Source organism: Erythrobacter sp. HL-111 (assembly GCF_900105095.1).
GTDB lineage: Bacteria > Pseudomonadota > Alphaproteobacteria > Sphingomonadales > Sphingomonadaceae > Erythrobacter.
Genome location: NZ_LT629743.1, coordinates 2,808,271 through 2,905,000, shown reverse-complemented (window position 1 = coordinate 2,905,000; position 96,730 = coordinate 2,808,271). Strand labels below are relative to the sequence as shown.

Here is a 96,730-nt window from a genome sequence, read left to right as displayed (position 1 = left end):
GCGCGTCAGGTCGGCGGTTGCATGGCGCTATGGCGGTCAGGTCGCCGCGCAGGTGATCACCTGGAGCTCGACCATCCTCGTCGTGCGCCTGCTAGATCCGTCGGACTACGGCCTCTTCGCAATGAGCCAGGTCCTCGTGACCGCCCTCGCGTTCATGAACGGCTATGGCTTCGCGACCTCGCTAATCCCCGCCGCCGAGGTCGGGCGCCGCGACATCGCGCAGGTCTTCGGCCTGCTGCTCCTGCTCAATTGCGGCCTTGCCGCCGCGCTGCTTCTCCTCGCCCCCTTCGCCGCGTCCCATTTCCGCGAGCCGCAGGTCGCCGAGATACTGCGGGTCCAGGTCGCGCTGTTCCTCGTCGTCCCCTTCATCGCCCTGCCCGAGGCCATACTCTCGCGCCGGCTCAGGTTCCGGCCCCAGGCGCTCGCGAACATGGCGGGTGCGGTCACCGCGGCGAGCGTCGCGCTCCTCCTCGCATGGATGGGCCAAGGCGTGTGGGCGCTGGTCTATGCCCCGATCCTCGCCTTCGCCGCGCGCGCGCTCGCGCTCAGCATCGCGGCGCCGGTCTACACCATCCCGAGCTTCGATTTCCGCGGCGCGCGTGCGATCATCACCTTTGGCGGAGCGCTGACGCTGTGCCAGTTCTTCTGGATCATCCAGAGCCAGAGCGACGTGTTCATCGCGGGGCGCAGCTTCGGCACCTACCAGCTCGGGCTCTATTCCGAGGCGCTGTTCGTCGCGCTGATCGTGTCGGGCCGGTTCCTGCCGCCGATCAACGAAGTCGCCTTTCCCGCCTATGCCGAACTGCACCAGGCGGGAAAGGGGCTCGGCCCCTATTTCCTGCGCGTGCAGCGCACGGTCGCGCTGGTGGTCTTCCCGCTTTACGTCGGCCTTGCCCTGACCGCGCAAGAAACGGTGGCGACCGTTTTCGGCGAGAAGTGGCTGGGCATGGCGCCGCTGCTGCAGAACCTCGCGATCGTCATGCCGCTCTTTTCGCTCCACATCGTGTGCAGCCCGGCGACGAACGCGATGGGGCGGCCGCGCATCTATCTTGCGACCTCGATCCTCGGCGCGGCGCTGTTCGCGGGATGCTTCCTCGTCGGCGTGCAGTTCGGGCCGGAGGGGCTGACCTGGGCGTGGTGGGTTGCCGCGCCCGCCCTGCTCGGCGCGACGCTCGCCCTGACGCTTCCGGCGGTCGGTCTCGCCCCGCTCGACCTCGCCCGCGCGCTGCTGCCGCCGGTCGCGGCGAGCGCGGCGATGGCGCTCGGCGTGGCGGGAGCGGGCGCGGCGCTGCCGGAACTGGCGGCCTGGTGGCGGCTCGCGGTGCTCGTGCCGGTCGGCGGCGCGGTCTATCTCGCAACCCTGGTGCTGGTCTGGCCGCAGGTCGTGCGCGACAGCTGGGCGATGCTCAGGGCCGCGCGCGAAGAGGGTCCGGTTCAGCCCGACCCGGCGCCCGATGCCGTTCCTCCATCCGCCGCCGCATCCGCGCCAGCGCCCGCCGATCGAAGGCAAACCATAGCGGGTTGAGCCGCGGGCGGAAGCGCGGGAGGTAGCGGGAATAGAGCGCAGCGAGCTCGCGCGGGAGGGCGCGGGGTCCGGGGCCGCGCATGATCTCGCTGACGATCCGGTTCTGGAAGTGGCGCACCGAGTAATTGACCATGCGCGCCGACTGCAACGCGAGTCCGCGCCGGTCGAAGGCGTTGGGCTCGCACCAGAAACCCGCCGCGGCGACCGGCACGACGCGGGCATTGTCCCATTCGCTCTCCGGCCCGAGGTCCGTGCAGGCCAGCGCGCGAACGAGCCCGTCCTCGCCGATGATGTCCTCCGGCAGGCGGATGCCGGCGGCCCGCATCCGCTCGACGAAGTCGCCCGACAGCGCGTAGCAATCGCCGAACAGCCCGCTGTCGGCCGCGATCGAGCGGCGGTATGCGACCACGCGGCGGCCGTTCATCGGCAGGCCGGAAACCGCGTTCGCCCGCGGGTTTTCCGCAAGCCCCCGGGCGAGCGCATCGACGCTGCCCGGCTCGAGCGCAGCATCCCCGTCGACGAAGACGAACACGTCGGCCGGCGGCGCCTCGTCCAGCACGAAGCGGTTCCAGCTGCGCGCCTTTCCGCCCGCTTCGTAAAGGACGAGATCGACACCTTCATGCGCGCGCACGATTTCGGCGGTGCGGTCGCTCGATCCGTTGACCACGACGGTCACCGTCACCCCGTCTTCGTCCACCGGCAGGCTCGCCAGGCAGGCGGCGATGCGCGCTTCCTCGTTGTGGGCGAGCACGGTGACCTGGATCCGGCGGGCGGGCTTCGCATCGGGCATCGCCAATGCTTTAGCAGGAGCACGCGCAATGCCAATCTCGCCCGCGCCACCCGCGCTGCGATTTGGGCGAAGCGGCGGATCGTGCTAGACTTTTCTCCAACGGCCGTCGGGGCTCGACCCCCGACAGCGCCGGGAATGGGACAGGAATGAGACAACGACTTGCAGGAGCGCTGGGCCTTGCCGCGGCGCTCGGCCTCGCTTTCCCCGCGATGGCGGCGGGAACATCGACCACCGGCCCGGGCCTCCTGCCGCCCCCGCCGCCGTTCGAGCAGGGACCGATCGGCCCCGACCTCGCCGGACCCGGGACCGAAGTGCTGGCATTGGAAGAGGAGCGCTTCGCCCGGTTCACCGTGCCGGTGCGGATCGACGGGGCAGGCCCGTTCGATTTCATGATCGACACCGGCAGCGAAGCGACCGCGCTCACCCACGAGATCAACATCGGCCTTGCCCTTCCCCCGCAGGGGAGCGCGATCCTCGTCGGCATGGCGAGCCGCCGCGCGGTCGACCTTGTCGAAGTCGGCGCGCTCACCGTCGGCAGCCACACCGTCACCGGGCTCACCGCACCGCTGCTGGCGCGCGCGCATGTCGGGGCCGACGGGATCATCGGGCTCGACAGTCTGCAGGATTTCCGCGTCCTGATCGATTTCCGCGAAGAGACCATCGCGCTCGAGAACACGCGCGAGGAGCGCGGCTCGAGCGGGGGATTCGAGATCATCGTGCGCGCGCGCCCCCGGCTCGGCCAGCTGCTGCTCACCGATGCCATGGTCGAGGGCGTGCGTGCGACCGTCATCATCGACACCGGTGCGCAGATGAGCCTCGCCAACAACGCCCTGCGCGACCGGCTGCGGGCGAAGCTTTCGGAAGATGTCACCGCGACCGACGTCAACGGCGTCGACATCATCGGCGAACTGGCGGTGGTGTCCGACCTCACCATCGAGGGACTGTCGCTGAAGGGAGTCCCGCTGACCTTCGCCGATGCGCCGGCCTTCGCCGCGCTCGGGCTGAAGGACGAGCCGGTGATCTCGCTCGGGATGCAGCATCTCAAGATATTCGACCGGGTGGCGATCGATTTTGCGCGCCAGCGGGTGCTGTTCGACCTTCCGCGCGACGTGGCCCGGGCGCTGCGGCGGGCGCGGCGCGGGACGACCTACGGGGTCAACCACTAGCCCGGATTATTCACCGGCAGTGGTCTGACGGGTTGGCGGGAGTGGCGTAAGCATTTGCATTGTTGTAGGAATGTGGTTGCTTAAGCCAGACCTGCAACGGGGCAAAATATGCCACAGACCACACCCGCCGGATGCGATGATAGCGCGTCCGTATTTTCGTTTCCAGCAGTGCGCGGCAAGAAGGTCACAGCTGCGTTTGACGGCGGCAGGCTGACCTCGGATGGCGGGGTCCTGGTGCTGGCTCAGGCCGAGCGCATGATGGGGCTCTGCCAGCGGCTTGCGGCGTGTATTGCCGATCCGCGCGATCCTGCTCGGGTGGTTCATCGGCTTGAAGATATCCTGCGCGCGCGGATGTTCGCGATCGCCTGCGGCTATGAGGATGCCGATGATCTCGACGCTCTGCGCGATGATCCGGGCTTCCGCCTGGCGCTGGGCAAGCTGCCGGGATCGGGTGCGGGGTTGGCCAGCCAACCGACGATGAGCCGCTGGGAGAATGCGCCGAGCACGCGCGAGCTGGCAAAGATGCTGGGGATCATGATCGACATCTACTGCGCCAGCTACCCCACTCCGCCGGCGGCGGTGACGCTGGATATCGATGACACCTGCGACGTCGTGCACGGCTATCAGCAACTCTCCTTCTGGAACGGACATCATGGGGAGCGCTGCTTCCTGCCGATCCATGTCTACGACACGGCAACGGGCCGGCCGGTGGCGATGCTGCTGCGCACGGGCAAGACGCCTTCGGGCAAGGAGGCGGCAGGGCATATCCGGCGTCTGGTGCGCCATCTTCGCCGCCACTGGCCCGATACCCACATCACCATCCGCGGTGACGGGCATTATGGACGGCCCGAGGTCATGGCCTTCTGCGAGGCGGCCCATGTCGATTACGTGTTCGGTCTGCCGACCAACGCCGCGCTGCGCGCTGATCCGGTTATCGTCACTGCCGCCGATGCCTGCGCGGTCCGCCGCGCCGAGTGCCAACTCCCGGTCCTGCGCAGCTATGCCGAGACCCGCTACGGCGCGAAGAGCTGGAACCGCCAGCGCCGCGTCGTCGCCAGGATCGAGGCCAGCACGCTGGGCATGGATATCCGCTATGTCGTCACATCGCTAACCCAAGGCTCGGCTGAATACATCTATGACACGCTCTACTGTGCGCGCGGGCAGGCCGAGAACTTGATCAAGCTGCACAAGACCCAGCTGGCCAGTGACCGCACCTCGTGCCGGTCGGCGAACGCCAACCAGATGCGCCTGATCCTGCACACCGCTGCCTACTGGCTGCTGTGGCGCGTTCAGCAGGCGATCCCAAAGACCACCGCTCTGGCAAAAGCCGAGTTTACGACCCTGCGCCTGCGGCTGCTCAAGGTTGCTGCCCGCGTCATGGAAAGCGCCACCCGAATCCGCGTAGCGTTCGCCTCTGCGTGCCCCGATGCCGATCTGATGCGTGCCATCGTTCTCGCGCTCAAGCCTGCGCCGACGTAGCGGGCGCGGCAGTGCCGCAGAAACCCCGAGCCAAGTCCTTCAACCAGAAAAGCCCATCGATCACAGCGCGGTGAAACAGACGCCAGCGGTGCCGCACGCCCGCTCTACGCCGCCGCACGCAGCAGTGGCGTCAAGCTCGCGCCGAGAGGCGCCCAACCGCATCGCCGTGAATAAGAGAGGCTAGCGGGCGGCTCGCGCGCCGTGCGGGGTTGCGGCGCGCGGCGGACGCGCCCACATTCGCCTGCACATGCCGCCCGACCGTCCCTCACCCTCCGACCCGCGCGAGATCGACGGCTGGCACCTCCTGCGGCGCTTCATCCCCTATCTCTGGCCGAAGGACCGCCCCGACCTGCGCTGGCGGATCGTCGGCGCGATGGTTTTCGTGCTGGCGGCGAAGGCAGTGGTGCTCGCCCTGCCGCTCGCCTTTTCGAACGCGGTCGATGCGCTGAGCGAGGCGCAGGGAACGCTCGGGATGGAAGGCGCTGGCTTCGTCGCGCTGGCGCTGGTGCTCGCCTACGGGCTCGGGCGGTTCGCCTCGGTCCTGTTCGACAACCTTCGCAAGATGGTGTTCGAACGGGTGGGCCAGACCGCCACCCAGACGCTGGCCGAGGACGTGTTCCACCGGCTCCACCGGCTTTCGCTCCGCTTCCACCTCGGCCGGCGCACGGGAGAGGTGACCAAGGTGATCGAGCGCGGGACCAAGAGCATCGACATGATGCTCTATTTCCTGCTGTTCAACATCGCTCCGACGGCGATCGAGCTGGTCGCGGTGGCGGTAATCTTCTGGACGATGTTCGGCTGGGAACTGGTGCTGGCGACCGCCGTGACGGTCGTCGCCTATGTCGCGGTGACCCGCTGGATCACCGAATGGCGCACCAAGCTGCGGCGCGAGATGAACGATCTCGACGGGGAAGCGCTGCATCGCGCGGTGGATTCGCTGCTCAATTACGAGACCGTGAAGTATTTCGGCGCCGAGGACAGAGAGGAGGCGCGCTATGCCCGCTCCGCGCGCGCCTATGCCAAAGCGGCGGAGAAGACCGAGAACTCTCTCGGAATGCTCAATATCGTCCAGGCCTTCATCACCAATGCGCTGATGGCGGGCGCGCTTGCCTTCGTCGTCTGGCGCTGGAGCCAGGGGGCGCTCAGCGTCGGCGACCTCACCGCAGTCAATATGTACCTGATGCAGCTCTTCCGTCCGCTCGACCTTCTCGGCTGGGTCTACCGCACGATCCGGCAGGGGCTCGTCGACATGGGGCAGATGTTCCGGCTGATGGATACCGAGATCGAGGTGAAGGACGTGCCCGGCGCCCCCGCGCTGGTGGTGCGCGAGCCTTCGATCCGGTTCGAGAACGTGACCTTCGGCTATGATCCGGGGCGCACCATCCTCAGGAACCTGTCATTCGAGGTGCGCACAGGGACCACGACCGCGATCGTCGGCCCGTCGGGCGCGGGCAAGAGCACGATCGGGCGGCTGCTGTTCCGCTTCTACGATCCCGGCGAAGGCCGCATCCTGATCGACGGGCAGGACATCGCGCGCGTGCAGCAGGCGAGCGTGCGCGCCGCAATCGGGATCGTCCCTCAGGACAGCGTGCTGTTCAACGACACGCTCGGCTACAACATCGCCTATGGCGCCGAAGGCGCGGACGAGGCGGCCGTGCGCGAAGCCGCCCGCGGCGCCGCGCTCACGGGGCTGATCGAACGCCTGCCCGACGGGCTCGAGACGATGGTGGGCGAACGCGGGTTGAAGCTTTCGGGCGGGGAGAAACAGCGCGTCGCGATCGCCCGGACCCTGGTCAAGAACCCGCCGATCCTGCTGCTCGACGAGGCGACGAGCGCATTGGACACCCGCACCGAGCAGGAGATCCTCGACACGCTCCGCCGGATCGAGCGCGGACGAACCACCATCGCCATCGCGCACCGGCTGTCGACCATCGCCGATGCCGACCGCATCCTCGTGCTCGACCAGGGCGAGCTTGCCGAAGAGGGCGACCACGTCTCGCTCCTCGCGCGCGGGGGCCTCTATGCCGAGATGTGGACGCAGCAGGCCGCCGAAAGGACCGAGCGGGCAGAGGCGGCGGAATAGGCATCGCGGCACGCCGCGCCCGGCTTCATTCCGCGTCGCGCGCGGCCAGGACGCTCGCGGCGAGCCCCTCCAGCAGGCCGAGCGCTTCCACCCGCCTTTCCCATGGCACGAACAGGTGATCGTGGTGAAAGCCCGCGACCACGTTGCAGGCGATCCCCTTCTCCGCAAGCAGGGAGGAAACCGCGGCGGTCAATCCCACGCCTTCGAGGGCGGAGTGGAGCGAAAGGGTGATGCGGGCGAAGTGCGGCCCGGCGGTGTCCGCGGGCAGGATTGCGGTCGTGCCCTCCTCCTCGCGGACGAGCGCGAAGGCCTCCGCCGGCAGCGCGTCGCCCTCGTCCAGCAGCGCGAAGGCGAACGCCTGCTCGTGCAGCACCGGCGCCATGCCTGCCAGCATCTGCGCGAGATCGCCGACGGGCGCGCCGGCGCTCACAGGATGTATTTCGACAGGTCGGAATTGCCGGCGAGGTCGGACAGGCGCTCCTTCACGTAGGCCGCATCGACCGTGATCGTCTCGCCGACGTGATCCTCCGCCTCGAAGCTGATCTCCTCGAGCAGCTTTTCCATCACTGTCTGGAGCCGCCGCGCGCCGATGTTCTCGACGCTTTCGTTCACCTGCGCGGCGATCCGGGCGACTTCGCGGATCGCATCATCGGTGAAGTCGAGCGTCACGTTCTCGGTCCCGATCAGCGCGCGGTACTGCTGGACGAGGTTCGCGCGGGTCTCCGACAGGATCGCCACGAAATCCTCCTCGGTCAGCGCGCGCAGGTTGACCCTGATCGGCAGGCGGCCCTGCAGTTCGGGGAGCATGTCCGAAGGCTTGGCGACATGGAACGCGCCGCTCGCGATGAACAGCACGTGGTCGGTCTTCATCGGCCCGTGCTTGGTCGAGACGGTCGTGCCCTCGATCAGCGGGAGCAGGTCGCGCTGGACGCCTTCGCGCGAGACAGAGCCGCCGCGCACGTCGGAAACCGCGATCTTGTCGATCTCGTCGAGGAAGACGATCCCGTTGGTCTGCGCGTTCTCCAGCGCGACGCGCGCCACGTCGTCGTCGTCGAGCCGCTTGTCCGCTTCTTCGTCGACCAGCTTGTCCCATGCCTCGGGCACGCGCAGCTTGCGCCTCTTCGTCGGTCGCTTGCCGAACGCCTTGCCCATCATGTCGGAGAGGTCGATCATCTGCATCGATCCGCCCATGTTGCCCATGTCGAAGGGCATGGAGGGGCTTTCGGCGACCTCGATCTCGACCTCGACCTCGTTCATCGCGTTCTGCACGATGCGCTCGCGGAAGCTCTGGCGAGTGGCCTCGGAAGCATTGTCCCCGACCAGCGCGTTGAGCAGGCGCTCCATTGCCGCCTCGCTCGCCGCCTCGCGCACGCTTTCGCGGCGACGTTCCTTCTCCAGCCGGATCGCCTCCTCGACAAGGTCGCGCGCGATCTGTTCGACGTCGCGCCCGACATAGCCGACCTCGGTGAACTTGGTCGCCTCGACCTTGACGAAGGGCGCCTCGGCGAGCTTGGCCAGCCGCCGGCTGATCTCGGTCTTGCCGCAGCCGGTGGGGCCGATCATCAGGATGTTCTTGGGCGTCACCTCGTCGCGCAGATCGGGGCCGAGCCGCTGGCGCCGCCAGCGATTGCGCAGCGCGACGGCGACCGCGCGCTTGGCTTCCTTCTGGCCGATAATGTGGTCGTCCAATGCGGCGACGATCGCCTTGGGGGTGAGATTGTCCATGTCAGCCTTTTCAGCTTTGTCCGTTCGGTTCGGGCCAGGTCGGGAACCATCGGCGCGGGCGCATCTCGCTTCCGTCCGAGACGCGCGGGCCGGTCAGACGGTTTCGACGGTCAGGTTGCCGTTGGTGAAGACGCAGATGTCGGCGGCCACCGCCATCGCCTTGCGCGCGATCGTTTCGGCATCGTCCTCGTAATCGGAGAGCGCGCGGGCGGCGGCGAGCGCGTAATTGCCGCCCGATCCGATCGCCGCGATCCCGCCTTCCGGTTCAAGGACGTCGCCATTGCCGGTCAGCACCAGCAGGGCGTCCTTGTCGGCGACGATCATCAGCGCCTCGAGATTGCGCAGGTACTTGTCGGTGCGCCAGTCCTTGGCGAGTTCGACCGCGGCGCGCATCAGCTGGCCGCTGTACTGCTCGAGCTTCTTTTCGAGCCGTTCGAAGAGGGTGAAGGCATCGGCGGTCGCCCCGGCGAACCCGGCAACGACCCTGTCGTCCTGCCCGATCCGGCGGACCTTGCGGGCATTGGGCTTCATCACGGTGTTGCCCATCGAAACCTGCCCGTCGCCCGCGATCACGGTCCTGTCGCCGCGCCTGACGCCGATGATGGTGGTGCCGTGCCACTGGATCAGGCCGTGGCTCTCGCTCGCATTGTTCATGCCGCGCGATATGGGCGCTCGCACAGGGCGGTCAAGCCGAAGGCGCGCGGCTACGGCCCGCCGGGGCCGCCCGGACCCGCGCCCGGCATGCCCGCGCCGCCGACCCGGCCGATATTGCCGAACAGGTCCTCGAGGAAGCCGCGCTCGCGTCCTAACGTCGGGGTCTTGTCGCCATCGGGGCGGAGATAGACCACCTCGTCGATCCCCGAACGATCGACCTTGGCGACATTGCCCGTCTCGTCGAAACGCACCGCGAGCACGCTGTGCCGGCGGATGCGCGGCCGCACGAAGGGTTTGCGGCCCGTCGTGCTGGAAACGTAATACCAGGTCGGGTCGCCATACGCGCTGGTGAAGGTCGGCCGGCCGAGCGTCCCCTCGACCGAGCGGCGGTCGTCGATGCCCGGCTGGATCAGGCCGGTCAGGATCGGATCGCGGATGTAGCCGCGCGATTCCATGATCGAGGAGCAGCCCGAAAGCATGACCCCGGCAGCAAGCGCGAGCATCACCGCCCGCCCGGTCCTGCCGCCGCCGATGCCGTTACCGCGCCGCTTTGCTTGAGCCTCCGAAAAGGTCCGTGCCGTGTCCAAGACTTCCGATTCCCGTCTGTTGACCGCGCGCGCCGGGCGCGCCTTGTCGATGTGCGGAGCGCTTTAGGCCCCATGAGAGCGGCTGGCAATGTCGCAGCCTCGCGCCCGCGGTGGCCGCACGCGGAACCGGTTTGCGAAAGCGCGGTTGAATCCGCACTGAACGGCTGCCACTGCGGCAGCACGAACGCCTGTCCGAAAGCCGTCTTTCCATGTCCGCGCAAGAACCTTCCCGCTTCGCCTTCCTCGCCAAGGTCTTCGGAACCGCGGCCGACCCGCGCGAACGCATCCGCCCGCTGTGGCACCGCGTGATCGAACTGGCGCGGGAGAAGAGCCTCTACACCGATTGCAGGGTCGCCGACACCGTGGGCGGCCGGTTCGACCTCATCACCGCCGTGCTGAGCACGGTGATCGTCCGGGTCGAGGCGTCCGACATGCGCGCCGAAAGCGCCCTCCTCGCCGAACTCTTCGTCGAGGACATGGACGGGCAATTGCGCGAATTCGGCGTCAACGACGTGGTCGTGGGCAAGAAGGTCGGCAAGCTCATGAGCCTGCTGGGCGGGCGGCTCGGCGCCTATCGCAGCGCCTTGAACCAGAAGGACCGCGAGAAGATGATCGCGGCGGTGCAGCGCAACGTCCAGTTCGCCGAAGGCGCGGACGAGCAGGCCGCGGCCGAATGCGTCGCGGACAAGCTGTTCGCCCTGTCCGACCGGCTCGCCCGGTTCAGCGACGAGGAACTGATCAAGGCGAGCGGGATCTGGTAGGGGCCGCGCGTGACCGACCCGTCCGAAATGCCCCGCCTCGTCAAGGCCCGCCCGCTCCCGGCGGACCCGGTCGTGATCGAGGCCGACGCAGCCGAGCGCGACGCGCTAGCGCGGCGTTTCGGCCTGGGCGGGATCGATTCGCTGAGGGCCGAAGTGGTGCTCGAGGAGAAAGGGCCGCACAAGTCCGGCGTGATCCGGGCGAGCGGGGTGCTGAGCGCGGCGGTGCAGCAGATCTGCGCGGTCTCGAACGAGAATTTCCCGGTGACGCTGAGCGAGCCGTTCGAACTGCGGTTCGTCCCCGCGGCCACCCGCGCCATGGCCACGGACGGGGACGAGCCGCCCGAGATCGAGCTCGAACGCGAGGAACTCGACGAGATCGAATATGCGGGCGACAGCTTCGACCTCGGCGAGGCGGTGGCGCAGACCCTGGGCCTTGCGATCGATCCCTATGCCGAAGGGCCGGGGGCCGAGGCGGCGCGGCGCAAGGCGGGGATCACCAACGAAGGCGAGCACTACGGGCCGCTCGCCGCCGGGCTTGCCGCCGTGCTCAAGCGCGGGGGCTGAGTGCAGGGGGATTGAGTGGGTGCGAAAAGCCCTTCCCTGCAACCCGTCAAGCCGCGATAAAGTCGCCGAACATCAATCTGCGTTCCACGCGCAAATGCCTGGATGAGGTGGATCATGAAGGGTGTTCTCGGACTGGCGGCAGCGGTTGCAATCCTCGCGGCAGGCCCGTCGGGAGCGCTTGCCCAGGCACACGAAGCCCAGGCACCCGAGGCCCAGACATCCGAACCCCAAGCCCCCGAGATCCGGACACGCGGACCCGTCCCTGCCCCGGCTGTGGCGAAGGCTCCGGGGGAAGAGGACGGCATCCTCGTCATCGGCAAGCCCATTCCCGATGCCGAGATCCGCGACTTCATCCACGCCATGCTCTTCCCCGAACGCATCGGTGCGACGAAATTCTACGCCAAGCAGGGCGATCCGCTGTGCCCGGCGGTGATCGGGCTGGACGAACCCTCGAAAGGTTTCGTGATCGAGCGGATGCGCACCGTCGCGCGGGTTTCCGGGATCGCCGTCGCAGAGGATGCGGATTGCAGCTACAACCTCGTCGTCGCGCTGGTCGAGGACGGACCGGCGACCATCAAGGACTGGCGCAAGCGCCACCCCTGGCGCACGTTCGGCGCGATGCCCCACCATGCGCGCGACACCGTGATGCGCGGGCCGGGGCCTGCCTATGCGTGGCACGTCGTGGATCGCGGCCGGAGTGTCTTTGCCAATTCTCTCGGCACATCCGCATTTGTCGGCGGCGGCGGGACCGCGCTCGACGGCATGCCGGCAACCGCCTTCCTGCCGATGCCGCGCAACGGCAACATGCTGATCGAGGTGCCCGAGGCCATCTATCGCAGCTTCGTCCTGATCGAGCGCGATGCGCTGGAGAGCGTCTCGGCCACCCAGCTTGCCGATTACGCGCTGATGCGCGGCATGATGCAGGTGCAAGCGGATCGCAAGGACGCGCATAAGGCCGATTCGATCCTCAACCTGTTCGAGGGCGACAGGACAAAGGCCTCGCCTTCGCTGACGCGGATTGATCTGGCGATGCTGGTCTCGCTCTATTCGAGCCGCGACAACGTCGGCGCCAGTCGCCAGCGCGGCGACATGCTGGAACCGTTCCGGCAGGTCATGGCCTATGGCGAGGCCGGGCTTGAAGGTTCGGGCCAGTGAGGCCGGGCCGGGGAATTCCCCTCAGCCGTCCTGCGCGTCCGCGGCGTGCTCGCGGATCATCAGCACCAGCCCCGCGAAGACCAACCCGAACCCCGCGAGGTGGACCCAGCGAAAGGCTTCGCCCAGAAGCACGTAGGACAGGCCGAGCGCGGTCAGCGGCATCACCGACATGGCGCCCGCGGTGAGCGCGCCGGGCGCCTTCCTCACCCCGTTGTACCACAGCACCGGCGCGAGCCCGCCGGTCCCCGCGCCCCAGAACAGGAGCGCGTAGAGCGAACGCTCGGTCCCGCGCGAGAAATCGAACGGCGCGGGATCGAAGGCGAAGGCCAGCGCGACGAAGAGCGGCGCGGCGAGCAGCGAGGCGGCGAGCGTCGCCTCGAGCGAGGTGATCCCGTCCGACAGCTTGCGCGAAAGGAGCGTGTAGGCGGCCTCGAAGCACACAGCGACGAGCACTAGCAGGCCGCCGAGGAGCGCCGCGTCCCCCGCTCCGCCGCTGCCGCCGCCGCCGCCGCCGCGAAAGACGTTGACGACGACGACCCCGACCACCGCGAGGGCGAGCGCACCGCCCTTCCTCCAGTTCATCGCCGCTCCGAAGAACACGACCGCCGCCGCGGCGGTGATCGCGGGCGAGGCGCTCATGATGGTCGATCCGATCACCCCGGTCGTCAGACGCATCCCGAACAGCATGGTCGCGGTGAAGCCGACCATTCCGAACGCCGCGATCGCCGCGATCACCCCCCAGTCGGACCGCGCCGTGTCGCGATAGCGGCTGGTCAGCGCGAGGACGAAAGGCGCGAGCACGATGCTCGCGATGACCATCCGCAGGCAACTCGCCGTGAAGACGGGATAGTGCTCGCCGATGATCTTGGAGAGCGGCGTCGCGCTGCCGAACAGGCCCATGCCCGCGATGAGCTGGCCGATCGTGAGCGGGGAAGCGGAGGCGTTGCTGTCGGATGCCATGAGGTCACGGCATCAATCGCCCCGCGCGATCCGCGTTCCGGAAAACCCGCCCCCGGGGGGGCCGAAGCCCGGCCTCAGAACGGAATGTCGTCGTCGAGATCGTCGTAGCCGCCGCCCGAACCGCCGCTGCCCGATCCGGAGCCGCCGCCCTGGTTCCAGCCGCCACCGGCGCCGGCAGGCTGGCCGCCCGCGCCGCGATCGCCGTAGCCCGCGCCGCCGCCGCCGCCGAAGCTGCCGCCCGAGCGGCCGCCACCGCCCCCGCCGCCGCCGGGAGCGCCATCGAGCATGGTCATCACGGAATTCGGCCCGCGCAGCACCACTTCGGTCGAATAGCGGTCATTGCCGTTCTGGTCCTGCCACTTGCGGGTCTGGAGCTGGCCTTCGAGATAGACCTTGCTGCCCTTCTTCAGATAGCGTTCCGCGACCCCCGCGAGCCCTTCGTTGAAGATCGCGACCGAATGCCATTCGGTCCGCTCCTGCCGCTCGCCCGTGTTCCGGTCCTTCCACGTCTCGCTCGTCGCGACACGCAGGTTGCAGACCTTCCCGCCGTTCTGGAAAGTCCGCACCTCGGGGTCCGCCCCCAGATTGCCGATCAGCATGACCTTGTTGAGCGAACCCGCCATCGAACTATCCTTCCCGTCCATTCATCGACGCGGCGCGAGGGGCCGCGATTCTCGCTATCGTCATAAGGCACCGCCGCCGCCAACGCGAGAACGCCGGCCCGTTTTCCACTTCCGATATGGCGGTTCCTACCGCGAGGGATAGCGCAGTCGGCCGAGGAAGCGCGTCAGGCTCGGCAGCTCGCGGTCGCCGCCGGTGAGCTGCGCCTTGAACTTCTCGAACTTCATCACCCCTTCGATCCGGCGGTCGAGGAAGGCGTAGGTGTCCGCCTTGCCCTCGCTCTCGTCGTTGACGAAGACGGCGAGCGTCGCCGAATAGAGCCCGGCGAGGATCGCGCGCTTGGTGTAGTGGTTGTAATCGGTCGCCGTATCGCCGGCGAGCCGCCACATGAGGTCGGCCGATTCCCACCCGAGCCTGAACGCGCGCGGGGCGTTCTGCGGCATCGCCATGACGGCGAGCGCGCGGCGCACCGCCTCGTCGATGTCGGCCACCGCTTCCAGCCGGAAGGCGACGAGCGCGCGGATGCGCTCGCGGATCTTGAGTCCGGCGAGCCGTTCGGCGGGCCATTCGGCCTCCATCGCCCTGTCGACCGAGCGGATCCACGCCTCGATCATCTGCATCGCCCGCCCGTTTGCGCTGTCGGCCGAAAAGGCGAGTTTCGCGACGTCGTGATCGACCCCGGCCATTTCCGCCGCCGCTTCGAGCGCGGTGTCGCCCCACCCGTCGAACACCGCCGAGGCGGCGATGTCGGGTGCGAGCGCGAGCGCGAGCTCGTCGAGGGTCAGGTCGGCGAAGTCGGGTCCGCCCCGGGGATTGTCGGTCATCGTGTCCATGTCAGAAGGAAGGCCCGTATTGCTGCTTGGTTCCCTCGCCCTCGCGCGCCTCGTCGGCAGCTTCGAATTCGGCCCGCATCAGCGAATTGCCGCGCTGCAGCTCCATGTAGTCGCGTGCCGAGCGGCCCGAATTGTCGTTGCGGTCGGGATCGGCCCCCTGCGCGAGCAGCTCGCGCACCAGAGTCACGTTGCGCTGATGGACCGCCGCGATCAGCGGGGTTTCGCCCTGGCTGTCGGAAACGTCGACCAGCGCGCCGCGCTTGACCAGTTCCTCGACCGCCTCGACCTCGCCCAGGGTCGCCGCGATCTGGAGCGGGGTCAGCCCCTTGTTGTCGCGGATGTTCGGTTCGGCGCCCTTCTGCAGCAGGAACTTGATCCACAGGATGTCGCGCCGCGCGGCGGCAATGTGGAGCCCGGTCTGTCCGGTGGTGATGTCGCGCGCGTTGATGATGGTCGTGCCCGGCTCATTCAGCATCTCGGTCACGGCGTCGCCGTCGCGGTCGCGCACGGCCTTGAGGAACTTGTAGCCTTCGGAATACAGCTGCGCGTGCGCGGGCGGCGCGAGCATCCCGCCCGGGCCGAACCCCAGCCCGGCACCGGCAATCGCAAGCGCAACCGCAACCGCAACCGGGGCCGCCGCCGCTCTCGCAATCCGCGCGGGACTTCCTAGCTTGCACAAAACCGGTGCGAACACGCTTTTGTCCTTTCGCATTTCCTGCCACATATCGTCGCACGCGGGATCGGCGACACCGCCCGCTGCCAGGCCGCCAGTTAGCAGAGCATGAACCCACACGCCAAGACCTCCGCCGCATCCCCGGTCCTCGCCGGTCTCCTCGCCTCGCTCGCCGCGCCGCTCGCGCTCGTTGCCTGCGCGCCGGAAGACCCGGCCGCGCTCGATCCGCCGCTCGCCGGCTCCAGCATCGGCGGCCCGTTCGAACTGGTGAACAGCGCGGGCGAGACGGTGCGCTGGGACGATTTCGCCGGGCAGTACCGCGTGGTCTATTTCGGCTTCGCCTACTGCCCCGACATCTGCCCGACCGACATGCAGCGCATCGCGCAGGGGATCGAGGCGCTCGAGGAAAGCGATCCCGACCTCGCCGCGAAGGTCCAGCCGATCTTCATCACGGTCGATCCCGCACGCGATACGCCGCAGGTGGTGGGCGAATTCACCAGCGCCTTTTCGGATTCGATCATCGGGCTGACGGGTACGCCCGAGCAGGTCGACGCCGCGCGCGAGGCGTTCAAGGTCTATGCCCGGAAGGGCGAGACGACGCCCGATGGCGGCTACCTGGTCGATCATTCGGCGATCACCTACCTCTTCGGACCCGAGGGCGAGCCGCTCGCCACCCTGCCGACCGACCAGCCGGGCGCCGAGGGCGCGGAGCGGTTCGCTGCCGAGATCCGGAAATGGGCCAGCTGAGGGAAGGCTTCTGGAACCGCCCGCTTGGCGAGCTCAACCGCGCCGAATGGGAAGCGCTGTGCGACGGCTGCGGCAAGTGCTGCCTGCACAAGATCGAGGATGCCGACACCGGCGAAATCTCGGACACGAACGTCGCCTGCAAGCTGCTCGACGCGGGGACAGCGCGGTGCCGCGACTATCGCAACCGCAAGGTCTTCGTGCCGGATTGCCTGCGCCTGACCCTCGCCATCGTCGAAGACGTGCCGTGGCTGCCGGTGACCTGCGCCTACCGCCTGCGCGCGGCGGGCCGCCCGCTGCCGGGCTGGCACTACCTCGTCTGCGGCGACCGCGAGGCGGTGCACCGGGTCGGCGTTTCGGTCGCGGGCCGCGTGGTGAGCGAGACCGAGGCCGGCCCGCTCGAACACCATATCGTCGAATGGCCCGCGCCCGACCGGGACGCGCTGGAGCCCCCGGTGCTCGCGAGCGTCGAGGCGGAGAAATGATCGACTGGCTGCGCCGCGCCGCGAGCGATCCCGCGATCGAACTCAACGGCGAGCGCGTGCCGATCGTCCTGCGCCAGCACAAGCGCGCGCGCCGGCTGACCCTGCGGCTCGCCCCCGACGGCACCGAGGTGCGCCTCACCGTGCCGCACTGGGCACCGCGGGCGCAGGCGATCGCCTTCGCCCATGCCCGTGCCGACTGGCTGGCCGAACAGCACGCCAGGGTCCCCCGCCGCGCCGCGCCCGGTCCGGGCGGGGAGGTGCTGCTGCGCGGCGCGCCCCTGCGGATCGAGTGGGAGGAACGGGCCTCGCGCATCCCGCGCCCCCTGCCCGGCGCGCTGCGCGTCGGCGGGCCGCGCGCCGGGCTCGAACATCGCCTCAGGCGCTGGCTCGAACGCGAGGCGCTGACGCTGGTCGAGGCGGACATGGCCGATTACTGCGCCGCCGCCGGGCTCGATCCGGTCCCCGTCGCCCTGTCGCGCGCGCAGCGGCGATGGGGAAGCTGTTCGGACAGGAACCGCATCCGCATCAACTGGCGGCTGGTGCAGGCGCCCGATTTCGTCCGCCGCTCGGTCGTCGCGCACGAGGTCGCCCATCTCGTCCATTTCCACCATTCGCCCGCCTTCCACGCCCTGCTCGCACGGATCTACGAAGGCGACATCGGCGCGGCCGATCGCTGGCTCAAGCAACAGGGCCGCTCGCTCTACGCAGCTTTCGGGTGAGGCTCCCGCACCTCCGCAAGGCTGCGTAGAACTCCGTTAACCATGCGGCCGTAAGACAGCGGTCATGTTCGCACGTTCCGCCCTGCTGCTGGCCGCTGCCGTCTGCCTTGCCCTGCCCGCCGCGCCCCCGCCGGCGCAGGCGCAGGGATCGTGCCCGCAATGCGACCTGCCGCCCGGCTGCCGGGGCAAGGGCAACCAGAACGGCAAGGGGAACGGCAATCGCAACCGCAACTGCCAGCGCCTTGCGATCGCGATCGATTCCGACATCGACTTCGGCCGCGTGGTCATCATCGGCCGGGGCGAGGGACGCGTGCTGCTCGATCTCGGCACCGGCGAGAAGCGGCTGTTCGGCGACATCGACGATCTCGGCGGGATGCCGGTCACCGGGCGCGCGATCGTGACCGGCGCCCCGCGCGAGCAGGTCAGCATCGCCCTTCCTTTCGAGATCGAGATGCGCGGGCCGCTCGGCGGGGAGGCGCGGCTGCGCGATTTCGTCACCTCGCTCCCGGCCATGCCGCGGCTCGACGAGAACGGGCGGCTCGAATTCGTCTTTGCCGCGACGCTCGTCGTCAGCGGCGAGGAACGCGCCGGCGGCGACCTGCGCGCGAGGGTGCCGATCAGCGTGTCCTATCTCTAGCGGTGCGGGCGCCGCGCAGGGGAACTGGCGCGATCGCGCCGCGCGTCCTATATTGCGCCCATGTTTTCCCGCATCCTGTCCAGTTCCCGCTTCAATCCCAAGGCCGGGGCGCTCGATTTCTGGCACGAGTTCCGCAAGCCCAATCCCTATCGCTGGCCGATCCTCGCCGCCTCCTGCCTGCCGCTGGCGGTGATCTTCGGCTGGCTTTCGACCGAAACCCATTACAAGGAACCCGCCCGGCCCACGATCACCTACATCACCACCTTCGATCCCGAACGGACGGACGAGGAGATCATGGCCTCCAACCGCGCGAACCAGGAGGTCAAGGAACTGCGCGAGGAGCGGGCCGAGGCGATCGCGGAGCGCAAGCGCGAACTCTACAAGGCGCTCGGCCGGGCGACCGGCATGGACGTGGACGAAATCGAACGCCGCGCCGAAGCCGAGCGCGCCGCCGAGGAGGCCGCCACGGCCGAGCGCCGCGCCGCCGGGGCCGATCCCGCAGCGGCGCCGCAGGACCGGGCCGAAGGAACCGCCCGATAGGCGCCTCCCCACCCGGCGATGCCGCGTGGATGGCAGCCGCCGCGCGGCTTGCCCTGCGCGCGCGTCCGTTGTGCCGGCCCAATCCGGGGGTCGCGGCCCTGCTGCTTTCGGGAGAGGACGCCCCCCGCGTCGTCGCGCGCGGCTGGACCCGCGCAGGCGGGCGCCCCCATGCCGAGGCGATCGCCCTCGCCGGTTTCGCAGGTGGCGGCGCCAACGGCATGACGCTCCACGTCACGCTCGAACCTTGCGCCCATGCCTCGCTTCGCGGTCCGGCGTGCTGCGATGTCGTCGCCAATGCCCGCCCTCGCCGCGTCGTCATCGGCCAGCGCGACCCCGACCCGCGCACCGCGGGCGAGGGCATTGCCCGGCTGGAACGCGAGGGGATCGCGGTCACGGTGCTGGACGATCCCGCCTCCGCTGCAAGCCTTGCCGATTACCTCACCTTGCGCCGAATGGGCCGTCCGCGCGTCACGCTCAAACTCGCGTTGTCGCTCGACGGGTGCATCGCGCTCGCCGACGGGACCAGCCGCTGGATCACCGGCGAGGCGGCGCGCGCCCATGTCCACGCCATGCGCGCGCGGCACGACGCGATCCTCGTCGGCGGGGGCACGTGGCGGGCCGACCGGCCGCGGCTCGACGTGCGCCTCCCGGGCCTCGGGCCGCGCAGTCCGCAGCGCCTCGTCCTCACCCGCGGGGCCGGGGCCGACGGGGCGCGCGTCATCAACCGGCCGGCCGATATCGCCCGGCTCGACGGCGTGCTGTCGGTCTATCTCGAAGGCGGCGCGGGCGCGGCCTCGGCCTTCCTCGCCGCCGATCTCGTCGACGAGCTTCATCTCTACCGGGCGCCGATCCTGCTGGGCGACGGGCTGCGCGCGCTGGACGGGCTGGGGCTCGCAGGGCCGGACGGGCTCGCCGGCGCTCATGGCCGGTGGGAACGCATTGCGGCCTGCCAGCTTGGCAGCGACAGCTTCACCGCCTATCAGCGCAACCGCGAAGAAGGAGCCTGACACCCGATGTTCACCGGCATCGTCACCGCCATCGGCACGATTGCAAGCAGCGAGCAGCGCGGCGACCTGCGCGTGCGGGTGGCCGCCCCGCTCGACCCGGAACGGATCGCGATCGGCGCCTCGATCGCCTGTTCGGGCGTGTGCCTCACCGCCGTTGCGCGCGGGGGCACGAAAGGCGATGCGTGGTTCGATGTCGACGTATCGGGCGAGACCGTTTCGCGCACCGTGCCGGGCATGTGGGAGGCGGGCCGCCGGCTCAATCTCGAGCCCTCGCTGCGATTGGGCGACGAGCTTGGCGGGCATATCGTCACGGGCCATGTCGATTCGGTCGGCGAGGTCCGCAGCTTCCAGAAAAAGGGCGATTCGTGGCTCGTCGCGATCCGCGCGCGGGCCGAAATGGCGCCCTTCATCGCGCCCAAGGGCTCGATCACCGTCGACGGCGTCTCGCTCACTGTCAACGACGTGCGCGATCAGAGCGACGGGACCTGCGATTTCGCGCTTAACCTGATCCCGCACACCGCCGAGGTGACGACGCTCGGCGGCCTCGGGGAAGGCGCGCGGGTCAACCTCGAGATCGATGTGCTCGCGCGCTATCTCAAGCGCATGCAGGGCCTCGCCGCGACCGCCCGGTAGGAACACCGGCGGCACCCTCTCGTTGGTTGGGCAGACAGCGAAAGGGAGAGCCGCCATGATCCTCGAAACCATCAAGACCACGGGCCTGTCGCACCTGTCCTATCTCGTCGGAGCGGGCGGGAAGGCGGCGGTGATCGATCCGCGCCGCGACTGCGAGATCTATCTCGAACACGCGCGCGCGCAGGGCCTGGAAATCACCCACATCCTTGAAACCCACCGCAACGAGGATCTCGTCTCCGGCTCGCCGCTCCTCGCCGCCATGACCGGGGCCAGGGTGCTCCACGGCCCGAACCCCGAACGCCCCGTCGTCTTTGCCGAGACCGCGCGCGAGGGCGATAGCATCGACATCGGACAGCTTCGGATCGAGGTGATCGAGACGCCCGGCCATACCGACGACCATCTCGCCTATGCGGTCCACGACACCGCCTATCCCGACGGGGCGGTCGGCGTGTTCACCGGCGACGCGCTGTTCATCGGCGATGTCGGGCGAACCGATTTCTACCCCGACCGCAAGCGCGAGGTCGCGGGGCTCCTGTACGATTCGCTGCAGAAGCTGCTCGCCCTCGGCGACCAGGCGATCGTCTATCCGGCCCACGGCGCGGGCTCGGTTTGCGGTTCGGGCATGGCGGAGCGCGAATTCTCGACCATCGGTCACGAACGTCGCAACAACCCGCGCCTGCAATTCGAAACCCGCGACGACTTCATCGCCTTCAAGATCGCCGAACACCACTACCAGCCGCCCTATTTCCGCCTGATGGAACGGCTCAACATGGATGGGGCGGACCCCGCGCCGCGCGTGCTGCGGCCGAAGGTCCTCTCCCTTGGCGAGCTGCACGAGGCGCAGTGCGATCACGTGATCGACGTGCGCGATCCGCTCGCCTTCGCCTCGGGTCACCTTGCCGGCGCGATGAGCCTGCCGACCGGCATGATCAGCGCCTTTGCCGGCTGGTTCATCGGGGAAGAGCATCGCATCGGCCTCGTGGCCTCGGACGAGGCGCAGCTCAACGCGGCGATGGAACACCTCGCCCGGATCGGGCTGGACCGGATCGCGGGCGGTTTCGTCGGCGTGGTCCCCGCGGCGGCGAACGGTGCGGACATGCGCGCCATCCCGACCGTCCAGACCGAAACGGTGGAGCGCAGGCTGGCCCAGGCGGGCGAGGACTGGACCCTGCTCGACGTGCGCGATGCGGACGAACGGGCAAGCGGCGCGATCGAGGGTTCGCAGCACCTTTACGTGGGCCATCTCAACGAGGGTTGGCGCGATCTCGACCCGGACCGGCACTATACCGTGATGTGCGCGAGCGGGATGCGCGCGACGGTTGCGGCGGGCTGGCTCGCCTCGCGCGGGTTCGACCGGCTCGACATCTACCTCGGGTCGATGGGCGCCTGGTCGCACGCCCACGGCTAGCGCGGTATGCGACCCGGTCGCCTCTAGCGCAGCGTGCCGCGCCGCCCGCGCGAAAGCGGCGGCAGGTCCTCGATCGGCTCGCGCTCGCGCGCCCGGTCCGCCCGGGCATTCGCGGCAAGCGCCAGCAGCACGGCGCGCACGAGATCGTCGACCACCGCCGGATGCAGCGGCTCGGCCAGCTCGAGCCCGGCATGGCCGTCCTCCGACCACGCCGCGCACACCACCTGCATTTCCAGCCCTTCGAGCCTGAGACTGTAATGGCGCCCCGGCTCAAGCCGCTTCGCGCGTTCGGCCCGGAACAGGCAGCCCGTTTCCGAGATGTTGCGGATCGTGCCTTCGAATTCCCTCCCGTCGGTGCCTTTCAGCAGCGCGCCCATGTTGATGTGGCGGCGGGCGGCGATGCGGCCTTCCTGGGGCGCGAAATCTTCGTTAATGCCCATTGTGCCAAGCCCCGTCATTCCTTGCCGGAGCCGAGATCGAAGCCCGCGCGGCGCTCGCTGCGGAGCCGGTCGTTGCCCGAACGGCGTTCGCCCTTGCGGCGGTCAGGTCCTTCGAAAGGCAATTGTGCGACCCGCCGGTCGCCCTTGCGGCGAGCCGGTATCTTGTTGCGACCAGTGTGATGTGAGAACGTTCACAGCCGTTAATTCGGAATTTGCCTTTCGATATCAGGGACTTGTAGGAACGCGACAGCGCGTCTGGCCCGGCCCTGCGCCCGGCCCGGACGCACGCTGGCGAATCGCTTGAAATCACTCGGCAAAGCGGCGGGTGCGGGCGGCTCCGCCGCGCTTCGGGAAGCGCCTGCCGGTGTCTCGCCGGTGTCCGTTTGCGTCCCTAGCGGGTGACCTCGGCCAGCGCATCGATGAAGCGGTCGATATTGTCCATCGACAGCCCGGCGACGTTGATCCGGCCCGATCCGGCCATGTAGATCGCGTGATCCTCGCGCAGGGCGGCGACCTGTTCGCTGGTCACCGGCAGCACCGAAAAAAGCCCGTTCTGAGCGCCGAGCGGGGAGAGATCGACGCTTCCCGCCATGCCCGCCTCGGCCAGCCGGTCGCGCACCTGCCGCATCCGCGCGCGCATCTCGTCGAGCTCGTCCTGCCAGGCCTGCGTCAGATCGGTATCGCGCAGGATCAGCCGCACCGCCGCGGCGCCGTGATCGGGCGGCATCGACCAGCTCGCCCGGGCGAGCGCATTCGCGTTGGAAAAGGCGGTGTCGAGCGTCGTCCTGCCGTCGGCGAGGATGTAGAACGCCCCCACGCGGTCGCGGTACATCCCGAAATTCTTGTCGCAGCTGTAGGCGATGAAGGCCTCGGGCACCCGGGCGAGGACGGTCCTGAGGCCCTTCGCATCCTCCTCCAGCCCCTGGCCGAGGCCCTGGTAGGCGGTGTCGATGATCGGGAAGGCTCCGGAGGCTTCGAACGCCTCGGCGATGGCTTCCCATTCCTCGGGCGCGTAGTCGATCCCGGTCGGGTTGTGGCAGCAGCCGTGCAGCAGAACGCCCTCGTCCGCCCGTGACCCGCGGATCGCGCCGAGCACGGCATCGAGATCGGCGGTGCCATCGGCGCGCGCGTGATCGAAAGGAGCGAGTTCGAGCCCGAGGTCGGCCAGGATCTGCGCGTGGTTGGGCCAGCTCGGCGTGCCCATGTGGAGCCGGGCCATCCCCGCCTTCTGCGCGAGCGCCGCGGCGAGCCGCACCGCGCCGGTCCCGCCCGGGGTCTGCATCCCGGCGATCCGCCCGCCCATGGTCGCGTTCTCGCCGAAGATCCACGGCATCAGCGCGTTGACGAAGCCCGTGTCGCCTTCGGGACCGAGATAGGACTTGCTGTCCTGTTCCTCGACCAGGCGCTGCTCGGCCGCCTTGACCGCCTCGAACACGGGGGTCGCGCCGTCTTCGGTGCGATAGACGCCGACGCCGAGGTCGATCTTGTCGTCGCGCGGATCGGCGGCGTGGAGCTTGATCAGCGCGAGCAGCGCATCGGGCGATTGGGGTTCGAGTCGGTCGAGCATGGTGAGCGCGTCCTGCCGCGCCGATGGCCGCGCCGCAACCGGCAATCGCGCCTTTCGCGCGACCGTGCCCGCGTCAGAAGGGCAGCCAGCGCTGTTTCTTCGAGAATTTCATGTAGCCTGCGTTGACGCCGAGCCGCAGCCCCGCCCCGACCCGGATCGGGATCAGCACGATGTCGCCCTTCCGCAGGTAGCTCGCGGTCAGACCGCCGACGAAATAGGCCTGCCCCTCGCCCGCCGGAAAGCGTTTGAACAGGTCTTCGGTGTCGTAGAGGTTGTAGACGAGGACGAAGGTGTTGCCGGCATTGGCCCCGGCGTCGAAACCGATCGAAGGCCCGGTCCAATAGACCTTGCGGGTGCCCTCGACCTTGTGATGCAGCGTGCCCGAACCGTAGCGCGCACCGACGATGAACGCGCCGCCCGCCTCGCGCCCGACGATGTATCCGTTGGGCTCGCCCTGCTTGCGGAGCAGGTCCTCGATCAGCCCGGCGAGCCCTTCGGCGCCCTTGCCGAACACGCGTTCTGCCGCGCCGATCAGGTCGTCCTCGCCATAGGTCGCGGATTCGGCCGCAGCTTCGGGCGTGGCACCGGGCGCCGCATCGGCCACTTCGGGGGCCTCCTCGCGGCTCCAGGCGGGCAGATCCTCGGCCGGAACGCTTTGGTCCGTCCCCTCGGCGTAACCGGAAAACTCCTCGTCGAAACCGGGCGCGCGCGAGGTTTCGACCTCGGCCGGCCCGCGCGGGGCGGGCTGCGGCCGGGGGTCGGGCCGTGACTGCGGCTGCGCCGGGTCGAGATCGCCATCGATCGCGCCGCTCGCCGGCCCGGCGGGCGCGTCCTCGGACGGCGCGGAATAGGCCTCGTCGGGGTCGAAGCTCTCGACCGTGTCCTGCGCCGCGAGCGGCCCGGCCAGCCCGGCGAGAGCCATCGCCGCGACCGCGAGCATGGCCGCGGCGAGATGGCGCGCCTGCGCCAGCGGCGCGCGCCGGCCGCTCGCCCGCTTTGCGGCCTCGTCGATGATCTGCCTCGCTCGGGTCATGATGCAGCCTTTCGCCTTCGGTTAACGGGGCATCGCGCGTCCTTTGCCGCCGGTCGGCCCTTCTCCGCCATCGGGACTCCGGGCGGCAATCGCAGGGCGGCAGGGCGAATCGAAAACGCGACGAGGCGAATCGGCTATCCGACCCAGCCTGAACGCCGGACGAACCCGCCCGTCGCTGCGCCCCCGTTCGTGCCGTTCCGAAAGCGGAGTCGGAGCCGCCGGAGCAGCTGCGCGCACATGCGACCTTGCCGCGCGCCGCCAGCACGACTATAGCGCGCGCCTCGCAGCCGATTTTGCGTCGCGGAGACGTGGGTGAGTGGCTGAAACCAGTCCCCTGCTAAGGGACCATACCGTTTATAGCGGTATCGAGGGTTCGAATCCCTCCGTCTCCGCCACCTGCCGTTCCTGCGAACGGTCATGATCCGGAAGGCGAACCGGGGGCGCGGCTTGCGTTCGAGCAGCAGCAGCGGGGCGACCGGCTGACCGCCCCGCTTTCCGTGGCGGGAACGCAAAGCCGGTCCGCTTCCGGCCGGGCGGGTTGCGGACATTCCTTCGTGCGCCCGAATCGCAAAGACGCGCTCCGGTGCCGTTCCAATGCCGCGCCGGCTGCGCGTTCATTCCCTTGCCCGCGATCGAGGCAAGCGCGGGCGCGGGCGCGGCGGCCGGCGCCTTCGGCTCAGAAGCTGTCGGCGGTGTCGCTCTCGTTCACGAAACCATCTTCGTTGGTGTCGAGCCGCTTGAACATCCGCATCCCGGATTCGTGGAATTCCGCCGCAGTCATGATCCCGTTCTCGTCGGTGTCCATGAAGCCGAAGCGGAATTCGGCAGCATCGATCTGCCGCTGGCGATCCTCGACCGCGAAGGTCAGCTCGCTTGCATCCATGCGCTCGGTGAATTCGCCGACATATTCCTTCGACGTCAGCGAGCCGTCGCCGTCCATATCGGTCTTCGCGTAGCTCGCCTCGCGCGCCATCATGAATTCGCCGATCGAAACCTGGCCGTCGCCGTTCGTGTCGTAGGTCTTCACGAAAGCCGTCTTGGAGTGGCCGCCGACCCGCCGCTCGCGCTCCGAAGCCTCGGGATTGTCCTGCGGCGCCGTGCTTGCGCCGGTGTCCGTGCCGGTCTCCCCGTCCGGTTCGTCGGCCATGGCCGGACCGGCGAGGCACAGAAGTCCGGCCGCGAAGAATGTTCCTGCGATTGCTACCCTGGTCATGTTCACGCTCCTTGCTCTAGCTGATGTGCCGGTCCCGAAGCTCGGGGATCGGCGAGGTCGTGCGGCCTTCCGCCCGTCGGCATCGGCGGCGGTTTCCCGGCGGGAAATGAAAATGTCATCGCGGGCGCCTGCTTTTCGCATTGCAAGAGCCTCACCTTCGTCCATCGGCTTCCTGCAGGACCGGCGTGGCACGCTCGGACGCACTTGGCCGGTTCGTTTATTATACTGATTCGCATTATCAATACAATCGATCTTGTTTTGCGGGCCTGTCATCTTCCCCTGATCCTGACCAGCACGGGACCCTGGCCGGACGGCGGAGCGGGATAAGGGGCCGCGAGCCGCGCCATCCGCAGCGCCTGCCGGTCGAACCGGGTCGAACCGGACGAGCGGTAGATGGCGAGATCGCGGACCCGCCCGCTGCGTTCGATCGCGATCCTGAGAATGGCCTCGCCCGCGCCGACCGCGTTCGAGCGGCGGTTGCGCCGGATATGGTCGGTCACGATGCCGGTGTAATTGGTCGTCGCCGCATCGCCCGAACCGCTTCGGGCGGACCCGCTGCCGGTCCCGCTGCCGGTGTCGGATCGTCCCTCGCTCGATCGGCCCGCACCGGCCCGCGCCTCGGTCGGCGAGCTTTCCTGCCCGGCAGGACCGGAGCGCCCGCGCGTGGCCGCCGCCGGCGTCGTCGGCTCGGCTGCGCGCCGACCCTGGTCCTGCGCGGATTCCCGGCGCGCAGGCGCGGGTGGAGTCGAGGACGTGGGCGGACGCGCTGCCGCTTCCCGCGCGGCCGGGCGGCCATCGCGGCGCGCAGTCCGTCGCGGCGGAGAGAGCGGCCTTGCAGCCGTCGGCGGCGGCGCCGCCGCCGCTGGCTCGATCGGCGGGCGCTCGGCGCTCTCACGCCGCATGGGCGACTTCGCCGGCGGGGTTTCGGCTGGCGATGCGGCCACCGGGCGAGGGGCTGGCGGTTCGGCCGCGCTCTCTTCGGAAGCCGCCTCAGCGCTCGCCTCCGCAGTCGCATCCGTGCGTTCGGCGCTGGTCGAACCGGAACCGGTCGCCGAACCGGACAGGCCGAAGGACGCTCCCCCGCCGGCAAGGCGCGCGTCCTCGAACTGCGGCGCTGCAAGCCAGATGAACACGCCGAGGTGCAGCAGCACCGAAACGGCCGCGGCCGCGGCGAATTGCCGGGCCGTGAAGGTGCCGACCGAGGAGGCTGATCCCGGATGGAGGGCGGCGCGCGCCATCATTCCCGCTCCGCGACGAGGAGGATGCGAGCGACGCCGGCTTCGCGCAGGTCGCGCATCGCGGCCAGCAGCTCCGCCCCGGGAAGGTCGCGCGCCGGCAGGATCCGGGCTTCGCCGCGCAGCTCGGGATGGGCCGCGATCGCATCCTCGATTCCCGCGTAACTCCGCCCGCCGAAAGACACGCACCCGTCCCGCGCGATGACGAGGATGTCCCCCGGCGCGGACGAATCCATCTCCCCGCTCGAGACGAATTCGAAGGCTTCGCGGGGCATTTCCGAAAGCGTCCCGGCCACCATGAAGAAGATCAGGATCAGAAAGACGATGTTGATGAGCGCGATGGTCGGTTCGCGCTCGACCTTGCGGCGGCGGCTGGCGATCATTGCGGCACCACCATGTTCACCTCGAGCCCGGAAACCGGCTCGATCAGGGTGAGCACGTCGGTCAGGCGCTGCGCGTTCACGCCGTCGGCAAGGTGCAGGTTCACCCGCCTGGGCGCGTCGGTCGGCCCGGCGAGATATCCGATCAGTTCGCCATCCGTCATCGCCGCCCCGTCGAGCGTGACCGAGGCGGGTTCGACGACCAGGCGCATCGGCGTGATCTCGACCGCGACAGCGCCCGGGGCGGCGGCCGTCACGCCCCCGATCTCCAGCTCGGCGAACTGCCGAAAGGTCGATGCGAGCATGAAGAAGAGCAGCAGCAGGAAGATCACGTCGATGAGCGAGGTGATCGACAGGGAACGCCGCCGTCTCCTGCGCGGGGCAATCATGCGCTTGCCCAGGCCTTGTCGGTGCCGGGAAGCTCGGCGCGGACCGGGCCGCCGCTTGCCACTTGCGGGCTCGCGACCGGCTCGCTGGTTCGCTCGGCCAGGTCCGCCGCATCCGGCAGCGGGGTGGCGATCGCGCTCAGGAGGCGTTCGGCCATGGCCCGGTCGCGGTCGAGCCTGCCTTCGAGCCAGGAAAGGCCGATCGAGACCGGCATCGCGACGGCAAGACCCGCTGCGGTGGTCAGGAGCGCGACCCAGATGCCGCCCGCCAGCACGCTTGGATCGACCTGCGATCCGGCGGTCTGGAGGGCCTGAAACGCCTCGATCATGCCGAGCACCGTGCCGAACAACCCGAGCAGCGGCGCCGTCTGGGCGACGACGTCGAGAAAGCGCATCCCCTTTTCGAGCTCGAGGAAGCTCTGTTCGGCCTCCGCTTCGAGCCGCGCGCGCGCCTCCTTCGCATCCCCGCTGCGAAGCGCCAGCAGCGCCAGCGCGCTGAGGTAATCGTCCGCCTCGGCAAGCCGGCGCTTGCCCTCGGCCGTGTCGCCCGCGTCGTGCAGGCGGATAAACCGGGCAAGCCCGGAATGCTGCCCGACCCCGGCGCGGCGGAACTGGATCAGCTTGAGAATGAACAGCGCGAGCGAAACCGCGCTCGCGAGGAGGAGCAGCACGAGCACCGGGCCGCCCAGTTCGACAAGGCTCATCAGGCCGCTGAAATGATCGTTTACCGACATGGCATGGTCTCCCGCTGCTTTGCGGGGCGCCCGACCGACAGGCGCCCCGCGATTTCAGGTTCGCTTCCCCGGCTCCCGGCCGGGCGGAGCGATCGCGCTCAGAACCGCTTGAGGACGGTGAACTTGAAGTTCCGGCCCGGCGCCGGGCGGAGCGAGCGCGCCGGCTGGTAGAAGGTGTCGAAGATGTTCTCGACGCTGGCGCGCAGCGTCAGGCCTTCGAACAGCCCGCCTTCGGGCGACACGATCGCGCGCAGCGTGTGGATGTCGAAGCCTTCGCCGTCGACTTCGCCGTCCTGCACGCGGTCCTCGGTCAGGATCGTTTCCCAGCGCACGTCGAGCACCCGGCCGAAGCGCTTGCCGATCGCGCCCTGGTAGGTGTTCTGCGGAAGGTTGCGCCAGTCGCCGACGGTTCCGTCGCTGCGGGTTTCCTCGCCCGAGATGATGCTGAGGTTGAAATCGATGTAGAAGCCGCCTTGGGTGGCATAGGACGCTTCGCCCTCGAAGCCTTCGGTGCGCACTCCGACGACGCCGAACGTGCTCGAAAGGTCGTCGATCTCGGTGTTGTAGTAATTGACCTTGATCGCGATCTGATCGTTGTCGGCGAACAGGCCGACCCGGTTGAACGCGGCGCCGAATTCGTAGGTTTCGCTGACCTCGATCTGTTCGCGCAGCACCTCGTTTTCGAGATCGTCGATGATCGGCAGGTTGTCCGACTGCGCCCAGCTCGCGAAGAACGACAGGCCCATGGGGAATTCGTAACGCGCCGAAACGCCGCCCATCAAGGCATCGCGCCCCGAACTGAAATTGGTCCCGTCGTCTAGCGAGGGGCGCGCATCGACATCCTGCGTTTCGTAACGGATGGCGGGCGTGATCGTCAGCCCGCGGGCAAGCGCGATTTCGTCGATCGCGAAGAAGGCCAGCCGGTTGTCGATCCCGCCCGGCGCGGAATTGGCATCGGCGCGGACCCGGCTGCGGAATTCGAAGCCGGTTCGCAGCGAATGCCGGATGCCGCCGGTCTCGAAGAACGCCGCGTTCTTGAGGACGCCCTGGTAGATTTCGAATTGCAGGTCGGCATTGCCGAGGCCCGAGACGAACTGGTCGAAGCCCGGCGGATTCGTGCTTCCGGGCACGAAGGTCTGGTCGATCTTCTGGTTGGTGTAGGAAAACTGCGCGAGCAGGTCGATCGCGTCGTTGTCGATCGGATTGTAGTTGTAGCGCAGGATCGCGACCTGGCTCAGCGTGTCGCGGTCGACATTGCCGAAGAAGTCGGTGGTGGTGATGAAGGTGTCGAGCGGGACGTCCCGGTCCGCGGTGGTCGTCTGCTGGTAGCTGGCCCTCAGGTAATGCTCCCGGTCGGGATCGAGATAGACCCCGGCCTTTAGCAGGAAGGACGGCAGTTCGAAGGCGCCGTTGCCGATCTCGTCGCCGTTCCCGTCGGTCTGGTTTTCCTGCTGGCGCCAGGTGAAATTGCCGAGCAGTTCGATCCGGTCGGTCGGCGCGATGGCGAGCGTGCTGGAGCTCTGGAAGCCGTCGCCATTGGTGAAGTAGCCGAGCGTCTGGTTGAGCGCCACGCCGGCCTCGCCGCCGGTGAGGTCGAAGGCGTCGACCGTTTCGAGCCGGATGACCCCGCCGATGATCCCGGAACCGTATTCGAAGCTGCCGACCGTGCCGCGGATCACCTCGACCGTGCGATAAAGGTCGGGCTCGGTGAAGATCTGGTTGCCGAGACGATAGATCTCCTCGGCGTCGGCGACGGCGCCATCGATCTGGATCGAAACCTTGTTGTCGGTCCCGAACGGGGGATTGAAGCCGAAACCGCGGATCGAGATCGCCGAACCAACCGGGGTCGAGCCGTTGACAAGGCTGACGCTGGGCACGGAATCGACCAGTTCGGCGACGGTGTTGGCCTGCCGGTCGAGGATTTCCTCGCGGTTGATGACGGTTACGGGCGTCGCGGTCGCGGTCTGGACCGAACGGACGCTCTCTCCGATGTCGACCGTGCCGATCTCCTGGCCGTCCTCGGTTGTTTCGGTTTCCCCTTCTGCCTCTTCTTCCTGTTCGTTCTGTTCGACCTCGCCGCTGGTGTCTTGCGCCGCGCCGGCGGTGGAGAAGGCGACTGCCGCCAAAGCGATCGCGGAGCCGCACAGAAGGCGCCCCGCCCGGTACCGATTTATCATGACTGATCCCTGTTATACTGCTATTGCGAAGCGCTCGCAGCATGCTATTACGCAAATGCGAAGCGATTGCAAGGCAGTCCGTGGGACTGATCATCGACAATCCGCAAGCCCGGTCCGCAAAAAGGGAGAAGAATGGCCTACCCACCGACCTTCATGCCGAGCTTCGGCCGTGCGGATCTTCCCGACCGCGCCTGCGGGGCAGGGCGATGAGACCGATCCGTCGGCACGCGTTCGACGAGGCCATGCTCGTCCGCCTGTTCCGGCTTTGGTCGATGGCGCGCGAGACCGGCGAGCAGGCGCTTCCGGCGATGCACGATACGGCCATGCAGGTCGGTTATGCGGTCGAGACTGCGGCGGCCTGTTCGAACTGGTCGAGGCGAGGCTCGGACGCGCGCTCGTGCGGGAATGCTGCTGCAGCGTCAGGTTCTCGGCCGACGAGCGGGCCCTGACCGGGGTGGTCCGCACCGCTCGCAGCGACGGGATGGGCGGCAGCGGCGATGCGGCGAAGAGCGGTCTCGAGGAAGCCATTGGCTGGGCCGCACGGGCGGTGCGGGCGGCGATGAAAATGCCGGTCGGGCCTGCGCCGGGCACCAGGCCGAAAGGCGCCGCGGGCCAGCGCGCATCCTCCGCGCCCGGACGAATCGCGAGGCACCGGCATGTCCGCTGACATCACCCTGCTCGGCCGGCCCCGGATGCGGAACGATCTCGATCCGACGGGCGACCGGATGATCGCGGCGCTGCGTTACTGCCATCACGCCGGGACCGGCTATTCGATCCACACGCTGGCGCACCACCTCGGCAGCAGGACCGCGCTGCCGCCGTTTCACGCGCTCCTCGACGAAGCGTGGCGCGCCTGGCCCGAGCCGCCGGTGATCGAAAGCCATTGCAACCCGCGGATTTCCCATGACGAAGCACTGCTCGTCGATATCTGCATGGCGGCCGCGCGGGACGAGCGCCCCGCATTCGAATTCCTGACGCGCGAAATGTTCGCGCCCTGTGCCCGCCAGACGCTCTGGCTGGCAGCGAGGCGCCTGATGCGGTCGGTCCTGCGCGCCGTTGGCGACCGGTGAAGCGACACGGCCCGGCCAGTGCTGCAATGACGGCCGATCCGCCATGGCCGGGGATCTGCCCGCCCGCCCGCTATCGGCGGCGTTTCTTCACCAAAGCGCATCGTCGCGAGGCAATAGGCGTCCCTGGTTGCGTTTATGTGCACATCCGGTGCGCCGGTTTCGCGGGTATCGAGCGTGCCCGAAGCCCATATCGTGAAGGCCGATGGAGTTCTGGTCAGGGCGCTCGACGGGGTCGGGTAGAAGGGGCCAGGCGAGCTTTGGGTATCCCGAGAACCATGAAACCGATCGATCACCGCCCGCTGATCCGGCAGGTCAATCACGCCGCCGCGCTCGACAGCCATGTGCCGCCGCGCAATGCCAGCGACAAGGTCGCCTTCGCCTTCGTCAAGGCGCTGCGCCTCGTCGCCGACACGTTCTTTTCGAGGCGCTACGGCCACCGCGCCGTGGTGCTCGAAACGGTTGCGGCCGTCCCGGGCATGGTGGGCGGGCTGTGGCAGCACCTCACCGCGCTGCGCAAGATGCGCGACGACGAGGGCTGGATTCGCACCCTGCTCGACGAGGCAGAGAACGAGCGGATGCACCTGATGACGTTCATCGAGATCGCCCAGCCGAGCGCGTTCGAACGGCTGCTGATCGCGATCGTCCAGGTCGTGTTCTACAATTTCTACTTCTTCCTCTACCTTCTCGCCCCGCGCACGGCGCACCGGGTGGTGGGCTATTTCGAGGAAGAGGCGGTGATCAGCTACACCGCCTATCTCGCCGAGGTCGATGCCGGACGGCACGAGAACCTGCCCGCGCCGCAGATCGCGATCGATTACTGGCAGCTTCCGGCCAATGCCCGGCTGCGCGACGTGATCATCGCGGTCCGTGCCGACGAGGCGGAGCACCGCGACGTCAACCACGGCTTCGTCGACGAACTCGACGCGCGCCGCGCGCACCGCCCGCTCGAAGGGCCGACCGCGGCCTAGCGCCCCCGCCCGCTCGAGGCCGCTCCGCACGGATCACCAGCGCAGCATCCGCGGCACCGCAAGCCGGCCGAGAAACGCTGCGCTGGCCACGGCGAGCCCGTACCACAGCGCGACATAGTGCACCGAATCGCTCGGGCAGCCGAGGTTGTAGACGAAGGTGCCGAGCGCCCCCGCGGCAAGCCCCGTCAGCCACCCGGCGCGGCGGCGTTCGGTGACCGCCCCGCGCCGCAGCCACAGCGTCAGCACGCCGCCGATCGCGAGCGCGCTCGAAAGGCTGATGCCGAGGCAGTAGGGGACGCTTCCCGCCGTCAGGATGGCAACGGGAAAGGGCGCACCGCCCAGCGTCAGCGCGAGGCTGGTGACGGGAAACAGCAGGGCGGCGCCGAGCGCCCAACGCCACCCCTCGCGCCGCGAACCGACACCGGGCGAAGCGCTCGCGGTGACAGCGAGCGCGGCCGCCGCGCCCATCAGCAGCAAGGTGCCCGAACGCAGCAGGACGATCTCCGCCGGCTCCAGCGCAACAAGGTCCGGCCGCAGCCCGAACAGGGGTGCGGTCACGGCGAAAGCCAGCAGCGTCGCGGCCGCGACGAGCAGCAATCCGGTGCGTTTCCTGACCCGGCGCACCGGCGCGAGGTCGGCGACGAGATCATCGATCCGCGCCCCGTTCGATGGTTTCATGGGATTATTCGCTTTCAACATGATCGGCGAGTTTCCTGAGGCCACGGTGGATGTTCACCTTGACCAGCGATTCCGACTGCCCGGTCCTTCGGCTGGCCTCGGCGATGGAAAGGCCCTCGATCTTGACCAGGCGGATCGCATCGCCCTGCCCCTTCGACAGGCGTGCGAGCATCCGGTCGATGCTGATCCGGGCGAGGATGCCCGCTTCGTGGTCCCCTTCGGCCAGGGCCTCGTCGAGCTCGGTCTCGCCCCGGGAACCGGTCCGGCGGAGCCGGTCGACCCAGCGATAGCGCGCGATCGCGGCGAGCCAGGGGAGAAATGGGCGCGAGGGATCGTAGGTCGCGCGCTTGGCGTGGATCGACATCAGGGTCTCCTGCACGAGGTCCTCCGCGCTCGCCGGATCGATCCGTCCGCGGTAGAACCGGACGAGCCAGGCGCGGCTGTGTTCGAGCACGGCGCGATAGGCCGCGCGGTCGCCGGCCTGCGCCTTGCCCATGAGGGCGGACAGGCTGGCGTCGTCGGCGCGCATCAGAACCGCGTCGTCAGGTCGATGAGCCAGGCGGGGCTCGTCTCGACCAGCAGGGTCTCGAACCGCTTGTCGAGGCCCGTCAGGACGAAGGCGCCCGCGACGATCATGCCGCTGCCCAGCAGCACCTTGCCGGCGCGGCCCGCCGCCCCGAGGCCTTTCAGCATGGCCGCCATCCTCGGACGCAGGACCGTGCCGATCAGCAGGAGCGGGATCGCCGCCCCGATGCCGAAGACCGACATGGTCAGCGCCGCCACGGCGAGCCGGTCGCCCTGACTCGCGAGCAGGGTCGCAGCGCCCAGCGTCGGGCCGACGCAGGGGCTCCACACAGCGCCGAGCAGGAGGCCGAGGCCGAACTGCCCGCCGAGCCCGCGCCGATCGTGTTCCTCGCTGCGCCGCGATCCCCAGTCGGCGACCGGGCCCATCGCGGTCTGCAGGGCGTATTGCGCGCGCGGCAGCGCGAGCAGCGCGCCGAACACGATCAGCAGGCCGGCCGACAGGACGCGCAGCAGGTCCGGATCGATCCCGAGCGAAACTCCGATCGTCGCGACGAACAGTCCGGCCGCAGTGAAGGAAAGCGCCAGCCCCGCCGCGAGCACCGCCGGTCCGAACCGGTGTTCGTTGGCCGAGGCCGCGAAGACCAGCGGCAGGATCGGCAGCACGCACGGGTTCAGGAAGGTGAGGATCCCGGCGAGCAGCGCCACGGCAAGGGCGAGCAGGTCCATTCCCCCGCCTCACCCGCGGGTCGAGGCGATGAGCCGGGCGATCGCCTCGCCATCGGTGGAGCCGAGCAGGCGGGCGGTCTCGCGCTTGCCGTCGAAGGCGATCAGGGTGCTCTGCTTCGTCACCCGGAAACGGCGCTGCTCGGCCTTCTGGCTGTCGAAATCGAGCCTGAAGACGACGAGATCGGCGTTCGCGGGGTCTTCGGCGGCGCGCTCGATCAGGGGCTGCTGGCGAGCGCAGACCGGGCACCAGGAGGCATGGACGTCGATCAGGATCGGCCGGCCCTCGGCCTGCGCGGCGGCGAATGCGGCGTCGGAATAGGGCCTGAACTCGGCGGCATGGGCAGGCTGAACGATCGCGGCGGCGGCAAGGCCGCCCAGCAAGAAACCCGGCAGGACGAAATTATGCATGGTGGTGCTCCCTCTTGATTGCGAACGCCCGGAAACGGCGTGCAATGAACGGTTCGCCCGAACCCGGCCCGAGGTTACACTCCCCGCGGCCAGGCTGCACCCAGGGCGAAGGCGGGACCGGCGCGCGGATTGTCCGGGCGACGCCTGCCGGCAGCCCCCCCTTGCCCCTCAGAAGGTCGTCGGCAGACGGATCCCGAAGGTGAAGTCGGGGGATTCGTCGGTCAGCCCGGTCGCGGTCGAGATCACCAGCGAGGTCCGGTCGCTGAGGCCGATCGCCGCCCCGAGCGAAAGCCGCGCGTCATGCGTCCCCGACCCTGGAATCCTGGTCCCGTTCGACCGCGTCGCGAACCGCTGCGCGTCGAGGAAGGAGAAGTTCATCGAGACACGTTCGTTGATCGACATGTTCATGCCCGCGAAGAATTCGAACCCGTGGCCGGGATCGACGAAGCCGAAGTCGTCGAACCGTTTGCCGAAGGGCAGGTTGTAGGCCCCTCCTGCGAACAGGACCACCGGATCGATCGGCCAAACGAAGGTGACGCCGGGCGAAACGGTGAAGAAGCCCGAGCCGGTCGGCGCTTCGGTGAGGATCTCCTCGGGGCTGTCCTCGCTCACGGGGACGCGGGGTATCTCGAAGGCGCTCCTGCCGGTCGGATATTCGGCCGCGACCCTGAGGATCGTCGCCGGGCGCGCCTTCCTGGCGGCGAGCGCCTGCCACGACAGGGTCAGCCCGATGTCGCCCAGGCCGTGCCCGGTGATCGCCCGTTCGGTCGCATCGCCCGTCCCGATCCCGGTGGTCTCGGTGTCGTTGCGATAGACGAAGGGCACCCTCAGATCGACCTGCGAGCGCGAGCCGGTGCCGTAGCGCGCGGTGATCGAGCCGGTCAGGATGTCGCGGTTGACGTCGTCGACCCTGATGCTGCCGATGACGATGGCGTTGAAGATCGAGAAACCGGAAATGTTCACCCGGTCGCTGGAGATCGAGGTGTATTCGAAACTTGGCTCGATCTGGAGCCGACCGGGCGACAGCAGCACGCCGCCCTGGTCGAGCAGGAGCTGGTCGACCGCCTGTTCGGATTGCGGGCGGCCCTCGTCGGGCTCCTGCGGCCCGGCGGCGACCTGCCCCGCGGCGGGCTGCGCGGCCTCGCCCGGCTGCGGCCCCTGCCCCTGAGCTTGCCCTTGCCCTTGCGGCGCGTCCTGCCATGCCGCCGCCCCGGTCGCGAGCATAGGCCGGTAGGCGAGGCGCGGCGCGTCCGGGAGGCCGTCGCGTTCGGCAAGGGTCAGCTGGAGGCTCTGGACCTCGGCCCGCTCGGCGGCGAGGGTGCGGTCGCGCGCGGCGATCTCCTCGGCCTGCCAGGCGACGACCGCCTCGAGCTCGTCGATCCGGCGCTCCTGCTGGTCGAGCCGCGCCTCGAGCCGGCACAGCCGGTCGCCGCCCTTGTCGTCGGCGCAGTCGGCGACCTCGCGCGCCTGCGCGCCCGTCCCCGCCGCCACGAGCGCCACGACGAGCGCGAAGCCGCTGCACCCGGCCCGGCCTCCCGCGCTCCACCCCCGGTTCCCCCCGCCCGTCACCACGCGCGCGCGATCGAAGCCTCTCAAAGCCATCATGTGCCCCCTCCTCGAATGCTTTCCCCGAACCGGGGCTCTGCGGCCCCGGACGCATGCGGTCTTCGGCGCCTAGAGGCCGAAGATCCCGCCATTCCTGATGTTGCTCGTGTCGGCGACACCCCCGTCGAGGAAGTAGACGTTGAGCACGAGATTGTTGTTGACCACGTTGTTGTCGCCCACGACCGAGGCGAACTGGGCGAAACCGCCGGTGTTGGGGAGCGTTGCGAGGCCGACGCTGAGGCTCACGAGATCGGCCGATTGGGAGGCGATCTCGACGCCGTCGGGCAGCGTGCCGCCCATCCGGGAAAGATCGCCGTAGCCGAACAGCTCGAAATAGACCCCGCGATAGCCGCCGCGAAGATCGGCGAGTTCCGGCTCCTCGATGACCCGGCCCGCGGAGTTCGGGTGGTCGCCGAAGACGAGCCGGACCAGCCCGGGCTCGGCCGACATCGGCCCCGTGCCCTCTTCGGCGCGGGCGATGCCGCCGGTCCCGACGAGAGCGATACTCGCGGCAAGGGCCGCACTAACCTTCAGATGGCTACTCATACCCTTTCCTCCTGCGTCAAAAAAACCGTTCCCCCTGGGGCATCCCGCCAGCCCCGGCTAGAATTCTCCCGGCAATGCGATCTGCGTGGCGCCGAGCGCGACCGCGATCGAGCGCAGGTCGCCGGGCCGCGCGAGGATCGTCGGGTCCTGCATGAATTCGGGATCGGGCTGCATGTCGGCCCGTGCCGCAGCGAGGATGATGCCGTCCCAGCTCCCGGCGAAGACCTCGAGCGTCGGGCGGCTGTTGCCGAAGGCCGGATCGGCGATCAGCACCTTGTCCCCGTCGACCCGCTTGATCACCACGAAATGGTTGTATCCGCGCACGTTGATGAGCGCGATCACCGGCACCCTTAGATTGGCGAGCTTCTCGACCGAATCGAGCTGGAACCCTCCGGCCGCGAAACCGCGCGCCTCGAGGTAGCGCTTGAGTTCGAGCAGCGAGAATCCCTGCCGGGCGATCGACACGTGCTGGTCTTCGGGCGTGATCTCGAAGATGCTGGAGATCACCTCGCCTTCCGACGCATCGAGCCCGTAGCCGTGTTCGAGCAGGGTCGAGACAGCCGCCGCGCCGCAGCTCAGGTCGCGCGACTGGCGGGTGATGCCCTTGAACCGCATCTCGGCGAGCGAGCGGACCTTGACCTGCAGCATCCCCCCGCCCGGCAGGTCGACCGGGGGATTGGCGAGCGCCGGCAGCGCGATGCCGAGCAGCGCGGCCGCGGCGATCGGGGCAGCGCGCGCGCTCACAGGCCCGGCCCCCGGCTGACCGAGACGCTGACCGTGTTGGCCGTCTGGTTGCCGTGACCGACGACCTGCGAAACCTGCGCGACCCCGGTGAAGCCCGCGAAGGAATCGGCGATCGAAAGCTGCGCGCCCGCCTCTTCGTCCTGCGCCTGCGCGTCTCCGGCAGGAACCGGGCGCATCTCGCCGAGCCCCGCTTCCGGGATGGCCGAGGCGCTTGCATGGGTCCCGAAGGCCGCGGCGAAAAGATTGGTCTGCGCGTTGCCGCTGCCCGCCGCCTGATTGAGCTGGACGAGCCCGCTTGCGCCGTTGAAACTGCCCGTGATCGCGGCGCTGCCCGCCGGAACGGGAAGATCGCCGTGCCCCTCTCCGCCGCCCGCCGGGACATCCGCCAGCGCGTCGGCAAGGGCAAAGCCGTTTTCGGCGACCGCGATGGCGGCGATGTTCGCCTGCGCGGCGCCTGCCCCGGCCGCCTGGTTGGCCTGGAGGATGCCCGATGCCGCGTTGCCGGAATCGGACAGGGAAACCGATGATGCCCCGGCCGGGCCGACCGCGAAGGCGCCCTCTGCCCAGGCCTGTGGCTGCGCGCGTGCCGTCGCCGCGAGCGAAGCGACGGCGAGCCCGTCCTCGCCCCTCGCCAGCGCGAGCCCGACGAGGTTGCCCTGCGAGGAACCGCTCGCGGCCGACTGGTTGATGCCGACGATCCCGCGCGCTTCGTTCGCGGTCCCGGCGATATTCGCATCGCCGCCCGCAAAGGCGAGGTCGAGGCCCGCATTGGCCTGCGTCGTCGCGCCGTCGGCGAAGGCCGCGCCCGTGCCCTCCACCAGCGCGGCGACGAGGACGTTGTCCTGGTTGACCGCATCGGCGGCGGCCTGGTTGAGATGAAATACCCCCGTCCCCTCGTTGCCGACATCGTCGAGCTGCGCGGCGCTGCGTTCGGGGCGTTCGGGTGCGAAACCCTCGGGTTCGTCCTCGCTTTCCTGCGCCGCGCCCGGTCCCGCGCAGGCGAGCGTCAGGCCAGCCGCAAGGGCGAGCAGCGCGCCGGGCGACCGGCCGGTGATGGGTCGAAGGCGGAACATTGGTTCAGGTCCTGTCGGGCTGAGGTGGATGGGTGACGAGGCGGCTTGATGCATGGGGGCCCAGCATCCGGGGCACCGCCCCGTCACCCGGCCGACCTACTGGCCGAGCCCCACGGCGCTGGTAAGCGCCGCGACCGATACGACGGTGGCCTGGTTGTTGAAGTGGCCGGTCGACTGGTTGACCGCCACGATACCGGCGTTGCCGTTTAGCGAGCCGACGACCTCGCCCTGCTTGAGGGTGTTGACGTCGGTCAGCTGGTTGCCGCTGTTCTGCTGGCCGAGACCCGCATCCGACAGCGCCACCAGCGCGTTGTCTCCGACCGCGAGGGACAGGACGTTGTGCTGGTTCGCACCATTGCCGACCGCCTGGTTGCCCATCGCGATCCCGGTGTTGCCGTTGTAGGAGTCGACGATCTGCGCGGTGAGGTCGTATTCGAAGTCACCGTCGAGCGTGACGTCGCCGTTGTCATCGACCAGCCCTGCGAGGTTTTCGAACCCTTCGGTGTGGGTCGATTCCGAATCCGTGATGCGCTGGTCGGCATAGGCTTCCGACATCGCGATCTGGAAATCCTCGTCCCCGCTGAAGATCGCCGCGGCCGAGATGACGTTGCCCTGGTTGATCATGGCCCCGCCTTCCTGGTTGAACTGCACGATGCCGGTGTTCTCGTTGACCGAACCGATCGTGCTGACGGTCTTGTCGATGCCCATCTCGTCCTGGCCTTCGACCGGGCCGATGGTCACGTCATCGACCGTGGCGTTGACGATCGCGTCCGACTTGGCCGAACCTTGGAGATCGGCATCGAAATCGACATCGACATCGACGTCCTTGTCCTTGTCGGTATCGACGGTGATGGTGATGTCCTTGTCGACATCGACCGTGCCGGTGATCTGGACATCCGCATGGGCGGGTGCCGCGAGGCCGGCCGCGAGGATCAGCGCGAGCGCCGAACTGCTTACAAAACGAGTCATGGATAAATTCCTTTTCGCTTGAGTTGGGTGCTGCGGATCAGAAGGTCGGAAGGCTCGAGCCGACCGCCGCGATCGAGACCACGTTCGCCTGGTTAGCCATGTTGCCGACCGACTGGTTGACGCCGACGATGCCGGTGTTGCCGTTGAGCGAACCGACCGCGCTCGCGACCTTCACCACGCCGAGATCGAAATTGTCGTCCGGATCGCCGGATTCGGCGACGGTGCTGTTGGCGTTGACCTGGCCGAGATCGGCTTCGGAAATCGCCACGCCATTGTCGTCGATGGCGAAGGCGAGGCTGAGGACATTGACCTGGTTGGCCATGTTGCCCGTCGCCTGGTTGCCGTAGACGAGGCCGGTGTTGGCGTTGAACGAATCGTTGATCTCCGCATTGCGGAAGATCACGTTCACCGTGTCGATGGTGTTCGCGCCGTCCGCGTAGTTGCCGTCGGGGAAGGCCAGCGCGGCGGGCGTGCCGTTGCGCTGGTCGGCGGCGGCGAGGCTTTCGGCGAACCCGCTGTTGCCGTCGTTGACGACTTCGGGCGGCGCATTGCCGGTCGCATCGATCGCGACGCTCACCAGCGTGCCGGAGTTGTTCATGTTGCCCACCGACTGGTTGAGCGACACGATGCCCTCGTTGTCGCTGGCCGAGTCGAAGATCAGGTCTTCCTTCTCGGCGCAGTTCGAGCACACCTCGTTGTCGTAGTTCGCCTGGTTGGCGATCGCGATCGATTCCGCGAACTTCTCCGCTTCGAGGTCGACATCGACGTCGAGATCGACGTCATGGTCGATGTCGATCGTTTCGTCGACATCGATCGTCTTCTCGAGGTCGATCGTGCCCACCACGGTGACGTCGGCGAACGCCGGGCCCGCAAGACACAGGGCAACGCTTGCCGCGCCTGCATATAGACCATGCTTCATGATACCAGCTCCTGTTGTTTACGATTGCCCAGTATTTGAGCATCTTCATAATCATACAGCGGGAGTGATTCGGGCAATTTCGGGGGGGGATAACGGCGATAATTATTGCTTAACGATTCTTGAATCGAATTATCTTTGAACTTTCGGCTTGGCCGGACATTCGCTCAATTGTCACATTCGTTCAGCGCCATTCTTCTCAGCGCGTCCTCGTTCTCGATGAACAGCCGCCCCGATCGCGTGCTGATGATCCCTTCGCGCTTGAAGGTCTTGAGGATCTGGTTGAGATAGACCGGGCTCATCCCGAGCGAGGAAGCGAGCTGCACCTGCGTCAGCTCGATCGCGAGCCCGTCGCTGCGGTCGTCTTCGCCGTCGACCGGCGCGCTCTTGCGAAGGGTCGCGGCGAGCAGGCTCAGCATCAGCGCGACCCGCGCCGCGCCGTTGCGGCACAAGAGGTTGGCGAGCTGCTGGTTCGCGATGTCGAGCAGGCGCGCAAGGTTGAGCTCGATCGCCGTGGACGGGATCTCGCCCTCGTCCATCAGCCGGGCAAGGGTCCGGCGCGAGATCGTGTGGATCTCGCACGGCGAAAGACACTCCATCGACAGCGGCGTGCGCCCCTCGGAATTGACCGGCGGGATCACGAGAAAAGGTGCGAACAGGAAGAAATGGTAGCGCGCCCGGCTGCCGACCCCGCGCATTGAGACGCCGAGGGCGCCCGAGGTGAGCGCGTGCACCTCGTCGGCGAGAGAGCCCTGGCGGCAGAGGTATTCCCCCTTCGACCGGGAGCCGCGGACGCCTTCCGTCAGGATGTGCTTGAGCAGGATCTCGTCGGGTTCGAGCGATGCGCGTGGCGCGCCTTCGCCATTGGTTTGGGGCCTATGTGTATAGGTCGCGAGAACTAACCGCGCTAACGAATCATACCCCACCATCTGGGCCTCCCCTGAATATGGAAAACCTAAGCGGTTGGTTGATATTTCTCCAATATACTATATTATACGATTTCTCCAACGCCTTCCTTTTTCATCTTTCGATTAGTAGAGGCCTTCTGTTTGCAGATATAAAAGTCGTTATCCACAAGTTTTATGAGAGCGACATCTTGGGCGATTCCCCGATCCTGCTTCGCCCCCTTCGCGAAGGATCACGGGTGGCGCCCCGGCACCGCGATGCTAGGGCGAGGCGGGGGCAGGGAAGGCTCCCCGAAGGAGGACAGCGATGACGAACACCGTGCAGGTCGAGAACGAAGGCCCCGTCCGCATCGTCACGATCGACCGGCCCGAACGGCGCAACGCGGTCGACCGGAAGACGGCGGCGGCGCTGGCCGATGCCTTCCGCGATTTCGAACGCGATGCGGGGGCCGCGGTCGCCGTGCTCGCCGGGGCCGGGGACACGTTCTGCGCCGGGGCCGACCTCAAGAGCTTCGCCGAGGGCGCGGGCAACCGTGTCAGCTCCGAAGGCGACGGGCCGATGGGGCCGACCCGCCTGGTCCTCGCCAAGCCCGTGATCGCCGCGGTCGCCGGCCATGCCGTCGCGGGCGGGCTCGAACTCGCCTGCTGGTGCGACCTGCGCGTGGTCGAGGAGGATGCCGTCTTCGGGGTGTTCTGCCGCCGCTGGGGCGTCCCGCTGATCGACGGGGGCACGGTCCGCCTGCCGCGCATCGTCGGGCGGGGGCGGGCGCTCGACATGATCCTTACCGGCCGGGCGGTGGATGCGGCGGAGGCGAAGGCGATCGGGCTGGCCGACCGGGTCGTCGCGAAAGGCCGCGCGCGCGCCGAAGCCATCGCGCTCGCCCGGGAGATCGCCCGCTTCCCGCAGGCGACGATGCGATCCGACCGCGAATCGCTCTATCGGGGCGAAACGCTCGACGTGGCGGAGGCGATGGCCATCGAATTCGAACTCGGCATGGCGAACCTTGCCGCAGGGCGCGCAGGGGCCGCGCGCTTTTCCGCCGGGCGCGGACGGGGCGGGGATTTCGGCGACATCTGACCGCCTTGCGCGGGACGCGGGGGCCACCCCCGCGTCCCGCATTGGCGGGTCAGAACCGGAAGCCGACGTTGACCCGCGCCTCGTCGTTGCTCAGCACGCCGCGGCCGAGATCCGAATGCGCGCTCAGTCCAATGGTGAAGCGCGAGCCGAGCGCGAAATCCGCCCCTGCCGTGACCGAAACCCATTCGGGATCGAGCGGGTTGACGATGCTGAACGGCACGTCCTCGGCCCCGGCGAAGTGCGCGGTGACTTCATCGACCGTGTCCGCCACCTCGCGCGAATAGGCGACCGACCCGAACGCGCTCAGTCGGCCCTTGCGCCCGATGCCGGTGTCGAGCGAGGCCATGAGCCCCGCCTTCGCCCCGACCGAGGTGAAGTTGCGATCAAGGACGGTAAGGCCGAACTGGCCCGCACCGAACTCGGTGTAACCGCCCAGATCGCTGCTGACGTAATCGACGCTCGCCACCGGGCCGGCCTCGAGGCCGGGCAGGAGGCCGAAGGCATAGCCGAGCCGCATCCCGCCGAAGATCTGCCGGCCTTCCGCATTGGCCCGGGCGTTGCCGAAGGCGCGCCGGAAATCGCCCGCGCTCGCCCGCTCGATCCCCAGGTCCTGGCGGGAGAAGCCGAGATAGGCGTCGGTGAAGCCCCGGCCCATCTCCAGCGCGGCATAGGCTGCGCCCGAGACGTTGGTATCGTCGCCGCGCGGCTGCGCCCCGGCGGCGGACATGCCGTTGCGCACGCTGGTCATGGCGAAGCCGAAGGTGAAATCCTCCGTCATCCGCATGTCGGCACCCAGAGTCAGTTCGCCGGCCTGGGTGAAGGCCGCTTCCTCGAGCGCGTTCATGCCGGTGTTGCGCTGTTCGGGGGTGACGAGGAAGCTCCCGCTCACCGTGCTGAAGAAGCCCAGCTGGCCCGGCGCGCTCGGTCCCGACTGGGCGATCGCGTTGACCGCGCCGCCCGCGGGGGAAAAGCCCGCCGCCGCCCGGTTGCCGCCGCGCAGCGCCAGCGTGCGCTGCGAGATCTGGCCGGTGAAACGCTGCGAGAAATTCGTCGCGGTGGCCGACTGTCCGAAGGCATTGACCGGCGCGAGCGAGGACAGCGTCGGCACCAGCGAGGCGATCCCGCTCCCGTCGATGACGTCGAACAGGCCGACGAATTCGGCAAAGCGCCCGTCGAAGCGCAGAGTGTCGACCGCCGCGCCGACCGATTGGAGGTTGCGGTTGCCCCGGAACATCCGGCGCAGGCTCCGCGCGTTGACGGTGACGATGACCTCGTTGCCCTCGACCCGGGATTCGGCGAACAGCACCGGCCGGTTCGCCACCAGCGTGGTGGCATCGAATTCGCCGGCGATCGAATTGGCGGTCAGCACGCTGAACTCGTCGCCGAAGCGGGTGCGGAACGGGGCCGTCACGATGAGCTCGCCGGCGAGCGAGGCATCGCCCGTCACCGCCAGCAGGTCGGCCACGCTCCTGCGCCCCTGCCGCCCGGCATCGATCAGCAGGGCACCCCCGCTCGCCTGGATGTAATCGCCATCGACGGTCAGCGTGCCGAAACCGAACACGCCGCCCGGTGCGACGCCCGCGCCGACGTTCGCCACCACATCGCTCGCGATCGTCCCCGTGCCTTCGAGAAGGCCGCCGAACAGCCCGGTCGTCGCGGCTGCCAACCGGCCGTCGATCCGGGCAAGCCCGCTCAGTTGCTCATAGCCGATGATCGTGGTGAAGCTCCGCCCGGTGGGCAGGACGAATTGCGCCCTGCCATGGTCGAGCGAGAGCTTGTCGATCTCGACATCAATGTCGACCGTCGTGCGGCCCTCCCGATTGAGCATGACGTCGAAATATTGCGCCGGCGCGGCGAAGGCGGTGCCGGGATTGCCGTCGGTGTTGTTCGGCACGAAGCCGGTCGAGCCCGGGCCGAGCAGGGCCGAGCTTTCCGGCAGGCTCGTGTCGATGCCGATGATGGACGCGGTGGGCGCGGTGCTGTTGCCCGAGATGTCCTGGCCGAGGATCGTGCCGAGCTTCGGCCCGGCCTCGAAGATGCCCGGTTCGTTCCCCGTCGGGATGGCGTTGACGAGATTGCCGCTGCCGTCGTCGATGAAGAAGCCCGGGTCGAGATCCTGCGTCCAGTGGTCGGGATCGGACCAGTTGCCGTCGCCCGCCTGCGCCGAGACGTATTTGTAGGGCGTGTTCTCGGTGATGAATTCGAAGAAGGGATAGAGCGGGTTGTAGAAGCTGACATCGCCGTAGCTGCTGCCGAGCCCGAAGAAATCGAATCCCCCCGAAAGAACGGCGGAAACCACCGGGAAGTCGTAGAGGTCGGCGACGATCAGGGCCGAACCCGAATCCCCCGGCGCGGTCCCGGCCTCCTGCGGCAGCGCGTCGCCGTCGAACCAGTCGATCGCCCGGACGGCGTCGAGATCGGCGCAGCTGATCCCGTCGGCTTCAAAGATGCAGCCGGCCTGCTGCTCGGGCGTGCGGTCGGGGTTGTCGAAGTCGGTGAAGTAGAAGGCCTGCGATTCGGCAGCGACGGTGTCCCGTGTCGGGGCGAACGCCGGGAAGGCTGTGTCGAGCAGATCGGCCGGGCTGGCGATCGCGCCCAGCATGTTCTCCCCGACGCGGCGCAGGAACGGATCCCCGGTATTGACGGCGCCCTCCGATCCCGTGCCGTTGGTGCCGTAGCCGACCTGGATCACGCGGGTCAGTTCGGCCAGCGGGCTGAGCAGGACCGGCAGGGTCGGCACGTCGGTGATCGGCTCGTCCAGAGCGATGAAGGCCACGTCCGCCCACGGGAAGGGCAGGCCGATGTTCTCCTGATTGGCGGCGGGGTGGATGACGACGTCGGTGCTGCTCGCCATCCCACCCTCGCTATAGGGTACGGAGCCGCCGAGGAAGGTGAACAAGCGGTCCTCGGAGCTCTGCCCCGGGGCGACCAGGATCGTGCTGTCATTCTCGAACGGAAGGCCATAGGTTTCCGACCCCGCACTGTTGAAACAGTGCGCGGCCGACAGAACCGTGCGCGGATTGATGAGCGTGCCCGTGCAGTTGAAGAAGATCCCGCCGCTGTCGCCGTCCAGCCGGAAGAGTTGAACCGCCGACGGCACCAGATTGTCGGGATCGCCGAAATCGACCCCGACATCGTCGCGCACGATCAGCTCGCTCTGCGGCGGGACCGGTTTCCCCTCGAGCGTGCGGCGGACCCGGAAATCGGGCAGAACCGACGCGTCCGGCACCGCGACTTCGAAGCGGCGCGGATCGAGCCGGAAGCCCTGGAAAGTGCCCTGCGCTTCGAGCACGATGTCCTCGTTGGGTTCGGCGCCTCGGTCCGAAGCCAGCGCGGGCGACGCAAGGAGCCCCCCGCGATCGCACACAGACCCACGCCAGCCAGATAATGCAGCTTCAGCATTGATAATCCCCTGATTTTTGATTCGCCCCGGCCGCGAATGTGTCACAAACTTCGGGGCAAGTCCTCCCCAAAAACGAACTATCTGCCTGATAAGCCCGCAAATGTGTCGCGGCGCGAAAGGATGACGCGGCAAATGCGAAACAAGATGTCGCCGCCTTGCGCCCTCTTGCGGCGCGGTTTCGAGCCGGTGGCGAATGTCCCGGCCCTGCCCGAACCCGCCCTCCGCCCTTCGGGCACGGCGATCAGTCGATCAGCACGAAAGGCCCCCAGACGTCGGGCCGGTCCGCGCCGGGCAGGCCGCTCTCGCCGCGGAGCGCGCGCAGCGCTTGGGCGAGAGCGCGCGGCTTGTCGCCGTGGCGGCGATAGGCGGCGAGGGTCCGGGTCGCGACGAAGGCTGCGACATCGTCGCGAACCTTCCAGTGGGTTGCGAGCAGGCTCCCCGCCCCGGCGAAGCGGAAAGCGGCGACGAGCCCGGAGAAGGCCGGGACCCCGCCCTCGAACCCCGCCGCGCTGTCGCAGGCGGAAAGCAGCACCCAGTCCGCGGCGAGATCGAGCCGGGCGATCTCGCTCGCCGTGAGCACGCCGTCACCCGCATCGCCGTCACCTGCATCGCCATCGCCCGTATCGCCATCGCCCGTATCGCCATCCCCGGGCGAGAGGACGAGAGCGGGCTCCGCGACCCCCTCGAGTTCGCCGCCGACGAGCCCGTGGGTGGCGAAAAGCAGGATCTCCGCCCGCGCCACCGCCGGGTCGGCGAGCCGCGCCTCGCTCGCCTCCGGCCCCAGGAACAGGCGCGTCTCTTCCGGGGCAAAGGCGCTCGCGAGAAGCCGCGCCTCGCGCTCCGAGCCGGGCAGCGGGGGAAGCGCGGCGAGCCGCTCGGCGGCCGCCCCGCCGCGCCCGAAATAGGCCGCCGGGCTGAGCACGGGCGCCCCGCCCGGCCCCTCGCGCCCGAACGGGACCGGGGCGGCGAAGGCCACGAAACCGCCCCCCGCCCTCGCTTTCGCAGGCACCGACGGTTCGAGCGAGGCTACCTGCGCCAGCGCGAAGCGGTCGGCCAGGAAGCGCGGGACGCCGCCCGCCTCGCCCGGCTCCAGCACCAGCACGCCGAAGGGGAGCGAGGCGAGCTGGCCGCCCGCGAGGATCCGCAGCGTCTCGACGCCCGCCAGCGCCGCCCGCTCCCGCGGGGGCAGCAGGGCTTCGGCGAGCCGGGCCGAGGCCGCGCTGTCGAAATCCGCCCCGGCCGCCCCGTCGCGCACCGCGGCGGCGAGCGCGACGAGCTGCGCGCGCGGCAGGGCGATGCGGTGCATCAACGCGGCCTCCCCCGTCACCAGCAGCGCATAGGCCCCGTCGTAAGCCGGCGCGAGCGCAAGCAGTGCCTCGTCTTGGCCAAGCCGGTCACGGATCGCCGCGATCGTCGGGCGGCGCTGCCCGAGCAGGGGATCGAGCGCCGCGTCGCGCCCTTCGAGCGTGGCGAAGGCCGCCTCGCGCGCGCGCGCCGCCGCGTCGAACCGCGCCCGGGCCTGCGCCACCCCGTTCGCCGCCGCGAGCGCGCGCAGGAGGTCGCGGTCGGCCGCGTCGAGTTCGGCCTCGGCCTGTTGCAGCGCCTTCAGGTCCGCGGCGAGCGCGCTTGCCTGCGCGATGCCCGAACCGGCCAGCAGCGCGATCGCCTGCGCCATCAGGTCGGGATCGCCGCGGGCGAGCGCGATTTCCATGACGAGGTCGAGCGCGGCGCGCTGTTCGGTCAGCCAGGTTCCCGCGAGCGTGCGCACCCGGTCGCGTTCGAGGAATGCGAGCATCGCGCGCGCCTCTGCCGCCGCCCCGCCCGGATCGCCCGCCAGCGCGGCGCGGGCAAGGGCATCGACCAGCAGCGCATGGCGCAATGCGAAGGCGTCCTGCGCCTCGGTCTCGATCAGCCGCGCCCGGTCGCGCGCCGCGATCCGCGCCGCCTCGCGCGTTTCGCCCGCGCGCACCAGGGCGCGCACGAGGTCGGGGCCGATCCGCTTGGCGATCTCGGCATCGACGCTGCCCGCCTCCATCCGCGCGTCGACCGCCCGCAGCCGCGCCAGCGCCTCGGCCTCGCGCCCCAGCGCGAAGGCGGCCTGCGCCGCATAGCCCTGCGAGCCGAGGCCGAAGGGGCTGCCCTCGCCCTGGTATCGGGCGAAGATCGGCGCGGCCTCCTCGAACAGGGGGACGGCCTCGGCATAGCGTTCGCGCTGGTGCAGGATCGTCGCGAGAAGATGGATACCGTATCCGAAATAGAGGCTGTCCGCGCCCTCGTGCGTGCGCTTCAGCTCGAGCGAACGGGCGAGGTAATCGGTCGCCTCGACCGGGCGGCCGGTGCGCGAGAGGATGATGGCGAGCATTTCCAGCGCGCGGGCGTGCGAGGGATGCGCCGGATCGACATGGGCGAGCGCGCGCTCGACCGCGATCCGGGCCTGCGCCTCGGCCTCCTCCATCCGCCCGGCGCGCCGCAAGGTCCCCGCGTACCCGTAGATCGAGCCGATCGTGTCGGGATCGTTCGGTCCCAGATGGTCCTCGCGCGTGGCGAGGCTCGCCCGCTGGTAGTCGAGCGCTTCGGGGATCCGGCTCAATTGCAGCATGACCTGCGAGAGCGAAAATTCGAGGTTGCTCTTCGAGACCGCCTCGCTCCGCCCGATCTCCGCCGGCGCGAGCGCGGCGAAGCTTTCCATGTAGCCGCGATAGCCTTCCTCCAGCGCCGCGACCGCGGCCTCGGCCTCGCCCGCCTGGGCGAGCAGCGTGCCGAGCAGCGCCACCCCCTCGGCGCGGACGACGAGCGTTGCGGGATCGCCTTCGGAAAGGCCGCCAAGGCCGCGCGTCACCGCGGCGCGGGCCTCGTCGTTGCGGCCGAGAATGTAGAGCTGCGAGGCGATCGGAATGTCGGCGCGGGCGATCGCGGGATGATCGGGCGCGATCCGGCCTGCGGCGGCCTGCACGTCCTGCCAGGCGGCGATGATCGTGGCCGCACCCTCGGCATCGGGCGTGGTGGTGTTGAAAATCCCGGTGGCGCGTTCGATAAGCCGCTCGACTTCGGCTTCGGCGGCGGAGGCTTCCTCACCGTTTTCGCGGGCGGCCGCCGGAGCGAACGCGAACCCCGCCACGAGCGCCAGCGCCGCGAGCCCGCACGCACCGCCGCGCCATCCGCGTCCCGCGTCCGTCATCGAAACCGCCCCCTTTCCCCATCTTCTCCCCTGCCTAGCGGGCGTTCAGTCGAACACGATGTAGAAACGCGACAGGTCCGCCCCCTCGTTGACGATCTCGATCTGGTGGCGCTGGGTATAGAGCGGGGTCCAGCGGCATTCGATCGGGTCCTTGCGCGCGTGACAGACCCGCCGCCGGGCCTGGTCGCGCACGACAAGCGCGAGGTCGGATCCGGCCGCGACCCGCAGCACGATCTGCGCCGCCCGCCCGCCGAGGAAGGTCTGTTCGAGCCGCGTGCTCGTCCCGGGGAGCAGCGTGCCCGAACGGAAGGCTGGGCCGAGCGCGCGCCCGCGCATTGGCGCGGCATCTTCCGGCATTGCGGCAAGCCAGCGCGCGAGCGCCGCCCCGTCGTCCGGCGTCGCGGGGACCGGGCCGAGGCGCCCCAGCCGCATCGCCGCGCGCGCCAGCGCCGCCCGGTCGCCCGCGCGCTCCGCCCGTTCGGCCTCGATCAGCGCACGGGCAAGTCGCGCCGCGGGGGCGGAGGCGGGAACCGGGGCCTCGTCTGCCTCGGGCGGCGGCGGGGCGGCGGCGGTGGCGGGGGCGGCGGCGGCGGCGGGAACGGCGGCGGGGGCGGCGGGAACGGCGGCGGCGACGGGGGGTGCCTCCGAAGGCCCGGCGCAGGCAGCGGCGAGCGCGAGGCCGAGCACCGCCAAGCCGGGGCGCAGCGCCGCGCTCATTTCGGCACCCCGATGCGGAACACTGCGCCCTGCGGCCCGCCCTCGCGCGGGGGCTCCAAGGTCAGGGCGAGGTCGTGCCGTTCCGCGATCGCCCGCGCGAGCGCCAGCCCGAGCCCGCTGCCCGGTGCCTCGCCCGCGCCCGCACGCCCGCGATAGAAGCGTTCGAACACCCGCTCGCCGTCGCCCGGGTCGATGCCCGGTCCGTCGTCGGCGACGACCAGCACCGGGCCGGGTTCCAAGGTGACTTCGACCCGTCCCCCGGCGGGCACGTATTTGATCGCGTTGTCGAGCATGTTCGTCACCAGCCGGCTCAATTGCCTTTCGTCGCCCTCGATCACCACGCCGGGCGCGAGCCGCCAGTCGAGTTCCAGCCCGGCTTCCTCGGCGCTCCCGGCATAAAGTTCGCAGATCGCGGTGACCATCCGGCTGAGATCGACCGGACCCAGCCCCGCGCGGTCGCCGCGCCGCGCCTTGCTCGCGGCGATGTCGAGCAGGGATTCGAGCGTCCGCACCACCCGCCTGATCTCCGCCCGGGCCTCGAGCAGGCGAGCGGCGACCGCGGGCGCGGGGTCGGCGGCGAGCGCCTGGACCAGCCGGTTGTCGAGATGGGCGAGCGGGCTCCTGATCTCGTGGGCCAGCTGCTCGGACGTGTCGCGGTAGGCTTCGACGAGGTCGCCCACCCGTGCGAGCGCGGCGGCGCTGCGGGCGGTCAGCTCGTCGATCTCGTCCCCGCCTTCGGGCCGGGCGGGCAGCAGGCGCGCGGCCTCCTCGGGCTCGCGGAAGGCGAGATTGATGCGCTCGATCCGGCGGGCGAGGCCGAGCGCGGCGAACCGCCCGCCGAGCGCCACCAGCGCGACGAAGACCGCGCCGCCCGCGGCGAAGGAGAAGGCGATGCCCAACAGCACCGGGGCCTTGAGATCGGTCGTCCGCGCGACCACCAGGCGAAGGTCCGGGGCGAGCTGCACCGCCCGCGCATAGCCGCGCGAATTCGCCCCGATCGCGATCACGCCGCTTTCCGAGACCATCGGGTCGAGATCGGGCCACTGCGCGAGATCGCCCGCGATCCGGCGACCCGCGTCGTCGGCGAGGAGGTAATGCGGCGCGCTGCCCTCCGACGGGGTGAGCGCGATGCGGTCGGCGATCCGCGCGGCGAGTTCCTCCTGGCCCCCGCTCGCGTGGATGTCGACGAGCCCGGCGAGGTCGACATCGACCTCGGCCGCGGCCGCGCGCTCGATCGTCGCGGCGACGGTCTGGTGGGTGAACCACCACAGCAGCGCGAGCAGCACCAGCGAAAGCGCGATCGCCGCGGCGACGATGCGGGTGAAGATCGACCGGCGGGCCTCGCTCATCGCCGCCTTTCGGGTGCCTGCCCGCCGAGCAGCCGGTAGCCCGAGCCCCAGATCGTCTCCAGCGCGGGGACCTCGAACCCGTCCTCGAGCTTGCGCCGCAGCCGCCCGATATTGACGTCGACGACGTTGGTCTGGGGATCGAAATCCATGTTCCACACGTCGCGCAGGAGCATCTCGCGGGTCACGATCTCGCCCGCGTTCTCCATGAAATAGCGGAACAGCTCGAATTCCTTGGGGCTGAGCGGAACGTGCCGGTTGTCGCGAAAGGCGGTGCGGGCCTTCACGTGGCATTCGAACGCGCCGTAGAGGATCACCGCGCTGTGTTCGCGCCCGGCCGCGCGGCGGTGGAGGGCGCGCAGGCGGGCGACCAGTTCCTCGGGCTCGAACGGCTTGGCGAGGTAATCGTCCGCGCCCGTGTCGAGCCCGTCGGCGCGGTCGCTGGTTCGGCCCAGCGCGGACAGGATCAGGATCGGCGTGCCGATGCCGCTTTCCCGCAGGCGCCGGGTAATGGTGAGCCCGTCGATATCGCCCAGCATCCGGTCGAGGATGATCACGTCGAACGGCTCCAGCCCCGCGCGCAGGAGCGCGGCGCTGCCCTTGTCCTCCCAGACGAGCACGTCGCCCGATGCGGCGAGGATGTCCGCGACCGCGGCGGCGCTGCGCGCGTCGTCCTCGACATGGAGGATCCGCAAAGGCTTTCGATCCATCGTCGCCCCCCGCCCGTGCCAGCGTGCGCACGCCCCTTCGCCGCTAGCTGCCACCACTCGCCCGGGCGCGCAAGCGGCGGCAAAGCGGCCGCGGGGCGTGCGGGCGTCAGTCGAGGGCCTCGATCGAGACCCAGCCCTTCGTGCCGAAATTGTCCTCGGCCTCGATGAAGAGGCCCTCGCGCCGGCCGGTCGGGGTGAGCGTGGTGCCGACCCTCAGGCTGCGGAGCGCCTCGGCATCGGCGGCGGGCGCGGCGAGCATCGTCGTCGCCGCGGCGACGGTGGCGTAGTCGGGCGCCGCCGCGGCGGCCGGGACGGAGGCGATGGTCTCTCGCTGGGCGACGACCTGGTTGAAGGCGATGACGAAGGCCTCGACCAGCATCTTTCCCTTCTTGTTGCCGGCATAGCCCGCGGCGTTCGCACCGGCGTCCCAGGGTGCCCCGCCGCCGAAGTCGATCGAGGTCTTCTTCACCTCGCCCGATCCGGTCACGATGGTCTGCCCGCTTGCCGGGCTCAGCAGCTTGATCCCCGCGGCGTAGCGCTTCTTCTTGCCGCCGAAGCCGCCGAACATGCCGAGCACCGCGCCCGCGCCGGGTACGCCGCCGAGCAGCGATCCCGCCGCGCCCGATCGCACGAGGCCTTCCATCGCCGCCCCCTTGGCGACCTCGATCGACTGGTCGACCTCCTCGCTGGTCCCGGCGATGACGTTCATCAGGAAATCTGCCGCTTCGCCGCTTGCCGGGCTGTGCGGGGTGAAGCAGCCGCTTTCGACGGCGAGCGCGTTCACCAGCGCGCGCGGGGAGCCGAGCCCGTATTCGGACCAGCCCTGGGTGTCGCCGTCGACGACGGCGATCGTGCCGAGACTGGTCTCGCAGGTGACGAGTTCGACCTCGTCTCGGGCCGCGGCGGGAGCGGCGGCAAGGGCGGCCGAGGCCGCAAGGATCGCGGCAAGCCTGGCGGCGGAGCCGGGCGCAAGAGTGGTCGTCATTGTCATTCCCCCTTCGTCTTCAAGGTGCCCCGATCATGCGCCCTCGGCCCGCGCCGGCCCACACACAGGCTCTGCCATCTTCATGACAAGACCTGTCAGGATCGCCTCAACGCGCCTTGGGCGCAGCGGCGGGGAAGGTCACGAGACCGCCCAGCCAGCGCTCGGCCGCGCGCGGGTCGATGCGCCCTGCGAGGGGCTCCGCCCGGTCCGAGGGATTTGCCGCGCCGGGCGGCAGGAGCGAGAGCGCGCCCGTGCCCCCGCCCGACCCGGCGCCCCCGCCAGGGCCCGCCACGGCCTGCGGCGAGGCGCCGCCGCTCCCGCCCCAGCGGCTCCAGTCCGCGCCCGTCACGGGGGCCGCGGCGTTCGGCACGATCCCGCTCGCCGCCGCGGGCGTCGGCGCGGGCGCTGTGCTGGCGAAGGCCGCGGTGCCGAGGATGTTGCGATCGGCATCGCCGTTCACCGTGACGAGATACCACAGTCCCATCTCTCGCGCGGCCTCGCCGGAGAGGAAGCCCTGCCAGCTCATCCGGCATGACGCGGCGCAATAGCTGCCGCTGCTGGTCACGCTCCCGAATTCCGAATTGGCGAAGAAGGTCGCGGCATTGGCAGTTGCGAACAGCTCGCTCTCGGACACGTTGGCCACCCCGCCGAGCGTCGCTGCGCTGAAGGTTTCGCCAGCGTAGCGGAACGCCAGTTCGATGCCGATCCGGCTGACCGAACCGAATTCGATCGCCGCTGCGCCGTCGAGGAGTTCGCCGGGAGCGAAATCGCCGCCGACCGACGTCGGCCGTGTGCCTCCGACAAGGTCGTAATCCACCCGGCCGGTCGTCGGCAGGGGCAGGCTCGCGATGTTTTCGCCGACGATGATGTGGTAGCCTTGGTTCGCATCGAGCGGGACCGCCTGCGTTCCCGAAGTCTCGCGCGCCTCGATCGCTCCATCCGTCCAGCGCGTCCACCGCAAGAGCCCGGACCCGGTCAGTCCGGTGTCGGCCTGCTGCGCGCTGCCGAGGAATGTTCCGATTTCTTCCGAAGGGCTCGTGCGAATGGCGATGATCTGCCTGGCCTCGTCGGTATCGTATCCCACGAGGTCCACCCCGTTCAGGGTCGACAGGTTGCGCGCAGGGCTGCGAAGACCGATGGCGAAGGTGTGATCGTCGAACACGGTCGCGCTGACCGGATTGCCGGTCCCGGTGCCCGCATCCGGCCCGGTCCCGGGATCGCCGCCGCTCCCGCCGCCATCGAAGGAACGCTCTGCCCCGCGCTCGAGGATCGCCGCACCGACGATGGTCGTCTCCGTGCCGCCGGTGCGCGCTTCGTAGGTCATGCCGAGCGTATCCTCGCTCCCGGCGAAATTGGCCCGGAAATTGAAGAAGCACAGGTCGGGACTGGCATCGCAGTTGCCGCGATTGTCGCTGCCCGGGACCGATCCGGAGAAGGCCCCCTCGCCATTGGCGCTGAACAGGCTCGCGGACTGCGCCGGGTCGGCAAGGCCGCCCTCGGTCGCGAAGGCGAAGACGTAGGGGTCGGCTCCGTCCGGCGCTGGATCCGGCATCGTGATGCTGCCCTCCATCGCGAGGAACATGTCGCTGCCGAACAGCAGCGCGAGCCCCGCCTCGAACTCGCCCGGGGCGAGCGTGCCGTCGGCGATGGTTGGGCGGGTCGCGCCGATCAGGTAATAGTCCACGCGCCCGCTCAGCGAAGGCCTGAAATCCGGTCCGACCGGGCGCGCGAGCATGTAGTGCAGGCCCTGGTTCGCATCGAAGGTGAAGCTGTTGGGGATCGTGATCGTCCCGTCGGTCCAGCGCCCGATCACGGCATCGGCATTGCCGAAGACGTCGGTCTGCACGGCCGCGCCGCGATTGCGGACCTGGCCGCCCGGCTGGCGGGTGTAGGAGGCAAGGCCCCCGTTCGGGTCGAGCGTGTAGGATGAGGCCCCGAACCCGCGCTCGCTGCCGACGAAGGTCCCGCCGGCTAGCACTCCGCCGAGGATGAAATCGATCCGCGCCGTGGCCGGATCGAACCCGCCGGTGTAGCCCGCGAGCATGGTCGGCACGTCCGGATCGCCGCCCGTGCCGCCGCCACCGCCGGTCCCCGGAAGCCCCGCGAACAGGTCGGGATCGCCCCCGCCCGAGATGAATGCGAAGTATTCGACGAAGAAGTCGTTGAGATCGCCGATCCCGCCTAACCCGCCTTGCAGGGCGGCGAGCGCGGCGAGGTAGGCCTCGATCGTCGCCGCATCGAGCAGCGTGTAGTCGCTCGGCACGCCGCCGCCCGCGAGGAAATCGAAATAGGCGTTCAGCGCCGCGACGTAATCGGCGTAGAGCGGCAGGCCCGCGAAGCCGTCCACGCTCCCGCCGCCTTCGAGGAAGGCGAAATAGGCCGACAGGAGATCGGCATTGGCCCCGAGCAGTTCCTCCAGCCGACCCGCCGATGCAACCGCTTCGAGAAAGGCGGCGAGATCGGCGAGCGCCGCCGCGTCGTAATCGGACGGCAGCCCCCCGCCCGCGAGGAAGGTCGCATAGGCGTTGAGCGCCGCGGCGAAGGCGGAAAAATCGGGCGGGACCGGAAGCTGCGCGAAGGTGTCGGGATTGCCACCGCCCGCGAGGAACGCGGCGTAGTCGCGCCAGAACCCGGCGAGGTCGCCGAGGAACCGCCCGCTCGCCTCCGCGGCTTCGAGCGCGGCGACGTATTCGCGCAGGGTCGCCGGATCGAGCAGGGCATAGCTCGAGGGCACGCCGCCGCCTTCGAGAAAGGCGTAGAAGGCGGCAAGATCGGCCGCGTAGGCGGAGAAGATGTTGGCCGGAAGGCCCGCGAAGCCATCGACCGGGCCGCCCGCGCGCAGGAAGGCGAGATAGTCGGCGAAGAAGCCTGCACGCTCGCCGAGCACGGCCTCGAACAGGCCCGTGTCGGCGAGGGTTTCGAGATAGCTGCGCAAGGTCGCCTGGTCGAGCGCGGCGTAATCGCTCGGCAGGCGCCCGCTGGCGAGGAAGGCGAAGTAGCCGCCGAGCGCGGCTTCGTACTGCGCCGCGAAGGCGAGCCCGCCATTGGCGAGGAAGGCCTCGATCAGCGCCCGGTCGGCCGCGCCGAGCTGCGCCGCGAGCCCGCTGTCCGAAAGGAAGGCGATGGTCCCGGCCAGCACCGCCTCGCTCGCCCCGGTGAAGTCCGCCGGATCGCCGCCGCCGCGCACGAAGGCGAAATAGGCGCCCGTCAGTTCGGTGAAGGAGGCGGTGAAGCGGTCGCGGCTGCCCCCCTCGCGCAGGAAGTCGAGATAGGCCTCGGCCAGCACGCGGTCGCGCGCGGCAAGCTCGGCGAGCGCGCCGGTGCGCCCGGCATAGGCGAGCCACGCCTCGATGTCCGCGGGGCGGGCGTCGGCGAAGGAGCTCGGCAGGCCGCCCGCGCGCAGGAAGTCGAGATAGGCGAGGGTGAAGCCGCTGTAGGCCGCGACGAAACCGCTCCCCGCTCCGCCTTCGCTGAGGAAACGCAGGTAGGTGCGGATAATGTCCGCTCGCGCCTCGGCGAAGGGTTGGCCGCCATAGGCGTTCTCGAGCCGCGCGGCGGCGGCGACGAGCAGGGCGAAATCCCCGCTCGGGAAAGTGTCGAGTGCTGGATTGCCGACCACCGCCTCCAGCCGTCGCGCCGCGGCGAGGATGTCGCTCGACGCGCCCGCGGCGGCGAGCTGGTCGGCGAAGGTCACCGGGATCCCGTTGAGCGCGGCGGCGACCGGGCCGGCATCCCCGCCGATCGGGACCACGCGGCCGGGGCCGGTGTCTGGGCCGGGGCCGGTGTCGGGGCCGGGGCCGTCGGGCGTTGCGGGCGCGGCGTCGGGGCTCGCCATCGGCCCGTTCGCGACCACGCGGCGAGGCCCCCTGTCGCGGCGCGCCCGCCAGGATTGCCCGGCGGCGAAGCGTTCGAGATCGTCCGCGCGCCCGATCCGCACCGCACCGGTGAGCGCGTGGCCGCTCGCCTCGCCACCTTCCTCGCCGTCGCTCGCGCCGACCGAGAAATTGCCGGCCGAACCCGCGCCCGCGATGCGGCCCTCGAGCCCGCCGGGCATCCGCACCACAATTTCGCGCCCGCCCGATCCCGTGGCGATACCCGTGCCTGCGACCGTGATTGACCCTTCGTAGAGGTCGATCGAGCCGTCCGGATTGATCCGGTAGTCGGCTGCATCGACGATCGAGACGGTCCCCCCGCCGGTCAGCGCGACCTGGGTGAGCCCGCCGGTCTGGGCGACGCGCTCGCCGGTCGTCGGCGGCGCCTCGGCGGTGGTGAAGATCACCTCGTTCGCGGAGAGCGGCGCGGCGAGCGCCAGCGCGGAGGCGCCGAGCAGCAGCAGGCGGGCGGGACGGGTGGTCGCAGGTGCAGTCATCTCGTGGTCTCCCCCGGTTGAGCAATCAGAACTCGAAGCGCGCGCCGACCGAGGCGGTCCAGCGCTCGAAATCGAACAGCGCCATGTTGCTCCAGTTGCGCGACCAGGTTGCGGTCGGCTGGAGGAAGAGCCGCCGGGTCAGCGCGAACTTCAGTCCCGCGGACAGGTCGAGCCGTTCGTCCTCGCGCCTCGTCAGGAAGAGCGGGTCGTCGGCATCGTGGCGGCGGATGTCGAACGCCGCCCCGCCGACCGCGGCGAGGCGCGGCGCGACCGGCAGTTCGGCCCCGATATTCGCGCCGATGAAGGAAAAGGACAGGTGATCGCCCGCCGCGCGGCGCGTCTCCTCCTTGCCGCCGGTCACGCTTGCCGCAAAGACCTTGCCGACCAAGCCGACGCCCAGCGCATAGCGGTCCGCATCGCGCAGCGGATCGCCCGCGAAGTCGAGTCGGTTCCACTGCGCCGAGGCGGTCAGCGCGCGGCCGTCCGAAAGCGGTTTCGTGTATTGCGCGGTCAGCCCGTAGGAGGTGCGGAAACTGGCATCGTCGAGCCAGAATTCCTGGATCTGCGCCGACAGCGAAAGCACGTCCTCGTTGGCGAAGCTGTGGGCGAGGCCCGCGGTCGCGGTGAGCGCGGCCTGGTCGAACCCGCGGTTCCAGTTTTCGCGCAGGTTGCCGAGCGCCGAGAAGAACACCCGGTCCTGCCGCGAGATTGCGGCGACCGCCGAAACGCCTGCGGTGATGTCGGCGAACTCGTCGGCCTGCTCGACCGCCTCCGCCCCGAGCTGGCCCGGTCCGAGGAAGCTGAACAGCGGGATGACGATCGTGTCCTGCGCGGTCGCCGAATTGACGTTGCTGTCATGCCCGATCCGCGCGTCGACGAAGCCGCTCACGTCCGAGCCGCCGCCCGCGATGCGCCGGTCGAACTGGCGCACGAAGCCGGTGAAGCGCTGGCGCACCGGATCGGGAAGGGAGGGATCGTCGACCACGGTCGCGAACTCGTCGCGCGCGGTGTCGATGTCCCCGGCGAGGGCGAAGGCCCGCGCCAGCTCGGCGCGGGCCGCCGCGTTGGCGGGCTGGACCGCGAGGACGCGCTGGAAGGCGATGATCGCCTCGCCGTAACGGCCGCTGTCGAGCGCCGCGATGCCGAGCGCGTAATCGAACGCCGGATCGCCTGCGCGCTGCGCGACCTCGGCGGAAAGGCGGGCGTATTCGGCCTCGGCCTGCTCGCGCGCGGCGGAGGCCTCGCCTGCGGCATCGGCCTGCCGCGCCGCGGCAGGCGCGGGCGTCCCGGCCAGCGCGATGACGATGGCGGATGCCGCCCCGAGCGCCGCCGCGCGCGCTCCCCCTGACAGTTTGCGTTCCACTTGGTGCCAGCCCCCCGGTCGTGCGTGAACCTCGGGGAAGGCATGGACCGGGCGCGCGGCGCCGTCCGCTGACAAGCCGTGTCAGGGCGATGACAATTTCCGTTAGGGCGCGGTCATCCCGCTTTCGTCCGGCCGGCCGCGGCGGGAAACCGCGAAGGGCGCCGGGAACGCGCGCCCTGCCCGCCCGATCCGGTAGCGGCGGGCGAGCCCGTCGCGTTCGCACGCCACCACGCGGCATTCGGCGCGCGCGCTGACGAGTTTTCGGAACAGGCGGGTGAAGACCGCGCCGTACCAGGTGAAGAGGCTCGGCGGCGGGGCCGGGTCGTCGCGGGCGGCAGCACGGTCGATGGTGAAGGCCCAGCCGCCCGCGGGCGTGAAGCGCCCCGCCCCGACGAAGGTCCAGGCGTGCTGCCGGATCGCCGCCATCAGCAGCGGCGCGGCGAGCGCCGCCGGGAGCAGGCGCAGCAGCGCCTTCGCAGGGGCGGGGATGCGGTGGGCGATGATGTAGTCGGCGGTGGCGGCGCCCGAAGCCCGGGCGATCGCCTCGGCCTCGTGCGGGAAGCGGCGGGCAATGGCGCGGTGGAGCGCGATCGCGTCGGCCTCGCGGATCATGCCCGTCCCGTCCGGCAGCCGCGCGAGCCCGGCCTCGGCGAGGATCGCCGCGCCCGCTCCTGCGCCAAGCCGCGTCTCGATGACGCGCATGGTCTGGAGCACGGCGTTCGGCCCGATCTCCGCCTCGCCCGGCGGCGCGGCGGCAGCCTCACGCATCCCCGCCCGCACCCACGTCGAGCCGATCGCGGCGACGCTCCGCCCCGCGTTCCTTCATCTGCTTGCGGACCGCCTCGCGCCGGGCCTTGGCCTGGGCCGCGCGGTCGGCATTGGTCTGCCAGTCGGTCGCCGCGTCCTGCGCCGCAGCGCGGCTTTCGTCGAACTGGAAATCGACCTTCTTCGCCGTCTGCGGGCCCCAGTACCCGGCCTTGCCGAGATCGTAGAACGTGCGCTTGAAGCCGGCGCGCAGGAAGGCATAGAGGCAGCCCAGCAGGTAGCGCCGCCTGAAGCCGGTCCCGCGCCACGGGTAATGGAACAGCGCCTTCTGCATGTAGAAGCGGCGGTAGTTCTTCATCACCCCGTTCAAAAGCTCGCCACGCTCCATCGCGGCGGGTTTCATGATGGGCGTGACGAAATTGTATTTCGAGAAATCGTGGATCTCGACCTGGTCCTTGATCTCCTCGAACAGCGGGGTGAAGGGCCAGGGCGTGTACATCGCCCAGTTGGCAAGGTCGGGCTGCCAGTCCCACGCCATGCGGTAGGTCTCTTCGAGCGTTTCGGGCGTCTCGTTGTCCAGGCCGACGATGAACTGCGCCTCGACGAAGATGTCGGCATCGCGCAGCAGCTTGATCGCCTGCTTGTTCTCCTCGACCTTGGTTTCCTTGTTGAAGCGATCGAGCTTCATCTGCGCCGCCGCCTCGGTGCCGAGGCTCACATGCACCAGCCCCGCCTTGCGGTAGAAGGGCAGCAATTCACGGTCGCGGTAGATGTCGGTGACGCGGGTGTTGATCCCCCACTTGACCTTGTCGGGCAGGCCGCGGTCGATCAGCTCCTGGCAGAATTCGATGAATTTCTTGCGGTTGATGGTCGGTTCCTCGTCGGCGAGGATGAAGAAGCCGACGCCGTGCCTTTCATGCAGTTCCTCGATCTCGTCGACCACGTCCTTGGGATCGCGGATGCGGTAGTCGCGCCAGAATTTCCATTGCGAGCAGAACGAACAGGTGAAGGGGCAGCCGCGCGCGAGGTTGGGGATGGCGACGCGGGTGCCGAGCGGGAGATATTTGTAGAGGTTCCAGTCGAGCACGTCCCAGTCGGGTTTCAGCGTGCTCATGTCCTTGACCGTGTCGGCGGCGGGTGTCGCGACGATCTTGTCCCCGTCGCGGAAAGCGAGGCCCTTGATCCCGGCGCGTTCTTCCTTCCAGCGGCCCCGCTGGATCGCGCTGAACAGTTCGACCGCGATCTCCTCGCCCTCGCCGCGCACGATCACGTCGATATGCGGCGCTTCGGACAGGACCTGCTTGTACATGAAGGTCGCGTGCACCCCACCCAGCACCCGCACCGCCGAGGGCACGTTGAGCGCCGCGATCTCCAGCACGCGCTCGGCGGCGTAGATCGAGGGGGTGATGGCGGTCGTGCCCACCACGTCGGGCTGGAGCGCGAGCATCCGGTCGCGCAATTCCTCGTCGTCGACCTCCTCGGTCATCGCGTCGATGAAGTGGATGTCGGTAAAGCCCGCGCGCTTCAGCGGTCCCGTGAGATAGGCGACCCAGGCGGGCGGCCAGGTCCCCGCGATCTCGGCCCCGCCGGAGCGATAATTGGGATGGACGAACAGGATACGCATGGACCGACTCCCCTCACTTGATTTGCCCAGAGTGGGGGAGGCGGCAGCGAGGCGCTTTGCGTTGAGTCAAATCTTGCGCCCCTTCCATCGGGGAAAGGGATTGGGGTTCTGCGGTCGAGAGGGCGGAACACTCACGCCCAGCCTCCCCAGGGGGAGGGAATCACCGCGGCTCTAAGCCTTCGCGTGTTCCTCGCGCGCGATTTCGTGGAGCCAGTCGGCGTGGCGCGGGGCCTTCTTGGTCTCGCTCCACTCCTCCAGCATCAGCGGCGCAACGCGGGCGAGTTCGGCGTATTGTTCGTCCGTCCCGATATCCGCGGCGAGTTCGACGCGGTGGCCGTTGGGATCGAAGAAATAGATCGACTTGAAGATGCCGTGATGCGTCGGGCCGAGCACCTCGATCCCCTGCGCCTCGACATGGGCCTTGGCCGACAGCAGCGCCTCTTCGGAAGGCACCTTGAAGGCGAGGTGCTGCACCCATGCGGGCGTGTTCTCGTCGCGGCCCATGTCCTTCTGGTTGGGCAATTCGAAGAAGGCGAGGACGTTGCCGTTCCCCGCATCGAGAAACACGTGCATATAGGGGTCGTATTCCCCGGTCGAGGGCACGTGGTCCTCGGCAAAGGCGGTGGTGTAGCCCATGCCGAGCACGCGGCCGTACCACTCCACCGTCTCCTTCGCGTCGCGGCAGCGATAGGCGACGTGGTGGATGCCGCCCAGTTTCACCGGATGGCTGGCATCGTTCATTCGGCCGGTTCCTTCGCCGTGACATCGAGCGCGCCGCGGCGGATCTGGTCGCGTTCCATGCTTTCGAACAGGGCCTTGAAATTGCCCTCGCCGAAACCTTCGTCGCCCTTGCGCTGGATGAATTCGAAGAAGACCGGCCCGACCTGCGCTTCGGCGAAGATCTGGAGCAGGAGGCGCGGCTGGCCGCCTTGCGTGCTCCCGTCGAGCAGGATGCCCCGCGTCCTGAGCGCATCGACATCCTCGCCGTGGCCGGGCAGGCGTTCGTCGAGCATTTCGTAATAGGTCGCGGGCGGCGCGGTCATGAAGGGCACGCCGTATTGCTTGAGCCGGTCATAACAGGCCACCAGGTCATCGCAGATCAGCGCGATGTGCTGGATGCCCTCGCCGTTGAACTGGCGCAGGAACTCCTCGATCTGGCCCTTTCCGCCCTCGCCCTCCTCGTTCAGCGGAATGCGGATCTTGCCATCGGGCGCGGTCAGCGCCTTCGACGTGAGGCCGGTATATTCGCCCTTGATGTCGAAGAAACGGATCTCGCGGAAATTGAACAGCGTCTCGTAATAATCGGCCCAGTACTTCATCCGGCCGGTGTAGACGTTGTGGGTGAGGTGATCGATCGTGTGGAAGCCCGCGCCTTCGGGATAGGGATCGACCCCGGGAAGGTAATCGAAATCGATGTCGTAGATCGTCAGGCTCTTGCCCTCGGCCCCGGCATAGCGGTCGACGAGGTAGAGGATCGCGCCGCCGATCCCGCGGATCGCGGGGATGCGCAGCTCCATGACGCCGGTCGCCACCTCGACCGGTTCGGCACCCCGTTCGAGCAGGTGGTCATAGGCCGCCGCCGCGTCGCGCACGCGAAACGCCATGCCGCAGGCGGAAGGGCCGTGTTCGCGCGCGAAATACCACGCCGCGCTGCGCGGTTCGTAATTGACGATGAGGTTGATCCCGCCCTGCCGCCAGAGGTGCACGTCCTTCGAACGGTGCCGGGCGACGCGGGTGAAGCCCATCGCTTCGAACACGGGTTCGATCACGCCCTGTTCCGGGGCGCAGAACTCGACGAATTCGAAGCCGTCGAGGCCGGCGGGGTTTTCGAACAGGTCTGAAGGGTGCTGGCTCATCAATGGGCTCACATGGATGCAAAAGGGTCAAGCGAATTGGTTACAACTGTAACTATCTAGGGGAATCGCACCGGCTTGTCAAAGGAATCCCCCGCGCCCGATTGCATGAGGCGCGCGCGCGGTGCAGTCTGCCGGGCGAAGGAGGCACGCCCATGATCCGCACGAAAGGCATCAACCACGTCGCGCTCGTCTGCCGCGACATGAAGGAGACGGTCCGCTTCTACACCGAGGTGCTGGAGATGCCGCTGTTCAAGACGGTGCAGCTGCCCGACGGCGGCCAGCACTTCTTCTTCGATTGCGGCGGCGGGGCCTCGATCGCCTTCTTCTGGTGGAAGGACGCGCCGCCCGCCGCGCCGGGCATCGCCTCGGTCAGGAAATTCCCCTTCGACGCCAAGACCGCGCACGGCTCGATGAACCACCTCGCCTTCCACATGGAGGAGGACGAACTCGAGGCGGCGCTCGACCGGCTGCAGGAGGCCGGAGTCGAACACACCCACATGGTGTTCAACCACGATGACAGCCCGTCGGGCTATGCGAAGGAGATGCACGAAGGCGTCTTCGTGCGCTCGGTCTACTTCACCGACCCCGACGGGATCCTGCTCGAATTCGCGGCGACGACCAAGGCGTTCGGGCCTGCGGACGTGGCGCACGAACCGGCAACGGCGGCCGAACGGGCGGACGCCTGATGCCGCGGCTGAGGCAGGTGCCGAGGGCCGAGGCGGAGCGGGAGACGGTCCTGCCGCTCTACGGGATGCTGTTCGGCGACCGCGACCCGGTGGCGGAGCCCGGCACCGCGACCGGCACGCCCGGCGACTGGTGGACCGTCTTCGCCAATTCGCCTGCCACCCTGAAACACGCGGCGCAGGGCTTCGCCTATTATCGTTCGCCCGAGCGGCGGCTCGACCCCGTCCTGCGCGAGCTGGGCCAGACCTGGGCGGGCTGGGCGACGGGCAGCCGGTTCGTCTTCTCGCAGCATTGCAAGTCCCTGCGCGGCCTCGCCGTGTCCGAGGAGAAGATCGAGGCGATCCCGACCTGGCAGACCGCGGACGTCTTCTCGCCGAAGGAACGGCTGGTTCTCGCCTATGCCGACAGGCTGGTGTGCCACGCGGGCCGGGTTCCCGATGCCCTTTTCGCGCAGGTGAAGGCCGAATTCAGCGACGAGGAAATCCTCGAGCTGACCTACATCACCTGCCTCTACCAGATGCACGCGGTGATGAGCCGCGCGCTGCGCACCGAATTCGACGACCGCGACGATCCCGTCACCGAAGTGCCCGCGCCCGAAGGCTTCGACGCGCTCGATTTCCTCGGCGGGGAACGGCGGGGCTAACGGCCGCCCCTACAATCCCGGCATCGGGGCGAGGCGGCCGATGGTCCGCCCGCGTTCGTCGGTTTCGAGCGCGAGCGTATCGCCGAAGGGTTCCCCGCTCTCGAACAGCTCGCGGGTCGCCTCGTCCGACAGGTCGGCGTTCCCGATCACGCGTTCGCCCGTCTCGCCCCGGCCGATGAAGATCGCATCGCTGGCGGACTTGCCGTGGTTGATCGTGTAGGTTTCGACCGTGGCGCGCTGGCCCGGCTCCCGGGCGAGCGGGACCGCGTCCTGCGCCAGCGGCAGCTTCTCGAAACGGTCATTCGCGGACCAGTCGGCCGGCGCCGTCGAATAGATGCCGGTGGCGTATTTGCTCATCCAGCCGCCATTCGCCCCGACCAGCGCGAATGCGCCCGGATCGCGCCGGGCGCGGTCGACCGCCTCGGCAATGGCGTGGGCGGAATAATTGTTTCCCGCCCCTCCGAAGAAGGGCAGCCCGCCGGTCAGGGTCAGCCCGCGCGGATCCTCGATCGAAAGCCCGAAATGATCGACCTGGTTGAACACGGGGATCGCAAAGCAGGAATAGAAATCGATATGGCCGATATCCTCGATCCCTTTGCCCGCCCGCGCGAGCGCCGCTTCGACGCTGGCGATGGACGCGGGCGCGGCGGAAAGATCGGGGCGCTCGGACAGCTTCAATTCGCTCGCGGCGCAGACGGCGTGGATGTGGACCCACCTGTCCTCCGGCACGCCGAGTTCGCGCGCCAGCCCCACGCTCGCCACGATGATGGCGGCGGCCTGGTTCACCTGGTCGCGCGCGACAGTCATGCGCGGATAGGGCTCGGCGACGATGCGGTTGCGCTCGGTTACCGTCGCGAGTTCCACGGCGCTGCGCTGGACCGGCGCGGCGGCGTGCGGATTGGCGGCGGCGATGCGGGTGAAGGGCTCGAACAGCTTGCCGATCTCGAGCCTGTATTCCTCGAGGCTCTTGCCGAGCTTCGCCCGCCGCGCGTTCTCGGCCAGCGCATAGAGCGGGATCGCGCCGGATGCGCCGTGGGCGAACAGGGCGGGTTCCAGCAGGTCCTCGATGCCGTAGCCCCGGTCCTCGAAGTCGCCGCCGACCTCTTCCGACCAGTCCGGCGTCTCCCCCTTCGCGGCCAGCGCGAGCACGGTCGAGATCGCTTCCGAACCGACCACCACGGCGCAGCGCGAATCGCCCGCCGCGATGGCGCTCGCGAACTCGCCGACGAGCTGCTGATTGGTCTGCCCGCCGGTCGGCGTCAGGATCGCGCGCGCCGGGTCGGCGCCGACGCGCTGCGCGATCGCGCGCGGGATGTTGTCGGGCGCGCCGAAGGGCGGCTCCTTTCCCGGGCGCGACATCTCGAAAGCGCGGATCGCGGCGAGCGTGTCGATGGCCTCGGCCACGGACCCGCTCGCCCCGCTGTCCGCGATCGCCGCCGACAGCGCCCGCCCGGCAAGGTCCATGTAGTTGAGACCCGCGTAGCCCGGCTCCCCGACCCGTTCGGAATATTGCCCGACCCCGATGACGACGGGCGTGCTGTCGGCGACCATTGCTCCGGTCCTAGTCCGCGAAGCCGTCGACGCGTTCGACGATGATCGCGGGCGCCATGCCCCCGGCGGCGCACATGGTGACGAGGCCGGTCCTGAGGTCGCGGCGTTCGAGTTCGTCGATGATCGTCCCGATCAGGATCGACCCCGTCGCGCCGATCGGGTGGCCCAGCGCGATCGAGCCGCCGTTGACGTTGACCTTGTCCCAGTCGAGCCCGAGATCGCGCACGAACTTGGCCGCGACGACCGCAAAGGCTTCGTTGATCTCGAACAGGTCGATGTCCTCGAGGGTCATGCCGGCCTTCTTCAGCACCTTCTTCGCCGCCGGGACCGGAGCGTTGAGCATCAGCGTCGGGTCATCGCCCATGTTCGCCGTCGCGACGATCCGCGCGCGGGGTTTCAGGCCGTGCTTCTGCGCGTATTCCTTGCTGGTGACGAGCACCGCGGCCGCCCCGTCGACCACGCCCGAGGAATTGCCGGCATGGTGGAAATGCTCGATCTTGAGGTCCGGGTATTTCCGGTTGATGAGGCTGCGGAAAGTCGTGCCGTCCTGGTCGAGCGGCACGTCGGCGATCTTGGTGAAGGCGGGCTCGAGCTTGGCGAGATCCTCCATCGTCGTCTGCGGGCGCGGATATTCCTCGCGGTCGAGCACGACATTGCCGTCATCGTCCACCACCGGCACGACCGACCTGGCGAAACGCCCCTCGCCGATCGCCTCCGCCGCGCGCTGCTGCGAGCGGTAGCCGACCTCGTCCAGCTCCTCGCGCGTGAAGCCTTCCATCGACGCGATCGCATCGCCGCAAACGCCCTGGTGCGACTGCGGATGCACGCGCTGGAGCCGCTCGTTGTAGCTGCCCATCATCGGCGGCTTGAGACCCGCCTGCATCTTCTCCTTCGCCATGGCGGCGGTGAGGCTCATCATCTCGGTCCCGCCGGCGACGATGCAGTCCTCCATCCCGCTCATCACCTGCGCCGCGGCGAGGTTCACGCTGGTGATCCCGCCCCCGCAGAAGCGGTCGAGCGTGGTGCCGGACGAGGTGATGTCGTAGCCCGCGTCGAGCGCGGCCATGCGCCCGAGGTCGCCCGCCTGCATCCCGTCCTGCGTCGAAACCGACCAGATCACGTCGTCGACGGTCGAGGTGTCGAGCCCGTTGCGCTCCGCGATGGCTTTCAGAACGGTCGCGGCGAGATGCTGCGGGTGCTGCTCGGCCAGCGCGCCCTTGCCCTGCTTGCCGATCCCGCGCGGGGTGCGGACTGCGTCGATGATGTAGGCTTCGCCCATGGTTCAGGTATCCTCTTTGCTTGAGACAGGTTTGGCTCGGTGAACGGATTAGCGAAATCGCGGTTGACGTTTCCGTAAGCCCACTGCACCACTCGCACAAGAATTCAGTTGCAATTCGAAACGCCGAAATTTGATAGGAGAGCAAATTGAGCGACACCGAAACCCCCGAGGTCCTGACCGAAGTCGACGACGGCGTGCTGATCGTCACGATCAACCGTCCGGAGGCGAAGAACGCCATGTCCAAGGCCGCGGCCGAAGGCATCGCGGCGGCCATGGACCGGCTCGATTCCGAGGACGACCTGCGCGTCGGCATCCTGACCGGTGCGGGCGGGACCTTCTGTTCGGGGATGGACCTCAAGGGCTTCCTGCGCGGCGAAAGCCCGACGGTCGAAGGGCGCGGTTTCGGCGGCGTGGTCCAGGCCCCGCCCGCCAAGCCGCTGATCGCCGCGGTCGAGGGCTATGCGCTGGCCGGCGGGCTCGAACTGATGATCGCGTGCGATCTCGTCGTGGCCAATGCGGGCGCGAAATTCGGCATTCCCGAGGTCAAGCGCGGGCTCGTCGCGGCGGCCGGCGGGGTGATGATGCTGCCCGACCAGATCCCCGAACGAATCGCGATGGAACTCGCGCTGACGGGCGATTTCATCGATGCAAGCCGCGCCTATGAAATCGGCCTCATCAACCAGGTGACCGACGGCCCGGCGCTCGACGCGGCCAAGGCGCTCGCCGCGAAGATCGCCGCCAACGGCCCGCTCGCCGTCAAGGTGTCGAAGCAGGTGATGAAGGAATCGCGCGGCTGGGCGATGGAGGATCGTTACAAGAAGCAGGGCGACCTGATCGCCCCGGTCTTCGTTTCCGAGGACGCGCGCGAAGGTGCCGCTGCCTTCGCCGAGAAGCGCAAGCCGAACTGGAAGGGGAAATAAGAGTCTTTTGATTGCGTGTGCCGGGCCGCCCGCTCAACCGCCCTTCCGCCCTTGAGTATACCACTCCGGGAGAACGGGCCGGGAGCGGGCGGCCCGGTGCCACGGATCGGCCGGATGGCCGATCCGGCCGAGTGAAACGAGGAGAGAGAAATGCCCGTCATCGACGTACCCCAGCCCGCTTTCATGGAGGACGAGGAAATCTCGATCTTCGCCGATGCCGTGGGCAAGTTCTACGCCCAGCACGCCCCCGAAAAGCGCATCCACAAATGGCGCGAGGACGGGCAGGTCGAACGCGAATTCTGGCGCGAGGCGGGCGCGGCGGGCCTGCTCGGCGTCTCGGTTCCCGAGGAATACGGCGGCCACGGCGGCGATTTCCGGCATGACATGGTGGTGATCGATCAGCAGGCCAAGCACGGCGTCGAAGGCTTCGCCGCCTCGCTCCACAACACCATCATCCTGCCCTACCTGGTGCGCCACGGGACCGAGGAGCAGAAGAAGAAGTATCTCCCCCGGCTCGTCACCGGCGACCTCGTCAGCGCGATCGCGATGAGCGAACCCGATGCGGGCTCGGACCTCCAGGCGATCAAGACGACCGCGTTGAAGGACGGCAACGGGTACCGCCTCAACGGGTCGAAGACCTGGATCTCGAACGGGCAGCTCGCCGATTTCATCATCGTCGTCGCCAAGACCGATCCGTCCGAAGGCGCGAAGGGCATTTCGCTGCTCCTGCTCGAAACCGAGGGCGCGGAAGGGTTCCAGCGCGGGCGCAAGCTCGACAAGATCGGGCTGGATGCGCAGGACACCTCCGAACTGTTCTTCGACAACGTCTTCATTCCCGCCGACAATCTGCTCGGCGGGGTCGAGGGGCGCGGGTTCTACCAGCTGATGGGCGAACTGCCGCAGGAACGCCTGGTGATCGCGATGGGCGCGATGACGGGGATCGAGAAGGCGCTCGAGGTGACGGTCGAATATGTCAAGAACCGCAAGGCCTTCGGCAAGACGATCTGGGACTTCCAGAACACGCAGTTCACCCTCGCCGACCTCAAGGCGCGCGGCACGGCGGCACGGGTGTTCGTCAACGACTGCATCGCCAAGCTGCTCGAGGGCAAGCTCGACGTGGCGACCGCGAGCATGGCGAAATACTGGGTGACCGAACTCCAGTCGGAAGTGGTCGACAAGTGCCTGCAGTTCCACGGCGGAGCGGGCTACATCAACGATTACCCGATCGCCCGGATGTACCGCGACACCCGCATCGCGCGGATCTATGGCGGCTCGAACGAGATCATGAAGATGCTGATCGCGCGTTCGATGTGAGCGCCCGCGCCCGGCCGGGGGCACGTCCTCGGTGCTGTTCCGGCTCTGCCCCGGGCACCTGCGGTGCGGCCGCGGGCCTTTGCGGCTGCGGCGCAGCCGGCTGTCTGGTCGCCCACGGGGCAGGCAGAACGCTCGGTCGGGGACGCGCTCCTTTCGCCTGAGGGCAGACAGGAAAAAGGGGCGACCCGGGCAACCGGGCCGCCCCGCTTTCGTTCCTGACGCCGCGCCTCAGAACCGGGCGCGCAGCACCACCCCGTAGGTCCGCGGCTGCAGCGGGAAGGCCGACCGCGAATTCGCCGCGCCGCTCCCGCGCAGGGTGGTGTTGAAGGTCACCCCGCGCGCCACGTTGTCGGTGAGGTTGTTGACGAAGCCCTCGATCGAATAGGCCCCGTCGTTGAAGCGAAGCCCGGCGCGCAGGTTGATGAACTCGTTTCCGTCCTGCACGTCCGCGATGATGAGCGGGGCCGCGTCGATCGCCGCCTCCAGGCTGCCCGCCGCGGCGATCGCTGCCGCATCGGGCGGGACGATGCCCTGGGTCGAGGTGCGCTGGTCGCTCTCGATCCGGATCTGGCCCGACAGGAAGAATTCGGTCGAGGCGTCGATCGGCTTTTCCCACAGCCCGCCGAAGATCGCGATCACCTGCGGCGCGTTGGTCAGATCGAACCCGCACAGCGAGGCGACGATCGCGACATCCGCCTGATCGCCCGCGCAATCCTCCGGATAGCTCGCGTCGAGCACGGTCGCGGCGGCGTTGAAGGTCAGTTCGGGATGCGGTCGGATGACGCTCTCGATCTCGACGCCCTTCGATTCGGCCAGCGGCACGTTGAAGGTCTCGAACGCGGTGCCGGTGAATTCGAGCACCTGGAAGTTCTGGAATTCCTCGTAGAAGGCGGCGAGGTTGAACGTCACCGCATTGTCGAGGAACCGGCTCTTGAGGCCGACTTCGAAAGCGTCGACCTCTTCCGAAAGGAAGGTCGGGTCCGCCCCGCCCACCGCGGCGGTGGTGTCGAGGTTGATCCCGCCCGCCTTGTAGCCGCTGGTGAAGCTGCCGTAGAGGTTCACTTCCGGGCTCACTTCATAGCCGAGCCGGATCGTGTAGATCAGTGCCTCGTCGTTGAAGTTTTCCTGGAAGGTCCGCGGCAGCGGCAGCGCGGCGGCCTGCGGCAGGTCGGCCGGTGCGGTGAAGCCGAAACAGCCGATCCCGATGAAGGGCGGCACGAGCGCCGGGTCCGCCCCGCCGATCGCGTCCAGCGCGGCGAGCGTCGCCGGGCAGACCTGGTTGTTCACCGCGGTCTGGGTGAAGCCGCCTTCCTTGTCCTCCCAAGAATAGCGCGCGCCGACCGTGAATTCGAGCCCGCGGGCGATTTCCAGCGTGTTGTGCGTGAATACCGAATAGCTCTGCGCGCTCTGCTGGAAGCGGTTGGTGTTGGTTGTACCCGCCGGGTCGACGCCGGTGAACAATTGCAGCGGGTCCGGCCCGAGCGCCCCCTGGAGCAGCGCGGCGAAATTGCCCTCGAAATCGGTGCCGATGCCGAAGTCCACCGACTGGTCGATCTGTTCGTCCGAGTAGAAACCGCCGATGATGTAGTCGAGCCTGCCCCCGAACGCCTCGCCCTGCAGCCGCAGTTCGGCGGTGATCGTCTCGAGTTCGAGGTCGATCAGGTCGACGTTGAAGATATCGAGCGCGGTGAAATCGGAATCGTAGGTCTCGTTCGATTCGAACTTGCGGTAGGACCCGATGAAGATGAGGTCCGCGCTGTCGCCGACCGGGAATTCGACCTCTCCGGTGAGGCCCCAGTTGTCGATGTCGACGATCGGCGCGAAATTGGCCGAGGCGACCCGGTCGTTCAAAGCTTCGCGGAAGACCCCGGCCTCGAACGGCGTGGTCGCGACCGCCGGCTGGCCGTTGCCGCCGTTCGCGCCGAGGCCGACCGCGGCATAGGCGCCGCCGGTCACCAGCGGCGACTGGTACAGCTCGATCGGGCTGCAGCAGCTCGACGTGCTCTTCGAATAGTCGCCGATGATGCGGCCGCGCACCCCGCCCTCGGTTTCGAAACCCAGCTGCGCGCGGACCAGCCACTGGTCGGCGTCGTTGGAATCGTCGAACGGCGTGCCGGTTTCGTCGACCAGCGTGATGAAGCCGTCGCGCTGGCGGAACGCGCCGGTCACGCGCAGCGCAAGCGCATTCTCGACGATCGGCACGTTGACCGCACCCTGCAGGCTGATCTCGTCGAAATTGCCGTAGCCCGCGTTGACGAAGCCACCCACCTCGTCGAGGTCGGGCCGGCGCGTCGTGATGTTGAGCGCGCCCGCCGAGGTGTTGCGGCCGAAGGTCGTGCCCTGCGGCCCGCGCAGCACCTCGACCCGTTCGAGGTCGACCAGTTCGGTCAGCGCGACGCCCGGGCGCGACTGATAGGTGCCGTCGATGAAGATGCCGACCGCGCTTTCGAAACCGATATTGTTCGAGGTCGTGCCGATGCCGCGAATACGCAGCACCACCGAACCCGATGCGACCTGCGCGTTGGAGGCGGTGAAGCTGGGCGCGACCGCGACGACTTCCTGGATGTTGTCGACGCCCTGGTTGTCGAGCTGCTGCGGCGAAACCGCGGTCACGGCGAGGGGAATGTCCTGCACGTCCTGCGCGCGGCGGGTGGCGGTGACGATGATGACGCTGTTATCCGTTTGGGACGCGTCGGGCATTTCGGGCATTTCGGGCGCTTCCGCGTCCTGCGCGAAAACCGGCACGGTGAACGAACTGCAGGCCAGGAGGCCGGCAGCATAGGCTGCAAGCTTACGTGTCATAGATTTCCTCTCTCCATCCCAACCGGGCCTCTTGACCTCGGGCGCGTGACGCGATGGGGAGACTATCAGCGCGTTTGCGCCTGCCAAGAGTCGCCGCGCGGCTTTTTGCAGAGAGGTGCAAAAATGCAACAAACGCTGCCGCAGCGCAGCATAAGTTCGGCAAGGCCCAAGAAACACGCGGAAAGTTGCGCGATGCGCAAGTGTGTCGCAAAGGACACGGCGCGAGCCCTAGAAGCCGTAGCGTAAACCCGCCCAGACCGTCCGCGGCACGCCGAGATCGATCGATCCGCCCGCGTTGCGGGTGACGATGTCCTCGTCGGTAAGGTTTTCGCCGCGCAGCACGACGGAAAATTCGCGCCAGACGGGAATCTCGGCGAAGGCGTCGAGAGTCGTGACCGCGGGAAGCACGTCGCTTTCCTGGTCGTCCTCGAACTGCGCGGCCGTGTGGCGCAGGGTCGCGGCCAGCCGCCAGCCCGCCGCCGGTCGCCAGGCGAGCGTCGCCGAGGCCGCGAAGTCGGGGGTCTGGGGCGGGCGGTTGCCGTCCAGCGGCAGCGCCGGCCCCTGCCCGTCAATCACGGCGTCGGTATAGGCGAGGCTGGCGTCGAGGCTGACCGTCCCGAGCGCGAGGCGCAGGTTGCCCTCGACCCCCTGCGCGTCGATCGCGGGAAGGTTGCGGCGCTGGCGCAGGTTCTCGGCGATGGTGACGTTGGCGATGGCGTTCTCCACCCGGTTGTCGAACGCGGTCAGCGAAACCGCCAGCGCTTCGCCCGCCTGCCAGTCGACCCCGACCTCGAACCCCTCGAGCCGTTCGTTCTCCAGCGCGGCATTGGCCTGCGTCACCACAGGGAAAACCACGAAGGGGCGGTAGAGTTCGTTCAGTGTCGGCAGGCGCAGCCCGGTATAGGCCGCCGCGCGCAGGCGCAGGCCGTCCGACGCCGCGTAGGCCGCGCCCGCGCGCCAGCTCAGCGTCCAGTCGGAACGGTCTTCGGCGAGGGTTTCCGCGACCAGCGCGCCCGAAGCGTCCACGGCCCGGTAGAACCCGTCGGCGATCACCGTCCGGTCGGCGCGCAGCCCGCCGGTCAGCAGCAGGCGACCGATGCTCCAGTCGTCCTCCACGAACAGGCCGAGGTTGGAATTGACCCCGCCCGCGCGCCGCCTTTCGTTGAGCGCGCCCGAAAAGGCGTTGTAGGCCTCTTCCTGCAATTCCCCGTCGGCGCGGCGGTAATCGAGCCCGAGCCGCAGGGTGTGATCCCCGCCGACCGGCGGGCGCAGCTCGAACTTGCCGCCGAGGCCGGTCGAAGGCGTGCTGCGCTGGTCGAGCACGCGGGTGAACCGGGTGGAGGAGATCACGATGTTGGAAAAATCGCGCGCCTGGACATAGGCGAGCGCATCGAAGGCCCAGTCGCCCCGCCCGACCACCCGCAGGCTCGCATCCTGGCCCTGATTGGTCGAATCCGCGCCGTCGAAGCGCAGCGTGCGGCGGTCCTCGAAGAGGTTGACCCGCGCCTGCACTTCGATCAGGTCGGCAAGCGGCGCGACCGCCCGCAGACCCGCCTGCCAATTGTCGAACGCGGCGCGCGCGCTGGCGGGGACGCGCTGGTCATCGGGCGTGGTGAAGAAGCCGCGGCCCCGGTCCCAGCGCCCGCTCGCGACCGCGAAACCCGCGCCGAGATCCTGCACCGCGACGAGGCTCGCCTCGCTCTCCTCGCGGTCGTTGACGGCGATGTTGGCGAGCAGCGGATCGAGCTGCGCTGCCCCCGCGCTTTCGAGGGCGATCGTCCCGGCGAGCGCGCCCGCCCCGAACGGCCCCGCCCCGCCGCCGCGGGTCACGCGGATGGCGCTCAGCGTTTCCGGCTGGATCGCGTTGAACGGGATGTAGCCGAAGAAGGGATCGGCGATCGGCACGCCGTCGAGGAGCACCAGCGCGCGGCTCGTCGCGTTGCCGCCCAGCGCGCGCAGGGTCGCCCCCTGTGCGGTCGGATTGGCCGAGCGGCTGTCCGAGCGGCGGAACTGCTGGAAGCCCGCGACATCGCGCAGCGCGTCCTCGATCCGGCCCGAGGCAGTGCTGACGATCCGCTCGCGCTCGATCTCGGTCACCGCATAGGCGCCTTCGGACGGGGCCTGCTCCAGCCCCCCCCCGGTGACGACGATGCGCTTGGCCCGCGCGCGGGGCTCGTCCTCCCGCGTGTCCTGCGCGGCAAGCGGGGCATGGGGGGCAAGGGCGAGGAAGGAGACGCTGGCAGCGAGCGGGCGAAGGCATTTCATGGCTCGCGCCTAGCGGCTCGCTCCGCCCGCGTCACCCGGCAATAAGTTGCGATTTGCCATGCAGGACTCGCTTTTGCGGCGCGCCTGTGGTTTTATCGCGTGCAAAAGAGAGAGAAGAGAGGAACCACCAATGCTAGCCACGCCTCCCGATGTAGACGTGCTGATCGTCGGCGCCGGCATTTCCGGCATCGGCATGGCCGCCCATATGGGCATGAAGGCCCCGCACCATTCCTATGCCATCGTCGAGCGGCGCGAGAATCTCGGCGGGACCTGGGACCTGTTCCGCTATCCCGGGATCCGTTCCGACAGCGACATGCACACGCTGGGCTTCGATTTCGAACCGTGGAAGCACGAGAAATCGATCGCAGATGCACCTGCGATCCTCGATTACCTCAACAGGATCGTCGACGAGCGCGGCATCCGCCAGCACATCCACTTCGGGATGAAGGTCGTCAGCGCCGATTTCCGCACGGACGAGGCGCGCTGGCACGTCGAGATGGAGCGCGAGGACGGCAGCCGGACGCACATGACCGCGAACTGGCTCTATCTCGGCGCGGGCTATTACGATTACGACGATCCCTATGACGCGGGCTTCGATTTCTCGGACTACGAAGGCGAGGTGATCCACCCGCAGTTCTGGCCGGAAAAGCTCGACTATGCGGGCAAGAAGGTGCTGGTGGTCGGATCGGGCGCGACCGCGGTCACCATCGTGCCCTCGATGGCCGACAGGGCGGCCAAGGTCACCATGCTCCAGCGCACGCCGACCTGGATGTTCGCGCGCCCGGCAAAGGACCGGATCGCGAACCTGCTGCGCAAGGTCCTGCCGGAGGAAATCGCCTACAGGATCACCCGGTTCAAGAACATCCGGATGCAGGACATCGGCTTCAGGACCGCGCGCGAAAAGCCCGAAAAGGTGCGCAGGAACCTCCACCAGCGGATCGAGAAGGCGCTCGGCTCCAAGTTCAATCCGGAGGATTTCACCCCGCCCTACAACCCGTGGGAACAGCGCCTCTGCCTCGTCCCCGATGACGACCTGTTCAACGCGATGAAGGCGGGCAAGGCCGAGATCGTCACCGGCCATATCGAGCGGTTCGAAAAATCCGGCGCACGGCTCACCGACGGAACGCTGATCGAGGCCGACATCATCGTCACCGCGACCGGCCTCAGGCTCGCGGTCGCGGGCAAGATCGCGGTCAGCCTCGATGGCGAGCCCGTCGCCTTCAACGAGCGGTTCTATTACAAGGGCTGCATGTTCTCGAACCTGCCCAACCTCGCGGTGGTGTTCGGCTATCTCAACGCGAGCTGGACCCTGCGCGCCGACATCAATGCGGACTACATCTGCCGCGTGCTCAACCTCCAGCGCGACAAGGGCGCCGCGATCGTAACCCCCGTCCTCACCAAAGAGGCCGAGGCGCGGATCGAGGAGGACGACGTGTTCGATTTCTCGAGCGGGTACATCCAGCGCTCCAAGCACATCATGCCGCGGAACGCCGTGCGCTATCCCTGGCGGCTCAACCAGGATTACCTTTCCGACCGCAAGGAGCTGAAGGAAAGCCCGGTCGAGGACGGCCTGCTCACCTTCACCCGCGCGGGCGCGAACGCGCGCACAAGCGACGAACAACTCGAAGCGGCGGAATAGCCCCCCGGCGCCTTTCCCGTGCAGGCGGGAACCGGGGACGGGCGGCGCCGCCCGGTCGCTCCGCTTTCCCGCTCCGGCGGCGGTGATATGTTTCGCGCGGACGGGGGCGCCGACAAAATGCCCGCCGGCGGGCCGGGCTGCGAGGAACCTCTTTAGCTCTCCCGAAAACTCGCCTAACCCCGTTGCATGAAGTCCCCCGACAAGATCTGGACCGCAGGGCTCGTCATCATCGGCGACGAGATCCTGTCGGGCCGCACCCACGACAAGAACATCGCCCAGGTCGCCAGCTGGCTGCAGGTGCAGGGCATCCGCCTCGCCGAAGTGCGCGTCGTCCCCGACGTCCAGGCGCGCATCGTCGAGGCGGTGAACGCCCTGCGCGCGGCCCATGACTACCTCTTCACCACCGGCGGGATCGGGCCGACGCACGACGACATCACCGTCGACGCCGTGGCCGAGGCGCTGGGCGTGCCGGTCGTCATCCATCCCGACGCGCGCGCGCTGCTCGAACGCTATTACGCCGACAAGGGCGGCCTCAACGAAGGGCGCCTGAGGATGGCGCGCGTGCCCGAAGGCTCCGACCTCATCCCCAACCGCATGTCGGGGGCGCCCGGCATCCGGCGGGGCAATGTCATCCTGATGGCCGGCGTGCCGCACATCACGGCAGGAATGCTCGACGCGCTCACCGGCAAGCTGGAGGGCGGCGCGCCGCTCCTGTCCGAAACCATCGGCTGCTGGGTCGCCGAAAGCGAGATCGCCCAGCTCCTGCGCGAGGTCGAACAGGCGCACGAGAATTGCCAGATCGGCTCCTACCCCTTCTTCCGAGAGGGGCGCGTGGGCGCCAATTTCGTGATCCGGTCGACCGACGCGGAAGACCTCGCCTCCTGCGTCCACACCTTGTGCGACGGGCTCGCCACCAGCGGCTACGACTTCACGCCGGGCGGGATCTGACCCTGCCGGCAGGAGGCCAAACCCCGCCTTAACCTTCGCCGCGCTATGCGCTCCGGCGATGACGCGCGTCTACATCACCATCGACACCGAGTATTCCTCGGGGCTCATGACCGGGCCGGGGCCGGCCGACCGGGCGGAGAACTACGCCCGCTCGATCGCGTGCCTCACGCCCGACGGACCGGCGGGCATCACCCACAAGCTGCGCCTGCTGGCAGAGCACGGGCAGCGCGCGGTGTTCTTCGTCGATCCCATGCCCGCGCTGGTCTGGGGCGTCGCCGCGATCGAGGACGTGGTCGCGCCGATTCTCGAGGCCGGGCAGGACGTGCAATTGCATTGCCACACCGAATGGCTGGAAATCGCGGGCGCGGCGAGCCTGCTGGCGCCCGTGGGGACGGGGCGGAACATCGCCGATTTCCCCTTCGAGGAGCAGTGCGCGATCCTGTCCTGGGCGCGCGACACGCTGGTCGCCGCCGGGGCGCCGGCACCCGTCGCCTTCCGGGCGGGCAATTACGGCGCGAACGACGACACCTTGCGCGCGCTTGCCGCGATCGGGCTGCGCTACGACACCAGCCATTGCCCGGCGCTTCCCGGCGCGAGCCGCATCGCGCTCGGCCCCGAGGACCGCGACCCGGTGCTTCGCCATGGCGTCATCGAGGTGCCGGTCGGCAGCATCGGCACGCATGGCGGCGGCCAGCGCCACGCGCAGATCACCGCGCTTTCGCTGGCCGAGATGACCTCGGCGATCCGCCATGCGAGGGACAGCGGGTCCGCCTGTTTCACCCTCGTCAGCCATTCCTTCGAACTCATCAACCGCCGCCGCCTCGCCGTTAACCGGATCGTGCGGCGCCGCTTCAACGCGCTGTGCCGCGAACTGGCGGCGATGCGCGGGGTCGAGACGGCGACCTATGCCCAAAACCCGCCCGAACCCGCGCCCGCGCCGGGGGCGATCGAGCCGCTCCCCGCCCACCCGGTCCGCACCGGGCTGCGCGTCGCGGAGCAGCTCGTCTCCAACACGCTCTACGGCGCGCTCTAGGGGTGGCGGCGTGAACGCCCCGATCGAGCCGCCCCGGCCGCGCCCCCCGATCGCGCGCGTGACGATCGATTTCACCATCGGCGCGCGCCGCATAGCGGGGGTGGAGCGGAGCCTGTCGACCTGGCGCTTCTCCCTAGTCGACGTGCTCGCCGCGGGGTCGGGCTGTCCCCTGCCCGCCTGCCCGGAGCCAGGCCCGGACGGGCTGCGCGTCCTTTCCGCGCCGCAGGCCGCCGTCCCCGCGATCAAGTCGCGCTTCGCCGGCTTCCTCGCCGGATCGCGGCAGGATTACCCGCGCCACTACATCGACATGGGACCGGCCGGCGCCGCCGATTTCGCCGCCTACATGGCGCGCTTTTCCGGCAAGACCCGCTCGACCCTCAGGCGCAAGGCCAGGAAGCTCGCGGGCGAGGCGGGTGGAATGCGGATCAGCGAACACCGTTCGCCGCGGGAGATCGAGGACTTCCTTGCGCTCGCCCTGCCGCTTTCGGCGCGGACCTACCAGGCGCGCCTGCTCGATGCGGGCCTGCCCGACACGCCCGAGGCGCGCCGCGCCATGCTGGAGGCGGCCGAGGCCGACCGGATGCGCTGCTTCCTCCTCCACGCCGGGACCGGCAGCGACGCGCGCGCGATCGCCTATCTCGCGCTCCCGGTCGAGGGGCGGACAATCGCCTATGCCCATGTCGGTCACGATCCCGACTGGGCGCGGCTTTCACCGGGCACGGTGCTGCAGATGGAGGCGCTGGAGCGGCTCTATGCCGAGGAGCGTTTCAGCCATTTCGATTTCACCGAAGGCGACGGCGCGCACAAGGCGATGTTCGCGACCGATTGCGTGCCCAGTGCAAGCTTCGTCCTGCTCCGCCCGACGGCGGCCAACCGCGCGCTGATCGCGGCGCGCGGCGGGTTCGATGCGGCGGTGGCGGGAGCCAGGGCGCTCGCCGCGCGGTCAGGCCTCCTCGCCGGAGCGCGGGCGCGCCTGCGCGCTTGAGGCGTTCTCGCGCGACGCGGCAAGCTGGCGCTGTTCGCGCAGCCGGGCGAAACGCTGGATCATGGCATCGCGTTCGGAGGCAGGCTCCCCCGGGGGCGGCGCGAAACGCAGGCGCAGCCAGAGGTAGAAGGCGCCGATGAGGGCAAAGCCCGCCGCGACCGCGCCGCCGAGCCTCAGGTCGAAGGACAGCACCATCACGAGCGCGCCGAGCGCGAAGCCGATCACGAGCCATTTGGGGTCGAACGACCAGTCCGACGTGGAAGACGGAAGTGGCATGGGATCATGTCCTTAGGAGAGGGTGGAACGCGAGACCGCGCAGCCGCCCTTTGCGGGCGTGCCGCGGCCTCGTTGACATATGTGAGGTTTTTCAGCGCCGAAACAAGACACGAAGCGATTGTTTTTAGGCCGAACGCCGCAATTCGGCATGGCCGCAGCGTGTCGGGACGACGTGGCGGCGCGAAAGGGATGCGCGCGCGGGCTCGCATCGGCAAGCAGCGAAGGATCGGCGACGCGCCGGTCCGCGTGCGGCGCTGCCTAGCGCGCCTCGCCGCGCTTCATGCGTTCTTCCTGCCTCGCCGCGATTTCCGCCTTGCGTTCGCGTTCGAGCCGGTTTTCCCGCGCGGCGCGCTCGGCGCGCTCGTAATTGGCCTTGCCGGCCGCCCTGTTCCGCAAGGTGGCCCAGGCCATGGCGAGAAACAGGCCGATCGCGCCCAGCACCGGCGCGAGGCGCGTGTCGAGCAGGAAACTGAGCGCGAAGCCGATCGCGGCCAGCGCGAAGATGAACCATGCAAAGACTTTCATCGAAAACTCCTTCGATGACTCAATGCATTGGGCGCGGCTTCTATCCGGGAAGGGCGATGCAGAGGCCGCAAGCCGCGGCGCGTGCCGTTCAAGCCGCGCTGCCCTGTTGGAAATTTCGGGTCGTCGGAACGAAACGACCGGGGCGAATGAACCAGGCGAACGAAACCCGCGGGAGCGAGGCAGCGGGAACGCGAATGCGCCCCCGCTGCGTCGAAAATCACGCCCCTTCGACCTCGGCGAGGTCGAGCTTGAGGCCCGGGCCCATGGTCGAGGTGAGCGAGACCTTGCGGACATACTTGCCCTTCGCGCCCGAAGGCTTGGCCTTCACCACCGCGTCGGTCAGCGCCTTGAAGTTCGCCTTCAGCGCCGCGTCGTCGAAGGAGAGCTTGCCGATGCCGGAATGGATGATGCCCTGCTTCTCCACGCGGAATTCGACCTGGCCGCCCTTGGCGTCCTTGACCGCCTGTTCGACGTTCGGGGTGACCGTGCCGAGCTTGGGGTTCGGCATCAGCCCCTTGGGGCCGAGCAGCTTGCCGAGCCGGCCGACGACGCCCATCATGTCGGGCGTGGCGATGACGCGGTCGTAGTCGACATTGCCGGCCTGCATGTCTTCCATCAGGTCTTCCGCACCGACCTTGTCGGCCCCGGCGGCGAGCGCCTTTTCGGCATTGTCGCCGCGCGCGAAGACCGCGACGCGGGCGGTCTTGCCCGTGCCCGAAGGCAGCGAGACCATGCCGCGCACCATCTGGTCGGCATGGCGCGGGTCGACGCCCAGGTTCATCGAGATTTCGACCGTCTCGTCGAACTTCGCCTTGTGCTCGCGCAGCAGGGCGATGGCTTCTTCGAAGGTGTAGAGCTTCTCGCGGTCGAGTTCGGCGAGGGTCTTCTGCTTCTTGGTCATGGTAGCCATCGGATCAGCCCTCCACCACGTCGAGGCCCATCGAGCGCGCGGAGCCCTCGATGATCTTCATGGCCTGGTCGATGTCGTTCGCGTTGAGATCGGCCATCTTGGCCTCGGCGATTTCCTTGATCTGGCTCGACTTGATCGTGCCCGCGCTGACCTTGCCCGGCTCCTTCGAACCCGATTTCAGCTTGGCCGCCTTCTTGAGGTAGAAGCTCGCCGGCGGGGTCTTGGTGACGAAGGTGAAGCTGCGGTCGGCATAGACCGTGATCACCGTCGGGATCGGCGCGCCCTTTTCGAGTTCCTGCGTCGCGGCGTTGAACGCCTTGCAGAATTCCATGATGTTGACGCCGCGCTGGCCCAGCGCCGGGCCGATGGGCGGCGAGGGGTTGGCGGTGCCCGCGGGCACCTGCAGCTTGATATAGCCTTCGATCTTCTTGGCCATGAGGCCACTCCTTTCGCACTGTCGAACGCACGTCCCGCCGCAAGGCGGAGAAAGGCGCTCTCCTGTTAAGCGGTCATGCGCCGCCCGATGAAAGGCGGCTCCCGCACGGATTCGCCCCGCTAAGGGCGAGGGGGCGCCAATAGCGGCTTCGCGGCGGATTGCAAGCGCAGCGGCGCGCGCCCCGGAACCCGGTTAACGCGCTTTTCACCCGCTGCGGCGATATGATGTCTCGTCAGGAGGCTAGCGCAAGAGGGTCGGTAAGGGTCATGTCGTTCATCGACGCCGTTTCGCCTCGCTCGGGAGGCGGCGCCGCGCCCCAGGTCGCGGCCGACCTCGCGCAGGACGCGGCGCGGCTCTGCCATGACCTCGCCGCCGAGCCGCTGCTGCAGCTGGACGCGCTCGCCGTCGCCGCCGCGCGCCTGCCACAGGACGCGATCGAACGCCGGGTCCACGATGCCGCCGACGGGGCGGGGTTCCGCATCCTCCCCCCGCTCGCCGACCTGCCGCAGCGCCTCGCCGAGCACGGCCCGCAGGACGAATGGGTGATGCTGAAACAGCTGGAACGCCTGCCCGAATACGCGGCGCTGTTCGCCCGGCTGATGGCCGCGCTGCCGAAGGAAGTCCTGCGCGCGACAGGTGCCCCGCAGGAGCTCAGGAGCTTCGTCTTCCTGTCCGCGCCGCATACCCACACGCCGCTCCATTTCGATGCCGAATACAATGTCCTGTTCCAGGTCGCCGGGACCAAGACCTTCGCCACCTTCCCGGCGCGCGAACCCTTCGTGACCCGCGCCGCGCGCGAAGCCTATCACCGCACGGGCGAAAACCTGCTCGAGATGACCGCCGCCCATGCGGCGGGGGAGCGGCGGCACGAACTCGCACCGGGCGATGCGCTGTTCGTGCCCTATTGCGCGCCGCACTGGGTCCGCAGCGGGCCGGCGGCGTCGATCTCGCTCTCGCTCACCTGGCAGAGCGCGTGGAGCCGCGATGTCGCCGATGCCCTGCGGATCGCGCCGATGCTGCGGCGCTGCGGGCTGGTGCTGGCCGACCCGGCGCCGACCGGCCGCCCCCCGCGCCTCGCCGCGCTGGCGAGCCGGGCGCTGCAGCGCGCTGAGCGGCTGGCCGGGCGCGGCCGGAGCCCCGGGTGATGCGCGCGGAGACGCGTTTCGCGCCTGCCCTCCCCACAGCCGTTCCGCCGGCGGCGATCCGCGGCGCGGGCGGCGCAGGGGCGCAGGCCGGGCTTTCGCTTGCGCTGCTGGCCCCCGAAGCGCTGGCGCCCGCCGAACAGGCGCGCTGGGCCCGGCTGTCGGCACGTTCGTTCGGCGGCAATGTCTTCGCGCTCGACTGGTTCACGGGCGCCGCGCTCGCCCACTGCCGGCCAAGGTTCCCGCAGGTGCGGCTGGCCGCGGTGCGGCAGGCGGACGGCGAATGGCTCGGCGCGCTGCCGATCGCGTGGGGCGCGCGGATCGGGCGCGCGCCGATCCCGCACTGGCAGGGCTGGCGCGCGACCAACCAGTTCCTCGGCGGGCCGCTCGTCGCGGCGGGGGCGGAACGGACGTTCTGGCAGGTCCTGCTCGGCGCGCTCGATGTGCGGCCGGGCGCGGGGCTCGCGCTGGTGTGCGAGGGGCTGGCCATGGACGACCCGGCGACGCTCGCGCTGCTTTCCGCGGCGGCCGGGGACGGGCGGCGGGTCTGGATCCCGCACCGCCACGAACGCCCGGCCCGCCATGCCCGAAGCGCAGCGCAGGCGGCCGCGGACAAGGTTTCGCCCGCGCTCAGGAAGGCCCGCGCGCGCCTCGCCTCGCTCGAGCGGCGGCTGGCGCGGGAGATGGGAGAGGTGCGGATCGAACGCCATCCGGCCGAGGCCGACCCGGGGGACTGGATCGCGCGCTTCCTCGCGCTCGAACGGGCCGGGTGGAAGGGCCGCGGCGGCAGCGCGCTCGCCTGCGAACCGTGCAACGCGGCGCTGTTCCGCGACGCGGTGCGCGAGGGCCACCGCCTCGGCCTCGCGCGGCTCGCCAGCCTCAGCGCGGGCGGGCAGGTGCTCGCCATGACCACGTGGTTCGTGAGCGGCGGGCAGGCCTTCGGTTTCAAGATGGCGCATGACGAAACCGCGCGCCGCCACGCGCCGGGCCGCCTGCTGATGCGGGCGGTGGCCGAAGAACTCGAAAGCGACCCCGGCCTGCCCTTCGACACCTGCAATGGCGAAGGCTCCGCGCCCGACCCGTTCTGGCCCGACCGGCGGGAGGTGATCGATTGCGTCGTGGCGATCGGATCGCCTGCCCGGCGCAAGACGCTGGCAGGTGCGATGGCGGCCGCGGCGCTGTGGCGCGAACTCGCGCGGTCCTAGGGCCTGCCCGGCATCGTGCCGAAGCTGCGGCCCGCCGGATCTCGGGCGGGTGCCCGTCGGCGCCGAGCGCACGCTCCGGAAGGAATCAGTCGAGCTGCAGCGCCATGCGGACCTGCGCCACGCCCGTCCGCAGCAGGCCGATCTCGCGCGCGGCGGCGAAGGAGAGGTCGATCACGCGATTGCCGTGGAACGGGCCGCGGTCGTTGATCCTGACGACGACGCTTTCGCCATTGGCGGGATTGGTGACCCTGACCTTGCTGCCCAGCGGCAGGGTGCGGTGCGCGGCCGTGAGCTGTTCGGGGTCGAAAAGCTCCCCGCTCGCGGTCGGGTTGCCGGCGAGTTCGTTGCCGTAATAGCTCGCCGCGCCGCCGCCGATCGCCTCGCTCGCGGACGCCGCTTCGTCCGGATCGGGCAGGGCCTCGGGGGCCATCGCCTCGACGCTCACTCCGCCCTTGCCCAGCCGGACCATTTCGCGCGGCTCCTCGCGCGTCCACAGCATCGCGGCGAGCGCGATCGCCAGCAGAGCGAAGGCAGCCATGCCGAGCATCAGCAGCTGGCGCTGCGACCTGAGCCGCATGATTACGCGCAGCCGCTCGCGGCGGCTGGGCATGGCGCGGGAGGGCGTGGCGGAATCCGGCATGTTCATGCCGAATCAATGAGATGCGGGCAGCCGGGTTCCGATGAAGCCGGCGATGCCGACCGCCTTACTTGACCAGTTCGACCTGCTCGAAATCGAGTTCCACCGGCGTCGCGCGGCCGAAGATCGACACGCTGACCTTGACCTTGGCCTTGTCGAAATCGAGCTCCTCGACGACCCCGTTGAAGCTTGCGAAGGGGCCGTCCAGCACCTTGACCTGGTCGCCGATCTCGTAATCTACATGAACGTCCTTCTTGGGCGCGGCCTTGGCTTCCTCGACCCCGCCGAAATAGCGCGCCGCCTCCTTTTCGGAGATCGGCTGCGGCTTGTTCCCCGATCCGAGGAAGCCCGTCACCTTGGGCGTGTTCTTGACGAGGTGGTAAATGTCGTCGGTCATGTTGAGCTTGGCGAGGACGTAGCCCGGCATGAACTTGCGCTCGACCTGGACCTTCTTGCCGCGCTTGACCTCGGTCACGGTCTCGGTCGGGACCTCGATCTCCTCGACACCTTCGGACAGGCCGAGCCGTTCCGCCTCGGCGAGGATCGCTTCCTTCACCTTGTTCTCGAAACCCGAATAAGCGTGGATGATGTACCAGCGAGCCATTTATCGGTTCGTCCCGTATTGTGTGCGTTTGTTGTTGTGGCCCCCGGCGCAGCGGTCAGGCGAGCGTCAGGAGGAAATTGACGATGGCGTTGAACAGGCTGTCGACGCCGAGGAAGAAAAGCGAAAGCAGCACGGTCAGGATGAACACGAAGATCGCGGTGCGGACCGTTTCCTCGCGGGTGGGCCAGACGACCTTGGAGGTCTCCGTACGCACCTGGTTGACGAATTCGGCGACGCTGGTCTTGCGCTTTTTCGGTTCGGTCTTCGGTTCGGCCATTGCTGGGCGCCTTGAATTGCGGTGGAGGGAGGCGGAGGGGCCGCATCCCGAAAGTCTTTGAGGTAGGTTTCCGCGCCGCCCGGGACAAGGTCGCCGGAGGGGCTGGGAAAGCTGCCGATGTCGGAAAATCCCGACACGCATAGGCGCGTCGCCGGGGAAAGGCAAGCGGGCGCGTGCCCCGCCGACTGCTGACACCGCATTGCAACATTTGGGCTAGCCATGCCCGGTCCGCGCCCCTAGCGTGCGCCGCGTCGCGGACCGGGGATGCAAGACCGGGGCCGTTCACGGGGATACACGCTTTCAGGGGATAGCCGCCAATGGCTCCAGCGCCGTCCGGTCCAGACGCATGGATCGAGCCGATCACCAATGTTTCCGATTTCATCTGGGGAGGCACGTGGAAAGGCGAGGAGGTGATCGCCTTCCCGCCGATGACGATCATCCTGCTCGGCATCGGGCTGTGGATGATGATCGGTCTGCGGTTCTACCCCGTCGTCAAGCTGGGCAGCGCGTTCAAGGGACTGTTCGCGGGCCGCAAGGGCCAGGGCGCGGGCGAGATCAGCCCCTTCGCCGCGCTTTCGACCGCGCTTTCGGGACAGGTCGGGACCGGCAATCTCGCCGGAGTCGCGACCGCCATCGCGCTGGGCGGGCCGGGGGCGATCTTCTGGATGTGGATCACCGCCCTGTTCGGCATGGCGCTCGCCTTCGCGGAAGGCAGCCTTGCGATCCGCTATCGTGAAAGAACCAGCGACGGCACGCTGCGCGGCGGGCCGATGACCTACATCATGATGGGGCTCGGGCCGAAATGGACCTGGCTCGCCGTGATCTTCTGCCTCGGCACGCTGTTCTCCGCGCTCGTCACCGGCAATTCGATCCAGGCCAATGCGGTCGCCGACGGATTGAAGGAACTCTTCGGCATCGAGGAAGCGATCGGCGGGGCGATCGTCGCGGTGCTGGTGTTCGTCGTCATCATCGGCGGGATCAAGTCGATCGGCAGCGTCGCGGAGAAGGTCATCCCCTTCATGGCCGGGGCCTATGTCATCATGGCGGTCACCGCGCTGGTCCTCAATTTGGGCGACCTGCCCGAAACCTTCGGGCTGATCTTCCACGGCGCGTTCAATCCGCAGGCCGCGAGCGGCGGGTTTGCGGGCGCGGCGCTCATCATTGCGATCCGCGCAGGCGTCGCGCGCGGGCTGTTCTCGAACGAGGCCGGACAGGGCTCGACCGCGATCGCCCATGCCGTCGCGCAGACCAACGACCCCGAACAGCAGGGCCGCATGGCGATGCTCGGCACCTTCATCGACACGATCGTGATCTGCACCATGACCGCGCTCGTCATCCTCACCGTGCGCGGCGACTTCACCGCCGGGGGCGAAGCGGTGCTGCACGCCTGGCAATCGGACCGGGTCGGCTTCGAGATGACGAGCGGTGCCTTCGCCGCGGCCTTCCCGGTCGAACTGGCGGGCGTGTCGATCGGTACGCTCGTCGCGAGCGTCGCGCTGATCCTGTTCGTGTTCACGACCCTGCTGACCTGGAGCTATTACGGCGAGCGGGCGATCACCTTCCTCTACGATCGCATCCCGGGCTCGACCCGCAGCGGGGAACGTATCCTGCATATCATCTGGCGCGTGCTGTGGTGCGTGGTGATCTGGCTCGCCGCGGCGCAGCCTTCGGAACTGGTCTGGCGGCTGGGCGACATCTCGAACGCGGCGATGGCCCTGCCCAACCTCGTCGCGCTGCTGCTGCTGTCGGGCGTGGTGTTCAAGCTCGCGCAGGGGATCCGCGATGCCGGGCGCAACCACACCGCTGACACGCCCGAAGAGCCGCAGGAGTATTGAGGAAGGCGGCTTCCCCGGGAACGGCGACGCGAAGAGCGGCGCGGGCGCGCTGCCCCGCCTGTTCGGCGCGGATCGGCCGGGGGGACGCGGCGCACCGCGCGAACCGCAAGCCGTTCGAATGCGGCGCCTGCGCCGCCCGCCTGGTCAAGACCTCCGCCCGCCCCTTCGCCGTGGTGGCGGCCATCATCGCCTTGATCGCGTTCGAGGCGACGACCGGCGCGTGGTGGCCGAAGGCGGCAGCCTTCGTCGCCGTCGCCGCCGCCCTGGTGCGCGACGCTCGCCGGAACACGCCCATCGCACTGGCCGAGCCCGAGGCGGGTGCCTGAGAATGCGGAGATCCGGACGAAAAGCGCCCGGTCCCCGTCACCGAGAACCGGGCGCATCCCGTCATCGTGTCGGGCGCCGTGTCAGCCTGTTCCGAACAACCGCTCGAGCCAGCTCGGCTCGTGCATCGGCCGGATCGGGCCGTGCTTCGCCCGGCGTATCGCCGCATCGGTGTGGGGCCGCGGATTGGTCCAGCGGTCGGGGGCGCTCGTATGGATTCGAACAGCAGTCATCGGCGTTCATCTCCCTGATTTCGTTCGGTTTGCTTTCGCGTCCCATAACCAACAGGCACTGCGCGCTATCGTTCCCGGCCTTCCGCCGGGCAGCAGGCTGCGCCCGTGCGGAACGGACGGCGGATGACGGTCGGAAGGGAAATGGCAGCCGTTCCTGAACACGTATCGAACCATGTGCGCGGCGCCAGAGCCAGATTTCAGGCGCTTGCTTGAAGATAACCGAGAACTTCAGATTGCTGCCTGACGGCATGCCGGCCACCGTTTAGTGGATGGTTGACGAGCCTATCGAATCAAGTGTAGAGTGAACGCTAAACAGGAAGCGGAGACAGGAGCCATGACCAGCGGGAGGGAGAAGTTCGGGGCGTTTATTCGCCGCGAGCGTGAGGCGCGGGAGATCGGCTTGCGCGAGATGGCCAAGAAGATTGGGGTGAGCCCGACCTATATGTCGAAGGTGGAGCGCGACGAGTTCACGCCGCCGACTGAGGACAAGGTTCGGTCGATCGCGCAGATTCTCGAATGCGATCCGGACGAATTGCTGGCGATGGCGGGGCGCGTGCCATCCGATCTCGCCGACATCATCAAGCGGCATCCTGTCGAAATGTCGGCGCTGCTGCGAACCGCCGACGGTCTGAGCGCCGAGGACCTGGTCCGGCTTTCTCGGGAGGCAGGAAAGGCCAAGGGCAAGTGAAGCCACGGGGGCATGGCCCCACTGATGCAGATGAAGGATGACGGATGAGCCGATTTGTTCCCTATCTTGCCGAAGAGGCTATCGAGCGCGACGCCGCTTCCCTGATCGGCGAGTATGAGCGCGCTCGGGGCCTGACGATCGAGCCGCCCATCCCCGTTGAGGACATCGTGGAAAAGTACCTCAAGCTGCGGATCGAGTTTGACGACATGCACTCGCGCCACAATGTTCCACGCCCTCCGAACGGCCAGCCCGACATCCTTGGCGCAATCTACGGCGACGGCAGCATATTCATCGACGAAAGCCTCGATCCTGAGGAGAACCCCTCGCGGGAGGGCCGCTATCGCTTCACGCTGGCCCACGAGGGCGGCGGGCACTGGCGGCTGCATCAGCACCTGATCGTGCAGGATACGGCGCAGACGTCTTTCCTTGATGCCGCGAGCGAACCCAAGTTCATCTGTCGGTCGAGCGAGGCAAAGGAGCGAGTGGAATGGCAGGCCGATTTCTATGCCTCCTGCCTGCTGATGCCGCGCAAGATGGTCTTTGCCGCATGGGACGAGTTCTTTCCTGACCGGAAGCAGCGGGTCCTCCAACCGGAAACGCCAGTCGCGCACTCCTTCTGTCAATCGGCGTTCAATCGGGACCCCCTATCGGCGCGCAAAAGGGACCCCTCTGCGGTTGCGAGGATCGGTTGACGCTGGGCGCGGTTTTCGCGCTGCTGGCGGCGTAGGGAGGGCGTAGCCCGACCGGAGGCGTCAGCAGCGCGAAGTCGGTTTTCTGATCGGGTCAGCTGCGGTTTTTGAAGCGCCAGCTGTCGTTGCCGGTCTCGACGATATCGCAATGGTGGGTGATGCGGTCGAGCAGCGCGGTGGTCATCTTGGGATCGCCGAAGACGGTGGGCCACTCGCCGAAGGCGAGGTTGGTGGTGATGATCACCGAGGTCTGCTCGTAGAGTTTGCTGATCAGATGGAACAAGAGCTGCCCGCCTGATCGGGCGAACGGCAGATAGCCCAGTTCATCGAGCACCACGAGATCGAGCCTGCCGAGCTGGGCGGCGATGGCGCCAGCCTTGCCGATGCGAGCTTCTTCCTCGAGCCGGGTGACGAGATCGACCGTATTGAAGTAGCGCCCGCGAGCGCCAGCACGCACGACGCTGGCGGTGATCGCGGTGGCCAGATGGGTCTTGCCCGTCCCGGTGCCGCCGATGAGCACGATGTTGCGGCGACCGGGCAGGAACGAACCTGCGTGCAGGGAGCGCACCAGCTCTTCGTTGATCGGGGTGCCCTCGAACGCGAAGGCGTCGAGGTCCTTGATTACAGGCAGCTTGGCTGCGGTCATGCGGTAACGGATCGAGGCGGCATGACGATGCGCGGCTTCGGCGCGCAGCAGGTCGGTCAGGATCTCGTGGGTCGTGCGCTTGCGCTGCAGCCCGGTGGTGACCGCCTCGTCGAACGCGCCGGCCATGCCCTTGAGGCCGAGTGCGCGCATCGCCTCGATCATCTCATGCCGCTGCATCAAGGCCTCGCACCGTATCGTAGCGCGCGCAGTCCGCGATCGGCGGATGGTTGAGCTTGAGATCGACGACCACGTCCAGGGGGCGCTCGGATGGCGGGTCCCGGTATCGGGCCAGGATGTTGAGGATGACCTCGTCGCTGACGGCGCCGGCATCGAGCGCCTCCCGGACCGCGGCCTCGACCGCTTCGAGGCCATCGGTCATTATGGCTGCCAGCACGCGCACGAAGCGGCGGTCGGCTTCATCACCGCTGCCCAGCTTGCGCCGCAACCGCGTCAGTGCCGGTGGCAGGTCCCACCCCTGGAAGGGTGCGCCGTTCCGCAGAGCGCCGGGCTTGTTGGCCAGAACGGGCAGGTAATGCCAGGGATCATAGATCGTCCGGTCGCGGCCGAAGTGCCGGGCATGCTCTGCGATTACCTCGTCGCCGAGGCGCACGACGATGCGGTCGGCATAGGCGCGGACCTGGACGGCCCGCCGCGCCGCCTTGGCCATGACCGAGTAGCGGTTGCGGTCGAAGCTGATCAGGCAGGTGCCGGTCACGGCATGCGCGGTCTCATGGAAGCCATCGAACGGTGCCAGCATCGGCTGCAGGGCTGGCCGTTCGAGCTCCAGCGCCTCGGCAACGGTCAGCTCCTTCTGCTCGGGATGCGCGTGCGTTGCGGCCCATCTCAGGCACTCAGCTTCCAGCCACCCGTTGAGCTCCTCGATGCTGGCAAAGCGCAGGCGAGGCTGGAAGAAGCGGCCTCGGATGGTCTGAACCTGGTGTTCAACCTGACCCTTCTCCCACCCCGCCGCCGGGGAGCAGGCCGTGGGCTCGACCATGTAATGATCGGCCATGACCAGAAAGCGGCGGTTGAACACCCGCTCCTTGCCGACGAACACGGTGGTAACCGCGGTCTTCATGTTATCGTAGATGCCGCGCAGGGGCACGCCGCCGAAGAAGGCAAAGCCCCGCGCATGGGCGTCGAACACCATCTCCTGCGTCTCGCGCGGATAGGCCCTGACGTAGACCGCGCGCGACGCGCACAGCCGCATCTGCGCCACCTTCACCCGCATCGGCTTGCCCGCGATCTCCACATCCTCGTGGCTCCAGTCGAACTGGTAGGCCTCGCCAGGCTTGAACATGAGCGGGATGAAGGCAGGCGCCCCATCACCCGCATCCTTGCGCCGCGCTTCCGTCCAGCGCCGGGCGTAACGTCGGACCGCGTCGTAAGAACCTTCGAACCCCTCACGGCAAAGCAGATCATGGATCCGGGTCATGCGCAGCCGATCGCGCCGGGGCCGGGCCTCGTTCTCCGTCAGCAGCACGTCGAGCCGCTCCTGAAACGGTCCAAGCCGGGGCAGCGGCTGAACCGTGCGGCGATAATCAAATGCGCCTTCCGGCGCTCGGATCGCCTTGCGCACCACCTTGCGCGACAACCGCAGATCCCGCGCAATCGCCTTGATCGCCTTCCCGCCCGCGTGCTCCCGCCGAATCCGAACAACCGTCTCCACAACCAACATCCCGATCTCACCACCTGGAAAACCAGGCAGCCTGCTACACCATCAGAATGAGGGGTCCCTTTTAGACGCCGATCACCCCGCTAACGGGGTCCCTTTTGCACGCCGTTCCACAAATCCACCTTCTCGGCGATCCTGCGGGCGCTGCTCGATCCCAATACCGCGCCGTTGCGCGCCCTGCCGCGCGAGGACCGCGACCTTTTCATCGCCGCCAGCAACGGCCATGTGCTTGCGTTTGACAACGTGTCGGGCCTGCCAGCGTGGATTTCGGATACGCTCTGCCGATTGGCCACCGGCGGCGGCTTCGCAGTGCGCCAGCTCTACACCGACCAGGATGAGGTGCTGTTCGACGCCGCACGCCCGGTGATCCTCAACGGCATCGAGGACATCGTGACCCGGCCCGACCTTGCCGACCGCGCGGTGTTCCTGACGCTGGAGCCGATCCCAGAAGAGCGCCGCCGACCCGAGGCGGAATTGTGGGCGGCATTCGAGGCGGAACGCGGGCGTATCTTCGACGTCCTGCTCGACGCGGTGGTGGAGGGCCTGAAGCGTCTGCCCGACACGCATCTGCCCAAGTTGCCGCGCATGGCCGATTTCGCGCTCTGGGCCTCGGCCTGCGAGACCGCGATTTGGCCTGCTGGCACATTCTGGTCGGCCTATTGCGGCAACCGGGACGAGGCCGTCGAGGGCGTTATCGACGCCGATCCGGTCGCCGCCGCGGTGCGCGCCGTCATGTTGGAGCGGACGGAGTGGACGGGAACAGCCTCCGATCTTCTGGGCGCCCTTGGAGAAGCGGCGGGCGAACGCATCGCCAAATCCAAGACCTGGCCCGACAGTCCCCGCGCGCTTTCGGGACGGCTGCGGCGCGCCGCCACTTTCCTGCGCAAGATCGGCATCGAGGTGTTATTCGAGCGCGAAGGCCGGGCGCGGACCCGTATCATCCGCATCACCGCCGCAGGCGCGGAATTGGTGCCGGAACGCGGCGGGGTGCAACCGTCCGCACCGTCCGCACCGTCCGCGCCAAGGCCGAAATCCGTTCCTGACAACGACTTCGCGGCACCTGACCCGCGGACGGTCGCCAACGATGCGGACGGTTGTGCGAGCCGGAAGGTCGATAGCGTCCGCGCTAACCCTTTGAAATCCAATTGCCGGGACGATGCAGACGGTGCGGACGCAAACCGCGCTGCTCATTCCGAGCCGGAAAAAATGGCAGCCACCAGCTGGAGGGCACGGCTATGAGCGCCGCGAACGCCTTGCGGGCCGCCCGCGATGCAGGAATCGGCTTGCATGTTGATGGCGTGGATCTGGTTCTGGAAGCATCTGCACCGCCGCCCGCCGCTGTCCTCGATCTGCTGACCCGCCACAAGGCGGACCTGATCGTGCTCTTGCGACCCGGCGATGACGGCTGGTCGGCCGAGGATTGGCAGGCGCATTTCGATGAGCGCGCCGGCATCGCCGAGTTTGACGGCGGGCTGCCGCGCCCAGACGCGGAGACCCTGGCTTTCGAATGCTGCATCGTCGAATGGCTGAACCGCACCTTCGAGCGCTCGCCGCCCGGCAGGTGCTTCGCCTGCGGAGGTGGCGATAGCGCCCACGACGCCCTGCTTCCGCACGGCGTCGAGCCGACCGGCCATGTCTGGCTGCATTCGCGCTGCTGGCCTGCATGGCATGCGGGCAGAAGGGCAGATGCGGTCACCGCCCTCAAGGCCATGGGGATTGAAGACAGGAGCAAAGGGACATGACGAAGAGCAAGGCAAAGAAGGCCAATGAACCGACGACCGTTGTCGCCAATGATCCGGAGGACCGGAAGGGCGCGCTCAAGATGATCGGGGGATCGCAGTCCGACCACTGGAACAACACGCTGGCCAACCAGGCGGTGCAGGCGCTGTGGGTGAAGAACTCGGATGCGACGGAACGGGACCGCCAGTTGAGCGCCACTGTCGCCGGGCTGGCCGGAATTGGCCCGAAGGATGAACTGGAAGGCATGATGGCGGCGCAGCTGATCGCGGCTCACAACGCCGCGATGGAATGCTACCGCCGCGCCATGATCGGGGAGCAAACCTTCGAGGGCAGGCGCGAAAACCTCAACCAGGCGAACAAGCTGTCCCGCACCTGGGCGACGTTGCTCGACGCACTGAACAAGCATCGCGGCAAGGGCCAGCAGAAGGTGACGGTCGAGCATGTCCATGTTCACGCGGGCGGCCAGGCGGTGGTCGGGACCGTCGAGCGGCCGGGGGGTGGGGATCAGACGAAAATGGAGGAACAACCCCATGCAAAGCAGATTGCCCATGCACCTGAGCCCGCGCTGTGGGGCTCGGACGCGGAAAGGGACGCCGTGCAGGTCGCCCGCGATGGCGAACGGCCGCTGCCGGATGCACGGGGGAAAGTCTCCGGGCGCGCCGACCGGGAATGACAATGCGCGCAAGCACGGTCTCTACACCGCGGACGCCATCTCCGAGCGACGAAAGCTGGCGGCGCTCCTGCGCTCCATGCAAGGTGTCATCGAAGAGGTGGATGGATAATGGGCATCTCTCGCGGTTCCTCCCGGAGGATTCCGAATGCGGGGAGCCCAGGCGCAAGGCCGCTACAGCGTGGCAGCTGACATCGCCTAAACTTAACCACGCCCTGAGGAAATTGGCGGTTCCTTCTTGGCGATATTCCTATGCTGGCGGGCGGAGCGCGGGACATCGCCAGCGACTGGCTTCCTTTTTTGGGAATCCATCGGAATCCGGAATCCAGCCTGTCCACGCTGGACGATCTCGGTTGATTGCACTGCAATCAGCGCCTAATCTCACACGAAGCCGATGGAGGGCATCATGGCCAGCATCACGATTCGAAATCTCGACGACACGTTGAAGCGCAGTCTGCGCATCCGCGCGGCCGAGCACGGCCGCTCGATGGAAGAGGAGGCGCGGGAAATCCTGCGCCAGGCAGTCGGCAGACGGGCGCCGCCCGAAAACCTTGGTGAAGCCATTCATCGCCGCTTTGCAGCCCTGGGCGGAGTGGACCTCGATCTGCCGCCCCGCGAGCCGATGCCCGAGCCCCCGCGCTTCGATTGATGCAGGCAGCCATGATCCTGATCGACACCAATGTCATCTCCGAACTTATGCGGTCGAAACCCGCCCCGGCCGTGCTGGACTGGTTCGGACATCAAGACGCCGCCGCCCTTCATCTCAGCGCGGTGGGGGAGGCCGAGTTGCGGCGTGGTGCGGTGATCCTGCCGGAGGGCAAGCGCCGCGAGCGCCTGATTGCAGAGATCGACGCCATGGTTGGCGAAGACTTCGCGGGACGGGTGCTGCCGTTCGACAGCGCCGCGGCAAAAGCCTTCGCCGACATCTTCGCCGACCGCCGCGCCGCGGGTCGGCCGATCAGCTTCCCTGACTGCCAGATTGCGGCCATAGCCCGCGCCTGCGGTGCTGCCATGGCAACCCGGAACGTCGGCGATTTCGAGGGCTGCGGTGTCGAGGTGATTGATCCATGGCAGCATCCGGAGGGCGGCTGACCGGTATGGACAAGCGAAGCCTCACCGAGCGCGATATCTGCACCAAGTTCATCCTGCCTGCCGTCAAGCGCGCAGGCTGGGACGAGATGGTGCAGGTTCGGGAGGAGGTCTATTTCACCAAGGGCCGCATCATCGTGCGCGGCAAGCTGGTGACGCGCGGCAAGGCGAAGAAGGCCGACTTTGTTCTCTACTACAAGCCGAACATTCCGATCGCGCTGATCGAGGCGAAGGACAACTCCCGCAGCGTCGGCGACGGCATGCAGCAGGCGCTCGACTATGCCGAAACGCTGAAGATCCCCTTCGTCTTCAGTTCGAACGGCGACGGCTTCGTATTCCATGACCGCACCGGGCGCGAGCACACCGCGCGAGGCGAACCTCGGCCTCGACGCCTTCCCGTCACCCGCCGACCTGTGGGCGCGCTTTCGCTCCTGGAAAGGACTGGACGGCGCATCCGAGGAGATCGTTCTTCAGGACTACCACGACGACGGCAGCGGCAAGGAGCCGCGCTACTATCAGGTGAATGCCGTCAACGCCACGATCGAGGCCATCGCCAAGGGACAGGACCGGGTTCTGCTGGTCATGGCGACCGGCACGGGCAAGACCTACACGGCATTCCAGATCATCTGGCGGCTGTGGAAATCGCGGCGCTGGAACCCCGAAGGCAACAAGCGCATCCTGTTCCTCGCCGACCGCAATGTGCTGATCGACCAGACCATGGTGAACGATTTCCGCCCCTTTGGTGCGGCAATGGCGAAGCTTTCAACCAATGCCAAGACCATCGAACGGCAGGACGGAGACTCGGTCGACCTGACGCTGGCGCTCGACAGGAAACGCCGCATCGACACCGCCTTCGAGGTCTATCTCGGCCTCTATCAGGCGATCACTGGACCGGAAGAGCGGCAGAAGCTGTTCAAGGAGTTCTCGAAGGACTTCTTCGACCTGATCGTGATCGACGAATGCCATCGCGGCAGCGCCGCCGAGGATTCCGCCTGGCGTGAAATTCTGACCCATTTTTCCGGTGCGACGCAGATCGGCCTGACCGCCACGCCGAAGGAGACGAAATACGTCTCCAATACGGAATATTTCGGCGAGCCTGTATTCACCTATTCGCTGAAGCAGGGCATCAGCGACGGATTTCTGGCGCCTTACAAGGTCATCAAGGTTCACATCGACCGGGATGTGGAAGGCTATCGGCCGGAAAAGGGCCAGTTGGACCGCGACGGCAACGAGGTCGAGGACCGCATCTACAACGCCAAGGATTTCGACCGCACTTTGGTTCTGGACGATCGCACCCTTCTGGCGGCTAAAAAGATCACGGCCTTCCTCAAGGAGAGCGGCGATCGCTACCAGAAGACCATCGTGTTCTGCGTCGATCAGGAACACGCCGCCCGCATGCGTCAGGCGCTGATCAACGAGAACGCCGATCTGGTGGCCGAGAACGCGCGCTATGTCATGCGGATCACCGGCAGCGACAAGGAGGGCCAGGACCAGCTCGGCAACTTCATCGACCCGGAATCGAAGTGGCCCGTGCTGGTCACGACCTCGCGCCTGCTGTCCACCGGCGTCGATGCGCAGACCTGCCGCCTGATCGTGCTCGACCGCGAAATCGGCTCGATGACCGA

Annotated in this window: 94 protein-coding genes, 1 tRNA gene and 1 pseudogene (2 of these 96 running past the window's edge); 41 read left to right on the top strand and 55 right to left on the bottom strand. The window is 68.5% G+C overall.

Annotated features, from left to right (window positions below; genetic code table 11):
- Nucleotides 1-1,525, top strand: the 3' portion of a protein-coding gene (locus BLU08_RS13695) for a lipopolysaccharide biosynthesis protein (protein ID WP_090200332.1). It extends 98 nt beyond the left edge of the window; only the last 1,525 of its 1,623 coding nucleotides appear in the window; its start codon lies off the left edge, out of view; it ends in the stop codon at nt 1,523-1,525.
- On the opposite strand, the gene BLU08_RS13690 is transcribed toward BLU08_RS13695, so the two are convergent.
- A complete protein-coding gene (locus BLU08_RS13690) occupies nt 1,407-2,315 on the bottom strand; it encodes a glycosyltransferase family A protein (protein ID WP_090201447.1) in 909 nt (302 codons plus the stop codon). The genes BLU08_RS13695 and BLU08_RS13690 overlap by 119 nt on opposite strands.
- A gap of 146 nt (nt 2,316-2,461) precedes the next feature.
- On the opposite strand from BLU08_RS13690, the gene BLU08_RS13685 reads away from it, so the two are divergent.
- The 3 genes from BLU08_RS13685 to BLU08_RS13675 all read left to right on the top strand — a co-directional run bounded on the left by BLU08_RS13685 (nt 2,462) and on the right by BLU08_RS13675 (nt 7,043).
- On the top strand, nt 2,462-3,481 hold the full coding sequence (locus BLU08_RS13685; RefSeq protein ID WP_233995998.1) for a retroviral-like aspartic protease family protein: 1,020 nt from the start codon (nt 2,462-2,464) through the stop codon (nt 3,479-3,481).
- A 108-nt stretch (nt 3,482-3,589) separates the two neighbouring features.
- Entirely contained in the window at nt 3,590-4,960 is a 1,371-nt protein-coding gene (locus tag BLU08_RS13680) for an IS1380 family transposase (RefSeq protein WP_090193770.1), read from the top strand.
- Between the two features lie 247 nt (nt 4,961-5,207).
- Nucleotides 5,208-7,043, top strand: coding sequence for an ABC transporter ATP-binding protein/permease (locus tag BLU08_RS13675; RefSeq protein WP_090200330.1), 1,836 nt, complete (start codon nt 5,208-5,210; stop codon nt 7,041-7,043).
- A gap of 25 nt (nt 7,044-7,068) precedes the next feature.
- Here BLU08_RS13675 and BLU08_RS13670 read toward each other — a convergent pair whose 3' ends face one another.
- The 4 genes from BLU08_RS13670 to BLU08_RS13655 form a co-directional block, all read right to left on the bottom strand.
- The gene (locus tag BLU08_RS13670; protein WP_233995997.1) at nt 7,069-7,473 is read right to left on the bottom strand and encodes an ACT domain-containing protein; all 405 of its coding nucleotides are present in this window, start codon (nt 7,471-7,473) and stop codon (nt 7,069-7,071) included.
- Nucleotides 7,470-8,768, bottom strand: coding sequence for an ATP-dependent protease ATPase subunit HslU (hslU, locus tag BLU08_RS13665; RefSeq protein WP_090200328.1), 1,299 nt, complete (start codon nt 8,766-8,768; stop codon nt 7,470-7,472). The genes BLU08_RS13670 and hslU overlap by 4 nt, the downstream gene beginning before the upstream one ends.
- Nucleotides 8,769-8,861: 93 nt before the next feature.
- A complete protein-coding gene (gene hslV / locus BLU08_RS13660) occupies nt 8,862-9,422 on the bottom strand; it encodes an ATP-dependent protease subunit HslV (protein WP_090200326.1) in 561 nt (186 codons plus the stop codon).
- Nucleotides 9,423-9,472: 50 nt separating this feature from the next.
- A complete protein-coding gene (locus tag BLU08_RS13655) occupies nt 9,473-9,925 on the bottom strand; it encodes an outer membrane protein assembly factor BamE (RefSeq protein ID WP_090200323.1) in 453 nt (150 codons plus the stop codon).
- A gap of 293 nt (nt 9,926-10,218) precedes the next feature.
- Between BLU08_RS13655 and BLU08_RS13650 the strand changes: the two genes are divergently transcribed.
- The 3 genes from BLU08_RS13650 to BLU08_RS13640 all read left to right on the top strand — a co-directional run bounded on the left by BLU08_RS13650 (nt 10,219) and on the right by BLU08_RS13640 (nt 12,489).
- Nucleotides 10,219-10,770 carry a ubiquinol-cytochrome C chaperone family protein gene (locus BLU08_RS13650; protein ID WP_090200321.1) on the top strand — a complete coding sequence of 184 codons (552 nt, stop codon included), beginning with the start codon at nt 10,219-10,221 and terminating at the stop codon, nt 10,768-10,770.
- A gap of 9 nt (nt 10,771-10,779) precedes the next feature.
- Nucleotides 10,780-11,334, top strand: coding sequence for a DUF177 domain-containing protein (locus tag BLU08_RS13645; RefSeq protein ID WP_233995996.1), 555 nt, complete (start codon nt 10,780-10,782; stop codon nt 11,332-11,334).
- 273 nt (nt 11,335-11,607) lie between these two features.
- Nucleotides 11,608-12,489, top strand: a complete 882-nt coding sequence (locus BLU08_RS13640; RefSeq protein WP_090200319.1) for a hypothetical protein — start codon at nt 11,608-11,610, stop codon at nt 12,487-12,489.
- 21 nt (nt 12,490-12,510) lie between these two features.
- On the opposite strand, the gene BLU08_RS13635 is transcribed toward BLU08_RS13640, so the two are convergent.
- The 4 genes from BLU08_RS13635 to BLU08_RS13620 form a co-directional block, all read right to left on the bottom strand.
- Nucleotides 12,511-13,449 (bottom strand): DMT family transporter, encoded by a 939-nt coding sequence (locus tag BLU08_RS13635; RefSeq protein ID WP_090200316.1) that lies wholly within the window; start codon nt 13,447-13,449, stop codon nt 12,511-12,513.
- A 74-nt stretch (nt 13,450-13,523) separates the two neighbouring features.
- Nucleotides 13,524-14,072, bottom strand: coding sequence for a single-stranded DNA-binding protein (ssb, locus tag BLU08_RS13630; protein ID WP_090200313.1), 549 nt, complete (start codon nt 14,070-14,072; stop codon nt 13,524-13,526).
- Between the two features lie 126 nt (nt 14,073-14,198).
- Nucleotides 14,199-14,894, bottom strand: a complete 696-nt coding sequence (locus BLU08_RS13625; protein WP_090201437.1) for a COQ9 family protein — start codon at nt 14,892-14,894, stop codon at nt 14,199-14,201.
- 10 nt (nt 14,895-14,904) lie between these two features.
- Nucleotides 14,905-15,471 carry an ankyrin repeat domain-containing protein gene (locus tag BLU08_RS13620; RefSeq protein ID WP_090201435.1) on the bottom strand — a complete coding sequence of 189 codons (567 nt, stop codon included), beginning with the start codon at nt 15,469-15,471 and terminating at the stop codon, nt 14,905-14,907.
- Nucleotides 15,472-15,684: 213 nt separating this feature from the next.
- On the opposite strand from BLU08_RS13620, the gene BLU08_RS13615 reads away from it, so the two are divergent.
- The 8 genes from BLU08_RS13615 to BLU08_RS13580 all read left to right on the top strand — a co-directional run bounded on the left by BLU08_RS13615 (nt 15,685) and on the right by BLU08_RS13580 (nt 21,749).
- Complete coding sequence (locus BLU08_RS13615) at nt 15,685-16,323, top strand: SCO family protein (RefSeq protein WP_090200311.1); 639 nt, start codon at nt 15,685-15,687, stop codon at nt 16,321-16,323.
- Nucleotides 16,311-16,805 (top strand): YcgN family cysteine cluster protein, encoded by a 495-nt coding sequence (locus BLU08_RS13610; RefSeq protein ID WP_090200309.1) that lies wholly within the window; start codon nt 16,311-16,313, stop codon nt 16,803-16,805. Before BLU08_RS13615 ends, BLU08_RS13610 begins: the two co-directional genes overlap by 13 nt.
- Nucleotides 16,802-17,524, top strand: coding sequence for a M48 family metallopeptidase (locus BLU08_RS13605; RefSeq protein ID WP_090200306.1), 723 nt, complete (start codon nt 16,802-16,804; stop codon nt 17,522-17,524). Before BLU08_RS13610 ends, BLU08_RS13605 begins: the two co-directional genes overlap by 4 nt.
- Before the next feature lie 64 nt (nt 17,525-17,588).
- Nucleotides 17,589-18,161, top strand: a complete 573-nt coding sequence (locus BLU08_RS13600; protein ID WP_090200304.1) for a DUF4402 domain-containing protein — start codon at nt 17,589-17,591, stop codon at nt 18,159-18,161.
- Between the two features lie 60 nt (nt 18,162-18,221).
- A complete protein-coding gene (locus BLU08_RS13595) occupies nt 18,222-18,701 on the top strand; it encodes a hypothetical protein (protein WP_090200302.1) in 480 nt (159 codons plus the stop codon).
- Between the two features lie 29 nt (nt 18,702-18,730).
- Nucleotides 18,731-19,708: a bifunctional diaminohydroxyphosphoribosylaminopyrimidine deaminase/5-amino-6-(5-phosphoribosylamino)uracil reductase RibD gene (gene ribD, locus BLU08_RS13590; RefSeq protein ID WP_090200299.1), complete on the top strand. Its 978-nt coding sequence runs from the start codon at nt 18,731-18,733 to the stop codon at nt 19,706-19,708.
- A 6-nt stretch (nt 19,709-19,714) separates the two neighbouring features.
- Nucleotides 19,715-20,341, top strand: a complete 627-nt coding sequence (locus BLU08_RS13585) for a riboflavin synthase (protein WP_090200297.1) — start codon at nt 19,715-19,717, stop codon at nt 20,339-20,341.
- A 55-nt stretch (nt 20,342-20,396) separates the two neighbouring features.
- A complete protein-coding gene (locus BLU08_RS13580; protein WP_090200295.1) occupies nt 20,397-21,749 on the top strand; it encodes an MBL fold metallo-hydrolase in 1,353 nt (450 codons plus the stop codon).
- A gap of 23 nt (nt 21,750-21,772) precedes the next feature.
- Here the strand turns inward: BLU08_RS13580 and BLU08_RS13575 are convergent, their stop codons facing one another.
- The 3 genes from BLU08_RS13575 to BLU08_RS13565 form a co-directional block, all read right to left on the bottom strand.
- On the bottom strand, nt 21,773-22,189 hold the full coding sequence (locus tag BLU08_RS13575; RefSeq protein WP_090200292.1) for a PilZ domain-containing protein: 417 nt from the start codon (nt 22,187-22,189) through the stop codon (nt 21,773-21,775).
- A 391-nt stretch (nt 22,190-22,580) separates the two neighbouring features.
- The gene (locus tag BLU08_RS13570) at nt 22,581-23,756 is read right to left on the bottom strand and encodes an aromatic amino acid transaminase (protein ID WP_090201433.1); all 1,176 of its coding nucleotides are present in this window, start codon (nt 23,754-23,756) and stop codon (nt 22,581-22,583) included.
- A gap of 73 nt (nt 23,757-23,829) precedes the next feature.
- Nucleotides 23,830-24,789 (bottom strand): DUF1134 domain-containing protein, encoded by a 960-nt coding sequence (locus BLU08_RS13565; RefSeq protein WP_090200290.1) that lies wholly within the window; start codon nt 24,787-24,789, stop codon nt 23,830-23,832.
- A 302-nt stretch (nt 24,790-25,091) separates the two neighbouring features.
- On the opposite strand from BLU08_RS13565, the gene BLU08_RS13560 reads away from it, so the two are divergent.
- A tRNA-Ser gene (locus BLU08_RS13560) sits at nt 25,092-25,184 on the top strand.
- A 281-nt stretch (nt 25,185-25,465) separates the two neighbouring features.
- Here the strand turns inward: BLU08_RS13560 and BLU08_RS13555 are convergent.
- From BLU08_RS13555 to BLU08_RS13530, 6 genes are all read right to left on the bottom strand, one after another.
- A complete protein-coding gene (locus tag BLU08_RS13555) occupies nt 25,466-26,002 on the bottom strand; it encodes a hypothetical protein (RefSeq protein WP_157674567.1) in 537 nt (178 codons plus the stop codon).
- Nucleotides 26,003-26,271: 269 nt separating this feature from the next.
- A complete protein-coding gene (locus tag BLU08_RS13550) occupies nt 26,272-27,240 on the bottom strand; it encodes a cell envelope integrity protein TolA (protein ID WP_157674566.1) in 969 nt (322 codons plus the stop codon).
- A complete protein-coding gene (locus BLU08_RS13545; protein ID WP_197676874.1) occupies nt 27,240-27,620 on the bottom strand; it encodes a biopolymer transporter ExbD in 381 nt (126 codons plus the stop codon). The genes BLU08_RS13550 and BLU08_RS13545 overlap by 1 nt, the downstream gene beginning before the upstream one ends.
- The gene (locus tag BLU08_RS13540; RefSeq protein ID WP_090200283.1) at nt 27,617-28,006 is read right to left on the bottom strand and encodes a biopolymer transporter ExbD; all 390 of its coding nucleotides are present in this window, start codon (nt 28,004-28,006) and stop codon (nt 27,617-27,619) included. Before BLU08_RS13540 ends, BLU08_RS13545 begins: the two co-directional genes overlap by 4 nt.
- Nucleotides 28,003-28,737 (bottom strand): MotA/TolQ/ExbB proton channel family protein, encoded by a 735-nt coding sequence (locus BLU08_RS13535; protein WP_090200281.1) that lies wholly within the window; start codon nt 28,735-28,737, stop codon nt 28,003-28,005. Before BLU08_RS13535 ends, BLU08_RS13540 begins: the two co-directional genes overlap by 4 nt.
- A 98-nt stretch (nt 28,738-28,835) precedes the next feature.
- Nucleotides 28,836-30,914, bottom strand: a complete 2,079-nt coding sequence (locus tag BLU08_RS13530) for a TonB-dependent receptor domain-containing protein (protein WP_090200278.1) — start codon at nt 30,912-30,914, stop codon at nt 28,836-28,838.
- 80 nt (nt 30,915-30,994) lie between these two features.
- Between BLU08_RS13530 and BLU08_RS13525 the strand changes: the two genes are divergently transcribed.
- The 3 genes from BLU08_RS13525 (at nt 30,995) to BLU08_RS13515 (ending at nt 32,952) form a co-directional block, all read left to right on the top strand.
- Nucleotides 30,995-31,363 (top strand): hypothetical protein, encoded by a 369-nt coding sequence (locus BLU08_RS13525; protein ID WP_157674565.1) that lies wholly within the window; start codon nt 30,995-30,997, stop codon nt 31,361-31,363.
- Between the two features lie 207 nt (nt 31,364-31,570).
- The gene (locus BLU08_RS13520) at nt 31,571-31,984 is read left to right on the top strand and encodes a hypothetical protein (protein ID WP_090200275.1); all 414 of its coding nucleotides are present in this window, start codon (nt 31,571-31,573) and stop codon (nt 31,982-31,984) included.
- A gap of 275 nt (nt 31,985-32,259) precedes the next feature.
- The gene (locus tag BLU08_RS13515) at nt 32,260-32,952 is read left to right on the top strand and encodes an alternative oxidase (protein WP_090200274.1); all 693 of its coding nucleotides are present in this window, start codon (nt 32,260-32,262) and stop codon (nt 32,950-32,952) included.
- 33 nt (nt 32,953-32,985) lie between these two features.
- Here BLU08_RS13515 and BLU08_RS13510 read toward each other — a convergent pair whose 3' ends face one another.
- The 11 genes from BLU08_RS13510 to BLU08_RS13460 form a co-directional block, all read right to left on the bottom strand.
- On the bottom strand, nt 32,986-33,630 hold the full coding sequence (locus BLU08_RS13510) for an NrsF family protein (protein ID WP_157674564.1): 645 nt from the start codon (nt 33,628-33,630) through the stop codon (nt 32,986-32,988).
- Nucleotides 33,631-33,634: 4 nt separating this feature from the next.
- Nucleotides 33,635-34,159 (bottom strand): sigma-70 family RNA polymerase sigma factor, encoded by a 525-nt coding sequence (locus tag BLU08_RS13505; protein WP_090200269.1) that lies wholly within the window; start codon nt 34,157-34,159, stop codon nt 33,635-33,637.
- Nucleotides 34,159-34,881, bottom strand: a complete 723-nt coding sequence (locus BLU08_RS13500) for a cytochrome c biogenesis CcdA family protein (RefSeq protein ID WP_090200266.1) — start codon at nt 34,879-34,881, stop codon at nt 34,159-34,161. Before BLU08_RS13500 ends, BLU08_RS13505 begins: the two co-directional genes overlap by 1 nt.
- Nucleotides 34,882-34,890: 9 nt before the next feature.
- Nucleotides 34,891-35,289 (bottom strand): thioredoxin family protein, encoded by a 399-nt coding sequence (locus tag BLU08_RS13495; protein WP_090200264.1) that lies wholly within the window; start codon nt 35,287-35,289, stop codon nt 34,891-34,893.
- Nucleotides 35,290-35,457: 168 nt separating this feature from the next.
- A complete protein-coding gene (locus BLU08_RS13490; RefSeq protein WP_090200262.1) occupies nt 35,458-36,894 on the bottom strand; it encodes a hypothetical protein in 1,437 nt (478 codons plus the stop codon).
- Between the two features lie 69 nt (nt 36,895-36,963).
- The gene (locus BLU08_RS13485) at nt 36,964-37,440 is read right to left on the bottom strand and encodes a hypothetical protein (protein WP_090200260.1); all 477 of its coding nucleotides are present in this window, start codon (nt 37,438-37,440) and stop codon (nt 36,964-36,966) included.
- A 57-nt stretch (nt 37,441-37,497) separates the two neighbouring features.
- On the bottom strand, nt 37,498-38,184 hold the full coding sequence (locus BLU08_RS13480) for a C39 family peptidase (protein ID WP_090200259.1): 687 nt from the start codon (nt 38,182-38,184) through the stop codon (nt 37,498-37,500).
- The gene (locus tag BLU08_RS13475) at nt 38,181-39,257 is read right to left on the bottom strand and encodes a hypothetical protein (protein WP_090200256.1); all 1,077 of its coding nucleotides are present in this window, start codon (nt 39,255-39,257) and stop codon (nt 38,181-38,183) included. Before BLU08_RS13475 ends, BLU08_RS13480 begins: the two co-directional genes overlap by 4 nt.
- Before the next feature lie 96 nt (nt 39,258-39,353).
- A complete protein-coding gene (locus tag BLU08_RS13470; RefSeq protein WP_090200253.1) occupies nt 39,354-40,226 on the bottom strand; it encodes a hypothetical protein in 873 nt (290 codons plus the stop codon).
- Between the two features lie 37 nt (nt 40,227-40,263).
- Nucleotides 40,264-41,145 carry a hypothetical protein gene (locus tag BLU08_RS13465; RefSeq protein WP_090200251.1) on the bottom strand — a complete coding sequence of 294 codons (882 nt, stop codon included), beginning with the start codon at nt 41,143-41,145 and terminating at the stop codon, nt 40,264-40,266.
- A 164-nt stretch (nt 41,146-41,309) separates the two neighbouring features.
- Entirely contained in the window at nt 41,310-42,071 is a 762-nt protein-coding gene (locus BLU08_RS13460) for a Crp/Fnr family transcriptional regulator (RefSeq protein WP_090200249.1), read from the bottom strand.
- A 283-nt stretch (nt 42,072-42,354) separates the two neighbouring features.
- On the opposite strand from BLU08_RS13460, the gene BLU08_RS13455 reads away from it, so the two are divergent.
- Nucleotides 42,355-43,125, top strand: coding sequence for a crotonase/enoyl-CoA hydratase family protein (locus BLU08_RS13455; protein ID WP_090200247.1), 771 nt, complete (start codon nt 42,355-42,357; stop codon nt 43,123-43,125).
- Between the two features lie 49 nt (nt 43,126-43,174).
- Here BLU08_RS13455 and BLU08_RS13450 read toward each other — a convergent pair whose 3' ends face one another.
- The 12 genes from BLU08_RS13450 to hppD all read right to left on the bottom strand — a co-directional run bounded on the left by BLU08_RS13450 (nt 43,175) and on the right by hppD (nt 63,441).
- A complete protein-coding gene (locus BLU08_RS13450; RefSeq protein ID WP_157674563.1) occupies nt 43,175-46,417 on the bottom strand; it encodes an autotransporter domain-containing protein in 3,243 nt (1,080 codons plus the stop codon).
- Between the two features lie 352 nt (nt 46,418-46,769).
- Nucleotides 46,770-49,706: a CHAT domain-containing tetratricopeptide repeat protein gene (locus BLU08_RS13445; protein ID WP_090200242.1), complete on the bottom strand. Its 2,937-nt coding sequence runs from the start codon at nt 49,704-49,706 to the stop codon at nt 46,770-46,772.
- A 45-nt stretch (nt 49,707-49,751) separates the two neighbouring features.
- On the bottom strand, nt 49,752-50,423 hold the full coding sequence (locus BLU08_RS15350) for a hypothetical protein (protein WP_090200240.1): 672 nt from the start codon (nt 50,421-50,423) through the stop codon (nt 49,752-49,754).
- Nucleotides 50,420-51,772 (bottom strand): HAMP domain-containing sensor histidine kinase, encoded by a 1,353-nt coding sequence (locus tag BLU08_RS13435; RefSeq protein ID WP_090200238.1) that lies wholly within the window; start codon nt 51,770-51,772, stop codon nt 50,420-50,422. Before BLU08_RS13435 ends, BLU08_RS15350 begins: the two co-directional genes overlap by 4 nt.
- A complete protein-coding gene (locus BLU08_RS13430) occupies nt 51,769-52,479 on the bottom strand; it encodes a response regulator transcription factor (protein ID WP_090200235.1) in 711 nt (236 codons plus the stop codon). Before BLU08_RS13430 ends, BLU08_RS13435 begins: the two co-directional genes overlap by 4 nt.
- Nucleotides 52,480-52,585: 106 nt before the next feature.
- Complete coding sequence (locus BLU08_RS13425; protein WP_090200232.1) at nt 52,586-53,464, bottom strand: hypothetical protein; 879 nt, start codon at nt 53,462-53,464, stop codon at nt 52,586-52,588.
- Nucleotides 53,465-53,570: 106 nt separating this feature from the next.
- Nucleotides 53,571-57,833 carry a hypothetical protein gene (locus BLU08_RS13420; protein WP_090200230.1) on the bottom strand — a complete coding sequence of 1,421 codons (4,263 nt, stop codon included), beginning with the start codon at nt 57,831-57,833 and terminating at the stop codon, nt 53,571-53,573.
- Nucleotides 57,834-57,858: 25 nt separating this feature from the next.
- Nucleotides 57,859-59,196, bottom strand: coding sequence for a tetratricopeptide repeat protein (locus BLU08_RS13415; protein ID WP_233995995.1), 1,338 nt, complete (start codon nt 59,194-59,196; stop codon nt 57,859-57,861).
- A gap of 102 nt (nt 59,197-59,298) precedes the next feature.
- On the bottom strand, nt 59,299-59,964 hold the full coding sequence (gene bchJ, locus BLU08_RS13410) for a bacteriochlorophyll 4-vinyl reductase (protein WP_157674562.1): 666 nt from the start codon (nt 59,962-59,964) through the stop codon (nt 59,299-59,301).
- Nucleotides 59,957-61,585: a magnesium-protoporphyrin IX monomethyl ester anaerobic oxidative cyclase gene (gene bchE, locus BLU08_RS13405; RefSeq protein ID WP_090200226.1), complete on the bottom strand. Its 1,629-nt coding sequence runs from the start codon at nt 61,583-61,585 to the stop codon at nt 59,957-59,959. The genes bchJ and bchE overlap by 8 nt, the downstream gene beginning before the upstream one ends.
- 171 nt (nt 61,586-61,756) lie before the next feature.
- Nucleotides 61,757-62,326 carry a VOC family protein gene (locus tag BLU08_RS13400; RefSeq protein WP_090200224.1) on the bottom strand — a complete coding sequence of 190 codons (570 nt, stop codon included), beginning with the start codon at nt 62,324-62,326 and terminating at the stop codon, nt 61,757-61,759.
- Nucleotides 62,323-63,441 carry a 4-hydroxyphenylpyruvate dioxygenase gene (gene hppD, locus BLU08_RS13395; RefSeq protein ID WP_172801040.1) on the bottom strand — a complete coding sequence of 373 codons (1,119 nt, stop codon included), beginning with the start codon at nt 63,439-63,441 and terminating at the stop codon, nt 62,323-62,325. The genes BLU08_RS13400 and hppD overlap by 4 nt, the downstream gene beginning before the upstream one ends.
- Nucleotides 63,442-63,593: 152 nt before the next feature.
- Here hppD and BLU08_RS13390 point away from each other — a divergent pair, with 152 nt between their 5' ends.
- Together BLU08_RS13390 and BLU08_RS13385 are read left to right on the top strand one after the other, a co-directional pair.
- Nucleotides 63,594-64,127: a VOC family protein gene (locus BLU08_RS13390; protein WP_090200220.1), complete on the top strand. Its 534-nt coding sequence runs from the start codon at nt 63,594-63,596 to the stop codon at nt 64,125-64,127.
- Complete coding sequence (locus BLU08_RS13385; protein WP_090200218.1) at nt 64,127-64,768, top strand: carboxymuconolactone decarboxylase family protein; 642 nt, start codon at nt 64,127-64,129, stop codon at nt 64,766-64,768. The genes BLU08_RS13390 and BLU08_RS13385 overlap by 1 nt, the downstream gene beginning before the upstream one ends.
- A gap of 9 nt (nt 64,769-64,777) precedes the next feature.
- Here the strand turns inward: BLU08_RS13385 and BLU08_RS13380 are convergent, their stop codons facing one another.
- Both BLU08_RS13380 and BLU08_RS13375 read right to left on the bottom strand, forming a co-directional pair.
- Nucleotides 64,778-66,319, bottom strand: a complete 1,542-nt coding sequence (locus BLU08_RS13380) for an acetyl-CoA acetyltransferase (RefSeq protein WP_090200215.1) — start codon at nt 66,317-66,319, stop codon at nt 64,778-64,780.
- Nucleotides 66,320-66,329: 10 nt separating this feature from the next.
- The gene (locus BLU08_RS13375; RefSeq protein ID WP_090200213.1) at nt 66,330-67,598 is read right to left on the bottom strand and encodes an acetyl-CoA C-acetyltransferase; all 1,269 of its coding nucleotides are present in this window, start codon (nt 67,596-67,598) and stop codon (nt 66,330-66,332) included.
- Between the two features lie 146 nt (nt 67,599-67,744).
- Here BLU08_RS13375 and BLU08_RS13370 point away from each other — a divergent pair, with 146 nt between their 5' ends.
- Together BLU08_RS13370 and BLU08_RS13365 are read left to right on the top strand one after the other, a co-directional pair.
- Complete coding sequence (locus tag BLU08_RS13370; protein ID WP_090200211.1) at nt 67,745-68,518, top strand: crotonase/enoyl-CoA hydratase family protein; 774 nt, start codon at nt 67,745-67,747, stop codon at nt 68,516-68,518.
- A 150-nt stretch (nt 68,519-68,668) separates the two neighbouring features.
- Nucleotides 68,669-69,832 carry an acyl-CoA dehydrogenase family protein gene (locus tag BLU08_RS13365; RefSeq protein ID WP_090200208.1) on the top strand — a complete coding sequence of 388 codons (1,164 nt, stop codon included), beginning with the start codon at nt 68,669-68,671 and terminating at the stop codon, nt 69,830-69,832.
- Nucleotides 69,833-70,060: 228 nt separating this feature from the next.
- On the opposite strand, the gene BLU08_RS13360 is transcribed toward BLU08_RS13365, so the two are convergent.
- Together BLU08_RS13360 and BLU08_RS13355 are read right to left on the bottom strand one after the other, a co-directional pair.
- Complete coding sequence (locus BLU08_RS13360) at nt 70,061-72,634, bottom strand: TonB-dependent receptor (RefSeq protein ID WP_172801039.1); 2,574 nt, start codon at nt 72,632-72,634, stop codon at nt 70,061-70,063.
- Between the two features lie 228 nt (nt 72,635-72,862).
- Nucleotides 72,863-74,899, bottom strand: a complete 2,037-nt coding sequence (locus BLU08_RS13355) for a TonB-dependent receptor (RefSeq protein ID WP_090200206.1) — start codon at nt 74,897-74,899, stop codon at nt 72,863-72,865.
- Between the two features lie 130 nt (nt 74,900-75,029).
- Here BLU08_RS13355 and BLU08_RS13350 point away from each other — a divergent pair, with 130 nt between their 5' ends.
- The 4 genes from BLU08_RS13350 to BLU08_RS13335 all read left to right on the top strand — a co-directional run bounded on the left by BLU08_RS13350 (nt 75,030) and on the right by BLU08_RS13335 (nt 79,504).
- Complete coding sequence (locus BLU08_RS13350; protein WP_090200204.1) at nt 75,030-76,538, top strand: NAD(P)/FAD-dependent oxidoreductase; 1,509 nt, start codon at nt 75,030-75,032, stop codon at nt 76,536-76,538.
- A 186-nt stretch (nt 76,539-76,724) separates the two neighbouring features.
- On the top strand, nt 76,725-77,486 hold the full coding sequence (locus BLU08_RS13345) for a molybdopterin-binding protein (RefSeq protein WP_090200202.1): 762 nt from the start codon (nt 76,725-76,727) through the stop codon (nt 77,484-77,486).
- Between the two features lie 58 nt (nt 77,487-77,544).
- On the top strand, nt 77,545-78,519 hold the full coding sequence (locus tag BLU08_RS13340; protein WP_090200200.1) for a polysaccharide deacetylase family protein: 975 nt from the start codon (nt 77,545-77,547) through the stop codon (nt 78,517-78,519).
- 10 nt (nt 78,520-78,529) lie between these two features.
- Nucleotides 78,530-79,504 carry a GNAT family N-acetyltransferase gene (locus BLU08_RS13335; RefSeq protein ID WP_233995994.1) on the top strand — a complete coding sequence of 325 codons (975 nt, stop codon included), beginning with the start codon at nt 78,530-78,532 and terminating at the stop codon, nt 79,502-79,504.
- Here BLU08_RS13335 and BLU08_RS13330 read toward each other — a convergent pair.
- The 4 genes from BLU08_RS13330 to rplK all read right to left on the bottom strand — a co-directional run bounded on the left by BLU08_RS13330 (nt 79,463) and on the right by rplK (nt 81,651).
- Nucleotides 79,463-79,780, bottom strand: a complete 318-nt coding sequence (locus BLU08_RS13330) for a hypothetical protein (protein WP_090200198.1) — start codon at nt 79,778-79,780, stop codon at nt 79,463-79,465. The genes BLU08_RS13335 and BLU08_RS13330 overlap by 42 nt on opposite strands.
- Before the next feature lie 258 nt (nt 79,781-80,038).
- Complete coding sequence (locus BLU08_RS13325; protein ID WP_090200195.1) at nt 80,039-80,305, bottom strand: hypothetical protein; 267 nt, start codon at nt 80,303-80,305, stop codon at nt 80,039-80,041.
- Between the two features lie 217 nt (nt 80,306-80,522).
- On the bottom strand, nt 80,523-81,215 hold the full coding sequence (gene rplA, locus BLU08_RS13320; protein ID WP_090200193.1) for a 50S ribosomal protein L1: 693 nt from the start codon (nt 81,213-81,215) through the stop codon (nt 80,523-80,525).
- 4 nt (nt 81,216-81,219) lie between these two features.
- Nucleotides 81,220-81,651: a 50S ribosomal protein L11 gene (rplK, locus tag BLU08_RS13315; RefSeq protein ID WP_090200191.1), complete on the bottom strand. Its 432-nt coding sequence runs from the start codon at nt 81,649-81,651 to the stop codon at nt 81,220-81,222.
- A gap of 266 nt (nt 81,652-81,917) precedes the next feature.
- Between rplK and BLU08_RS13310 the strand changes: the two genes are divergently transcribed.
- Together BLU08_RS13310 and BLU08_RS13305 are read left to right on the top strand one after the other, a co-directional pair.
- Complete coding sequence (locus BLU08_RS13310) at nt 81,918-82,796, top strand: cupin-like domain-containing protein (RefSeq protein ID WP_090200189.1); 879 nt, start codon at nt 81,918-81,920, stop codon at nt 82,794-82,796.
- On the top strand, nt 82,796-83,998 hold the full coding sequence (locus BLU08_RS13305; RefSeq protein ID WP_090200186.1) for a GNAT family N-acetyltransferase: 1,203 nt from the start codon (nt 82,796-82,798) through the stop codon (nt 83,996-83,998). Before BLU08_RS13310 ends, BLU08_RS13305 begins: the two co-directional genes overlap by 1 nt.
- Before the next feature lie 85 nt (nt 83,999-84,083).
- On the opposite strand, the gene BLU08_RS13300 is transcribed toward BLU08_RS13305, so the two are convergent.
- The 3 genes from BLU08_RS13300 to secE are packed head-to-tail and all read right to left on the bottom strand — an operon-like array spanning nt 84,084 to nt 85,516.
- Complete coding sequence (locus tag BLU08_RS13300; protein ID WP_233995993.1) at nt 84,084-84,644, bottom strand: septal ring lytic transglycosylase RlpA family protein; 561 nt, start codon at nt 84,642-84,644, stop codon at nt 84,084-84,086.
- A gap of 58 nt (nt 84,645-84,702) precedes the next feature.
- Nucleotides 84,703-85,239, bottom strand: a complete 537-nt coding sequence (nusG, locus tag BLU08_RS13295) for a transcription termination/antitermination protein NusG (RefSeq protein WP_090200184.1) — start codon at nt 85,237-85,239, stop codon at nt 84,703-84,705.
- A 55-nt stretch (nt 85,240-85,294) separates the two neighbouring features.
- Entirely contained in the window at nt 85,295-85,516 is a 222-nt protein-coding gene (gene secE / locus BLU08_RS13290) for a preprotein translocase subunit SecE (RefSeq protein WP_090200182.1), read from the bottom strand.
- Nucleotides 85,517-85,833: 317 nt separating this feature from the next.
- Here secE and BLU08_RS13285 point away from each other — a divergent pair, with 317 nt between their 5' ends.
- Nucleotides 85,834-87,351 (top strand): sodium:alanine symporter family protein, encoded by a 1,518-nt coding sequence (locus BLU08_RS13285; RefSeq protein WP_090200180.1) that lies wholly within the window; start codon nt 85,834-85,836, stop codon nt 87,349-87,351.
- Nucleotides 87,348-87,677 (top strand): hypothetical protein, encoded by a 330-nt coding sequence (locus tag BLU08_RS13280; protein ID WP_090200178.1) that lies wholly within the window; start codon nt 87,348-87,350, stop codon nt 87,675-87,677. The genes BLU08_RS13285 and BLU08_RS13280 overlap by 4 nt, the downstream gene beginning before the upstream one ends.
- A gap of 81 nt (nt 87,678-87,758) precedes the next feature.
- On the opposite strand, the gene BLU08_RS15345 is transcribed toward BLU08_RS13280, so the two are convergent.
- The gene (locus BLU08_RS15345) at nt 87,759-87,908 is read right to left on the bottom strand and encodes a hypothetical protein (RefSeq protein ID WP_172801038.1); all 150 of its coding nucleotides are present in this window, start codon (nt 87,906-87,908) and stop codon (nt 87,759-87,761) included.
- Nucleotides 87,909-88,242: 334 nt separating this feature from the next.
- Between BLU08_RS15345 and BLU08_RS13275 the strand changes: the two genes are divergently transcribed.
- Complete coding sequence (locus BLU08_RS13275) at nt 88,243-88,596, top strand: helix-turn-helix domain-containing protein (protein ID WP_090200176.1); 354 nt, start codon at nt 88,243-88,245, stop codon at nt 88,594-88,596.
- Nucleotides 88,597-88,640: 44 nt separating this feature from the next.
- Complete coding sequence (locus BLU08_RS13270; RefSeq protein ID WP_197676873.1) at nt 88,641-89,288, top strand: ImmA/IrrE family metallo-endopeptidase; 648 nt, start codon at nt 88,641-88,643, stop codon at nt 89,286-89,288.
- A gap of 91 nt (nt 89,289-89,379) precedes the next feature.
- On the opposite strand, the gene istB is transcribed toward BLU08_RS13270, so the two are convergent.
- Complete coding sequence (gene istB, locus BLU08_RS13265) at nt 89,380-90,108, bottom strand: IS21-like element helper ATPase IstB (protein ID WP_090193854.1); 729 nt, start codon at nt 90,106-90,108, stop codon at nt 89,380-89,382.
- Nucleotides 90,095-91,609 (bottom strand): IS21 family transposase, encoded by a 1,515-nt coding sequence (gene istA, locus BLU08_RS13260; RefSeq protein WP_090193857.1) that lies wholly within the window; start codon nt 91,607-91,609, stop codon nt 90,095-90,097. The genes istB and istA overlap by 14 nt, the downstream gene beginning before the upstream one ends.
- A 165-nt stretch (nt 91,610-91,774) precedes the next feature.
- On the opposite strand from istA, the gene BLU08_RS13255 reads away from it, so the two are divergent.
- The 7 genes and pseudogenes from BLU08_RS13255 to hsdR form a co-directional block, all read left to right on the top strand.
- Nucleotides 91,775-92,845 (top strand): hypothetical protein, encoded by a 1,071-nt coding sequence (locus tag BLU08_RS13255; protein ID WP_197676872.1) that lies wholly within the window; start codon nt 91,775-91,777, stop codon nt 92,843-92,845.
- Nucleotides 92,842-93,348: a hypothetical protein gene (locus BLU08_RS13250; protein ID WP_090200174.1), complete on the top strand. Its 507-nt coding sequence runs from the start codon at nt 92,842-92,844 to the stop codon at nt 93,346-93,348. Before BLU08_RS13255 ends, BLU08_RS13250 begins: the two co-directional genes overlap by 4 nt.
- Entirely contained in the window at nt 93,345-94,019 is a 675-nt protein-coding gene (locus BLU08_RS13245) for a hypothetical protein (RefSeq protein ID WP_090200172.1), read from the top strand. Before BLU08_RS13250 ends, BLU08_RS13245 begins: the two co-directional genes overlap by 4 nt.
- The gene (locus BLU08_RS15665) at nt 93,958-94,128 is read left to right on the top strand and encodes a hypothetical protein (RefSeq protein ID WP_369816796.1); all 171 of its coding nucleotides are present in this window, start codon (nt 93,958-93,960) and stop codon (nt 94,126-94,128) included. Before BLU08_RS13245 ends, BLU08_RS15665 begins: the two co-directional genes overlap by 62 nt.
- A 282-nt stretch (nt 94,129-94,410) precedes the next feature.
- Entirely contained in the window at nt 94,411-94,665 is a 255-nt protein-coding gene (locus tag BLU08_RS13240; protein WP_197676871.1) for a plasmid stabilization protein, read from the top strand.
- Nucleotides 94,666-94,676: 11 nt separating this feature from the next.
- Nucleotides 94,677-95,108 (top strand): type II toxin-antitoxin system VapC family toxin, encoded by a 432-nt coding sequence (locus tag BLU08_RS13235; RefSeq protein ID WP_090200169.1) that lies wholly within the window; start codon nt 94,677-94,679, stop codon nt 95,106-95,108.
- A 5-nt stretch (nt 95,109-95,113) separates the two neighbouring features.
- A pseudogene (gene hsdR, locus BLU08_RS13230) lies at nt 95,114-96,730 on the top strand (EcoAI/FtnUII family type I restriction enzme subunit R); it runs 844 nt beyond the window's last position.

Bases quoted from the DNA above. Each gene is read 5' to 3' on its own strand.
- BLU08_RS13285 (WP_090200180.1), top strand. From the start codon at position 85,834: ATGGCTCCAGCGCCGTCCGGTCCAGACGCATGGATCGAGCCGATCACC.
- BLU08_RS13300 (WP_233995993.1), bottom strand. From the start codon at position 84,644: ATGAACATGCCGGATTCCGCCACGCCCTCCCGCGCCATGCCCAGCCGC.
- BLU08_RS13615 (WP_090200311.1), top strand. From the start codon at position 15,685: ATGAACCCACACGCCAAGACCTCCGCCGCATCCCCGGTCCTCGCCGGT.
- BLU08_RS13690 (WP_090201447.1), bottom strand. From the start codon at position 2,315: ATGCCCGATGCGAAGCCCGCCCGCCGGATCCAGGTCACCGTGCTCGCC.
- ssb (WP_090200313.1), bottom strand. From the start codon at position 14,072: ATGGCGGGTTCGCTCAACAAGGTCATGCTGATCGGCAATCTGGGGGCG.
- BLU08_RS13650 (WP_090200321.1), top strand. From the start codon at position 10,219: ATGTCCGCGCAAGAACCTTCCCGCTTCGCCTTCCTCGCCAAGGTCTTC.
- BLU08_RS13235 (WP_090200169.1), top strand. From the start codon at position 94,677: ATGATCCTGATCGACACCAATGTCATCTCCGAACTTATGCGGTCGAAA.
- BLU08_RS13515 (WP_090200274.1), top strand. From the start codon at position 32,260: ATGAAACCGATCGATCACCGCCCGCTGATCCGGCAGGTCAATCACGCC.
- BLU08_RS13635 (WP_090200316.1), bottom strand. From the start codon at position 13,449: ATGGCATCCGACAGCAACGCCTCCGCTTCCCCGCTCACGATCGGCCAG.
- BLU08_RS13585 (WP_090200297.1), top strand. From the start codon at position 19,715: ATGTTCACCGGCATCGTCACCGCCATCGGCACGATTGCAAGCAGCGAG.
- hslV (WP_090200326.1), bottom strand. From the start codon at position 9,422: ATGAACAATGCGAGCGAGAGCCACGGCCTGATCCAGTGGCACGGCACC.
- BLU08_RS13420 (WP_090200230.1), bottom strand. From the start codon at position 57,833: ATGACTGCACCTGCGACCACCCGTCCCGCCCGCCTGCTGCTGCTCGGC.
- BLU08_RS13400 (WP_090200224.1), bottom strand. From the start codon at position 62,326: ATGAACGATGCCAGCCATCCGGTGAAACTGGGCGGCATCCACCACGTC.
- hslU (WP_090200328.1), bottom strand. From the start codon at position 8,768: ATGGACAATCTCACCCCCAAGGCGATCGTCGCCGCATTGGACGACCAC.
- bchJ (WP_157674562.1), bottom strand. From the start codon at position 59,964: ATGCGTGAGGCTGCCGCCGCGCCGCCGGGCGAGGCGGAGATCGGGCCG.
- rplA (WP_090200193.1), bottom strand. From the start codon at position 81,215: ATGGCTACCATGACCAAGAAGCAGAAGACCCTCGCCGAACTCGACCGC.
- BLU08_RS13305 (WP_090200186.1), top strand. From the start codon at position 82,796: ATGCGCGCGGAGACGCGTTTCGCGCCTGCCCTCCCCACAGCCGTTCCG.
- BLU08_RS13345 (WP_090200202.1), top strand. From the start codon at position 76,725: ATGAAGTCCCCCGACAAGATCTGGACCGCAGGGCTCGTCATCATCGGC.
- BLU08_RS13675 (WP_090200330.1), top strand. From the start codon at position 5,208: ATGCCGCCCGACCGTCCCTCACCCTCCGACCCGCGCGAGATCGACGGC.
- BLU08_RS13610 (WP_090200309.1), top strand. From the start codon at position 16,311: ATGGGCCAGCTGAGGGAAGGCTTCTGGAACCGCCCGCTTGGCGAGCTC.
- secE (WP_090200182.1), bottom strand. From the start codon at position 85,516: ATGGCCGAACCGAAGACCGAACCGAAAAAGCGCAAGACCAGCGTCGCC.
- BLU08_RS13600 (WP_090200304.1), top strand. From the start codon at position 17,589: ATGTTCGCACGTTCCGCCCTGCTGCTGGCCGCTGCCGTCTGCCTTGCC.
- BLU08_RS13350 (WP_090200204.1), top strand. From the start codon at position 75,030: ATGCTAGCCACGCCTCCCGATGTAGACGTGCTGATCGTCGGCGCCGGC.
- BLU08_RS13355 (WP_090200206.1), bottom strand. From the start codon at position 74,899: ATGAAATGCCTTCGCCCGCTCGCTGCCAGCGTCTCCTTCCTCGCCCTT.
- istB (WP_090193854.1), bottom strand. From the start codon at position 90,108: ATGCAGCGGCATGAGATGATCGAGGCGATGCGCGCACTCGGCCTCAAG.
- BLU08_RS13340 (WP_090200200.1), top strand. From the start codon at position 77,545: ATGACGCGCGTCTACATCACCATCGACACCGAGTATTCCTCGGGGCTC.
- BLU08_RS13550 (WP_157674566.1), bottom strand. From the start codon at position 27,240: ATGGCGCGCGCCGCCCTCCATCCGGGATCAGCCTCCTCGGTCGGCACC.
- BLU08_RS13555 (WP_157674567.1), bottom strand. From the start codon at position 26,002: ATGACCAGGGTAGCAATCGCAGGAACATTCTTCGCGGCCGGACTTCTG.
- BLU08_RS13625 (WP_090201437.1), bottom strand. From the start codon at position 14,894: ATGACCGACAATCCCCGGGGCGGACCCGACTTCGCCGACCTGACCCTC.
- BLU08_RS13490 (WP_090200262.1), bottom strand. From the start codon at position 36,894: ATGATGGCTTTGAGAGGCTTCGATCGCGCGCGCGTGGTGACGGGCGGG.
- BLU08_RS13245 (WP_090200172.1), top strand. From the start codon at position 93,345: ATGACGAAGAGCAAGGCAAAGAAGGCCAATGAACCGACGACCGTTGTC.
- BLU08_RS13385 (WP_090200218.1), top strand. From the start codon at position 64,127: ATGCCGCGGCTGAGGCAGGTGCCGAGGGCCGAGGCGGAGCGGGAGACG.
- BLU08_RS13580 (WP_090200295.1), top strand. From the start codon at position 20,397: ATGATCCTCGAAACCATCAAGACCACGGGCCTGTCGCACCTGTCCTAT.
- BLU08_RS13250 (WP_090200174.1), top strand. From the start codon at position 92,842: ATGAGCGCCGCGAACGCCTTGCGGGCCGCCCGCGATGCAGGAATCGGC.
- BLU08_RS13530 (WP_090200278.1), bottom strand. From the start codon at position 30,914: ATGATAAATCGGTACCGGGCGGGGCGCCTTCTGTGCGGCTCCGCGATC.
- BLU08_RS13380 (WP_090200215.1), bottom strand. From the start codon at position 66,319: ATGGTCGCCGACAGCACGCCCGTCGTCATCGGGGTCGGGCAATATTCC.
- BLU08_RS13475 (WP_090200256.1), bottom strand. From the start codon at position 39,257: ATGTTCCGCCTTCGACCCATCACCGGCCGGTCGCCCGGCGCGCTGCTC.
- BLU08_RS13360 (WP_172801039.1), bottom strand. From the start codon at position 72,634: ATGACACGTAAGCTTGCAGCCTATGCTGCCGGCCTCCTGGCCTGCAGT.
- BLU08_RS13565 (WP_090200290.1), bottom strand. From the start codon at position 24,789: ATGACCCGAGCGAGGCAGATCATCGACGAGGCCGCAAAGCGGGCGAGC.
- BLU08_RS13365 (WP_090200208.1), top strand. From the start codon at position 68,669: ATGCCCGTCATCGACGTACCCCAGCCCGCTTTCATGGAGGACGAGGAA.
- BLU08_RS13620 (WP_090201435.1), bottom strand. From the start codon at position 15,471: ATGCTCGCGCCGCCCGCGCACGCGCAGCTGTATTCCGAAGGCTACAAG.
- BLU08_RS13435 (WP_090200238.1), bottom strand. From the start codon at position 51,772: ATGAGCGAGGCCCGCCGGTCGATCTTCACCCGCATCGTCGCCGCGGCG.
- BLU08_RS13520 (WP_090200275.1), top strand. From the start codon at position 31,571: ATGTCCGCTGACATCACCCTGCTCGGCCGGCCCCGGATGCGGAACGAT.
- BLU08_RS13270 (WP_197676873.1), top strand. From the start codon at position 88,641: ATGAGCCGATTTGTTCCCTATCTTGCCGAAGAGGCTATCGAGCGCGAC.
- istA (WP_090193857.1), bottom strand. From the start codon at position 91,609: ATGTTGGTTGTGGAGACGGTTGTTCGGATTCGGCGGGAGCACGCGGGC.
- BLU08_RS13680 (WP_090193770.1), top strand. From the start codon at position 3,590: ATGCCACAGACCACACCCGCCGGATGCGATGATAGCGCGTCCGTATTT.
- BLU08_RS13495 (WP_090200264.1), bottom strand. From the start codon at position 35,289: ATGCATAATTTCGTCCTGCCGGGTTTCTTGCTGGGCGGCCTTGCCGCC.
- bchE (WP_090200226.1), bottom strand. From the start codon at position 61,585: ATGCGTATCCTGTTCGTCCATCCCAATTATCGCTCCGGCGGGGCCGAG.
- BLU08_RS13510 (WP_157674564.1), bottom strand. From the start codon at position 33,630: ATGAAACCATCGAACGGGGCGCGGATCGATGATCTCGTCGCCGACCTC.
- BLU08_RS13470 (WP_090200253.1), bottom strand. From the start codon at position 40,226: ATGACTCGTTTTGTAAGCAGTTCGGCGCTCGCGCTGATCCTCGCGGCC.
- BLU08_RS13240 (WP_197676871.1), top strand. From the start codon at position 94,411: ATGGAGGGCATCATGGCCAGCATCACGATTCGAAATCTCGACGACACG.
- BLU08_RS13275 (WP_090200176.1), top strand. From the start codon at position 88,243: ATGACCAGCGGGAGGGAGAAGTTCGGGGCGTTTATTCGCCGCGAGCGT.
- BLU08_RS13330 (WP_090200198.1), bottom strand. From the start codon at position 79,780: ATGCCACTTCCGTCTTCCACGTCGGACTGGTCGTTCGACCCCAAATGG.
- BLU08_RS13425 (WP_090200232.1), bottom strand. From the start codon at position 53,464: ATGACGACCACTCTTGCGCCCGGCTCCGCCGCCAGGCTTGCCGCGATC.
- BLU08_RS13655 (WP_090200323.1), bottom strand. From the start codon at position 9,925: ATGCTCGCGCTTGCTGCCGGGGTCATGCTTTCGGGCTGCTCCTCGATC.
- BLU08_RS13485 (WP_090200260.1), bottom strand. From the start codon at position 37,440: ATGAGTAGCCATCTGAAGGTTAGTGCGGCCCTTGCCGCGAGTATCGCT.
- nusG (WP_090200184.1), bottom strand. From the start codon at position 85,239: ATGGCTCGCTGGTACATCATCCACGCTTATTCGGGTTTCGAGAACAAG.
- BLU08_RS15665 (WP_369816796.1), top strand. From the start codon at position 93,958: ATGGCGAACGGCCGCTGCCGGATGCACGGGGGAAAGTCTCCGGGCGCG.
- BLU08_RS13535 (WP_090200281.1), bottom strand. From the start codon at position 28,737: ATGTCGGTAAACGATCATTTCAGCGGCCTGATGAGCCTTGTCGAACTG.
- BLU08_RS13685 (WP_233995998.1), top strand. From the start codon at position 2,462: ATGAGACAACGACTTGCAGGAGCGCTGGGCCTTGCCGCGGCGCTCGGC.
- BLU08_RS13545 (WP_197676874.1), bottom strand. From the start codon at position 27,620: ATGATCGCCAGCCGCCGCCGCAAGGTCGAGCGCGAACCGACCATCGCG.
- BLU08_RS13505 (WP_090200269.1), bottom strand. From the start codon at position 34,159: ATGCGCGCCGACGACGCCAGCCTGTCCGCCCTCATGGGCAAGGCGCAG.
- hppD (WP_172801040.1), bottom strand. From the start codon at position 63,441: ATGAGCCAGCACCCTTCAGACCTGTTCGAAAACCCCGCCGGCCTCGAC.
- BLU08_RS13540 (WP_090200283.1), bottom strand. From the start codon at position 28,006: ATGATTGCCCCGCGCAGGAGACGGCGGCGTTCCCTGTCGATCACCTCG.
- BLU08_RS13375 (WP_090200213.1), bottom strand. From the start codon at position 67,598: ATGGGCGAAGCCTACATCATCGACGCAGTCCGCACCCCGCGCGGGATC.
- BLU08_RS13445 (WP_090200242.1), bottom strand. From the start codon at position 49,706: ATGACGGACGCGGGACGCGGATGGCGCGGCGGTGCGTGCGGGCTCGCG.
- BLU08_RS13325 (WP_090200195.1), bottom strand. From the start codon at position 80,305: ATGAAAGTCTTTGCATGGTTCATCTTCGCGCTGGCCGCGATCGGCTTC.
- BLU08_RS13310 (WP_090200189.1), top strand. From the start codon at position 81,918: ATGTCGTTCATCGACGCCGTTTCGCCTCGCTCGGGAGGCGGCGCCGCG.
- ribD (WP_090200299.1), top strand. From the start codon at position 18,731: ATGGCAGCCGCCGCGCGGCTTGCCCTGCGCGCGCGTCCGTTGTGCCGG.
- BLU08_RS13570 (WP_090201433.1), bottom strand. From the start codon at position 23,756: ATGCTCGACCGACTCGAACCCCAATCGCCCGATGCGCTGCTCGCGCTG.
- BLU08_RS13575 (WP_090200292.1), bottom strand. From the start codon at position 22,189: ATGGGCATTAACGAAGATTTCGCGCCCCAGGAAGGCCGCATCGCCGCC.
- BLU08_RS15345 (WP_172801038.1), bottom strand. From the start codon at position 87,908: ATGACTGCTGTTCGAATCCATACGAGCGCCCCCGACCGCTGGACCAAT.
- BLU08_RS13460 (WP_090200249.1), bottom strand. From the start codon at position 42,071: ATGGTGGGGTATGATTCGTTAGCGCGGTTAGTTCTCGCGACCTATACA.
- BLU08_RS13595 (WP_090200302.1), top strand. From the start codon at position 18,222: ATGTTTTCCCGCATCCTGTCCAGTTCCCGCTTCAATCCCAAGGCCGGG.
- rplK (WP_090200191.1), bottom strand. From the start codon at position 81,651: ATGGCCAAGAAGATCGAAGGCTATATCAAGCTGCAGGTGCCCGCGGGC.
- BLU08_RS15350 (WP_090200240.1), bottom strand. From the start codon at position 50,423: ATGAGCGCGGCGCTGCGCCCCGGCTTGGCGGTGCTCGGCCTCGCGCTC.
- BLU08_RS13465 (WP_090200251.1), bottom strand. From the start codon at position 41,145: ATGAAGCATGGTCTATATGCAGGCGCGGCAAGCGTTGCCCTGTGTCTT.
- BLU08_RS13455 (WP_090200247.1), top strand. From the start codon at position 42,355: ATGACGAACACCGTGCAGGTCGAGAACGAAGGCCCCGTCCGCATCGTC.
- BLU08_RS13605 (WP_090200306.1), top strand. From the start codon at position 16,802: ATGATCGACTGGCTGCGCCGCGCCGCGAGCGATCCCGCGATCGAACTC.
- BLU08_RS13430 (WP_090200235.1), bottom strand. From the start codon at position 52,479: ATGGATCGAAAGCCTTTGCGGATCCTCCATGTCGAGGACGACGCGCGC.
- BLU08_RS13390 (WP_090200220.1), top strand. From the start codon at position 63,594: ATGATCCGCACGAAAGGCATCAACCACGTCGCGCTCGTCTGCCGCGAC.
- BLU08_RS13500 (WP_090200266.1), bottom strand. From the start codon at position 34,881: ATGGACCTGCTCGCCCTTGCCGTGGCGCTGCTCGCCGGGATCCTCACC.